Origin of the sequence: Aureibaculum flavum, from assembly GCF_016406085.1 — a bacterium.
GTDB lineage: Bacteria > Bacteroidota > Bacteroidia > Flavobacteriales > Flavobacteriaceae > Aureibaculum > Aureibaculum flavum.
The window spans coordinates 519042-634384 of sequence record NZ_JAEHFJ010000002.1; the positions used below are offsets into that span (position 1 = coordinate 519042).

Here is a 115343-nt window from a genome sequence, read left to right on the forward strand (position 1 = left end):
CGGTGCTTCATATTTATAATTCTTTAGATGTTTAGTATTTAATTCCGTGCTAATTCATTCCATTTGTCAATGAATTTAGAACATGCTTCTACCATTCGTTTAGTATTCTTTTCTCCTCTTTCCAAAGTTGCTTCATTCGGATTTATTTCTCCCCAAACACCAGTTTCCGTCATTTCTTTGGTTGATGTTTTTTTACCCGTTTCTTTTGCTTTTAATCCTTCAGCAAGAAATAACATTTTAGCGGTAGTTTCTTCATTAATAACCTCTGGAAGCATTTTTTGTAAATGCTCCGGAAGCTTTAATTTTGGAGTAGTTGATTTTTCAATTTCTACCAAGCTAGGCATCAAATACATACAATCGGAAGTTTCACCAGTACCTGCATGTCTGTCTAAAGCTATTGCTTTCTCTATTTCTTCTGATTTTAGAAAAGGGGTAATTGCTACACTATAATCAACCGCAACGGCTGCGGTTTTTTGATTAATTTGATCCACTAAAAAAGTGGTGATTGCTCTATTTCCACCATGAGAATTCATAAATATAAACCGCTTAAACCCATGATGCACAAGACTTTCAACAGTTTCTATATGTACTTTTAGAATTGTCTCTGCACTCAACGTAATTGTACCTGGAAATGCCATGTGATATGGAGATTGCCCCGCCATTAAAACAGGTGCTACCAAAATATCTCGCTCTTGGGCAATTAGTTTACAAAGTTCTACTCCATTGATAAAATCTGTTCCAATAGGTAAATGACTTGAATGCTGTTCTAAAGCACCAATAGGAATAATCACTAAATCTGAATTGGTTAAAAAAGTCTCCACTTCTGGTACTGTCATGTGTGGCAAATAGTTTTTAACTTTTACTTCTTTCCACAGGGGATTTTTTTTCGATGTTACTGTCATTTAAAAATAATTTATGTGATAATTAGTCTCTAGTTGGCTTAAAATCTGCAGCAATCCATAATGGCTCACTTTCATAATAATTACCATTGGTTATTACTGCAGTTACTGTTCTAATGTTTGAAATATCAATTAAAGGGTTCTTATCTAAAATGGCGATATCAGCCTCTTTGCCTACCTCTAAGGTACCTGTTTCATTGCCCATACCCATGGCTTCGGCGGGAATGATAGTCGCTGTTCGAATAGCTTCTAATGGAGTTAGTCCACCATATTTTTGATAAATCTCTATTTCTAAAAAAAGTCCAAATCCTGGAGCGAAATTATCAGTTCCAGCAACTACAGGAACCCCTGCCTTAAAAAATTTCCCGATAACTTCTAAGGATTTTATAACGTTTTCCTTTGCCTTTTTTGCACGTGCTTCACTCACACCGCTTCTAAACAGTTTTCCTTCAAACAGTTCATAAGCCATTCTTTCTGCATCGGGCTCAATAGTTTTCATTTTTTCGCCTCTTGGCATAGTTCGTATCATACTAAGCCCTAATGTTGGGTCTAAAACGGTACCGTGTTTTAAAAAAAACGCGATTGCATTATTTATTTGAGCATCTGTAATTTCGTTTTCCGCCATATAATTGGCACCTAACTCAGATATCTTTTTATCAGGAAATAATACGGCAAGGATTCTAGTGGAATGGCTTAACATATCCATTCCACTCTCTACCGCATCATTTGCATTATTGACAAGAGCAGGTACATGACCAGTTACCGTCATCCCAACTTTGTGTGCTTCATCTGCCAATATTTTTAGTATATCGGGTGCTATTGATGTGTATACTTTAATTTGCTTATATCCATTTTTATGATACATCGCCACAACCTCCTTGGCTTGTTCAGGTGAAGTTGCTCTAACAACGCCATTCCCTTTTGCTCCAGGACCATCGGTCATTCCTGCTAAAATAATATCTGGACCTAATGCTCCATCATTGGCTATGGCATCTCTAAATGCCGTTGCAAATTCCAATTCATTTCCATTATCACGAATAGTGGTAACTCCTCCCGCTAAATACGCTGGTGCCCATTGTACTTGATTTGAATGTGCATGCATATCCCACAGCCCAGGTATAAGCGTCTTACCTTTTACATCAATAACATCAGCTCCCTCTGGTATTTCAATTTCGGTGCTTTTACCAATACTTTTAATTTTTCCGTTTTCTATAAGCAAGGTCATATTTTTTTTTGTTTCCTCGCTGAATCCATCAACAATATCCCCTCCAACCAAAGCAGTTATTGTAGCCTGTTCTTTTTTTAAGTTTTTAGTATATGTAGACAGAGCATCCATTTGCTCTGTTACATTGCCTGCAATAAATACCGGTAAAGCTTCTTCATATCCTTTTCTAATCATTTCTCTTATTTGGGTATTCGCTTTAACCAGGGCTATTAAGTTTTTAGACTCATCTAACCAAACAGTTCTACCTCCCCAATTGATACCTTCAACTACATACCTATCTAAAGTTATTTTTTTACCTTTTATTTCAACGACATCTTGCCCTTTATGCGTAATTGACACCTCTCCTCTTGGTAAGGTTGACACACCACTTTTTAAATCATTTTTAAAACAGTAATGATACAGCATCATCTCCATAGCTGCTGGAATATTACTATGTAAAGGAAAATAAGCGTCTGGAGCCTTCACTGTAACTACATCAAAATGTTTTTCCCAAATAGAAACCATGTTATCATCACTAATTTCCATTTTAAAAATATTGGTTGTGTCCTTATTTGTTAAACGTCTACTGCTATAATAAGTTGGCACTAAGTCTTTAGTCATCCTTAATTCAGCCTCTACACCAGTAATGCGACCTCTTTCATTTTCACCTTGTAATGACTTTACAATTACCCCATCATCATTTGATTTAATAGTATACGTTTCTTCTCCTATTGGAGATTGCCTTCTATGGACAATAAAAGCTCCTTCTTCATCCACATTATCCCAAGTTGTATCAGGAGTTGAATTTGGAGCACAGGAAGCTAGTATGACTAAGAAGAACACCCCTAAAAAATTCATTGCATTTTTTACTTTATGTTTAAATTGAATAGATTGTTTCATAATGACTTGGTTTGTTTTATTATTAAGATGTTGTAGTTAATACGTGCAAATACAATGAAAATAGACTACGGAAAATAAGGCTTGTATCTATTAAAATAATAGACATTCAGCTCATCTGAATTACTTTCGATAATATCTAATTTACCATCTCCATTTAAGTCGACAGTCATAATATCATAGGTATTAAATTCTTTTTTACTCAATGTGCTTTTTTTCCAAACTTTTCCTTTTTCACTATTAATAAAAACGGTATTCGGAGCTCCTACATTACCAATAACAATATCGATATCACTATCTGAGTCTAAATCTCCTACTGCAATGGAATATGATTTATCAGAACTTGAATCAAACTCATACTTTTGGTTATAATTTTTTCCTTGATCACTTAAATATATAATGTTAGGTTCTCCAATATTTGCTGTAATTATATCTGCCCAACCATCATTATTCAAGTCGACTATAGCCACAGATCTAGTATTATCTTTGCCAGTACCATAGGGCGTTTTATTAGTGAATTTTAAATTTCCATCGCTGAGATACACAAAATTTTGTTGCTCATCTCTATTGGCTAAAATTAAGTCTTTATGACCATCATTATTCATATCAGCCACCTCAACATCTATAGTTGAATCTTTTTTAGAGCCAAAACCAATGATTTTGGTAAAATTGCCTTTTCCATTATTTAAGCATATTTCATTTTCCTTTCCTCGATTTGTAATTATTATGTCCATATCTCCATCACCATCTATATCTGAAACAATAATATTCCTGGTAGGGGCATATTTTTCACCAAAACTCGCTCCTTTCGTGAAATTCCCTTTTCCGTCGTTTAAAAAAATATAATTTGGAGCCATATCATTACCTACTGCAATATCTAAATCTCCATCATTATCGAAATCAGCAAGCTCCGTAGAATAACTTGTCTCTTGCTCATCTCCCAGCACCTGTGACACCGTAAAAACTCCTCTACTATTATTGAAAAACACTCGATTTTGACCAGGCCAATGTCTTCCATTAGCAATAAGTACGTCATTATCACCATCATTATCAATATCACCTACATCAATTGATGCCGTACGTTCTTTATGAGTACCCAGTATTAATCTACCACTAGTAAAGAATTCGGACGTCTGCCCAAAGCTAATAGTTGTAAAAAGTAAAAGCAGAAAAATTTGTAAAAATTTCATTATAGTTCTATTTAAAATTAATAATTGAATTCGCTTTAAAAAAAGCCTACTCATAGTGTTTAATACCCATAGCATTGTACAACTCTTTTGAATAATACATGTTACTACCTTTCATAGTCCATTCTACCTTTCTAATATCACCTATATTTTTCAATGGATTTCCATCTATTAGAATAAGATCTGCTTTTTTTCCTATTTCAATAGATCCATAATTTTCCGCTACACCCGTAATTTCTGCAGATTTTATAGTTGCAAGTTTCAAGACCTCAGCTACAGGAATACCAGACTTCTCATAAAGTTCTAATTCTCTGTGATACAAAAAACCAGGTAACCCGTCTGTACCAGGCACAATGGCAACATCTTTTTGAAAAAGGTCATAGAGCACATTCAACATGTTATTGTAACTCCTTTTATACAACGCACTGGTTTTATCCGTTTTAGGAAGACCACCTGCATAAAATTGACGCTGACTAATTACAGGAAGCCTACTCATAATCTCACTATATGTAGGACTAGGTTCTCCTTTTTGGGACACGAACATATTCTCAAAAATTGCCATTGTAGGGTCAACCAAAACTTCTTTTGATTTTAAAAGATCTACAAACTGAAGATACTCATCAGATTTAAGATCAAGACTTGCCGCATGTTTTGCCACCATAGTAAAACGCAAAGGTGTACGTGTATCTATTGTATCTGATAAAAAATTTAAAAACAACATATTCATATGTTGAATTTCATTATAACCCCTATCAATAGCCTGAGATGCCGTCATATAAGCGGGTATATGACCACTTACTCTCATATCAAGTGAACGGGCTTTATCTACCAATGGCTTAACCCATTCTGGTTTAATAGAACTGTACAGTTTTATTTGCTGATACCCCAAGTCTTTATAAGACTGAATTTCAGACAATCCTTCTTCAAGGTTTTGAATTACATTACGTTGGTTTGCAAAAGGGCCAGGACCATCAATAATTCCACTGAAAATAACAATGCGTGGTCCGATAATAGTATTATTATCAAATTCTGCACTAAGCTCTTTTAATTGCTTATTATTTGCCAAATCTCGTACAGCAGTGATACCGCCAGCCAAATGTAACATGCCTCTAAATTTTGTATTGTGCGTATGCATATCAAACATACCTGGCATCAGAGTTTTTCCGGTTCCATCAATAATTTGAATAGACTCAGCAATTACTTTATCATCAGATGGACGAATAGCCTTTATAGTTTCATCTTCTACAAAAACATCTTGATTAAAAAGCATTGAACCTGTAGATGTTAAAACATTCGTGTTTTTTATCATCACTTTATCAATACTATGACTTAGTTTCTCAGTAATCTCTATTAAAAAATCATCCTCAACCTTATCTTGTAATATTTTCATTTCTGTACGAAAATTCTTAAAATCTTCTCGCACTATATGTAAATTTCCTGAAATACTACATATCATTTCATTGCCTATCATCCACAAATAGGTAGGATTCATATCTAAACCATTGATCATTAAAAGATCAAGAGCTGTCCCATTTTTTAGCGTTAGTGGTATTTTTTTTACTAATTCGGCTTCTCCTTCAGGAAATAGGGTTACTTTATTCGATGTTGATTTTAATAAATGTTGTGCAAGAATTTCGTAGATAGCTGGAGACCCATCATAACGAAAGTAAAGTTCATCTTCTTTAATCTCACCTTTAGAATCACCTTTTGGATTTTTCCACGAAGCTGCAGTTCCATTAGCAGTGAAACGTTCGTTTATGGGCACTTTACGATAATTAACACCTTCTATGGATTGGTTGATAATAAAATCGTGCTCATTCAAAGTTATTTTTTCTGTATACTCTGGTCCACGACCTCGATCTGCATATGTATAGAAATATTCAAAACTTGTATTGCTAATTTTTAGCTTTTCATAAACACCTGCATGGTTTTCTCTAAAAACTACTTCATATTCAATTTTGTCAATATTAATATTATCTTTTTGTGAGGTTTTATTGCAACCAACTATTAAAAAAAATATAACTATAAAACTGTTCTTCATAATAAAATTAATTATTTACAATTTGCATCTATTACCATCTCAATTTAATCAGAATTAAGGTTTCAAGTTTTCATCAAAATACCGTAACCAATTCTGTCCTAATATCTTTTCGATGTCTCCAGTACTATATCCTCTTTTATCTAAAACTTTGGCAACATTCAAATAACGTTCTGGTTCATCTAAACCCTGAATCCATGCTGGCCAACGCACTTGATAAGAAGGCGGAAACCGTGTTAAACGGGGTACATACCAGTTTTCGCGAGTAGCTCCGTTTGCTTCCATGCCTTGAATGGCAAAATCTGCAGCTACTCCCACATGATCAATACCAGCAATCTTAACAGCATGATCTATATGATCTACATACGTTTCAATGGTTGTTTTACCTCCAGGATCAGGTCCAATCATATAACCAAGACAGATAATCCCCATAACACCACCTTTATCGGCCATTGCCTTAATTTGTTCATCAGTTTTCGCACGTGGATGATCTTTATAAAGGGCATCACACATGGAATGATTAAAACAGGCACCTGTTTTACTAAATTTTATCCCATCATTGGTTGTTTGACGGCCACAGTGAGATAAATCTATTATAATACCCAACTCGTTCATACGTTCAACAGCTTCAATACCAAAGTTAGAAAGTCCAGCATTGGTACGTTCGGTACAACCATCACCCAATAAATTTCTTTGATTATAAGACAATTGAATCCAGCGTGTACCTGCATTATACAAAGTATCAAGATTGTCAATTGACTTTTCCATCATGGTAGCGTTTTGAAAACCCATTAAAACCGCTGTTTTATTCTCTTTTTTTGCTCTTATAAAGTCATCTCCGCTAGTGGCGTATATAAAAGTCTCTGGATGGTCATCTATACGATCTCGCCATTCAGCTAAAGAAGCCATAGCCGTTTTTAAATTTCTTGAATCTAATGATGCACTAAAACCGGTATATCCTGACTTTTCTAATGCTTTAAAAGAAGCTTCATTCCATCCTCTGGGTATTACCAAACCATCAATTACAATTGCCTTATTATAAAGTTCTTCGATTTTATTATTTTTAAAATTTTCCATTAATTTGGGTGGTATGTTTTTTTTTGAATCAGCAAATCCAAAGGTAGAAGATAGTGCACCTATAGACTGAATAGGTAAAAGTGCACCTAGAGTACCGATTGATAATGTTTTAATTAAATTTCTTCGATTTTTTTCCATAATTTATATTTTAAGAAACCGCTTTTTTAGTTATAGTAACCTCTCTTTATTTATAAGTAGCTTTTATAAATTATGTAGACAATTTAAACACCACTATTATTAATTATTTCGTCGAGGTTATATACTTATAAAAATTAGTTTGAAGGATTTTGCACTACTAATGGATTTGCATTTATTTCATCTTGTGGTATTAACCATGTCCATCTATTATCTTCAGGGGTTACTTCTAATACGCCACCAGCTAATGCAGAATCATGAATACTACCAGGCTCTAATCTATTTAATGGTAAACTTAAACGCTTTAGGTCTAAAAAACGGAAGCCTTCACCCCATAATTCAATTCTACGTTGTACCATAATTTCATCAATTAAATCTTGACCTGTATTGGTAGATAATACATAATTATCATCTCTAGTAGAAACTAAATTAAAAAGAGCTTGTGCTGCCAGTCCATCTTCTCCATCTCTTGCTAAAGCTTCAATTTCAATTAGATGCATCTCTGCAGAACGCATCATCGGTACATCCATTAAAGCTACACCGGTACTTTCAGTAAGAAATTTTTGATTGGTATATGGATGTTTACTATGACGTGAAGAGATTTCATATCCATCTTGTAGATTCGCGTGCTCACCATCTGGTGACCACAATGACTTACGTACATCGGTACTTGAAATCTTATCATATAAAGGCTTATTAATAGATCTAGGGTTGGCTCTAATTGCTGCCGAACTAAAATTTCTAGAAATATAAGCTCCAAGATTTCCAAATCCATTTGATTGATCTTCGACGATATGACTTGCCCACATAAATTCACTGTTTTGATCCAAGTTTGTTGAGAAACCCTGACGGTAGGTTTCTTGGTCCATTAATGGATAACCACTTCTAGCTACAATAGCATATTGAACAGCAACATCCCAGTTTCCTTGAACAAGTGCAACTCTAGCTTTTAATCCTTTAGCAACATTTTCACTAAGGTGTGATTTGTTTGTTTGTGATTTTCCAGCTAATAAAGTAATTGCCGTATCAATATCAGCATTTATTTGATTATAAACTTCTTCTACAGTAGCACGTGCAATCGGTTCTGTTGAAGGTTCTGTTTTTAATGGAACACCCAATTGGCTATTGACTTGTCCTTTTACATAACGATCTGCATATACTTGCACTAGCATAAAGTGAGAATACGCTCTATACAATAGTGCTTGTCCTTTCACATTTTCTCTTACATCATCATCACCAACCGCATCATCAATTCCAGCAATTATTATATTTGCATTCGCTATCCACTCATAAAACATTGCCCACTTATAAGTATTAGTGTCTTCTGAAGGAGTATCGGTTAAGATCCATCGATATTCGACTGTATAATTATTTGAATTAAAAACATGATCTTCACCCATTGCATCCATATTCATATTAAAAACACCAGCACCACCCCTTCCTTGACTTCCACTTGATTCTGTACCATAGCGAATATATAGTGCTCTATGTATTCCATTTAATGCTGCCATAGCATTTCCAGTTGTTTGGGTTACAACTGCAGCCGCAACTTGATCTGTGGGTGTTGTTTCTAAAACGTCTTTACTACATGCCGTAAACAATACGTTTATTGCAAGTATTCCGATAAAAAGTATTATTATTTTTCTCATTTTATTATTTTTAAAATTTAACATTTAAACCAAGAGTTACAATCCTTGAAGGCGTATATACATTATTAACAGTACCACTAAAGTTTTGTTGAAGGTTCATTCCTTTCCTTGCATTCATTGAGAATAAATTTTCTCCACTAACATAAACTAAGGCATTAGATACACCGATAGTGTTTAGAAGACTCTCTGGTATATCATACGAAAAATTAACCCGTTTTAAATTAAGATATGAAGCATCTGTTAACCATCTATCTGAATCAGCACCAAAATCGGTGGTATTATTCGGGTCCATACGAGGGATATTAGTAATATCACCAGGCTGTTGCCAACGGTTAAGCATATCAACACTCAAAGACGAACCATAAATACCAGAACTCATAATTCCCTGGTAATTCGTATCGAATATTTCACCGCCTATTTGATATGTAAATAAAAATGATAAATTGAAATTTTTATAGCTAAAATTATTATTAATTGAACCTGTTAAATCAGGTATAGCAGTACCTGCGTAATGAAATTTTGCTAGAGCATCATCAGTGGTTAACGTCATTCCATCTATCTGTCTTATAGATGACCCTGTTGAACCCTCTTCAGCTACATATAAAATTTCACCATCTGCTGGGTCTACACCATACCAATCTCTTAACCAATAGTCATAAATTGAGTGACCTACCATCAATTTTTTTGAGCCATCAATAATTTCATCTTGTGGTAACTGCGTAAATTGATTTTTTATAGTTGCTGCATTTAAACCTATATTCCAAGTAAAATCATCAGTTCTTAGCACATCATAATTCAAACTAACTTCAATTCCTCGATTGTACATGGAGCCAATATTCTCTGGAATTCCACTACTACCACTTGTAAGCGGTAATGGTACATCAAATAATAAATTATCAGACTGGCGATTGTAATATTCAATAACACCATCAAGTCTATTGTCGAATAAACGAAATTCAACAGCTACATCAGAACTTCTACTCGCTTCCCATAATAATTTTGGTGCAGCTAAATCTGCTTGTAAAATACCTGGTTCCGATTGGTTGTTAAATCCTAAATCGTATAATCCTTGATACGCATAAAAACTAATGCCTGAGTTATTTCCCAATTCACCATAAGAAGCTCTCAGTTTTAAAGAGTTAATCCACTCTTTATCTTCAATAAAACTTTCTCTATCTAAACGCCAAGCAGCTCCTAATGACCAAAAATCACCCCATCTCGTATCAGCAGAAAATTTTGAAGAACCATCTTGTCTATAAGACATGCTGGCAAAATACCTACCATCAAAATCATAATTAATTCGCCCAAAATAACTTTCATCAGTACGGATATCAAACACAGAAGATAAAACTGAAGTAGTCACAAAGTTAATTAACTCAGTATTGTTATCAGTAATTTGACCTTGACGCGTTCCATTTAAATTGTTGACTTTATAATCTAAATACTCATGAGCCAATAAGGCTTTAAAGTTGTGTTTTTCGTTAAATGTTTTGGTATAATTTAATAATTGGTTGAAACCAACTGCAGTTCTTCTATTATAAGTACGACGAGAAATACCCGATGGGGCACCTCCACCAACTAATTTATTTGAGTAACCTGTATTGTAAAAATTACGTTGATCAAAACTAGCATTTACTGTAAAAACAAGTCCTTCAGTAAGTGTAATGTCAAAATAAGATTTACCATTAATTGATGTGATTTCTTCCAAATCCTCATTCCAAAGAATTTCACCCATAATATGTCTACCAGGGCTAGCACCACTTGGTCTCAATGCTGCTAAATCAAATATTCTGTCACCATTAGCATCCAAAACATAGGCTCCTGTATTATCATGTTCATAAATTGGATATATTGGACCCATTTGTCTTGTAAATCGAATTGGATTAACATACGAACTTGATGATCCAGAAGTTGCCTGTGCTTGATTTCCATTAGATGTTGAAACTCCAATATTCACCCCTGCTTTTAACCAACTTGTAGCTTGGTGATTTACATTTACTCGACCAGAAATACGTTCAAAATCTGATTTCAAAATATAACCCTCTTCTTTTAAGTAACCTAAAGAGGCATAAAAATCACTCTTTTTAGTTCCTCCTTGAAAACTCATGTCATAATTTTGACGAAACCCTTTTCTTGCAATGGCATCTACCCAATTTAAATCATCGTACAATAAGCTAGCATTTGGATTAATTTTACCATCAACACCTACTATTTGATCATTTGGCACATTGTAGGGATTACTAGTTAGCTGATCAAATATGTTATTTGTAGCATATAAATTTGCGGCAGTTACATCAGCAGGGCTATCAATGCCTGGAATTGCTTGCGTGTTACGTAAGCCTTCCCACATAAGTTCGTAATACTGATCGGCACCTAAACGATCGTATTCAGGTATTGAACGATCTATTACACTTGCAGATACATTTAATGAAAATTGACCTTTTCTATTTTTCCCTCTTTTTGTTGTAATCATTACCACTCCATTGGCTGCTTTATTACCATACAACGCAGTAGATGAGGCATCTTTTAATATGGTAAGACTTTCGATATCGGTAGGATTAATGGAGTTAATATCCCCCGTAAATGGAAGCCCATCTACCACATATAAAGGAGCACTATCAGCAGAAACCGACCCAAAACCTCTAATTCGAATGTTTTGACCTGCACCAGGTTGACCACTTCCAAAAGTTGCGGTAACTCCTGCAGAGGAGCCTTCAATTGCCGTCGTTACATTTGACAAAGTCATTTTATTAAGATCATCACTGTTTATTTGGCTTGCTGATCCTGTAAAGTCACTTTTCTTAGCTGTACCGTAAGCAACAACCAGTACTTCGTCTAATGCAGCTGCATCCTCTTTCATCACAACATTTATCTCAGTTTTATCACCTACTACAACTTTTTGATTTAACATACCTAAATATGAAAAAATTAAGACAGACCCATCGGGAACCGTTATTCTATATTTCCCATCAAAGTCACTTTCAGTCCCTCTACTAGTCCCTTCTATAATAACACTGACTCCAACTAATAGCTCTCCAGAGACATCTTTTATGGTACCTGTTATTTCGACCTCTTGAGCAATAACTTCATCAAAAATCTCTGAATCTTGTACCGTTTGCTGGTTATTGTTTTTTACTATTATCTGTTTCTCAATAATACTATAACTTAAATCAGTATTAGTGAAAGCTTTATCTAAAATTGCAGAAACTTCAACATTTTCAAGCCTTAATGAAATTTTGCTATTAGTTTTTATAATATTGTCGTTGTAAAAAAAGACATAATCGCTAGTACTTTGAATTTCCTCGAATAGTTGCTTTATGGTAATGTTTTTTACATCTATATCAATTTTAGCATAACTAACAACTGTATTTGCGTAAACCGAGGTAAGTCCAATACTAATAAATAATAAAAATATTCTTTTAATAATTAGCCATAGGCCACTTATAACTCCTTTCATGTTTTTGTATTTGGTTCGTTAATCTTGTTGTTTTATAACAACAATTTTATTTAACTGGAAGATGCTCGAACATCTTCCAGTTTTTTTTGTTTAAGATATCATTCAACCTTTTAAATAGTGAAGAGCTATTTAAACACATTGATAATCATAAAGATATTTCTCTGTTTAACTAATATCCAGGATTCTGCTCGATATTAGGGTTTGCATCTGTTTCATTTTGTGGTATTGGTAATATTAAAGAATCGCTACCATAAGCTATTGAACACGTTAATGCAGTACATTCATTTCTAACAATATCTTGTTTCGTTCTCATTAAATCCCATAAACGTTGTCCTTCAAAACACAATTCCAATCTTCTTTCTAACATAATAGCATCAATTAGATTTTGTCCTGAATCAGCATTGTCAGCAGCAGTAGGTAATGCTCTTTGGCGTACCATATCCAAATCATCTTGAGCACCAGAATCGTTAGTTCCTAATTTAGCTCTTGCTTCTGCCCTTATCAAATAGATTTCAGCTAAGCGAATCACTTTCGTATTGTCAAAACCACTGATATCTGGGTACTTATCCATTCTATAAGGTGCATAATCTCCAGTTAAGAAAGTATCTACTCTGAACACATCTAACCTTTTGTCATTGGCTTCATATAATGATATTACATCATTTGAAGGTAAATAATCACCATACTGATCTTCCGAGTATAAACCCGCTATACTGTTACCTCCTCTATTATCAGTTTCAGTCATTGAAATTTCAAAAATTGACTCAGAACTATTGTCTTTATTCCATAGATCTAAATAATTAGCATTTGGCACTAAATTATATTTAGGGCTTGAAATAACATCTGTTGCCATTGCTTCTGCATTTGACCAATCTTCTTTATAAAGATATACTCTAGACAATAAAGCTTTCACAGCAGAAACTGAAAGTAAATTTGAGTTACCACTTCTAGAATCATCATCCATTAAAGCGATTGCCGAAGTCATATCAGAAATAATTTGATCGTAAACTTCTTTTACCGTATTTCTTGTCGGTTTATTTGTAGCATCAAATTGTAAGACTAACGGTACACCTAAATGACTAGCATCTGACGTAAAAGTGTAATGTTGTGCATATAATCGAACCATATCAAAATAAACTAACCCCCTTAAAGCAAGAGCTTCACCTATTATATGATCTTGTTGATTTTTTACACCGTCAGGAACAGTAACATCCGCATTTATTATAGCATTTACTGCATTTACTGCTTGAAACATAGCTGTCCAAGTACTACTTGCATTACCATCAGAAACATTAACCACATGTTCTGCATAATAAATGATTCTATTTGCTTGAGAGTTCTGCTTTACATCATCAGCCATTACATCAGGAATTAAAAACATATATCTTCCGTAATAATCTGCATCTGAAATTTTATTATAAACACCAGTTATTGACGACTGGTAGTCTTCAAGATTTGTTAACGCCTCTGAATCAGCAACTGATTGATGCGGAGTAAGTTCTAAAAATGATTCTGAACACGACAAAACAAGTCCTGTTAAAATCAGTAATACTATTTTGTTATATCTTTTCATAATTCTATATGTTTTTTATTTAAAATTGGATATCAATTCCTAAAGAGATTGTCTTAGCTGCTGGAGTCATTGCATCGTAAGTTCCATTAACAGCTTGTTCTGGATCCATATACAAATCTTTATCCTTTGTAAATGTCAACAAATTGGTTCCTCTTAAATATACTTTAACAGAATTTAAATTTAAAGCAGATATGGCAGTTGTAGGAATAGTATATGCCAGTGTTAAATCTCTTAAACGAATAAAACTACCGTCATATAACCATCTTGATGTATTACTTTCACCGCTTCCAGGGCTACCACCCCACACGTGCATTGGCAATAATGCATCCGTTTTACCAGGCACCCATCTGTTATCAAAAGCCCATGTAGCTGTACTTCTAGGGGTTAACCGTCCATCAGCCAAACTACCACGTGCTCTACTATCAAATATATAGTTACCAGATGAGTAATTAAAGCTAGCATCTAGTGAAAATCCTTTATATGTCATTGATGAATTGAACCCTCCATAAAGATCTGGGCTAGCTGACCGGCCATCTAAAAAGCGTTCAGCATCGCCTAAACTATTTGTAATCGTAGTTTTAGATTCATCTGTATACCATTGAATTTGACCTGTATCAGCATCAATACCTGCAAATCCGTATAAGTAAAACGATTGAAAATCTTCACCCTGTTGTCTTCTAAACTGACCTGAATTATAATTTTCTGTTAATTTAGTAATCTCATTTTTTAAGAAAGTGGCATTAACACCAACGTTCCATTGAAATTCACCTGAAGCAATAATATCAGCATTTAAAGAAAATTCCATACCTGAATTCATCATTTCCCCATAATTCTGCGTGATTGAAGAAAATCCGGTAGTACGAGAAATAGGAACATTTAAAAGAAGATCAGATGAGGTTCTTTTAAAGTACTCAACAGTACCATTTACTCTAGAGAAAATTCCAAAATCTAATCCAATATTAAAATTTTGTTGAGTTTCCCATGTTAAATCTGGGTTTCCTATTTGATCAGGTATACCTCCTGGACTACCGTCATAATCTTGACCATATGTGTACAACCCTTGTGATGGAAAATTACCAATTGAAGCATTTCCTGTCAGTCCCCAAGAACTTCTAATTTTAAACATATTTAAAAAACCTACATCTTTAAGAAAATCTTCTTTGCTTATTATCCAACTACCTCCAACAGAGTAGAAGGTTCCCCATCTATTATCTGCTCCGAAACGTGATGAACCATCTCTTCTAATACTAGAAGATAAAAAATACTTTCCGTCATAATTATAGTTGGCTCTCGCGAACATTGATGCAAACGTATATTCAGTTTTAGAACCACTGATTCCAAATTCTGCCGATGCACTATTCAATGTTCTCAATTTGTCATTCGGAAACTGTGTTCCAGAAGCACCGTGTGCTTCTCTAATAGATTCTTGAGCTTCATAACCCGCTAACAAACTAATATTATGATTATCAGCAACCTCAACACTATAATCTAAAGTCTGAGTACCTACCCAGCTTTTATCTGTAACTGTAGCATTGCTTGCAAATCCTCCTGATGATTCCGAACCACCATACCTTGGTGTATTATATTGATATGTACCCGCATTAATTACATCAAAATTCCATTGAGATCGGAATTTTAAATTTTTCATTAATTTGATATTAACAGCAAAAGTATTCGTAATTCTCATTTGCGAGATTTTACGTTCATCATCTCCACTTAATGCTCCAACAGGATTTGGGCTAATTGGAAAATAGTCTCTATGTTCCCCGTTAAATCTTCCTGATTCATCATAAATGGGGATTAATGGAGATAATTCTAAAGAAACTTTAAACGGATTAGTCCATGAACCTCCGTCGTTAAAAGTATTTGAAACCATATCAGCAACTGCTATATTGTTTTCAATTGTTATATAATCATTCACATCAAATGATAAATTAGCACGTGCACTCAATCTTTTAAAATCTGATCCAAGAACGAAACTCTCTTGATCATAATAACTTCCAGAAAAGAAGTACCTTACACTTTCTGTTCCTCCTCTAGCACTTAAATCATAACTTTGAGTTAATCCCACTCGTGTAATAGCATCTAACCAATCAGTATCTGTTGGCTGCCCCGTTGAAGGATCTATTAATTGTGTAAATGTATTATCGAACCTTGCTTGTGCTTCGGCAGGTGTGTCTCCTCTATTAATATATCCTTCAAGGTATAATTGTGTATATTGTTCTGCATTAATAGGTTTCAAAATATTCTTTGAAGCTACTGAACTAAAACCAGCTAAGGATTTAAAAGAAAAGACAGGCTTTCCTGATTTTCCTGATTTTGTAGTAATTAAAATTACACCGTTAGCTCCTCTAGACCCATAAATGGCAGTGGAAGCAGCATCTTTCAACACTGTTACAGATTCTATATCATTCGGGTTAATAGCTGACATTACATTAGAACTTCTACCGTCATTATCATTACTCGCAATACTACCAGACTGCACAGGAATTCCATCTATAACATATAAAGGATCACTTGACGCCGTAATTGATCCGATTCCTCGAATTCTAACTGAAGTATTTGCACCCGGTGCACCATCAATTGCAGATGCTTGTAAACCAGCCATGCTACCTCGCAATGCCTGCTCAAAGGTAGAAACTGGAACTTGTTCCAACATTTTACTTTTAACAACACCTACAGATCCAGTAAGTGATTCTTTACTTTGTGTACCATATCCTACAATCATAACCTCATCTAAAGCAGCTGCATCTTCTTTCATTATCACATTTATCACTGTTTTATTACCAACGACTACCTTTTGATCTACCATACCCAGATAAGAGAACAATAATGTAGCCCCAACTGTTACGTTAATAGTAAACTTACCATCAAAATCACTTTGAGTACCTCTACTTGTACCCTCAACAATAACACTAACTCCAATTAACAACTCACCTGATTCACTTTTTACAGTACCCGTGATTTCGTTTTCCTGAACTTCTAAATCATTCTGAATTGTAGTATTTTGACCTATTTTTTTTTGCTTTTTAACAATAATTTGTTTGCCAATTATTTTATAGCTCAAATCAGTGTTTCGAAAAGCATTATCTAAAATTGCGGTTACTTCAACATTTTTAAGTTTAATTGAGACTTTTTTATCTGCATTCAAAACATTGTCTTTGTAAAAAAACACATACTCTGCAGAGTTTTGAATCTCCTTAAACAATTGCTTTATCGTTATATCTTTTACGTTAATATCTATCTTAGTCTGCCCTGCAACGGAATTTGCATAAACCGAAGTAAGTCCAAAACTGATAAATAGTAAAAATACCCTCATAATGGTTAAAGTTACGCTCCTTATATTTTTTTTCATATTTTTGCATTTGGTTAGTTAATCTTGTTGTTTTTTAGCAACAATTTTAATTTTTAATAAGCTGGAAGATGCTCGAACATCTTCCGGCTTTTCATTAATTCAAATAAATGGTTTCATATCATATATTAAAAGTTTAGATGTTAGTATTTATTTTTAAAATTCCTTCTTCTAAATTGGCACTTTCTTCTATTGTCTGTATTACTTTATCAAGGTCTTCGTTTAAATTCAATAGTCCAGAAAAAGTTTCATGCATTAAAGAATTATCTGTTAATTCAATTTGAACATTATAGTGTCTTGATAGTTTTTTCAAAATAAAATCTAATTCATCTTTATTAAAAATTAAGACTCCATCTCTCCAAGAGAAATAATTATCAACATTTACTTTTTTTGATATTATGCTTTTCTTACTCTTATTGTAATTAGCCAACGTACCTGGAGTAATTTTTATCTTATCACGATTTCTTTTTGACGAAGAGTTATTATGATAACTTATTTGTACACTTCCACTTTTAAGAACAGTATTAATATCATTTTCATCCTTATAATCAGAAACTCCAAATACAGTACCTAAAACTCTAACTTCCTGACTATTAGAAACTACAACAAATGGTTTCTTTTTATTATGTGCTACATCAAATATTGCTTCCCCTTCCAAATAAACTTCTCTTTTCTCACCATTGAATACAGGAGGATAAACTAATTTAGAACCGGAATTCAACCATATAATACTTCCGTCTGAAAGTTTAATTTTTGATCTTTTCCCATAAGGCACAATCAACGTATTATATGTAATCTCATTATTTTTAGACACCTCTTGCTCAACAACCTCTGTACTACCAACTGTAATTTTTTTTCCATTACTTGAGTAATCAATTGTTGTTAGCTTTTCATCTACTTTATGATTTTCTCCTTGGCCTAATATTAATGTAACATCAGTTGAATTACTATCTTCTCCATTTGAAGATTTCACATAATCAATAATTGAAGGTGTAGGTTCATTACTAGAATAAAGACTCAACACTATTATTATACTTATGGAAGCTGCAACACCAATTAAAGATGCGAGTCTCTTTTTTTTAATTTTATCCTTACGGACAGAATTGAAAATTTTATTCTTTACATGTAATTTCTCGTTTTCAGAAATTGGAGAAATATTCATTTCACTGTTTCTTTTATCTTTCATTTTTTCTAATCATATTGATAATTCTTTTAGATTTGAATCATCAAACCCTCTACTTATAAGAAGGTACTTTATCAATTTTTATAGACAGGTTATTCTATTACCTAAGGAATTAATTATAGAACCTGTGTTTTCTCAGCATTTTTATTGCTCTATAAACTGTAGTTCTTGCAGTTGCTATAGTAACTTCCATAATTTCAGAAATTTCTTCATATTTTTTTTCTTGATTAAACCTCAGGTATAAACTTCGTCTTTGGTTTTTAGTTAATGTACTCAAAGCTGAAGATAGCTTTGTATTCTGCTCTGCAATGTGTTCTTTTTGAATCAACTTGTCTTCTGGTGATTTTGCATAGTTTCCTTTGGCTGAATGAATTGATTCATCAAAATCCTTGTTTATCAATACTGCCTTATTTTTATATTTTTTATTAATTTTTCTCTTCAACGATTTAAATAGGTAGTATTTTACATTGTTTGTCGTAGAAAGTTTTTTTCTGTATTTATATAAATCAACAAAAAGATCATGGATACAATCCATTATATGCCCTCGATCTTGAGAATGTTGTACACCGTATGAAAATAAAGCTTCAATATGTTGATCATAAAGTTCTCCTAAGGCTGACTCATGTCCTTCCCTTAATCTGTTCCAGACTAAATTTTCAGAATTATTTACAACAAACATATTGGCATTCTCTAATTCGAAGTCATAATTTTCCCTGTTAGGGCTTAAAGTACTTTTATCGATTAAATATGAATGTCCAGATTTTCGCATAAATTGTTCTTTGTTAGATATCTCTATTTAATTATAAGCAATCAATTTTCGTTTTATAGACAAAAAATTATTTTTTTTTATAAAATCTTTGAATTATTATCAAAATATAACAAAAAAACATATCATTATTACTAAATGTACAAATATTAAAACAAATTGTTTTTTAATCCAATACCGAAACATCAAAAGGCAATAATTAGAAATATGTTTTTCGTAAAAATACTTAAAATTTTATGATTTATAAATAACTAAACTGTTATTAACTTAAATTATAAATATCATAATATGTATTTTATTGCATTTTTATCAAATTTAATACGTAGTCTTTTAACCAAAACCAAGGTTAATAAAAAGCTCTGAGCTAGAATTTATACTATTTTAAAAAAGAAATTATGAAGCTTTAATATTACGAAGTGCACAATCACCCAATTCATTTAGTCTCTAATAGTACAATTGTAGATGTCTTGTCCTGAAATATGGCTACAGGTTAATCCCGAATTTTCGGGAGAATTTAGCTGATAATTTATATACTATATTTGGTCTTTTATAATCTATAAAAAATGTGTAATCTTACTTCGTTGTATAAATTAATTGCATTTTTTGCTATTCCATTCGTCATTTTCCTTCCAAATCTTTTCTTCATCACTTATCTCGAAACAATAGTTATTTAGAGCATCAATCAACTCTGAAAAACTTGAGGATTTTTCGACTTTATGCAATAAAAAGTCCACTTCAACATATTGTGTTAAAATGTCATCATCTTTCTCAATACAATTTTTGATTTTTGTTTTTAATTTGGTTAGTTTGTAAATTCCTTTTTTTTCCCAAACTAAATTCACTTCAAATGAAGGGTTGTAAATCGTTTTCGCCAAAAATATATTCCATTTAGTATTTTTGAATTTTTCAGTTTTCTGTTCTAAATTCCAAATATTCATTTCACTGGAGTACATTTCCGAATCATTGTTGTCCTGAATCAAACTGTAAGCACTTGATCTTTTGAAGTATTTGATGGTTTCACTATTAATAATTTCAACTCCCCTATTTTTAAAGATAGAAATTAAGGGTAAAATGGGTGTATCTGAAGATTGATTTGTTTTTGTCATTTTACAATGTGCCACAACAATAGTATAAACGTATTTTTTTATACCAGTTATGTGTTTACTATATTTAATTGCTAAAAGTCTAGAGATTTAATTTAGTATCACTTCAAATTTAGGCAATTGGTAGTTATGGTGCAAGAGGGGGATTATTAGTGTTTGTTAATGTTATTTATTAATTTTTCTTTACTTGTTAGTATCAATAGGCCACCAATTACAAAACCACTTATGAGGCCTCCTATATGAGCTGCATTATCGATACCGCTCATAAAGAAACCGACTAATAAATTTAAACCAGCATAAAGACCTAGTAGTATCCAAGTTATACCACGCATATAATTGGGGTAAATTTTAAAAATAGTAAAGGCTAATATGAGACCAAAAAGTCCAAAAATTGCTCCAGAAGCACCAACACTTATTGTATTTTCGTACCAATAAATACTGGCTAAACTTGCGAGTATTCCACAAACAATAAAACTAATAAATAACCTTGTGTGACCCAACACATTTTCTAACAAACTACCTGCAAGACCAAGTCCGAAAAGATTCATTATTAAGTGCATGAGTCCACCATGAATAAAGACAGAAGTAAGTAGTCTCCAATATTCGTCATTTAAAACTTCAAATCTTCTATTTCCTCCAAATTCTAGTAATTCTTTAGCTGTTGGTGAAGCAATATTTATTCCTGAAAATGTCATTATTATAAAGACCAATATATTTAAAAGAATTAGAATGGCGGTCGCTTTATATGGTCCACGTGGATCAAGGAATTCTAATATATCCCTTAAATCATCTTCTTGGAGAGGTTTATCTTTCTTTAAATTATTAAGTTCATTTTGATCTATATTTGGAATTAAAATCATTATTAAAATAATCAAGGAAGCAATACCGAATGAACCGAAGATCCACGGGAATGTATTACCAAGCCTTTGATTGAAGTTATCAAATTTAGGAATTAGAATTACTTGCTCTTTTTCGTTTACATTTGGATATGTATGTTTCATTGCTTCGATAAAACCATCTCTGGTGTCTGAATGGTTCAGTTTTTCGAAGTATTTTGCCTTATTAAAGTTATAGGACTGAAACTCAATTTCTGACTTTTTTATAAAGTTTCGGTATTGTGTATCTTTTTGACGTTCACTAATTCTATTGCTAAGATTCTTTTTGTATTGGACTCCATATGATACATCGTTTGAATTTTCAAAAGGGCACGAGAAATATATATAATAATTTAAATTTTCATTGTTTCTACCTGAAGTACGAGCGGTTACATAAGAAAAAATTTTAGCCTTAGTTACATTAAAAGAATTGATTTGAAAATATTTTTCATTTTCAAAATCACTCGTATAGTCAATACTATCTATTTCAATTAGGTCATAAGAGGCTTTTTCTAAATAATTTTGACTTACCATGAGCGGAGCAATTATAGCACCTACCATTGCAAATTGATATATAAAATAACCGTTACCACTTTTCCCTTTAATATTCAAAATTCGTAGCCTTCTTCGTAGCCAAATGAATATTGGAATCCATGGAAGTGCAAAGGGAATCCAGAAATTCAGTACGTCTTCTTTTAATGGAAGAATACCAAGTTTAATATCAAAAGTCCATCGAAAAATATTGTAAATAAGAATAGTTCCAATTGAAACTATTAGAAATGGAAGGTAGATTTCTTGAAGTTTTATTTTATACTTGTTCAATTCTGTGGGTTAAATTTAATTAATATCAGAAACTTTTGGTATTTTCAAATTTAATGATTTTACACACTCATTTAAATAAAAAATTAAGAAGAAATTTTATTTTCATTTGAAGCTAGACCAAGCTTAGATTTCAAAATGGACATATCTTCACTAATTTTTCTTTCAATCACCCTTGCATAAATTTGTGTCGTTGCAATTTTTTTATGACCTAGTAATTTAGAAACAGTTTCAATTGGCACTCCATTACTTAAAGTTACTGTAGTTGCAAAGGTATGTCGAGCCATATGAAAAGTAAGGTTCTTTTTAATACCGCAATAAAAAGCTACTTCTTTTAGATATTGATTCAGTTTTTCATTTGTAATGACTGGGAATAATGTTCCTGATATTTGTGCCATTGGATGGTTATGATATTTAGTAATAAGTTTCAATGCCTTATCAAGAATCGGCACTTTTATAGGAGATTTAGTTTTTTGACGATTAGTAAATATCCACTCATTACCATCAATTCCTTTTAGAATGTTTTGAGAAGTTAGATTCATTATATCCGAATATGATATACCGGTGTAGCAGCTAAAAACAAATAAATCTCTTACTCTTTCCAGGCGTTCAATAGGCAGTTCATATGTCTCTATACTTGACAGTTCATTATCTGTTAAAAACGGTCGTTCTCTTTTTTCGTAAGAGGGTTTCCATCTAATAAATGGGTCTCTGTCTAACCATTCTATATGATATCCAAGCGTTACTATTTTTCGAAACCTTTGAATGTGTTTCATTACAGTATTATTACTCAATGTTTTTGGATGTCCTTTTGGCCAGTAACTTTGAAGGAAATTTGAAAAATCACAAACAAACTTATAATCAAGTGCGTTTAAAAAGATATCAGTTGTTTTTTGATTCTTTTCAAGAAACTTATTAATATACCTCTCTGTTACTTCAAAATTTCGAATAGTACCACTTGCCAATTTATCTTTGGTGTTTTGAGAGTGGTATTCCATAAGATTTTGTAATGTTTTAGAATTACCTCCTTCACCCAAATAATTTGCCTTAATCAATTTCGCAGTTATGAGATTGCCCTTAAACTTCAAATCTTGATAACATTGAAAAAGTTGAGATTGAACTTGCGTTAAGTATTGATTGATTTGTCGAGCTTCAATAGAGTTACCTTTGGCTTTTTGAGTCTTTTGATTCCAAAGGGATAGTGAAACTTTTCTCTTCGTACTAATACTTACTCGTTTCTGATTTACGGTTACTCTTGCATAAATAAGAGCTTGCTTGTTTTTTGCATTTTTTTGGTCTACCCAAAAAATAGCTGAGAATGTGTTTGTTGCACGCATAGTTGTCGTCTTTAAATTGTTAAACATTTATTGAGACGAAAGTCAAATCAACTATCCTAGTATAATATATTTTTTAAATGGTAGCTCAAATACCATTTTATTTAATGACTGTCGAATAGCTACCATTTAATATCAATCTACATCAAATTAAATGAACTCCTAAATACCTGAAAACCATGTAAATCGTAAGACTTACATGGTTTTGATGCTATTTATAATAGCTATTTGTGACCTCGACAGAATTACATTTCCTGAATGTGCTCCGAATTCCGAAAGGTAAGTCAAAATTGTTACACAATTTAATTTTTTATTTTATTGAAATTTTCCAAGCTTGCTTGTGGATATTTCAATAAAATAAAAAGTCCAATGCGATGCATTGGACTTTTCTTTCTTAGTGACCTCGACAGGATTCAAACCTGTAACCCTCAGAGCCGAAATCTGATATTCTATTCAGTTGAACTACGAGGCCGTTATTATTGTACTATTTTTTTTAACTTAATAAGCTTTTTACAACATTAGAAATAGCTTTACCATCTGCTTTACCTACTAACTCTTTTGAAACCATTCCCATAACCTTGCCCATATCTTTCATTGATGTAGCTCCTACTTTTTCAACAATGCCAGCAACAACTTTTTGAAGTTCTTCTTCGCTCATTTGTTCTGGTAAAAACTGCTCAATTACTGCAACTTGTGCCAATTCAGGATCTGCTAAATCTGCTCTTCCTTGTTCTTGATAAAGTGTGGCACTATCTTTTCGTTGCTTTACTAATTTTTGCACTAGTTTTAACTCTTCATCTTCTGTCAACTCTTGCTTAGCTCCTGATTCTGTTTGAGCTATTAATATCGCTGATTTTATAGCTCTTAAAGATTCTAAGGCAACAGTATCTTTTGCCTTCATAGCCTCTTTAAGCTTTCCCATTACTTTATCTTGTAAACTCATTTTATTTAATTTATTACTGCAAAGATAGAAAACGGCGATTAATATTACATCGAATTAAAACTTTAATTTATGCCTAACACAGAAAGATTTAACCAAATGACGAAAATAAAAAACCCAAAACAATGATAAACATCGTTTTGGGTTTTACAAACAAAACTAAATACTAATCAATCCACATTATCATGCAAATATGAATTATTAGAACGTAACTGAATATCATCATTCTCATCTGAACTTAATGATATTCTAGATTTACTTTCTGTAGGTTCTGATGATGGTTCTACATCATCTAAATCTACACCCATCCTCTTATAGGCTGGTTTACTTTGATATTCATCATTATTACTCGGTCTATTGGTAAACCTGTAATTAAAATTTTTCATTTTTCTTCTTCTATCATCTGCTCTCTTTTGTAATTCTTCAATGGTAAGACTTAATGGAGATTCTTCTTCATCTGAACTCAACATCTTTTTTTCAACATCTTTCTTTTCAACTCTTATATTAAAAGCTAATTCTTGATCCTTAACTTCTTCAGCTATTGGTTTTCTATTTTGTTTCACTTCATCTTCCATAAAGTTTTCCAATCCGTGCTTTATTTTACCATCAAAAGTTATGGTTGGCTCAATAAACTCAGGATCTATAACTTCTAAATCTCTAATACTTGAAGCAGACAATGCATGTTTTACTACTTCTTCAGTTTCTAATGGCTCCACTTTCTTTTTTGGAGTCAATGGTAAATCAAATGAAAGCATTCCTTGTGTTTCTTGAACTACTTCTTTAACTTCTTCCATTGAAGTAACCTGATTTATTACAAAATCATCTAGCGTATCATCTCCATTAATCTCCTCATAAACAACATCTATTTCATTAATAGTACGTGGGTTTTGAGTTAGATTTGTAATTTTTGGCTTAACCTCAACTTCTTCTTTTTCTATCTCTAATGTATGCTTTACAATAGGCTGTGATGGATTTGGTTTCGCAATAGGCTCATTAAGACCTTTAGTAGGCTCTAAATCATGAACTATTTTTGGAGCCTCAGTATGCGAAATTTCCATCTGTTGCTCCTTATTAAAACCCGTAGCAATAATTGTTACGGCTATTGACTCTCCTAATTCAATATCTTCACCAACTCCCATTATAATATCAACATTACTCTTCGCTTCACTCTGAATATAATCGTTGATCTCGCCAATTTCATCAATTGTAATTTCTGTAGTTCCAGATACAATTAACAATAATACGTTTTTAGCTCCTGTAATTTTATTGTCATTTAATAATGGAGAATCTAACGCTTTTGTAATAGCCTCTTGAGCTCTATTTTGACCTGTTGCTATAGCAGAACCCATAATAGCAGTACCGCTATTAGAAAGCACTGTTTTAGCATCTTTTAAATCTATATTTTGTGTGTAATGATGTGTAATTACCTCTGCAATACCCATGGCTGCAGTAGACAATACTTCATCCGCTTTAGAGAACCCCGCTTTAAAGCCTAAATTACCATATACTTCTCTTAATTTATTGTTATTAATAACAACCAATGAATCAATATGTTTGCTCAATTTTTCAATCCCTCTTTGAGCCTGTTCATTTCGCATTTTTCCTTCAAAAGAAAAAGGTATCGTTACTATCCCAACAGTAAGTAAATCCATTTCTTTTGCAACCTTAGCAATAATAGGTGCTGCTCCAGTACCAGTTCCCCCACCCATACCAACAGTTATAAAAACCATTTTTGCACGAGTACTAAGCATTGCCTTAATCTCTTCTATACTTTCAATAGCTGCTTCTTCACCAACTTCTGGATTAGCCCCAGCTCCTAAACCTTCCGTTAAAGAAACACCTAATTGTATTTTATTTGTAACCGGACTGTTATGCAACGCTTGTTCATCTGTGTTACAAACCACAAAATCTATACCTGCAACGCCTTTTTTAAACATGTGATTAACGGCATTACTACCACCACCACCAACACCAATTACCTTAATTACACTAGATTGATTTTTGGGTAAATCAAAAGCAAGATTTTCAAATTCAGTACTCATAGTTTTATTTTTTTGGGGATATTATAATTCTTCTTATTTTATTAAAATGTAAAAAAACATTTTATCAGCTCTATTCTGCGTTGTCTAAAAACTCTCTAAACTTGTCAGCCCACTTTTCAAAAATTGATTTGCGGTCAACTTTTTCAACAGGAATTGATTTTTTACTATTCGTTTGCGGCTCTACAACTTCTTTATGCTTTGTTTTACTGATTTCACTCTTTTTAGCTTCTAAGCCTTTCATCAATAAACCAACTGCCGTTGCAAAAGCAGGGCTTGACAAATCAACTTCGGTACTTCCCGCTAAATGCTCATTAGGATATCCAATTCTTGTATCCATTCCAGTAATATATTCTACTAATTGCTTTATATGCTTTAATTCAGCCCCACCACCTGTTAAAACAATACCAGCAATCAATTTCTTTTTGGTCTCTTCATGACCATAATTTTTCACCTCTAAATAAACCTGTTCAATAATTTCTACCACGCGAGCATGGATAATTTTCGACAAGTTTTTTAATGTTATTTCTTTTGGCTCCCTTCCTCGTAATCCAGGAATTGAAACAATTTCATTTTCTTTATTTTCACCTGGCCATGCCGATCCAAACTTCGTTTTTAACAATTCAGCTTGTTTCTCTATAATTGAACACCCTTCTTTTATATCTTCAGTAATTACACCACCACCAAAAGGAATTACAGCCGTATGTCGAATAATTCCATCTTTAAAAATTGCTAGATCGGTAGTACCACCACCTATATCAATTAATGCTACCCCTGCTTCTTTTTCTTCTTGGCTCAACACCGCTTCTGACGATGCCAACGGTTCTAACGTAATATTAGAAAGCTCTAAACCTGCACTTTTAATACATCTACCAACATTTCTAATCGATGAAACTTGGCCAACAACTACATGAAAATTTGCTTCTAATCTAGCTCCATACATACCAATTGGAGCCTTTATTTCAGCTTGACCGTCCACTTTATAATCTTGTGGCAATACATGAATAATTTCTTCACCAGGAAGCATTACCAATTTATGTACTTGATTGATTAATTTTTCAATATCAGACTCGTCAATAACCTCTTCTGAATTTGATCTTGTTATATAATCACTATGATGTAAACTACGAATATGTTGACCTGCAATACCTACAACAACATCTTTTATTTTATGATTTGAAACACTCTCAGCTTCCTCAACTGCTTGTTGAATAGACTGAATGGTTTGTGTAATATTATTAACTACACCACGATGAACGCCCATACTTTTGGCCTTCCCCATACCAAGTATTTCTAGCTTTCCATATTCATTCGTCTTTCCTATTATGGCAACAATTTTTGTTGTTCCAATATCTAGTCCTACGGCTATATTATCTTCTTCCATAATTTATTTTTTTGTACACACAACTTGATTAATGTACTCAAGATTAATAGTTTTATAGTTTTCTAAGGTTTTATCTTTAATCACCTTTTGATAGAATACTTTTAATTTTTTTATTTTCTCCTCCAGTTGGTTCAATGTTCCCAATTCTACTTGTTGATTTCCAACTCTCGTTTTTAATACAAATTCTTTTTTAGGCTGCTGAACGATACCCACAACTTGCTTTCTAAGAAAGTCATCATTATCAACAATGGTAGCCAACTCAAAAAGTTCATCAGAAATCTGACCATCTTTAACACCTTCTATAATTGGAACCCTGGCAGAATAACTTTTAGACAATGGCATTTTTTTGCCATTACTATCCATATAGTAAGCGAATCCATTCTCATTTATTCTTGCAATCGGTGTTTTTTGCTTAATGGTAGCTCCTAATTCACCGTCTATGTTAATAAAAACTTCCGCATTTTCAACCATTTCATTAGAAAGCAGCGTCTCTTCCAATTTGTTCAAAAATAATTCTTCTTTTGGCTGACTTTGTAGTCTTCCGTAATTTTGTATTAACAATTTATTAACCGTTTCGTATGTAATGAATAAATTATCTCCATTTTCAAAAGTAACATTCACCTTTTCTACTCGTTTTGCTTTATTTCTTGATGCTGAAAACCCATATAGAAACATCACAAAAACCAGCAATAGCAGACCTTTCAGAAATGGTATGTATTTTTTCATTGTTCTCAATTTTGTGTTTCAATTTTCAAGTTCTGATACACTTCCTCTACCAATACTCCGATATCACCAGCTCCTATCATTACAATAATCTTAGCATCTGACGCCTTTATTTTTTTTATAACTTCTTCTTTTAAAGAAATTTGCTTCTTTTGAGTGTCAATTTTACCTAATAACCATTCAGAGGTTACTCCTTCAATTGGTTTTTCTCTTGCGGGATAAATATCTAAAAGAATTAATTCATCAAATTTTGATAAACTTGTTGCAAAATCATCAATAAAGTCTCTTGTTCTTGTAAATAAATGAGGTTGAAAAACAGCAAGTATTTTATCTGATGGAAACAATTCTCTAACAGCATCTGCCACCGCATTTATTTCTGTTGGGTGATGTGCATAATCATCAATCAATACTAAATTATCCGTTTTAATTTTATAATTAAACCTACGCTTTATTCCTTTAAAAGACTTTAATGCCTCAGCAATGGTAGCCAACGGAACTCCGTAACTATCAGCCATTGCCAAAGCAACCACAGTATTTAGCACATTATGTCTTCCTGGGATATTTATCTCAATATTTTTATATAATTCTGTTGGTGTCTGCACATCAAAGATGTAAGTCCCATTCTCAATTTTTATATTTTTAGCATCGTAATCTGCACCTTCCTCTATTCCATAAGTAATTCCTTCAATAGGCAAACCTTTACGGATAAACAATTTATCGGAAACTAGATTTGCAAAATCGTTAAACGATTGAGTCAACGCAGCCTCTTCACCATAAATATCTAAATGATCAGCATCCATTGATGTAATACAGGCAAAATTGGGCGACAACTGTAAAAATGAACGATCAAACTCATCGGCTTCAACCACACTTATCTTATCACCACCTAAAATCAGATTTGAATTATAATTCACAGCAATACCACCTAAAAAGGAAGTTGCATTTAACTTTGCTTCGTGTAAAATATGACCTAAAATAGTTGATGTTGTTGTTTTACCATGTGTACCCGCTACACCAAAACAAAAGGTATTTTTAGTAATGGCCCCTAAAATTTCAGAACGCTTATAAATGGTATAACCCTTATCCTTAAAATAATTAAATTCTGTATGGTCTTTCGGAATAGCGGGTGTATAAACTATTACTGTATCTTTTTTGTCAAAAATCTGCTTAGGAATAGCCTTGATATCATCTTCAAAATGAATAGAAATACCCAATTCATTAAGTCCTTTAGTAACTGGAGATGGTGTTTTATCATAACCACTCACAAAGAAATTATTGGCATTAAAATAACGAGCCAAAGCACTCATACCAATTCCGCCAATACCGATGAAATAAATGTTATGTATGTTCTTTAAATCCATTACTCGCTAACTATTAATTAATTTTTCTACTTCGTTTGCAATATGCTCCGTTGCTTTTGGCAAGGCTAACTTCTTAATATTCTCACTTAATTCTTGTTGCTTATAATCATCATGCAACAAACCTTCAAACACACTTACAAAACCATCCAACTCACTTTGCTTTAACAAAATAGCGGCATTCTTTTCTACAACCGCTAACGCATTTTTTGTTTGATGATCTTCTGATACATTGGGTGACGGTATAAATATTACAGGCTTTCCTACAATACATAATTCCGAAATAGAACTAGCTCCTGCTCTACTTATAATCACATCTGCGGCAGCATAGGCATAATCCATTCTATTGATAAACTCAAGCACTTCTACGCCTTCTAAATTGCGGTATTTTTTGTATTCTTGATAATACAATTTTCCTGATTGCCACAATACTTGTACTTCTTGTTTTACTAGCCATTCTATGTTTTTTTCAATTAACTGATTTATTGCCCTCGCCCCTAAACTACCTCCTAAAATCAACAATGTTTTTTTGTCCTTGCTGATCTTAAAATAATCTTGTGCTTCAACTCTATTATCTGAAACTTCAATTAAATCTTGCCTTACAGGATTACCTGTTTTAACTATTTTATCTTTTGGAAAAAAGCGTTCTAATCCGTCATAAGCGACGCATATGGTATTTACTTTTTTCCCCAACAACTTATTGGTAATACCTGGATACGAATTTTGTTCTTGAACCAAGGTTGGCACCCCTTTACTTTGAGCCATTTTTAAGGTGGGTCCTGATGCAAAACCACCAGTTCCTATAACCACATCGGGTTTAAATTTTCTAATAATTTTCCTTGCATTCCATAAGCTACTTATTAGCTTAAATGGAAAAGCCATATTCTTTAAGGTTAACTTTCGCTGCAAACCTGTAATCCACAATCCTTTTATTTCATAACCTGCTTGTGGTACTTTTTCCATCTCCATTCTATCTTTTGCACCAACAAATAGAAATTTAGCATTTACGTTGCGTTTTTTTAACTCATTGGCAATCGCTATTGCAGGATAGATGTGTCCACCTGTACCGCCTCCACTTATCAATATGTTAACCGATTGCTTCATGTAGTACACTTAAAGGGTTATCATCATTTATCTTCTTATGGGTAGCAATTTTCGCCTCTCTATCAGCACTTACACTTAACACAACACCTAGTGCAAAACAGGTCATCCATATGGAAGTTCCTCCCGTACTTATTAACGGCAATGGTTGCCCCGTTACAGGAAATAAACCTACAGCAACTGCCATATTGATCAGTGCTTGAAACACAATAGGGATACCAACACCGAGCACTAATAATGTACCGAATATGGTATCTGTTTTTGTAGCTACAATCACAATTCTAAACAGCAATAAAAGGTAAAGAATCATTAACATAAACCCACCTGCAGAGCCAAACTCTTCCACAATTATTGCATAAATAAAATCTGAAGATGATTGCGGTAAAAAATTCTTTTGAACACTTTTCCCTGGCCCTTTTCCTTGAATTTCACCAGATGCAATTGCCAATTTTGCTTTTTCAGCTTGATAATTGGCATCTTCATTAGGACTAGAGAAATTTTCTATCCTTGCGGTCCAAGTTTTGATTCTACTATTTTTAAAAGTCTCAGGAAATGCCTTTGCCGAAAGAATAAATAGAGTAAATATTAAAATACCCGAACCTAAAATAGCTCCTATATATTTTATTGGATAACCTCCTAAAAAAGCCACTAATAAAACCATTGCAAAAATGATTGCAGTCGTTGAAAAATTAGCGGGTAATATTAATGCCAACACAACACCTACAGGAATCCACAATTGGAATAGACTGTCTTTAAAAAATATTTTCTTTTCTCTATTTCTTGCCAAATACCTCGCTGTAAACATCATTACCACAACACTTGCCAACGTTGAAGTTTGAAAACCAATACCGACAAATGGAATGTTGATCCACCTACTCGCATTTACACCACTAATTGTTTTTCCTTGAAATAAAGTATAAATTAACAACACTAAAACCACCGGAATTAACAGCACCGAAAGGCCACTAAAATATCTATACGGAATTTTGTGCGTAGCATAAATGATTACAAAACCAAGGACCAATAGCATAGCGTGTTTAAGCAAATACCCTAGGGTGGTGCCGGTTCCGACTACACCTACTAGATTAGTACTGGCACTATACACAGGGAGAAAGGAAAAAATTGCCAATACTGTAATAATAGCCCAAATGGTTCTGTCGCCACTTATATTTTTTAATACTTTTGTCATTTACAATTGTCTAACCGCATCTTTAAATTGTCTACCTCTATCTTCATAATTTTCAAATAAATCAAAACTTGCACAAGCAGGTGCTAATAACACCGTATCACCTTTTTCTGAAACTTTATAAGCTACCTTTACAGCTTCTTCCGCACCAGCAGTTTCTATCATAAAATCAACCACATTACCAAAAGTTTCTATAATTTTTGCATTGTCTAATCCCAAGCAGATTATGGCTTTCACTTTTTCTCTTACCAAAGGTAATAATGAAGTATAGTCATTACCCTTATCCGTACCACCAACTATCCAAACAATCGGAGTTCGAACGCTCTCCAACGCATAATAAGCAGCATTTACGTTGGTCGCTTTTGAATCGTTAATATATTGGACACCATTTATTTTTAAGACAGATTCTAACCTGTGCTCAACACTATCAAAGTCTTCTAAACTCTCTCTAAGCGTATTGTTACGCACACCTAGTAATTTTGCTATCATGGCCGATGCCATAGCATTTTTTGTATTGTGTTTACCTTGTAATGCTAATGCTGCTATACTCATTGTAAATAGGTTTGAATTAGTGTTAATTATAATTTTATCATCTTGCACATACGCTCCTTTATCAAATGATTTCTCTAAAGAAAAAGGCAACAATTGTGCTTTTGTTTTATTGTTTTTAAGCCAATTTTCAATGGCTTCATCATCGGCGTCATAGATTAAAAAATCGTCAGCTGTCTGATTCATTGTAATTCTAAATTTAGAATTGATATAATTTTCATATTTATACTCATATCGATCTAAATGATCTGGCGAAATGTTAGTAATCACCGCAATATGTGGTGCAAAATCAACGATACCATCTAACTGAAAACTACTCAGTTCCAATACATACTTATCATAAGATTCATTTGCCACTTGCAATGCAAAACTATCGCCAATATTACCTGCCATACCAACATTTAACCCTTCTTTTGTTAAAATATGGTTCGTTAACATGGTCGTTGTTGTTTTACCATTACTACCCGTAATACCCACCAGCATAGCATCCGTATATTTGGAAGCGAATTCAATTTCTGATACTACAGGAATATTCCTTTTCAACAACTCTTGCACAAGAGCTACCTTATCTGGAATTCCGGGACTCTTCATCACCACATCAGCATCAACTATTTTGCTTTCTGTATGCTTTCCTTCTTCAAAAAGAATATCATTATGTAAAAGAACTTTTTTATACTTATCAGCTATTGTTCCTTTGTCAGAAACAAAAACTGAATACTCTTTTTTTTTAGCAAGCATTGCTGTCCCCATGCCACTTTCACCACCGCCAAGCACTACTATCTTTTTCATCTTATCTTATTTTCAATGTAATTATTGACAATACAGCTAACATGATTCCTACAATCCAAAAACGGACAACAATTTTACTCTCGTGATATCCCTTTTTCTGATAATGATGATGTAAAGGCGACATTAAGAATATTCTTCTTCCTTCACCATATTTTTTCTTGGTGTATTTAAAATAACTTACCTGAATAATCACTGATAAATTCTCAGCCAAAAAGATACCCGCCAGAATAGGAATTAATAATTCTTTACGCACTGAAATAGCAATTACCGCGATAATACCCCCTACCGTTAAACTACCCGTATCTCCCATAAATACTTGTGCAGGATAAGTGTTATACCACAAAAACCCGATAAGACCACCTACGAAAGCACTAATAAAAATGGTCATCTCACCTGAATAAGGTATATACATCACATTCAGATAACTAGCGAAAATAATGTTACCAGAAACCCAAGCAAAAACACCTAAGGCCAATACAATAATTGAGGAAGTACCTGCTGCCAAACCATCGACACCATCCGTTAGATTAGCTCCATTTGACACCGCTGTTATAATTAATATTACCATCAGCACAAATGGAATCCAAGCATATTTCTCATACCCGTCTCCCATCCAACTTACTAGTTTTGAATAGTCGAATTCATTATTTTTTACTCCTGGAATAGTTGTTTTTAAAGACTTTGTTTCCTTACCAAATAAGGCAGAAGGATTTGCAGTTTGAAACTCCTGTGTTTGTACAATTTCCGGACCGTTTATTTTTTCTTTAATAACAACCTGCGGAGAAAAATAAAGCATCAGTCCTACAAAAACACCTAAACCAACTTGTCCTAAAACCTTAAACTTTCCTTTTAAACCGTCTTTATTCTTTTTAAATACTTTGATATAATCGTCAATAAAACCAATGAGTCCCATCCAAACAGTAGAAACTACTAAAATGATGATGTACACATTATCTAATTTCGCAAATAATAATACAGGTAACAATGTTGCCAGTATAACTATTATACCACCCATGGTTGGTGTACCCGCTTTTTGAACTTGACCATCTAGACCTAAATCTCTTACGGTTTCACCCACTTGAAGACGTCTTAACTTATCGATAATCCTTCTCCCAAAAATGGTAGATATCAATAAAGAAAACACAAATGCCATGGCTGAACGGAAGGATATAAATTGAAATAATCCCGCACCGGAAAGCTGGTAATGTTTATCTAAATAGTCAAATAAGTAATATAACATCTATATGCTGTTGTTTTTATTTTTGTAATTCCTTTAATGTTTCTGTGATGATTTCATAATCATCAAAATGAGCCCTTACCCCATTCACTTCTTGATAAGCTTCATGACCTTTACCCGCTATCAATAAAATATCTCCTTTTTCAGCCATGGCACTTGCCGTTTTAATAGCCTGTTTTCTATCTACAATAGAAATGTATTTTTTAAAATTTTGAGGTTCTACTCCAGCTTCCATTTCCTCAATAATCGTTTGTGGATTTTCACTTCTAGGATTATCAGAAGTAAAAATGGCTTGGTTGGATAACTGTGTAGCTATATGTGCCATCTTTGGCCGTTTTGTCTTATCTCTATCACCACCGCAACCTACTACAGTAATTACTTTTTCATTATTAGTTCTAATAGCCCCTATGGTTTCCAATACATTTTTTAGAGCATCTGGCGTATGGGCATAATCTACAATCGCAGTAATTCCGCTTTCAGAAATCAAGTATTGAAACCTTCCACTTACACTCTCTAATTCGCTTAGTAACCTTAAATTCTCTATAGGCTCTAATCCCATTAAATCCGCAGTAGCATAAATTGCCAAAAGATTATAGGCATTAAAAGTACCGATGAGCTTAGACCAAACTTCATGTGTATTTATAGTTAAGAGCAATCCCCCTAGTTGGTTCTCTAAAATCTTAGCTTTATAATCTGCAACCGTTTTTAAAGCATAACTATATTTCTTTGCCTCACAGTTTTGAAGCATTACATTACCATTCTTATCATCAATATTTACCAAAGCGAAAGCCGTTTTGGGCAACTCATCAAAAAATGACTTTTTTATATCTCTATATTCTGCAAACGTTTTATGATAATCTAAATGATCATGTGATAAATTGGTAAAAATACCACCCGTAAAATGCAATCCTTTTGTTCGTTTTTGGTGAATTCCATGTGAACTTACCTCCATAAAACAATGCGTAACGCCATTTTCAACCATCGCTCTTAAATACGTGTTGATGGTTAATGAATCTGGAGTTGTATGTGTTGCCGGAAACTCCTGGTCATCAACCAAGACTTTTACCGTTGATAACAGCCCCACTTTAAACCCTGCCTTTTTAAACAAATTATAAAGCAATGTTGCAATGGTTGTTTTTCCATTTGTACCAGTAACACCTACCAATTTTAATTCTGTAGAAGGATTTCCATAAAAATTATCAGCCATTATAGCCAAGGCTTCTTGCGAATCTTTCACCACAATAAAAACGATATTATCTTGTGGATTTTCAGGTAAATCTTCACACACAACAACAGTAGCTCCCTGAGAAATTACTGAAGAAATGTATTTATGAGCATCAACTACTGTTCCTTTTACAGCTATAAAAACATCGTTTTCCGTCACTTTTCGAGAATCAAAAACAAGCGTATTTATGTCAATATCGGTACTACCGTATACCGCTTCAACAGCTACTCTATACAATATGTCTTTTAACTTTTTCACGAAAGTGTTAATTCTATTATTTTTGTTTTATCAAATTTTTGACCTGCTTTTAGGGACTGATTTAACACTTTCCCTGTACCTTTAAAAACCACTGTTAATCCTAAATTCTCTAATAACGCTACAGCATCCATCCCATTCATGTTTTTAAGATTAGGCATGGTTTCATATTTTTTATTCGCCTTAACATTATAGCTATCAAAATTCTCAACGATTATCTCAGGACTCCTCTTATAACCACGCACCTCATCCATTACAGGTGTTTTTGTATATATTTGATGAGCGATTTGCTCAAACACAGGTGCCGCAACTACATTACCGTAGTATCCAATTTTCTTATTAGGTTTGTGAATAACCACAATGCATGAATATTCAGGATTATCAGCTGGAAAATAACCTGCAAAAGAGGCTATATACTGTGTATTATCTGTCCAATATTCAGTTTGACACGTACCTGTTTTACCCGCCAATTCGTAATTCTTATTGTAAATATTTGTAGCAGTACCTTTTTTAACAACATTTTTCATTAGCACTTTCATCTTGTCAATAGTGGCTTGAGATGCTATTTTCGGGTTAATCACCACCTTTTCATATTTTTTAACGACATTGTTTTGATTTCTTATTTCCTTTATAAATCGTGGCTTTACCATCTCACCATTATTAGCTACGGCATTATAAATTGCCAATGTCTGTAATGGTGTTATATGCACACCATAACCATAAGCCATCCAAGCCAAAGAAGTTCCAAACCAACGCTCTTTATCATTCGGATTTGGTAATGTTGGCACTCCCTCTCCTTTTATAGGTACATCTAATTTATAACCGACTTCCATTCGATTTAGACCATCGATAAATCTTTGAGGATTTTCTTTATAATACTTCTCTATAATTTTTACCACGCCAACATTTGAAGACAATTCAAAAACGCGACCTGCAGAAATCTTACCATAACCACCTCGATGCGAATCACGCACCGTTCTGTTATACACTTTGTAAGTTCCATCATCTGTATCTATAACCGTAGATGTATCAATAACCTTATCTTCTAAAGCTACCATCAGACTCATTAACTTAAAAGTAGAACCCGGCTCATGCGATTCACCTACCGCATAATTCAATCGTTCATAATAATTACCTTCCTTATTTCGACCTAAATTCGATATCCCCTTAATTTCACCCGTTTTAGTTTCCATAACCACCACAGTTCCATGTTCAGCTTCAAATTTCTGCAACTGACCTAACAACGCATGATGAGCAACATCTTGAATATCTAAATCTATCGTAGTGATAACATCTTTACCATCAATTGGCTCTACCTCATTATTATCATTTAGCGGCTTCCATTGTCCTTTTGCAATTTTCTGCTTGAGACGCTTACCGTTTTTTCCTCTTAAAAACTCATAAAAATTACCTTCTATACCCACTCTTCCTCTACCATCATCATATCCTACCGCTCGTTCTGCTATTTTACCAATCGGATGCTCTCGTACCGTACGTTGTTCTGTAATAATACCCCCTTTGTACGTTCCTAAATTGAACATAGGAAAGCTTTTAATCTTCAAATAGTCATTATATCCTAGATTACGAGTAATTGGCATATACCTACTATCCGTTTTTCTCCCTTTACGTATATAATTCTCCCAATAGCTAGCAGATTTTCCAATCATCTGAGACAAAGATTTACTCAGTCCTTTTATATTTTTTTCAAAATTTTCCTTAGACACTGTCACAGCATCCATTTTAATATCGAATCGTGAAACAGAGGTTGCCAAAAGACTTCCATCTGAAGAATATATATTACCTCTATTCGCCTTTATTACAAAATCTTTTACAGTAAGACTCTCCGCCTTTTCCTTATAAAAATCACCCTGAATAAACTGAATATCAATAACTTTATAAGTAATGGCCAATGCAAACAAAAACATAGCACCAGCTAACAAATACAATCTATTTAATATGTTCTTTTTTTCTATTGCCAATTTTTTACTCTGATTTTACCATTATTTTTTTCGGCGGATTCTCAGGCATAAACAAACCTCTTTCCGCTAACCTTGACACAATTGACGACTCCATTTTAAGCTTCATCAACTGAGACCGTGTTGCTATAAAAACGTCACGCTTTTCACGCATTTCCTTATTTAAAACAGCTATTTCTTGTACCTTTTTATCGATAGCATGAGAACTTGCAATCATAAACAAAGCGAGTCCCGCTAAAAAAACAAGCATGTACCACGTTTTAGGTGCACCTTCGTCTACTAAAAATTTACCTTTTAAAATGTTATATAAAGTTTGCTTTACCTTAGCCATCTATAACTTTGTTGCTATTCTAAGTTTTGCACTTCGTGCTCTATTATTTTCTTTAATCTCTTTTGCGGATGGCACTATCAATTTCCCCTTTTTAAATGGAACGGAATAATTTCCATAAAAATCCTTTTCAGGCTCACCCTCAAACAAACCACTTCTGATATACCTCTTTACCAACCTATCCTCTAATGAGTGATATGAAATCACACTTAATTTACCACCCTCTTCTAACAAATCTTGAGTCTGTAATAAAAACTCCTTTAACACATCTAACTCCTCATTAACTTCAATTCTAATTGCTTGAAAAATCTGAGCTAAAATTTTATGCTCTTTGCTATTTGGCAAAAACCTTCTTAAAACTTCTTTTAATTGAAAACTAGTTTTAATTGGTTCATTTTTTCGACTTTCTACAATCTCCTTTGCCAATGCCTTTGAGTTTCTCAACTCACCATACATAAACAAAATTTCGCCCAATCTCTTTTCACTGTATTGATTGATAATCTTATAAGCAGATTTTTTAGCTTTTTGATGCATTCGCATATCTAATTCAGCATCAAAACGAGTAGAAAACCCTCGTTCCGCAACATCAAACTGATGTGATGAAACACCTAAATCAGCTAAAATTCCGTCCACCTTCTTAACACCATAAAACCTTAAAAATCGCGAAGCATATCTGAAATTCTCATGAATTAATACAAATCGGTCATCATCAACAGTATTCAGCAATGCATCTTCATCTTGATCAAAAGCAAAAAGCTTACCTTCAGGACCCAACCTTCTCAAAATCTCTTTAGAATGACCACCTCCACCAAACGTAACATCTACATATATGCCATTAGGTTCTATTTCTAGACCATCGATGCTTTCAGTAAGCAATACAGGATTATGATAACTCATCTGGAATGTCATTTTCACCGCCCATCACATCTTCTGCCAATTGAGCAAAATCTCCCGTAGCATCATCAATTGCTTTCTCATAACTATCCTTATCCCAAATCTCAATAATATTCACAGCTGAAGACAGTACTACTTCATTAGAAATACTTGCAAAAGAATGCAAGTCCTTCGGTATTAATAACCGGCCAGAAGCATCTAAATCGACCATTTTTACACCAGCCGTAAACCTTCTTATAAAATCATTGTTCTTTTTCACAAACCTATTCAGTTTGTTCACTTTTTGCATTAGCACATTCCATTCACTCATTGGGTAAATTTCAAGGCAGGGTTGAAACACCGCTCGCTTAATAACAAAACCTTCATCTATAACAGAATTCAGTTGTTTTTTAAGCTGAGATGGCAACATTAACCGACCTTTTTTATCGGCCTTACATTCGTATGTCCCAATCAGGTTTACCACTTGATGCAATATTTAAGCACAAATATACAGATTTTTACCACTTTTTACCATTTTTTACCACTTTGTTAATAACTTTATATCTTGAAATTTATTGCATTGATTGATAAGCATTTAAATTTTTTGTCAATTTTTTTGGCAATAAATGATAGATCATTTTAAAGAATTGCAGTACTTTAATCCAAAATCATTATTTTTGTCAATAACGCAACAAACCAATTTTTAATGGGATACGAATACAAGGAAGAAGGGAAATTTAATTACTTAGAAGCTGGAGAAGGAAGACCTATCATTATTTTACACGGATTGATGGGTAACCTAAGTAACTTCGATAAAGTTTTTGAATATTTTTCCAAAAAAGGGTATAAAATTTTAATGCCAGAATTACCTATTTATAAGCTTCCAATACTTAAGACTAATGTAAAAAATCTGGCAAAATTTATTAAATCATTTACCGAACATAAAAAACTCGATAATTATATTTTATTAGGCAATTCACTAGGTGGCCATATTGCACTTTACTACACAAAGCAATATCCAGAAAAAGTTGACGGAATTGTGCTAACTGGAAGTTCTGGTTTATACGAAAACTCTATGGGTGAAAGCTACCCAAAAAGAGGTGATTATGAATACATAAGAAACAAAGCAGAAAGTGTTTTTTATGACCCAAAAGTGGCTACAAAAGAAATTGTTGATGAAGTATATGAAAGCATAAACGACAGAAACAAATTGATTAGAACATTGGCAATTGCCAAAAGTGCCATACGTCATAACATGGCAAAAGACCTGCCCAAGATGAAGTTACCGGCAGGATTAATTTGGGGTAAAAACGACGAGGTTACACCTCCTGAAGTTGCTAAAGAGTTTAATCAACTACTCCCTAATTCAACGCTATATTGGATTGATAAATGTGGACATGCCCCAATGATGGAGCACCCAGACAAGTTCAATGAGCATTTGGAAGCATGGTTAAATCAAGAGAAGTTGTAAGACATACATCCGCTTCACTCATTAAATAAAGATACTTCCTGATAGTACTTATAAATTGATTTTTGAAATATGAAAATTAAAACCGCTGAATTTGTTATTAGCAATACAGACATAAAAAGATGTCCTACAGATCAAATTCCAGAGTATGCTTTTATCGGAAGATCTAACGTAGGAAAATCTTCATTGATTAACATGTTAGTCAATCAAAACAAATTGGCTAAAACCTCAGGAAGACCTGGAAAAACCCAACTAATCAATCATTTTAAAATTAATGACGAATGGTTTTTAGTAGATTTACCTGGTTATGGCTATGCCCAAGTTTCCAAAAGTAAACGTAAAGTTTTTCAAGAGTTTATAACTGAATATTTCCTGAAAAGAGAACAACTCGTTTGTACTTTTCTTTTAGTTGACAGCAGACACGAACCGCAAAAAGTAGATCTAGAATTTATGCGATTTTTAGGAGAGCATGAAATTCCGTTTATGCTTGTCTTTACTAAATCAGACAAACTAAAACCGGGTGCGATTCACAAAAATTTAAAAATATTTGAAAAAAAAATGTTAGAAGCTGGTTGGGGAGCTATCCCTAGAGCTTTTGTAACCTCCGCAACAGGAAAAGACGGGAAAGACGAACTGCTAGAGTATATCGGCGAATTAAATACTATGATCGCATCACAAGAGGAGTAAAATAATGGCAGTCAACTAATTTTTATAAAGTGAAATCCACCAAAGACAATTTACAAGTTTTACACGAAGATAATCATATTATTATCGTGAATAAACGTGTTGGGGATATTATTCAAGGAGATAAGACTGGCGATACACCCCTGAGTGAAATTGTAAAGCAATACATTGCAATTAAATATCAAAAAAAGGGAAATGTTTTTCTAGGCGTAGTGCATCGTTTAGACAGACCAACAAGTGGAATTGTTATTTTTGCACGAACTTCAAAAGCCTTAGAACGTCTTAATAAAATGCTTCGTGATAAGGAAATTAAGAAAACCTATTGGGCCATTGTAAAAAACAAGCCTGAAAAGGAAAAGGACACCTTGATACACTACTTGAAAAAAAATCCTAAAAACAATAAATCAACCACCTTTCCTAAACCGACACCGGAGGCTAAAAAAGCAATCCTTCATTATCAACTTATCAAAACGTTAGATAATTATTTCTTGTTAAAAGTAGATTTAGAAACCGGACGTCACCATCAAATTAGAGCACAATTAGCGGCAATTAAAAGCCCTATTAAAGGTGATTTAAAGTATGGTGCAAAAAGAAGCAACCCAGACGGTGGAATCAGTTTACATGCCAAAGCGATAGCATTTAGACACCCCGTAAGTAAGGAGTTGATTTCTATAATCAGTGAGACTCCCAATGAACCTGTATGGAACAGCTGTAGCTAATTATGCTACCTCTTTGCTAATCTAAATTTTGCTTGTATAATTTCGTCAATGGGCTTATTTTCTATTTTACTCTCTAACCATGACACAATATCTAGATACAAAAATGCTCTTCGTTCATAAGGGTCATCTTCGTACTGTTTCAATGTTGTATGTAACTTTATAAATTCTTTTTTGAATTCATGCGGATACACATCGCCAATAGTTCTTAAAAATTTTATCATTTCTTTTTGTACCTCATTGAGTTCATTCATCTTCAGCAAAAACTTGTAAGTGCTCTTCAATTGCACTTCTAAATGATAATCTAAACCAACCTCATAATGTGCAAACAAACTTAGTACCCTTGAAAAACAGAGCAAATCTTCACGCATTTCTAAGGTTTTGTTATGGATGATTTTATCTAAATATTCTATACATTTCCTACAGTTTCCAGCACCAAAATACAAACTCGCAATTTTGTAATAAAACACCATGACATGATGACTATCAATTCTATCCTTATAAAGTTTTATTCCTTTTAAGATTTCATCAACTAAAGGCAACCCTTCTTTAAAGGTACCTTCCAAAAAGTGTAAATTTAGTTTATTGCTATACAGATACATAAAACTCAACACATTTACATTATCCTCGTTTGGCAACAACTCCTTATCTGCAATTATAATCTCAAACTTAGCTAACGCTTTTTTAAATTTAGAATCGTATTGGGTATAAAAAAGTGATTCCAATAAATAATGATATCCTTTTAAAAAGAATACAGGATTTAAACGAATCATACTCTCATTTTTCATAAATAAATCAACCCATTTGGTGGCATATTTATAAGAATTTAAAAAATCTTGGATTAAAAAACTATACCATAAATGCGATTTATATAACCATAATTTTTCTCTAAACCCCAAATCAGAAAGTTTAAAATTTGGCATTCTCGCATTAAAATAATCTGTAATTTCTTGATATTCTGCATTGTTTTTAGCATAACCAGACTTTAATAAAATACCATACAGTTGTAAGGATAAATTTGACAATTTACTGGTTATAGTATTTTGAATACTCAGCATCTTTGCCTGTTCAGTAAGCTCATCAGCACGATTACTTAGACTTCGTGTAATATATTGCGATTCAATTACTTTTTCAAGCTCTACAATTTCATAGGCCAATATTTTCTCTTCATTATCTATAGCTGTATTTTTGGCTTTATCTAACAACTTTAAGCTCTGTTTATATAGCCCTTTATGATAGAGTATGGTAGCAAAATCAAGCTGCTCTCTTATCTGAGCTCTAGTATTTTGATGAAGTGGATTTAAACGAAGACTAATTAAAATTTGCTTGTATAGGTGGGCCTTTAAATTAGAGAGTTGAGCCTTTTTTACGATATCGCTTTTTAGAATAGACTTCTCATCATATTTGTTTAATTTGTCCAATAAATTAAACAAAGCCAAAAACTTAGAATCAGTATTACCACCAAGTCTACCTACATAAAGCTTAAATTGTCTTTTTTCTGATTTTGATAGTGATTTTACTAAAACAAATAAATTATCTTTTTGCTGGCTAGTCATTGTAACAAATAAAGTGATATACTTCTTATTATCAGTATTTTAAATACCTCATGCTTTGGTTAAGCATTGTAAAAATACATTATATTTCGCTTTAAAAAGCACAGCAAAATATAAATTCGTTAAATAATAAAGAAATATATCATTAAAAAATGAGCAAAGATAAAGTCCAAATATTCGACACCACACTAAGAGACGGAGAGCAAGTTCCTGGATGTAAGCTAAATACAGAACAGAAGTTAGTTATTGCAGAACGTTTAGACGAGTTAGGTGTTGATATTATCGAAGCAGGCTTCCCCGTTTCTAGTCCAGGTGATTTTAAATCGGTTGAAGAAATTTCAAAATTAATAAAGAATGCTACCGTTTGCGGATTAACAAGGTCTGTAAAAAAAGATATTGAAGTTGCTGCTGAAGCATTAAAATATGCTAAAAAACCAAGAATTCATACCGGTATTGGAACATCAGATTCTCATATTCTACATAAATTTAATTCAACTAGAGAAAAAATTATAGAACGTGCTGTTGATTCCGTAAAATATGCAAAATCATTTGTAGAAGATGTTGAATTTTATGCTGAAGATGCAGGAAGAACGGATAACGATTATTTAGCACAAGTTTGTGAAGCGGTAATCAAAGCTGGAGCTACGGTATTAAACATTCCAGATACTACAGGGTATTGTTTACCTGAAGAATATGGTGCAAAAATGAAATACCTAAAAGAAAATGTAAAAGGTATAGATAAAGTTATCTTGTCTTGTCATTGTCACAACGATTTAGGTTTGGCAACTGCCAACTCTATAGCTGGTGTAGTAAACGGAGCTAGACAAATAGAATGTACCATTAATGGTATTGGAGAAAGAGCTGGTAATACCGCTTTGGAAGAGGTTGTAATGATCTTAAAACAACATCCATACTTGAACTTAGATACGAATATAAATACGCAATTATTATATGACACCAGTCAAATGGTAATTGATAATATGGGTATTTATGTACAACCTAACAAAGCAATTGTTGGTGCAAACGCTTTTGCTCATAGCTCAGGAATTCATCAAGATGGGATGATAAAAAATAAAAAAACGTACGAAATTATAGATCCAAACGAAGTAGGGGTAACTGACTCAGCTATTATATTAACTGCGAGAAGTGGAAGAGCGGCATTGGCATATAGAGCTAAAAAAGTAGGTTATGACCTAACTAAAATACAATTGGATGAAGTGTATCCCATATTTTTAAATTTTGCGGACAAAAAGAAAGAAATTGTTGATATGGATATTCACTTAATAATTAAGAATAGTAGTGTAGATTGCTCTATAGTTGCTTAATTAAATAATGAAGAATAGAAAAAAAACAGTAAATAAGAATAAATAATAGAACATAAAATATGAAATTAAATATAGCAGTTTTACCAGGAGATGGTATCGGACCAGAAGTCACAAAACAGGCTAAAAAAGTATTAGAAGCGGTTGCTCATCAATTCAATCATACTTTTATTTTTAAAGAAGCCTTAGTAGGTGCGGTAGCAATTGATAAAACAGGAGAACCATTTCCTCAAGAAACAATGGATTTATGTTTAAATACTGATGCGGTACTTTTCGGTGCTATTGGCGACCCTAAATACGACAACGATCCTTCTGCAAAAGTAAGACCTGAACAAGGTTTATTAAAAATGCGAAAAGATTTAGGTTTATTTACTAATATTAGACCTGTAAAAGCTTTTGAACAATTATTAGATAAATCTCCACTAAAAAAAGAAATCATTAAAGGAGCTGACCTCACAATTTACCGCGAACTTACTGGTGGAATCTATTTTGGTGAGAAAAAAATAAGTGAAGATGGTAAAACAGCTTCTGATTTAGGAGAATATAGTGCCTACGAAATTGAACGTATTGCTCACGCCGCTTTTAAAGCAGCTCAAGTGAGAAGAAAAAAATTAACCTTGGTTGATAAAGCCAATGTATTAGAATCTTCTCGATTATGGAGAAAAGTAGTTACTGAAATTGCTAAAGAATATAAAGATGTAGAATTGCACTATCTTTTTGTAGACAATGCTGCAATGCAAATGATTTTAAACCCTACACAATTTGATGTTATTTTAACTGACAATTTATTTGGAGATATTATCTCTGACGAAGCTAGTGTTATAGGTGGTTCAATCGGTTTATTGGCTTCAGCTTCAGTAGGAGAAAAACATGCTGTTTTTGAACCTATTCACGGATCATATCCTCAAGCAACAGGAAAAGGAATAGCGAACCCAATTGCTTCTATTTTATCTGCAGCCATGTTATTAGAACACTTTGATCTGCATGAAGAAGCTGCGGTAATTCACAAAGCGGTAAACAAATCTTTAGAATTAAAAATATCGACACCTGATATTTTACCAGATTCAAAAATCACAACTTCTAAAGTGGGCGATTTTATTGCTGACTATATTCATTATCCAGAAGATACAAATATGAATTATCATAATATTCACATCGGACAATCTACAATAATTTAAATTTTAAAATTGATTGATTAAAGAAACCGAAGCCTTGACTTCGGTTTTTTTGTGCTTATTATTTATTTTCTTAGAAATGAAAAGCAAATCCAATATTTAAAGATAATGGATTATAGTCGCCATCACCAGCATCTTCATTCATTCCATAATCATATCTTAAACTTGGCTCAACACTTAAACGTTCTCCTAAAAACCATGCATAACCTGCCTGAGCTCCAACATACATGGGTGAAAAATCTTCAGTAGAAGCACCATTTAAATCTATACCTACTGGAATTTTCCCAATAATATAGTATTTTGGACCAACTTTATAAGAAAAAATTCCTTTATCATAGTAACTAGCATCACCATAACCTACCCCTGCCTTTACTGCTAAATTATCTACTACAAAGTAACCACCTTCTAAACCGACATTCCAAAAATTATCACCATCTATTGAGATAAAGCTAAAACCTGTATTAGATGCTCGTATTAATGAATTTGCAGAAACTCCTGAAGTGCTTGTACCCACTTGAACGAGCCATTTTCCTTGCGAAGTTTGGCTTAAACTATTACTTAGGTCTTTATCCTGAGCGTTTACATTAAAACTAAATAATGCAACAGCCGCAATTACTACTAATTTTTTCATGATTAATTTGTTTTGATTATTATTACTATTTGTGTTGAATTTCTCGCTTTAATGGTTCAGTTTTAAAAAAGGTTAACATTGGACAGTTAAAAACTTGCACTGATACTTTTATTTAGAAAAAAATATTAAATATTAATTTATTTTCACATTTCATGTAACAAACCATTGACCATATGCGTCTATTATAAAAGCAAGAGGCTTTTATACATATTTCATTTAAAACAAAAATCCATTTAATGTTCGACATTGACCGTTGGCAAGAAATATTTGACACCATATCAAAAAACAAGTTAAGAACCTTTCTTACAGGTATTTCTGTGGCTTCTGGAATTTTTATATTGGTAATTTTATTAGGTTTTGGACAAGGATTTAAAAATGGAATTCAAAAAGAATTTGAAGGTGATGCTACCAATAGAGTTTGGGTCTGGACGGAAGTTACCACTAAAGAATTTAACGGATTAAATCCTGGAAGATCTATACATTTAAACAACTCAGACTACAACCAAGCTTCAGCCCTTTTTAGCGATGATATAGAATATAAATCTGGAGTTTTTAGAGTTTGGGGTTCTACCATAAATTACAAAAAAGAGTCTGGCTCTTATGGCATTCAAGGTGTGAGTCCTGATTATCAAAAAATAGAAAATGTAAAAATGGTTACTGGACGTTTTTTAAACCAAATTGATATGGATAAGCTTCAAAAAGTGGTTATTATCAGTAAAAAAATCAAACGCGAATTAATGAAGGAGGTTGAAAGCCCCTTGAATGAATTTTTACAAATCTCAGGTATTAATTTTAAAATTGTAGGTGTCTATACGGATGCTGGAGGAGAACGTGAAGAAAATAGAGTTTATGTGCCTACCAGTACTGCTCAAAGTGTTTTTAACGGCAAAAACAGAATGGCCAATATGTCTTTTACAATTGCCCCTCAAGAAACTTTTGAAGCATCCGTTTTAGCATCAACCAAATTCACAAAAAACTTAAAACAGTATCTACAACAATCTCATCAAATAGCTCCAGATGATAATGCAATCGGCATTTTTAGTGCCCAGCAAGAGGCCAAACGCTTTTTTACACTAACAGATAACATTTCATTATTCTTTTGGTTTGTAGGTATCTGCACCATTATAGCCGGTGTAGTTGGCGTAAGTAATATTATGTTGATCATCGTAAAAGAACGAACAAAAGAAATAGGGATTAGAAAAGCATTGGGAGCTAAACCCATATCCATTGTTGGTATGATTCTGCATGAGTCTATTTTTGTAACTTCTGTATCTGGATTTGCAGGATTAATTTTAAGTATGGGACTATTAGAGGTCTTAGGTCCAAATATTGAAGTCGATTATATTTCAAACCCAACCGTCAATTTTTCAATTGCCATGACCATGGTAATTTTATTAATAGTAGCAGGTGCCTTAGCAGGATTTTTTCCTGCATGGAAAGCGGCAAAAGTTCAACCCATTGTAGCACTTAGAGATGAATAATGTTTAGTAGAGACCGCTGGAGCGAAATATTAGAAGTACTATCTGCCAATTGGTTCAGAACACTATTAACTGCTTTTGGAGTTTTTTGGGGTATCTTTATTCTCATTATTTTATTAGCCGCTGGTAAAGGTTTTGAAAACGGTGTAAACCAAGACTTTGGTGATACCGCCACAAATACAATGTTTATGTGGACAAGAACTGCCTCTAAGGCTTATAAGGGCATGCCAAAAGATAGACGATTTAATTACACAACTGAAGATGTTGAAGATATCCGACGAAATGTTCCCAATCTTAGATATATCTCACCACGTAATCAATTGGGTGGTTTCAATGGAACTAACAACGTAGTAAGAGGAATAAAAACGGGAGCTTTTGATGTTTATGGTGATTATCCTGAAATTATAAAACAAGAACCTATGGATATTATCCAAGGTAGGTTTATAAACCATAACGATATTAATAAAAACCGTAAAGTTGCTATAATTGGGAGAGGTGTAAGAAGTAGTTTATATGAAAAAGACGAAGACGTTCTAGGCTCCTATATTAAAATTCAAGGAGTAAACTTCATGGTCATTGGGGTGTACAAGAAAAAATCTTCCGGTGGCGATGGCGAAGAAGATCAAAAACAAATATACATACCTTTTACTGCATTTTCGCAGGCATTTAACATGGGAAATCGTGTAGGTTGGATGGCAGTTACCGCTGTTGATGGTAAACCGATTACAGATATAAAAGAAAGTGTGTTTAATATTGTTAGAAAAAATCACAAAATACACCCAGAAGACGAAAGAGCTATTGGACATTTTGACTTATTTGAACAATATAGTAAAGTACAACGTCTTTTTGTAGCCATAAGGATTATCGCCTATTTTGTAGGTGTAATGGTTCTGTTGTCTGGTGTTATTGGTGTAAGTAACATTATGCTAATTGTAGTAAAAGAACGCACTAAAGAGATTGGCATTAGACGATCATTGGGTGCGTCTCCTTGGAATATACGTGGACAAATTCTTACCGAGTCTGTTTTTTTAACCATTATTTCAGGAATGGCAGGTATTGTATTTGCTTCACTATTAATCTACTTAATTAATGTTGCAATGGATAGTAGCGGACCTGTAGACATGTTTGCCAACCCTAGTGTAAATCTTGGCGTTGTTTTAGCCGCACTTAGCATATTAATTATTTCAGGGTTATTGGCTGGATTTATTCCTGCACAAAATGCCATAAAAATTAGACCGATTGAAGCTTTAAGAATTGAATAACAACATAAACAAATACTAAATAACGATACCAATGAAAAAATCAGTAACCATATTCATATTGCTCTTTATAATTGTAACATTTTCTGCGGCCATGTATTATTTATATACCAAAAATGCTGAAGACCCAGTTGTATATGAAACCGAAAAACCAACGACTCAAACCATTATTAAAAAAACAGTAGCAACGGGTAGTATTCTTCCTGTGGAAGAAGTCTTGATAAAACCCAATATTTCTGGAGTTATTCAAGAAATATATGTAAAAGGTGGTGATAATGTTAAACAGGGTGACCTCATAGCAAAAATTAAAGTAATTCCAAATTCATCATCATTAAACAATGCTAAAAATACCATTCAAACCAATAAAATAGCGTTGGATGATCAACAACGAAATTATAAGCGGCAAAAAAGTTTATTTGACAAAGGTGTTATTTCAAAACAAGAATTAGAACAGGCTGAAGTGGCTTTCAACCAAGCCAAACAATCATATAGTGCAGCAAATCAAAATTATGAAATTGTAAAAACGGGGTCTACCCGTGGTTTAGGAAACTCGGCAAACACACTGATACGATCTACTGTATCGGGAATGGTTTTAGAAGTTCCTGTTGAAGTAGGGAACCAAGTTATTGAAAGTAACAATTTTAACGAAGGTACCACTATAGCTTCTTTGGCAGATGTAAACAAGCTGATTTTTGAAGGGAAAATAGATGAATCTGACGTTGGTAAAGTTAAAGAAGGTTTGCCCTTAGAAATTACCGTAGGAGCAGTTGAAAACAAAGTTTTTGAGGCAACATTAGATTATATCGCACCCAAAGGAAATTTAGAAAATGGAGCCATTCAATTTGAAATTGAAGGAATACTTAAAAAACAAGATAGCACATTTATAAGAGTAGGTTTAAGTGCCAATGCATCTATCATTTTAGCCAGAGCGGATAGTGTAATGGCTATAAAAGAGGCGTTAGTGCAATTTGATAAAGACACAAAAGCTCCTTTTGTTGAAGTAAAAAATGGTAATAGCTTTGAACGAAAAGATGTTACTTTAGGTGTTAGCGACGGAATTCAAGTTGAAATTAAAAGTGGTATTTCTAAAGATGATGAGATTAAGGTTTGGAATCAGTTGGCTGAAGAGGAAGATAATTAAAGTAAAAGATCTTACACAGGAGTGTTTTTAGAGTTTGAAAAAATAAAATATTCACCTGATTTTTTTTATTTTTCAATTCTTTATTTCCACAAATTTAATATCATCTTCACCCGGATAAGGTTCTATTGACGCAATGTATTCTTCGGTAGCCACTCCTGTAGTCTTGTCAATAGTATAAGCCCCTTCACTAAATTTACCATATGCTACATCTACATAATAATGATCACCTTTATCGTAAATAACCATCCCATTGCTATCTTGGTAATATTTCCAGTCAATTGATTCGACATGATCTTGCTTACTGATTGCCTTTATCACAAATTTTATCTTTTCATAAACGTCATCATCATACTTAAAAAATTGAACTTCATCAGAATTATAATCTATATCTTCAGGATTTTTATAAGGCTGTGCATAAGTCTGCCCTTTAATATAAACAGTAGCATTATATAAATAAACTGAATTTTCAGGAACAAATATTATGGGATTTTGAAATGAAACATAAATATCATGTTTAGAAGCCATTACTTTAATACTTTTAAAATTACTGGTATCAACCTTTTTATCTATTTTTTTTAAAGCTAATTCGATAATAGCCTGCTTACCCAAACTTGTTATTTCTTTAACTTCCTCTTTTGTCATGTTTTTATGTTGTGCCAAAATTAAATTACTAACTAAACAAAATAGTAGTATCTTATATTTCATATTTTCCTATTTAAAAGTTAAACCGACTATGATTCTTTTAATCCACTCTGCTTGCTTGTTTTCTTTGTAGTATTCTGTGTTGAATCTAAAATTTCCTGGATTTGCAAATGGTTTCCAACTTTGATTATCTGCATTTCGTAGATACATCTTTATAGTAAAATTAGGTATATTATCTGCCAATAGCTTATTGTAAAGCAGTTCTATTTTCACCATATATTCATCAATATCTGAATCACTTTTTAGTGCTTTAAAAACGTGTATTTCAGGGTAATATTCAGACAAATCAGAAAGATCAACCTCAGCGTTATAAGGTAGAATGCCATTCCAGTCATTTTTCTTCAAAGAAAGTACAAATTCCTTATTTTGTAATTGAGAATAAACTTCTGCTATTATCTTTTTTGATTGTTTTGTCTGCACTGAATCTATAACGTCAAGAAAGTACGTTTGTTTTTTTATTTCTACATCAGAAGTTAACCAATTGCAACTCGTTAAAAAGAATGCCAAGGCTATCCACAAAAAATATACATTATTCTTCATTTCTATATTTATTATGCAGACTTAGGTGTCATCACCCCATCTTTAGATTTATTTAATTTTAGATTTACTAAAATTTCGTGTAATGTTTCTGAAGCTAAACCATGCAACACCAATCTGTAGGCGGCACTATACGTTGTGGCAGGCACCATTGGATGTTTATTATTCACCAGACCTAAATGCCCAGGAGTTCCTAAAATTTGTGCCGTATAAATAGCAATGGTTTCATCTAACTGTAAAGAATTTGAGGCTCTCACAAAATCATTTGCCGTTAAAAACAACTGATAAAACGGTGTAAATAATTCAATAGCTGAACGTAAATCTAAAATGTTAGTCCATTTATTTGGAAATTGAATATGATCAAATTGATCTTCTGTAATCATCGATAAATCCAAATCACTCTTTTGTTTTATCGTGAGGTTTTTTGACTTCAGTTCACTATTCAAATTAATAACAAAATTGTATAAATTCAAATCGTGCAATAGAAATAAATCATCTTTAACATCTTCGAAATTTTTCGGTCGCAACGGACTTGACTTGGTTTCTACACCATCTATATTGGCCCAGATAAAGGATAAAATATCGCTACCTACGTGAAAATGTCTAAAGATTAATAAATTGGCATCCGGGCTTACCCATGTCTTTAAGCCCCATGCTAACATTCGGTGTAATAATTTTGACGAATTGAACAGCTTTGGGAAAATAAACTTAAAAATATGGATGAAAAACATGGTGATCTTTGACCATAACTGAACAAATGGCAATAGATATCGAGCCGACTTTGAATTGTTATCTCGCATCAATGCTTGTTTCGTTTTCTCATTTATTGGAATACTACTATCTAAATACATTGCTAACCATGGGTTTGGATCACGGTCATCATGTTTTGAAATATCTAATTCGTTTGACATTTTGTTGTGTTTTTCTGTTCTGTTTTTAAAAATTGACACTATTTATATCCCGCTCAAATAGCGGGATTAGTTCAACTTACAATTTTAAGTTCTCTCGCAAAAAAACGAGATTCTCAAAACTGAGTTTCACTAATAATTACCTAATTCTTCTAATTGCATTTCATATAATTTCGCCGTCGTTTTGGCCGTTTTGGCTATTTGTTTGGCTAAATCCATATTCATAAAAGGATGATTTAGGGCTTCTTCTAAGCGATGGAAATGATTTTCATCTGCAACACCGTGATAGGTAAAAAAGGAGACTTGTTCTTTGTCCAAATCCAGTTGATCTTTAATCATATCTCCCCAATACCCTGCCAATCGCTTTCCAATACCTTCGATGATAAACATGGCTCCCAGCAAATCAATCGGATTGTTTTTACTGGCTTGTTGAAACATAAAAGAAGTTAAGGCCACACTCCCAATATTTTTATTACCTGTTTGAATGTCTTCCAAAGATTCGCCTAAAGCTACAAAATTTCGTTCTAAGATTTGAAAATCCTTATGTTCTGCAGCGGTGTGTTTTATAAAGGCAGAACGTAACTCGAACAATTCAATATCAATATTTGAGGCGGCCCTAGAAATCCATTGCGAACCATCAATTACTTGTTGTCGTAAATCATGTAACAATAATTTATAATCTGACAAACTTAATTTACCACTATGAATTTTTGACACCACAGGAACTTGCAATAATTTCGTTTCAAAATCAATCCAAATTTGTGTGAGTTGTCTCACCAACCATTCAGAGGTCGGATTTTTATCAACTATCAATTCAGGAGCTTCAACTTTTCTTTTGGGATAAACTTTTGCATCTTCATCTTGACCAACAACTGTTAGTTGCATAAAAGAAGTGATAAATCGTCCACTTTCTGGTACCATACACAAAATGGTTTCACCAGCCTTTAACTTACCTGAATACAACAATTCTTCTAACATAATATAAATTGAAGCCGCACCAGTATTTCCTTTTGTAGTTAGGTTACTAAACCATTTTTCATCAGAAATTAAAGCACCTCCTTTGGTCATTAAATCCTTAATGGGCTTTTTAAAATACTCAGATGAATAATGACAACATAACCAATCGGTTTTATCAGGGTTAACCCTTCCTTTATCAATCAATTCAAAATAATGAGCAACGCCAACTTGAATCACTTTATCTAATAGTCGGATATCTTGTTTTAGATTGATCGCTCCTCCTTTGGAAGCCGATTCATAATCTGGGTAATCTAACCAAGTTTGTTCTTTTTCATTTTTATTATCATTTTTACCTGTAAACATACAAACAGGAAATTCATTGGCATGAGATTTTAACTCCATCCAATCAATTTTTAAGGACAAACCTTTCGTATTTTTTTTATTAGAAAGTACCATCGCCCCTGCCCCATCGGAGAGCATCCATCGTAAAAATTCGGTGTCAAAAGGCACTGACTTCTGATCTTGCCCATCAAATCTTGAACCTTTAAACAGGCGACTCGCAAACTCACTACCCACCGCAACAGCCTCTTGTTTTTCTTTGTATTTTATTTGGGAAAAAGCAGTTTTTAACGCCATCATTCCGCTAGCACAAACGCTTTGAAAACTAGCCAATTCACATTTTTTAAAATCCGTTAAAGCATGTACCATACTCGCAAAACCTGGAACTGGTAAATCACCTTGCGTTGTTCCTGTTGAAAGTAATTCTATTTCAGTAGCATCAGCTCCACTTTTGTCCAACGCAATTTCAATTGCATTGGCCGCAAGTTCAGCATTGCTATGTGTACTTTCTTGATTCTTATTCAAGGCATAATGCCTCAATTTAATACCGTTTTGCTTAAGAATACGTTCTTTTACCCCACTTTTTTTACCATTAATCAATCCCAAATAGTCTTCCATTTGATCATTATTGATGGGTTTATTAGGTAAAAACGCACCTATACCTGTAATATATACTTCTTCTTTCTCTATCATATTAATGTCTTTTTATATAGCAATTGTAAAATTTATCTAATGCATTTGAGGCAAATCCATAATTGGCTCTCCCTTTTGAGTGATGTTCATTATGATGTGTACCAAAAAGCCTCCATGAATTGCCATAACCATCGCCAAAGCGATAATTACAATGTCCTGCATAATTCAACAAGACACTCGCCAAAGGGTATAGAAATACGCCAACAATTGAAAATGGCACAAATAACATAATGATTAACGGAACAGTACTCAACAATAAGGCTTCAAACCAATGAAAACTATATACGGACCATACCGTAGGAATTCTAGATTGATGATGTACAAAATGGACACGTTTCATAAAAAAAGGCAAATGCATTATTCTATGTACGATAAAAAAGTGTACCTCATTCCAAAGGGTTAGTACCACAACTGCCAACACCACATTAAAAAAAGTATTGGGTAGCAATGTGATTTTATCAATTCTAATTAAATAAATAATAGGTAATACTGAAAATCCAAAAACAAAAATAGATTGCAAGGAATGTTTGATTTCAAAATTTAACTGTTTTCGTTTTACCTTTTTATCAATAATCTTATGAAGTAGACCTCGCTTATTTAGTTGTTTACAAATAACCAAAAACATTGGTGCCACTGTAAAATACAAAAACAAAAAATATATAAATGTTAGTCCGTAAAGACTAAAATAAGATGTATTATAAATTATGTTTTCAATAATCTCTTGCATTATTATGGGTTGATAAACTGAAAATGAATCTAACACACAAACGTCTTCAGTTCCGTTTAATTATCCTTACAAATATAGATTGTTGAATTACGGCATTGACCCCTGTATTCAGTTATTGTATTTATTTTAACAAAAAACCGTACTTGAAATAACTATAACGACTTACCCTTTGCATTCGTTTATTGACCAAAAGGAATCTATATGAACTCTTATAGATATGTAATTGCACATTGCATTTAGTGTAAAAAAAAGCCGAAAATTTTCATTTTCGGCTTTTTTACAAAACTTAGAAGTTAAATCACTTTTTGATAATAATTTTACCTCCAAGTATTTTATTTTCATTTACCTTATCTGGATTTCCTGAAATTTCAATAGTACCACCAGCGTTAACCGTTGCATCAACTAAATCTTTGGCTTTTACATACGCTTTTCCTCCAGCAAAAATAGTAACATCTGCACGGTTAGATTCTAAGTCCTTACCATAAAACTCACCACCAGTTCTTATTAATACATCTTGATTATCTGTAGTACCACTAACAGTTATAAAACCACCAGTTACCGATTTTACATTCATGTTTTTCGTTTTAACTTTCACATTTATGCTTGCACCTTCTTGGGTACGTAAGGTTATATAATCGGCATCTATTTCATCAGTTGATGTAATTTTAGAGCCTTCATTCGCATCGATCATAACTATATTTTCAGTATGATAAATAGTGACTTTGGTCTCATTGCCATCAAGAATTTTCTCTACTTCCATACGTACTTTTAACAAATTACCTTGATTATCTATAGCGACTTTATCAATATCGTCACCAGTTATTATGGCCTTGTTATACGTAGCTTTAATCAACGTGATTTTTAATTGATCATACCCTTTAATTTGACTAAATTTTTGCAAGTCTATGGTGGCTTCCTGAGCAAAAATATTAGCTCCAACAAGCATAAATAAAATAATTACCATTGCTGTTTTTTTCATTTTATATATTTTTAACATCTGTTTGTTACAGATTGAATTGAACTTTCAATTGATAAAATGTTATACACTTAACCCCTTATTATTTAAACAAAGGTACTTATTAAGAGATATATAGATTTTTAAAAAAGTGTTAATTTTTCAAGTAGTAGAAAGTTCAAATAACTTAGTCACTGTTTTCCAATTTCTACTGGTAGCAGTCACTTTTAATTTATTTTCTATGAGATTATTGGTAAGTTTAGAATCGCTACTTTTTGTATAATACTGCATAAACACATGCTTACCATGTATTTCAAAGTTAGCATTGTCAAAATGAATAGCATTCAGTTTTTCTAGATTTTCATCCGAAGGAATTTCCGCCAAAAAGGCGACGTATAATTTATTAATATCCGCTTGTTCTGGCAAGAAAGGATTGTTATGAAAGACATTTTCTATTTCATTAACTGTTCGAACCAAAACAGGCACATCAAATCCGTATTTTTTAAAAATGGTTTGTTTTATCTCTTTTTCTATTTCAAGTACAGTTTTATCTGATAAAAAAAGAACATTACCACTTTGAATGTATGTACTACAATTTTTAAAGCCATTTTTGTTTAATAATTGTTGTAAATCAGCCATTAAAATTTTACGCTTACCGCCAACATTAATCCCCCTTAAAATTGCGATATATTTTTTCATGATAGCTTATTAAAAACAATTTCACTACTTAAAACAACACTGAATCACAGAGCTTATTTTAATTTTATAATAAATCAAATTATAAGAAACTAAAACTTATTTGATGACGTCAAAAACTAGCGTTTTCTTTTTAAACTCGAATTGTAATTCCGTATATCCTTTTCCTCTGATATAGTCTATATCCTTTTTATCAATATTGTAATTCGCTTTTGTCATCCATCGATTAGAAACATTAGAATAATCAGACTCCAACTGATTGTCATCTGTATCTAAAACAAAAGTATCTTTTGACCCTAAAAATGATAATTTACCACCTTTAATAGTCTTAATATTTACACCACTTAGTATGGTTGTATTTAAAGAATAATAACCGCCCAACTCTTGAATGTGAGCCCAAATTTCTCCATGTTCAGAAGCAGATAGTTTTTCACCCTCGACACTTTCCATCAATCCTTCGGTAAATGTATCTACATGAACACGCTTCATCGCTTTCATATTACCTAAGCCAGCCAACACCTTATCTACCTTACTAAACAACCCCATATCGCACTAATTTACAGAAATCAAATTAATATCAAAAAGAAGTACAGCACCTCCAGGAATACCCGGACGTCCATCGCTACCATAACCTAAAGCCGAAGGAATTAATAACACACCACTACCACCTTCTTTAAAATAGGTAATACCTTCTGTCCATCCTTTGATAACTTGCTGTAAACCAAATGAAACTCCATCAGCATCACTTTCGTCAAAAGTACCACCATCCGTAAAGTAGCCTTTATATGCCACAGTAACGTTTGAAGTTTCTACGGGTTGCTCTCCTTCACCAAGTTCGTCAATAACGTAATACAAACCTGAATTACTTTTTTGTGCATCTAAATTATTAGCCGCAATATATGCTACAATTTCTTCTTCATTTTTCACTGTATAATCTACGGTGTCATCATTCTTATTACACGCTGATAATAATGTTAATACTAAAAGTACAATGGTATATTTTTTCATCAAAATTTATTTTTTAAAGCGTCAAATATAAGAAAAGCAATGTGGTAAACAGTATTATAAAATTCACTTATTTATTTAGAAGCATTTTTTTGCAGATTCATCAGTAATAATTTGAGATTCAATATCCTAATTCTAATGGTACATATCTTCTTTATCCATAGCACATATCTCTACAAACACATTTCCTATTTTCTCAGTAACATCTTTAAAAAATTGAGCTCCTTTTTCTGTACTCGCTTTTTTAGGATTACCAATCCCAGTATCTTTAGTTACCGAAGACCATGGTCTTTCCGACCACAACCATGATTCTGAGAATGCTTTTATTTTATGCTTTTTTTCTGCCCCGTCTCCCCACTCTTCTTTAGATAAAATCAATTCTGGCTTTAAATGCATTAGTAAACTTGTTTCCATTTCATCAGCATGATCGCCTTTATTATCAAAATACGACTCCTTATCCATGGCCTGAAACCAATTGGAAGTGCATAAAAACATCGTTGGATATTTAAGTCCCAATTCTCTCAGTAATGTTTTGAAGTCATTACCGCCATGACTATTGAGTATTAAAAATTTATGAATACCTTGTCTATTCAACACTTCGATAATATCACTTAAAATAGCCATCTGTGTTGATGGGTTCATATTTATATCTAAATAGATATCGCTTTGTCCCGTATTTACTCCAAATGGAATAGTGGGTAATACAATTAAATTTGCCCCTTGTTCATAAGCAACTCTTGCCGCTTCAGCAGCAATGTATTCAGATTCAAAATTATCGGTACCATAAGGCAGATGATAATTATGGGCTTCAGTAGCTCCCCATGGTAAAATGGCCAATTCAATATGAGCGTCTTTAAGGTGTTTCCAATTGGTTTCAGCTAAAATGTAAGGTCTTATTTGTGGTGTCATTGCATAAATATTAGTTAGCTAAGCTACTAAAAGATGTTGTATTTTTGCCCAACTCAGTAATGTTTTTATACTTTTTCCATCTAATTAATTCTCAAAATGAAATTTGTTTTTTCGCTTCTTATTTGTTTTTTTGTGATTGGCTGCACACAACAAAATCAACCCAAAATTCAATTTTATCATTGGAAAAGTACTGTAGATTTTAACAATGCAGAAGTTCAACTTTTCAAAAATTTACATTCCAATAAATTATACCTCCGTTTATTTGATGTCGATACTAAAAATGGTATTGTAGAGCCAATAGGAACCATAAACAAATTTGAAAGCTCAACGCTTACGGCAGACTACATTCCTGTATTATTTATTACTAATCGAACTTTTACAAACACTACTCCAAATGAAATTGCCATCCTAGCGGAGCATGTCTCTATACTGATTTCTAGAATTACTGCAGACAACAAAATTTCTAATTTTGAAGAAATTCAAATTGACTGTGATTGGACCGCAACTACAAAAGAAAGCTACTTTTTATTTCTGGAAACATTAAAAAAGATTACCCATAAAAATATAACCTGCACATTAAGATTACATCAAGTAAAGTTTAAAAAAACTGCAGGAATTCCTCCCGTAAAAAAGGTGTATTTAATGTGTTATGCCACCTCTAACCCTATACAAAATGATGGTGAAAATTCAATTTTAGATTTAGATTTATTAAAAGATTATTTACAGAAAATTAACGACTACCCAATCTCCTTTGACATTGCACTACCAATTTATTCTTGGGCAATTGTTACCAATCATTTAGGAAAATCTAAATTGATAAATGCAGTAACCCAAAGTGATTTAAGTACTGTTAATTTTAAAAAAGAAAATAACAATAATTTTACAGCTATTGACGACACATTTTTAAGAGGTTTTTATGTCAATAAAGGTTTTACAATTAAAGTGGAAACCATTTCTCCAGAGCTATTAAATGAAACTAAAACTTTTTTAAAATCAAAAATTAATCAGCCTTATGATATCGTTTATTATCACCTAGATAGTATATTTACAAACCGATATTCATTAAAAGATTTGCAATAGGTCTTTATGACGCATCTACATTAGAACTATGAAAAAAACCATTCTCTTTTTACAAATAATCATACTCAGCTCATGGGTTTCCATAAATAAAACCAACAAAGATGTTATTATAGAAGAAGCTTCTTTTTGCGGTCCAGGTTACTATCCAGACTATGAATATTATAACCTTTTTGCTCAAGAAGTAATTGATGCTCCTAGTTATAATCCATTTTTATTATCCTATAATAGTTTCTACTACAGCTCTAAAAACACCTCTAATTTGAAAAATGAAAACATTGAGGATTGGCAGAAATATTTAAATATTTCTTATGATGAAGCTTATTATTTAGTCTTTAAATCGGCTCGAAAAGATTTACAAAGCTTACTAAATAAGAATACCGTTGAAGACAAAAATTTAGCATTTGTCACCAGAAAATTCATTAAAAAACAGAAACAGGCCTTACTCTATTTATCATACGCTAAATATTTAGAACCTTATATGGCTGCTATTAGTCAAAATGAGGGGTATTACTGGGGCGAAAAACCAGTACACACTGTTGCTGAACTTGACTATAAAAAAGTACTTAGTGTTTTAAAAAATAGTTGGAAAGCTGAAAAAGACAAAGAATTAAAACTTCGCTATGGCTATCAAATAGTACGTCTAGCACATTACACTTTAAATTTCTCTGACGCTATTTCTTATTTTAAGGAATATGTTGAAAGTTTAAATTATAAAGGTATCATGTATTATTATGCCTTAGATCAAAAAGGTGGTGCTGAAAGGGGATTAGGCAATTTTATACAGGCCAATTATGACTTTTTTCAATTTTTTTCACATACTAAAAATTTAAAAGAGCAGGCTTACAACTCTATGATGGTTACGCAAGATTTAGATTTTGAAAACATTTTAAAACAGGTTAAAACAGAAGATGAAAAAAATGACATATATCTTATTTTGGGCAGAAAAGCATTTAATAACCCCATCTCTTCTTTTGAAAAAATAATAGCACAATCACCAAATGCAATACAAGCTAAAGTTTTAATGGCTAGAGCCATAAACCAACTCGAACGTAATATTTTGAAATTAAATTATGAATGTTATTATGATTGTGGTGAACAAAATGCTTCCAAGCGATTACCAGTATCAACTACTGAGGATGCCACTCCCTTTTTTAACCAAACCTTAGATGCTTCTAAAAAGCAAGCTGAAAACGCTAAGGTTATAGATAAGGATTATTGGAATTTAACAACGGCATATCTTTATTTTATTCAAAAAAAATATGATACAGCTACTTCTTACCTCGCAAAAGTTGCTACGACGACTTCCAATTACGAATCTCAAAAAAATAAGCTGGAAATGTTAATACACATAACAGAGCAACCTAAAATAACTCCGGAATTTGAAGAGGTTTTAATGAATAAATACAAAATCAATTTTATACCCACAAAAGATGAATTATACTGGAACAGAAATGGCACTCGTGATTTTATACTTGATATATTGGCCAATCGCTATTTAATTCAAGGTGACACTGCAAAATCATTTCTAATGCATAATGATATAAAAGCGTTGGAATATGGTCCGGATATAAATATTTTAAATGCAATTGAAAAGCTTTTCTCTAAAAAAGACAAAAGTGATTTTGAAAATTTTGTGGTTGAAAACATTGTACCTGTAGATTATTTGCAACAGGAACCTAGAAATAGACGACTTCAAAGTTTTAACTTTCCTGAATATGTAGCTATTATGAAGGGTACTATTTATATTAGACAAGGCAAATTTAAACGAGCTGAAACTGAACTTAAACAAGTAGTTCCTTATTCCGTTTCGACTTCTGAGTTTGATGGTTATGCCAACATCCCGAATACCGTATTTGGATACAACCAAATTGAATGTTTTGATTGCCCTACATCTACAACAATGGTGGTAGACTATTTGAAAGATTTTAAATTCATACCAAGGTTAATGGACAAACACAACCTTGCCAAAACCTTAATTAAATTAGAGCAATTGGCTAGAAAAAAGAACCTTTTAGCTGCTAAAGCGAGTTATCTTCTTGGAAATTTCTTTTTTAACACCTCTATTTACGGTTATTACAGACATGTTTTGACTTACGAAGTTGACAATTACTATAACGAAAAATACCGCGATATTCAAGAGAAATTAAATATGACAATTTCTTCTAAATATTATTTTAAAGATTATAATTGGTATGCTAATTATACTGATGACTTCAGTTTACCTCTAGTCTATTTAGACAAAGCTGTTCTGATAAGTAACGATAAAGAATTGACCGCTAAAGCACTTTTTACTGCCGCTAAATGCGAACAAGGTCAATATTATAATGGATGGGCCAATACTACCGAAAATAACACTATCCGAGAAAAATACCGTGATGGTAGTATAAATTTTAAAGAGTATCAAATTGCTTTAGTCAATGCTAAAAATGTGTATAACAGAAACTATTTCAAGAAATTAAAGGAATTTGACAATACTTCTTTTTATGATAAAGTTGTTTCTAATTGCATGTACTTTTCTCATTATGTAGATAATTACTAAACGATTTTATTTCTTAATCCTTTTGCTTATTAATGCTATTTGCCCCATATGGTTGGCTTGATGTTCCATGACATGATACCACGCAAAATGATTATTCATATTGCTATTTTTTACGCCAGATTCAAACCATTTATCATTCTTGGTTTTTAATAATTGTAACGTTTCCTTTCTAACCTCATCCCAAATATTGAGATAATATGAGATAGGTTTATCTTTTAAAATCTCTCTTGCAGTATCTCCCAAACTTAAAGCTCTCGCCCAATTTTCTTCCTCTTTATTAAAACCTCTATTCTGAAAAGTGTAGAGTTGATAGTATTTTTCAGTAGCTGCTAAATGATATATTAAAGCACCAATTCTATTAGCATCGGTATCTAGTAAAAAATCTGTTTCCTCTAGGTTTAAATTTTTAACATTACGGGTAACTCTACTTTTTAAATCCTCTAGCATTGACACCATATTCCCTATCTGTTGGGTATACCCTTTTTCTGCTTTGATGGTTTGTGCTTGACTAGAAAAACTAGATACGAGAATAAATAGTATTGAGATTGAAATAAGTTGAAGTTTATAAATCATAAGATTAAATTTTAATTCGTTTTTGAGGCTTTTAAAGCTATTTGACCACCAATCCATGCCATAGGTATATATGCTAGTAATATATCAACCACAGCAAACCATCTTGGCCCTGGTAGTATATAATTTACCGCTATTCCTCCTAATAAAAATAATCCTCCAATAGCTAATGAAAATTTCATTTTATTATTGATAGCTATTAAACCAGCTACAACTGCTCCGATAAGTGCACCTAAGGCATGTGCTAAAAATGGAAATAGAAAATACTTAGGTTCTAAATTAGGCAGAACCTCGGCCAATGCATTCATATCATTAGGGTCAACACCTTCTATAGGAAAAATAGTATGACCCATTCTGATCAATCCCATATTAACTAAACTACCCACAAACCAACCAGTAACAACTGCTAAAACATTTCTTAGTATTGGATTCATAGGTGCTGATTTTAAGTTAGTTGAATTATTATTAAAGGAACTAAGTTAGTAAATAGAAACGAAATAGAAAATCTGCAAGAATTCTTGTTAGTACATTTATAGTTCTCCCAAATTACACAACGTAGTATTTAATGACTTCAATTCAGTTGTCTTTTGAAGCTACAAAAGTGCTCATGCAAAATTTTCGGCATTAAAAAAGACGAAACTTATTTTTGAATATTTTTGTGAAATTGGCACAATAAGTTTGCTAAAAATAGCTTTTACTGACATATTTACCGATTTACTTATTTCACTTTAAGAATATTTTAATTAGAAGTACTAAAGTTGCGATTCACTACTAATAAAGGACTACAGCACAATTTACAACTACTATTTTTATTAATTCATTGGTTTATCGACCTTCATTATACTTTTTTTAGTTTTTTGGCTTGATTTTGGCACATTGTCGAACAATAAGTTTAAACTAAAATGTTTGCTAGCTAAAAATTAGATAACAAGTATTTTTTAAAATTAAGAAACATAGTATGATTCAAGTTAAAGAGAACAACACAGTAAAAGTAAATTACACAGGTAAGTTATCTGATGGACAAGTTTTTGATAGTTCTGAAGGAAGAGAGCCTTTAGAATTTACATTAGGACAAGGACAATTAATACCTGGTTTTGAAAAAGGTTTAATTGACATGAAATTAAATGAAAAGAAAACCATAACAATTCCTAAGGCAGAAGCGTATGGAGATGTTAATGAGCAATTGATACAAGAAGTAAATAAAACAGAACTTCCACAAGATATGGAACCTAAAGTTGGTATGGGATTAGTTTCTAAATCACCTGATGGACAAGAAATGAACTTGATGGTAGTTGAAGTTAAAGATGAAAGTATTGTTATAGACGGAAATCATCCTTTAGCAGGTAAAGACCTTATTTTTGATCTTGAAGTGATAGAAATTAAAGATTCAGAGCCAACAAAATAAAATAAGTTAATTATTTTTAAAATACCTGACAGCACTTGGTTAACAAGAACTGTCAGGTATTTTTATGTTTATTTAGGTACTTCTTCTTCAAGATGTAAGCATAACACTTCATAAATCACTGAAACATAATTCTATTTACTCATTGGGTTCAATATGAATTAATACATGACCTAAGTTAGGTAATTGAGCTCTCAAATAGTCCTTTAAATCATGAGCAATATCATGACCTTTTTTGACTGAAATATCACCATTTACGATGGCATGTAAATCTACATTATATTTCATTCCCGCTTTTCTAATAAAACATTTCTCCGTTCCTAAAACCCCCTCTACTTCAGTTGACTTTTCTCTAATTAAAATTATAAGATCACCATAAATTTGCTCATCCATAATTTCACCTAAGGCAGGTCTTAAAATTAAATAACTGTTATACAAAATAATAACTGAAGCAAATAAGGCCGCCCAATCATCTGCCGTTTCATAACCTTTACCAAATATAACAGCTATTGAAATTCCTATAAACGCCATTACAGATGTTATGGCATCACTTCTATGGTGCCAAGCATCAGCTTTAAGGGATGTGCTTTTTATTTCTTTGCTTTTTTTGATAACAACGCGATATGAAACTTCCTTCCATATAATAATTACCCCTAAAACAATTAAGGTCCACGATTTGGGAACTTTTTGAGGTGACTGAATATTCTGAATACTTTCAAAAGCAATTATGGTAGCAGAAATAACTAGGAAAGCGACAACAGCAAAAGTAATTATAGGTTCTATTTTGCCATGCCCGTATGGATGGTTTTCGTCAGCTGGTCGCTTTGCATATTTAAAACCAAACAAGACCAATAGTGACGCCACAACATCGGTTGCCGATTCAATAGCATCTGCAATTAGAGCATAAGAATTACCAAAGAACCCTGCAACTCCTTTAATTAAAGCTAAACTGATGTTCCCTATTATACTAAAGTATGCTGTTCGTATTGCAGTTTTTTCGATTTGCAATTTAAAAAAGATTAATCTTCAATTTTTATATTGTTAACACCGCTTACAAAATATAATCGGTACTAATGAAATTAGACTTTCTAGAAGTTAATAGATCTTCCAAAATTTTATTGTTATAGTCGTTGTCTTTAGAAGCTACAAATGTTCTAATAGAAAATGATCTTAATGCATCATGAACACTTAATGTTGATACCGCTGAATCTTTACGACCAGTAAATGGAAAAACATCTGGACCACGTTGACAAGAGCTGTTTAAATTTACTCTACATACCAAATTTACCAACGTATCAATTAATGGTGCTAATGAGCTCACATCCTCACCAAATAAACTTACCTGTTGTCCGTAATTAGAATCAGCCATAGCGTGCAATGGCTCTTGAATATCTTTAAAAGTTACAATTGGCACTACAGGTCCAAATTGCTCTTCATTATATACTCTCATATCTTTATTTACAGGATATAAAACCGCTGGAAAAATATAATTCTCAGTAGTTTCTCCTCCTTTTTTATTAAGCACTTTTGCTCCTTTTGCCACTGCATCATCAATTAATTCTTGAATATAAGCTGGCTTATCAGGTTCTGGTAATGGTGTTAGCTTTACGCCATCTTCCCAAGGATTACCATATGTTAATTCATCTACTCTTTTTGCATAACGCTTATTAAATTCTTCACGAATATCCTCATGAACAAAGATTAACTTTAAAGCTGTACAGCGTTGTCCGTTAAAGGATAAAGAACCCGCAATACATTCATCAATAGTTAAATCTAAATCAGCATCTGGCAATATAATAGCTGGGTTCTTTGCTTCTAAACCTAATACTAAACGTAATCTATTTTTATTTGGATGCTCATCTTGTAAAGCAATGGCCGATTTACTATTACCTATTAAGGCCAGCACATCTACTTTACCTGTTTGCATAATAGGTGTTGCCACTTGTCTGCCTCTACCATAAATAATATTTACTACTCCTTTTGGAAAACTTTTTTGAAATGCCTCTAATAAAGGTGAAATACATAATACTCCGAACTTTGCAGGTTTAAAAACAGCCGTATTTCCCATGATTAAAGCGGGAATTAACAACGCAAAAGTTTCATTTAACGGATAATTGTATGGGCCTAAGCACAGAATTACACCTAAAGGACCTCTACGAATATGTGCATTTACGCCTCCTTCTTTTGAGAATCGAGCACTGTCTCTGTCTAACTCCTTATATTCTTCAATAGTATCGTATATATAATCTACAGTACGGTCAAACTCCTTTTGAGAATCTGGTAAGGCTTTACCAATTTCCCACATCAAGTATTTTACAACTTCATCTCTCTCCTTCTTCATTAACTCCACAAATTTCTCCAAACAGGCAATCCGTCCTTCCACCTTCATGGTTGGCCATAAGCCTTGTCCTTTATCATAAGCATCACATGCTGCATCAAGAGCTTCGAGAGCCGTTTCCTTTTCCATATATGGAATTGTACCCAACAGTGTTGGTTTATATTCCTCCGTTGAAGAAATGCTCGAAAAAACCTCTGTAGTTTTTCCTGTCCATGGTTTTAATTCACCATTTACTAAAAAAGTGTTTTGATGTAATGGTTTTGTTATTTGATATTGACTTGGGATATTCATAATGAGTTCATTTTAAAAAGTAAAAATACTATATTAAGAAATAAAGACCGTTGCGTTTTTAAGAAAACAACGAAAAGGTTTGCATCTACAAATTGCTGATTGACACTATACTAAGAAATCAAATAAGTCAGGCTTATCATTTATATACTCTCCAAAGAAATTTCGAGCTTTCATTCTGGTTATTAAAGGCTCTAAATCATCCTCATTTTTCAATTCTATACCTACTACCGCAGGTGCATTTTCCTTACTGTGTTTCTTTGTATATTCAAAATGTGTAATATCGTCATTTGGGCCTAAAATTTCTACTACAAATTCCTTTAACGCTCCAGCTCTTTGCGGAAAACGAATGATAAAATAATGTTTCAAATTAGCATACAACAGAGCCCGTTCTTTAATTTCTGAAGTTCTGGTAATATCGTTATTACTTCCACTAACAATACAAACAACGTTTTTACCCTTAATTTCTTCCTTAAAACTATACAATCCTGCAATTGACAACGCTCCAGCAGGTTCTACTACTATAGCATCTTTATTATAAAGATCTAAAATAGTTTGACAGACTTTACCTTCAGCAACAGTGGTCATTTTATATAAGTTTTCTTTGCAGATATCAAACGTTAATTGCCCAACTTGTTTTACAGCTGCTCCATCAATAAACTTATCAATAGTGTTTAAAATTACCACTTTGTTTTGCTCAATTGCCGTTTTCATGGAAGGAGCTCCTTCTGGCTCAACACCAATAATTTTTGTTTCAGGAGATAATAATTTAAACACACTTGATACACCAGAGGCCAATCCTCCACCTCCTACAGGAAGAAATACATAATCAATCGGTTTCTTTGATTTTTCAATTATTTCTAATGCGATTGTCGCTTGGCCTTCTATAATTTTAATATCATCAAAAGGGTGGACAAATGTTTTATTTTGATCGGAACACATTTTTTTAGCAGCGGTTGAAGCGTCATCAAAAGTATCGCCTGTGAGCAAAACTTCTACAAAATCTCCACCAAACATTCTAACTTGCTCTATCTTTTGCTTGGGTGTTGGAGTGGGCATTACTATGGTACCATGTATCTTTAACTTATTACATGCAAATGCAACCCCTTGAGCGTGATTACCGGCACTGGCACATACAATTCCGTTTTCAGTTTCCTTTTTAGTTAAAGAGCTAATTTTATGGAATGCTCCTCTAATTTTATAGCTTCTAACCTGTTGTAAATCTTCTCGTTTTAAAAAAACATTTGCATTAAATATTGACGATAAATTTAGATTTTTTTGCAAAGGTGTTCTTATGGCCACCTCCTGTAAAATTTCAGCAGCTTGCTTTACCGATTCTAAAGTTATATTTGTTGATGTATTTTGACTCATTTATAAATGCAATATTAGTAAAAAAACCTACAATTCCATCTTAATGGAAGTGTAGGTTTTAAAATTATTATGTTGTGTTCAAATTTAAAAATATAGTACTGTAAAAGGTTCTTTTCAATGACTATTTAGAAGCCAGAAACATACTATATCTCAATCTTATTATTAAACAATTTTTTTCATTGCCGTCATAGAAGCTCTTAAGCTTGCTCCAATACTCTCAACTGGATGTTGTCTTATCGCTTTGTTCACTGCTATTAATTCTTGATTCTCAACGCCAGTATCTTTACCTTTTCCATAAGCCGTACCAATTACATCGATATCAATATCTTTCATAAAATCAGTTAATAATGGCTTACAAGCATGGTCAAATAAATAACATCCATATTCTGCAGTATCAGAAATTACTCTGTTCATTTCAAACAGTTTTTTTCTTGCGATAGTATTCGCAATTAATGGCGTTTCATGTAATGATTCGTAATAGGCAGACTCTGGTTTTATACCTGCTTCTGTCATAGTTTCAAAAGCCAATTCAACACCTGACTGTACAAAAGCAACCATTAGAACTGCATTATCGAAATACTCTTGTTCTGGAATATCTTGACTTGTATTTTCTGTTTTTTCAAAATCAGTTTCACCTGTAGCTTCTCTCCAAGTTAACAAATTTTTATCTCCATTAGCCCAATCTTCCATCATCGTTTTTGAAAAATGACCACTCATAATATCATCCATATGTTTTTGAAAAAGTGGACGCATTATTTGCTTCAATTCTTCATTTAACTTGAAGGCTTTAATTTTAGCAGGATTTGACAATCTGTCTAACATATTTGTAATACCACCATGCTTTAAAGCTTCGGTAATAGTTTCCCAACCGTATTGGATTAATTTTGAAGCATAAGCAGCATCAACTCCTTTTGCTACCATTTTATCAAATGACAAAATTGAACCTGTTTGTAACAAACCACATAGAATAGTTTGCTCTCCCATTAAATCTGATTTTACCTCAGCTACAAATGAAGAATTTAACACTCCTGCTCTATCTCCTCCTGTTGCAGCAGCATATGCTTTTGCTTGCTCAAAACCTTTTCCTTCAGGATCATTTTCTGGATGTACAGCAATTAATGTAGGTACTCCAAATCCTCTCTTATATTCTTCTCTTACTTCTGATCCTGGAGATTTTGGTGCAACCATAATGACAGTAATATCTTTACGCACTTCCATACCTTCTTCAACAATGTTAAAGCCGTGAGAATAGGATAATGTCGCTCCTTTTTTCATCAAAGGCATTACCGCTTTTACAACAGCAGTATGTTGTTTATCCGGTGTTAAGTTTGATACTAAATCAGCCGTTGGAATCAATTCTTCATAGGTACCAACAGTAAATCCATTTTCAGATGCATTTTTAAAAGAAGCTCTTTTTTCTTTAATTGCACCTTCTCTTAAGGCATAAGAAATATCTAAACCTGAATCACGCATGTTTAATCCCTGATTCAATCCTTGTGCACCACAACCAACAATTACAATTTTTTTACCTTTTAAAGCTTTTACACCTTCTGTAAATTCTGATTGGTTCATAAAATCACATTGACCCAATTGTTCCAATTGTAATCTTAATGGTAGTGTGTTAAAATAATTTGTCATTTTTTGATACTTTATTATTGTTTGATTTATTTATTTTTATAATTTATTTCAATACTTTGAGATATCGAGAACCTCTTCACCATACATTTCCCCTACTATTATCACTTCATAAAAAATGTAAAGTGACTACTACGAGATATTCCTCTTAAAATCCTGAAAAGGGACAATAATTACTATTAACTATATTCTTTTAATAATTCTGAAATAGCCATTTTAGGTCTTGAAATTGCAATACGTCCAGAACGCACAAATTGTAATAAACCATAAGGCTTCAGTTTATCATGCATATTGTCTATCTCATCTTTTAAGCCTGTAGCTTCAATTACAAAATAATGTGGTGTAATAGCTACAATATTTGCTCTTTTAAATTTCAGTCTACTTTGAATATCTTCATCATAAAGGTGTTTTGAAGAAATTTTAAACAAAGCAGTCTCCTGGTATATAATTTCATCCTCAGTATGCGAATAGGCTCGTATAACTTCAATCTGTTTTTCTAGTTGACCAATCAACTTATCGGATTGCGATTTTGTGATATTTACCACAAAAATAAATCTGTGTACATCGTCTATTTCCGACTTAGAAACAGTCATGCTTTCAATATTGAAATGACGCTTTAAAAATATTGCCGAAAGGCGATTTAATATACCTATATTATTTTCAGTATAAACCGAAAATGTAAATTTTTGAATATCTTCCATCTAATTATATAATTAACTTAATCTAACATCTGAAACACTTGCACCTGAAGGAATCATAGGAAATACATTCCCTTCCTTTTCGACACATACTTCTAAAAAGAAAGCATCTTTTGAGTCCATCATTCTTTGAACTGCACTTGCTAAATTTTCTCTTTTTGATACTTGCTCCGCTTCAATATGATACCCTTTAGCAATGGTTACAAAATCAGGATTTATCATTTCCGTTGAGGCATATCTTTTATCAAAAAATAGTTGTTGCCATTGACGTACCATTCCTAAAAATTCGTTGTTTAACACTACAATTTTCACAGGTATTTTTGTTTGATAAATAGTACCTAACTCTTGTATAGTCATTTGGTAACTTCCATCTCCAATTATGGCAACCACCTCTCTATCTGGTTGTCCCATTTTCGCTCCAATAGCCGCAGGTAGAGCAAAGCCCATTGTACCCAATCCACCAGAGGTTACATTACTTTTAGACTTATTAAATTTGGCATATCTACAGGTTATCATTTGGTGTTGACCAACATCAGATACAATAATAGCATCTCCTTTTGAGGCTTCATTAATCTGTTTGATAACTTCACCCATAGTTAAACCTTCCTTTTCAGGATACAAATCATCTTTGATAACTTTATCATATTCAATGTCCATATAATCTTTAAATTCTTGCATCCAATCTGAATGAGAATTTTTATTGATTTTTGGTAAAATTTTAGCTAAGGTTTCCTTAACATCTCCCAATACAGCAACATCTGTTTTTACATTCTTATCAACTTCTGCAGGGTCAATTTCAAAATGAACAACCTTTGCTTGTTTTGCGTAGAAATCTAAATTTCCTGTAACACGATCGTCAAAACGCATACCAATTGCAATAAGTGCATCACACTCATTTGTCAATTTATTAGGACCATAATTTCCATGCATACCTACCATACCAACGTTTAACGGATGGTCTGTGGGTAATGCTGATAAACCTAAAATAGTCCAAGCCGAAGGAATTCCAGCTTTTTCAATTAAAGCTTTAAATTCTTCTTCTGCCTTACCTAAAATAACACCTTGACCAAAAACGATCATTGGTTTCTTAGCTTCATTTATAATTTCAGCGGCAGCATTTATAGCATGATCATTTATATCTGGTATTGCTTTATAACTGCGTACCGAAGTACATTTTTTATATTCAAAATCGAATTTTTCAAACTGAGCATTTTTAGTAATATCGATCAATACGGGACCAGGTCTTCCAGAACGAGCTATATAAAATGCCTTCGCCATAATTTCTGGAATTTCAGAAGCATCAGTAATTTGATAACTCCACTTGGTAACTGGCATTGATATTCCGATAATATCAGTTTCTTGAAAAGCATCAGAACCCAATAAGTGTTTTGCCACCTGACCTGTAATACAGACCATTGGCGTAGAATCTATTTGAGCATCTGCAATACCCGTAACCAAATTGGTTGCTCCAGGACCTGAAGTTGCAATAGCAACGCCAACTTTACCGGTAACCCTTGCGTAGCCCTGAGCAGCGTGTGTAGCACCTTGCTCATGACGTGTTAATACATGTTGTAACTTGTCTTGGTACTTATAAAGCTCATCATAAACAGGCATAATTGCTCCACCTGGATAGCCATAAATTAAATCAATACCTTCTTCTAACAAACATTTGATAACGGCTTCCGCACCCGAAATATTTACCATTTTAGAAGTTGTTGTTGGTTTAACAGTTTGTGTTTCTGTACTCATAATTTATATTTTAGAACTCGTCTGTTACACATCCTTTTGATGCTGACGAAACCGTTTTTGCATATTTGTATAATACTCCTTTACTAAATTTTAAATCTGGTTGTTTCCAGTTGGCTTTTCGTCGCTTCAACTCTTCATCAGATACCGTTACCGTAATACTATTTGTTTCTGCGTCAATAATAATCTCATCACCGTTTTCAACCAAGGCAATTGTACCTCCTTCTTGAGCTTCTGGTGTAATGTGTCCTACTACAAAACCGTGTGTACCACCAGAAAATCTACCATCGGTAATCAATGCCACATCTTTACCTAAACCAACACCCATAATGGCTGCTGTTGGCTTCAACATTTCTGGCATACCTGGACCACCTTTTGGACCTTCATAACGGATAACGATAACATCTCCTTTTTTTACGATACCATCTCTAATTCCATCATTGGCTTCAAATTCACTATCAAATACTCTTGCAGTACCTTGAAAGCGTAGGCCTTCTTTTCCAGTTATTTTTGCTACACAACCTTCTTCTGCCAAATTACCGAACATGATTCGCAAATGACCTGTAGCTTTTATAGGATTTTCTAACGGTTTAATAACATCCTGACCATCTAATAAATCTTCAACATCTATTAAATTCTCTGCTAATGTTTTACCTGTTACAGTTAAACAATCACCATGTAACAAACCATTCACTAAAAGATATTTTAATACTGCTGGAATACCACCGACTCGATGCACATCTTCCATTAAATACTTACCACTTGGTTTTAAATCGGCCAAAAATGGTGTTTCATCACTAATTCTTTGAAAATCTGCTAAAGTAAACTCAATATCTGCAGCTCTAGCAATTGCCAAAAAGTGCAATACTGCGTTTGTAGATCCTCCTAAAATAGTAACCAAACGCACTGCATTTTCCAATGACTTGCGTGTGACAATATCTGAAGGTTTAATATCTTTCTCTAATAACAGACGCATGGCACTTCCTGCTGCAATACTTTCTGCTTCTTTTTCAGCACTAATTGCAGGGTTTGAAGAATTATATGGCAACGCCATACCTAACGCTTCAATAGCCGAAGCCATAGTATTTGCTGTATACATACCTCCACAAGCACCAGCTCCTGGAATTGCTTTATGAATAATTGCTTTATATTCTTCTTCACCCATCGTACCTGCAACTTTTTCGCCCCAAGCTTCAAATGCAGAAACAACATCTAATTTTCTATCGTTATGACAACCTGATGCTATTGTACCTCCATACACTAAAATCGATGGTCTATTTAATCGCAACATCGCTATTAAGGCTCCAGGCATATTTTTATCACAACCAACAACCGTAACCATTCCGTCATATGCCATAGCTTGTACTACGGTTTCCATTGAATCAGCAATAACATCACGAGAAGGTAATGAAAACCGCATACCAGGTGTCCCCATAGATATACCATCACTTACACCAATCGTATTAAAAATTAAACCAACAATATCAGCATCTTTTGTACCCTGCTTGACGAGCTTGGCCAAATCGTTTAAATGCATGTTACAAGGGTTCCCTTCATAACCTGTACTAGCGATACCTACTAGGGCTTTGTTAAAATCTTCATCACTTAATCCCACAGCATGTAACATGGCTTGTGCAGCTGGTTGGGTATCATCTTGAGTTACGACTCTACTATATTTATTTATCATAAAACTTTATTATCGATTTGGGTACTACTGAAATTTTACTATGCATCTACGAAAGTAGTTTTTACATGATTTATTTAAATGTCTTATCTTATTACTACATTAAATTCAATTGACAATTTATCACGTTATTAACTGACTTTCAGTATTTTAATTACTAAAATAAATTATATTCAATTCAAAAAAAAACCTTCCTAAAATTAGGAAGGTTATTATATTTTTAAATAATAATACATTCCCAATTACTGCCATGAAATAATCACGACATTAAGAATACTATTATTGACTAAATTTCTTGTTTTCATTTCTTATACAAATGTTACTAAATAATTTTAAAATTCCTAATTAATTGGTTGATTTAAACTCTAACTTCCGCTTAAATCCTTTAATTACCTTTTCATTCAAAAGCATAGGTACAAACTCCCCTTTATTATACTTTTCAGCTTGGTCTTTATAATGTTTACTCAGTACATTACCCGATTGCCCTGTTGGCAATATGCTCATGCTATTTTCTATATCAGAAAAGTCGACAACTCTTCGAGTTGACGGACCAAATGTAACTTGATAATATCCTGTACTATCCAGCTTAAATCCTAAATTATTTATTACTTCTGAACCTCCATTAATTTCGAAAGGTCCAACATTAAAATAGCTTCGTAATGCCGCAATTTCACCCATAGGATGTTTGTGCTCAACAGTGTGTACTTTATTCCACGTCCATTCATCAATTGATTTCCCCAGTTGGTTTTCTAAAAAAGAAATCGCATCTTTTATAGATTTAGTAATAATATTTTGTTTTGTTTCTACCTTGCCTTTCGTAGTAATATCATCCCACCAAATGGAATTGTCTTTTGCCATTTGAAATGCATTCATTCTCTTTTGTAACCGGGTATTTATAAACTGATTAAAACTAGACCCCATTTCATCCTTAAAAGTATTGACTAAAAATGTGTATATAAAGCGATTGTAAATCGTCGGAGCGATACTTTCTAACTTATAATTACCATCCCAATTTTGTAAAATTTGAATCGCTTTTTTTTCATTATCATTAAAATCATCTGCTTTTATACTTGTTAAAACATTCTCCACTATTGATGGTGTTACAGCACTGGTAACATCATTAATCATAACCATTACATCTTCTTTGGTGAAATCGTTTTTTGCTTCTAACAATTGTACAATCCGTTTCGCTCTATCTTCAGGTAAATAATAGCCAGGATACAACCTTCCATCAATAGAATCAGGTTGATTATTGGCGGAATACACATAGTTGCTTTTCGGATTTATGGCTTGAGGGTTCTGAGAAAAGTCTAAATATTCAACTTTTTCATTTGTTCCACTAGCTCCATTTAATATGACTTTTGGATTTACACTATCATTCAATTTATATAATTTTGCTGCTGCAAACCATGCTACATTGTCATCAGCATCGCCATACATAATATTTAAACCCGGAGCATGAATTAATGCAGCGGCCGCTTTAAAATCGTAAAGTGAAATTGAATGAGACATACCGTAGCAAGCATCTAAAAGTTTATTATTTAATTTGGTATATATCCAATCCATAGCTATAGGTCGCTCATCTGTAATGTGCTCAATAATACCATTCATTAGTGGACCGTGCCTACTTACTTTTATTTGATATTTGACCGATTCTGCATCTTTAACTTTTATTTCTTTGTCAATTACCTGATAGGTTTCAAACCCATCAGCTGTTTTATATTCATTTTCATTTTGAGGATTATTTTCTTCGTAATAAAAATCCACATCATCGTTTTCAAACATGGTAATACCATAACCGTACGTTCTATTATGACCGAGTAATGGAAATGGAGTTAAGGCCAAATTATAACCATACAACTCATAATTAGGTGTTTTTATATGCGATTCGTACCAAACCGAAGGTTGACTAAAACCAATATGTGGGTCATTTGCTAATATAACTTTACCATTTTTTGTTTTCTCAGCTCCAATAACCCAGCTATTACTTCCAATAAAAGGCGAAATGGGTAAATTTTCATAGATATCATTTACTGCATTGGCCAATCCTTTTTCTAAAATAGGGTTTACTTCATTTTTAATAAGCGTTGAATTTTCGGTAATGGGTATATTCAGTTCTTTTAAATAATCTGCACCTAATTTCCCCTTTATTTCTGTCAATAAGGGGTCTGTTTTGTGAGCAATTGCAAAACTGAAGGCCATATAACCAAATACATTATAAACGTCGTTTAAAGTATATTCTTCTTTGTCTAAACCCACTAAATAAAACTCTATCGGTTTTGGTCCATTTTTAATAAACTGATTGATACCATCTATATAAGCCATGGTCTGTTTATAAGCTTCAGAGTCTTTGTTTAAGTTGGCAATGGTTTTTGCTGATGCTTCTTCAATGCCTAATCCTGAAAAAAACTTGTCTGTTCTGATTAATTTTTCTCCGAACAATTCTGACAGTCGTCCGGCAGCTAATCTTCTAATAACTTCCATTTGCCATAATCTATCTTGGGCATGCACATAGCCTAATGCTCTTCGAGCATCTAACTCATTTTCAGCGTAAATATGAGGTACTCCATAATCGTCATAATACACTTCTACCTTATCAGATAATGAGGTTAAGTTTAATTCTCCACTATAAGTAGGTTTTAAGTGTTGAACAAAAAAGTAAAGAGCAATCCCTATTAAAACAATAAGTAGCACTAAATATTTAAGTAGTTTTTTGACGATTCGCATAGGTTAAGATTGTTTTCTCAAATATAGGAAAAACCTTGCCGTCTTCTTATTTAAAGCCGATAAATGCTTCTTTAGCTTTTATAATGTTAGATACATATAGTCTAAACTCTTCATAATCATCAGTAGAAATATTATTCTTAATATCAGTAATCGCATTAATGTCAACTTTCAACTCCTGATCACTTATCAATTTGTAAGAAATGGCGTATGAATGAGATTTAAAATTGTAAGCAACACTCTCGGGTACCTCAACAAAATTTTTACCTTCAGGAAGTATTATATTATATGATGTATTATAATTATTAATGGTTTCATATTGTGTATACTCAATTGGAAAACTTCTTTTTTGTAAATTAATTATAGAATTTTCGAAAACAACAGAAAGAATTGGTAGTTGAAAAACAATAATAGACCCTAATTTTTTATTTTCATTATCTAATGCTAGCTTAGTATTATAGCTTATGCTAGACATGCCTCTTTTGGCTTTTATATTATGAATAGTATCAATGACAATGTTATTATTTAAACTATTTTCAAAATCTTTTTGAAGGTCTTTCTTTATATTCTCATAATTTGGGTTTTCAAATAAACCAACATAATAAGAACTGGCAGCACCTGATATTTTTGTATGAACATCCAATTTTATTTTATTATCAACAAATTGGATTGTTGCTTTACTCGAAATTACTGACGGACTATCAGTAGATTCTGGTAATTTAAATATATTATTTTCCTTATCTTTTTCAGCTTTATGAGGTATTTCTAAAGCTGTAGCATTTATAAGACTTGTGGGTAATGATTTAAAAGGTAAATTCTTATTTGTTAATTCCAAATAATACCCTTTATTATCTATCATTACTTTGACTATACAATGATTAAAATCTTGAGAAGGCAATATTGTCGATTTTTGTCCGAAATCATTGGTTAATATTAATACTAAATTAGAGTCCAAACCCGCTTTTTCAGCCAACGTTACAAATAAAGTAGAAAAATCTTTACAATCGCCAAGTTTCGTAGAGATTGTCTTTGAAGGTTTCTGAGGAATAAAGCCACTTTGGCGAAACGAAACAGAGCTATAATTAAAGTTATTCATAATGTAGTAATAGATCTTCTTTGCACGTTCTTCTTGAGATAGCCCCATAATCCCCTGGGGAAATATACTATTATATGCACTTTCAACTTCAGCATTTACAATTTTCTGTGAACGTACTAAATCAGAATACCAATTTGATATTTTACTCCAATTTTCTATTGTGCTTATATGAAGATACCGCACAATATCAACATTATTAGGCATATAGCTCTCTTCTTGACTTATACCAGGGTCATTTTCTAAAACCCATGTGTATTTGGTATACTCACCAACTTTATCTTTGATTAAATCTAACTCTCCATTCGCAATTGTATAATTGATATTAATATTTTCTGGAACCAGAATTGTATAACTCGTTTTTAAACATGGGTGAAACGAATCAAATTGATAATAATCGGTATAATCTTTATAAAACCTTCCTGTACCTATATCAGAATTCTCATATTCTATATAAACAACATCTCCAATTTCTAAACCTTTAAAGACTAAACTACTACCCTTTTTGTCAGCTGGTACTAAACTTTTATCTTTTTTAACTAATTCAGTTTTTATAAACCTATAATTTCCTGATAAGCCTAAATCATATTCTTTAAACCTTTCTACTCCTGCTTCTGCTGTAATTTCATAAACAAAAGTAAGTCTATATTTACCTCCACCTTCTGCATATCTTAATACTATGGCATCATCTAACAATATGTTATATCCATAATTATTAGTCTGTATTTTATTTCTATTTGTTGCTATATAATTATAAAGATCTTTTATATGCTGCTCTTCTATAACGTCTTTGGTATTAGTCAAATCATGTATCTTTTTACGAATACTATTATTACCACTATCATAAGACAACGATTTTTTATAAAACCTAATGGCTTCATCTTTCTTTCCTTGCTGCACTAAAATATCAGCCTTTAATCTTAAAGCTTCAAATGAATAATTATAATTCTCAATAGCCTTATTAACAAAAAATAATGCTTTGTCATATTTTTGATAACTAATTAATTTTTTCACAAGTTTGATGATTGAATAATTATCGAAACTGAAATTTTTATAAATAGCTTCGTACAATTCAATTACCTTTTCTTTCTCGTTTAATTTTTCATATTTATTAGCAAGTAAAGTTATAGTTGCATCATCAAAATAGTTCGCATTAATATTCTCTAAAATATTTATTGTTTTTTTATCATCGCTTAAAATTGTTGAATAAAAACTACCATAAAGTCGTTGCATATATACCCAATCATTCGAAACTTTCATTATTCTATCAAGTGAACTTCTAATGGCTGTTTTGTCCATTTCTCTAGATTCTAATATTAAGTTACTTGATAATTTTAATATTTCGTAATTAGTAGCCTTTGAAAATTTATCTAAAAACAACTGTAAATCATCTATAGATAAACTAGAAAGTTTATTATTGTCTTGCAAATCAAACATTAACGACATATAATAATCAGGATCATCTAAAATCATGTTCTTTTTTAGATTATTAACCGTTGTAATATCATTCTCTAGTGTATACGCCTGGATAAGGTCTTTTCTTATAAAAGAACTCTTTATATACTTTTCATTAAGAGGTAATAACAACTTTTTTACTTCAGTGTATTTCCCATTTCTAATATAGAATGACATTAGTGCATATTTATATAGAAAATCAGAAGGATGTTCCTTTATTTTTTTCTTAAAAAAAGCTTCTACTGGATGTTCCAGTAATTTTGCATCTAAATTTACTAAAGTAGATTTGTTGTATTTACTATAATCACTTTTGTCCGTGATATTACTTAATGTTTGCCCTTGCATGTCGGTAATCCTGGCAATCAAATATGTAGAGGAAGAACTTTCTGCATTTTTTATCAAGAGTCTATTTACTCCTTTAGATAAATTAAATTCAATATTATAAGCGTCCAAATCAGTATTAACATCATTCGTATTCTCAAGAATTAAGACATCATTTACCCATACTTTAAAGGCAGAAGAATTACCTAGTTTCAATATTACTCTTTGATTAATTTCAGAGGTAATAAATGTTTGTGCATAATGAACTCCAGCTCCATATTCAGAGTGGTTAGACATAAACTGGTAAGATTCTTTCCCAATATTTTTAGGCGTATACCAATTTATTTTACCATTACTATTTGCATCAAAGTCCAATTCACTATACGGAGTCGTTTCAGGAGCATAAATCACATCTAAACCACTTTGATTTAAATTTTCAAAAACACCACAATATTGCCATCTTTTTAAAGCTGGTATATCATCAATGTACGTTTGATATGTATTAAAATCTCGTTTCTCTCTGCTAACAATTGCTTTTAAATAATTGACTGCATTTTTAATTGTAGGTGTGCTAATTGTAGTCGTGTTAATTTGTTTCAGAAACCCTCTCGTGGAACTATCAAATCCAGAATGTAAATAATTTTTAAAGAAAAAGTTTTTATTCCAAAAAGCATAGAGATAATATTCATAATTGTTTTTCTTTAAAATTTCACTTAAGAATTCTTGGTCATTCTCTAATCCTCCATTCTCCAGAGAAATTATTCTTTTTAGTAATAAACTTTCAATATTACTAACTTCAGTGCCCTTATTATAACTATTTAAAGCTTCTTGTCTCTCATTATTTAATATTTGTTTCCATTCCTGAGAAAGCTCTAATTCTTGTGCATTGACAGCTATTGAAAGTAACAATATGACGATACTAAAATATTTCTTCATTCTCATAAGGTTATTTATAACAAATCAGCCCTAGTAAAAACTAAGGCTGATTATATAATTAAATATTATATTCATTTCTAAAATTCTTCTTCGCCATCGCGAATTGGAACTGTTTGTGGTGTAAAATCTTGTCCACCCCATAGGTCTCCGTTTTCATCAATTTTACTATAGTCATATGGCCAACGGTGCACTGCTGGTATCTCACCTGCCCAGTTACCATGGATGTGGTCTACTTCAGTAGTCCACTCTAATGTATTTGCATGCCAAGGGTTTTTAGGAGCTCGTTTTCCTTTGTAAATACTAAAGAAAAAGTTTGCTAAAAATATAATTTGTGCCAATCCACCAATAATAGCAAAGATGGTCATTACTTTATTAATGTGTAATAAATCATCAAAAATTGGGAATGCGGTATTGTTATAATAACGTCTTGGTAAACCTGCTAGACCAATAAAATGCATTGGAAAAAACACTCCATAGGCAGAAATTGCTGTTAACCAGAAATGTAAATAACCCAAGTCTTTATTCATCATTTTTCCATACATTTTAGGAAACCAATGATACACACCAGCAAACATTCCAAAAATAGCAGATACACCCATTACTAAGTGGAAGTGAGCTACTACAAAATAAGTATCATGCACGTTAATATCAATAGCACTATCTCCAAGAATTAATCCTGTTAGCCCTCCTGTAATAAAAGTAGAAACAAAACCAATAGAATACAACATGGCAGGGTTCATCCGTAAATTACCTTTCCAAATCGTGGTTATCCAGTTAAATGCTTTTACAGCAGATGGTATGGCAATTAATAAGGTTGTAAATGTAAACACAGAGCCCAAGAATGGATTCATACCTGTTACAAACATATGGTGACCCCAAACGATTGTAGATAAAAATGCAATTGCGATTATAGAAATAATCATCGCTCTATATCCAAATATTGGTTTACGTGAATTCGTTGCTAATACTTCAGACACAATACCCATTGCAGGTAAAATTACAATGTATACTTCAGGGTGCCCTAAGAACCAAAACAAGTGTTCAAACAAAACTGGAGAACCTCCTTTATAATGTAATACTTCACCCGCTATATATATGTCTGATAAAAAGAAGGAAGTACCAAAACTTCTATCCATTATTAATAATAATGCTGCTGACAATAATACTGGAAATGAAACCACACCAATTATTGCAGTAACAAAAAATGCCCAAATGGTTAATGGTAACCTTGTCATTTTCATTCCAATAGTTCTCAAATTTAATACCGTTACGATATAGTTTAATGCTCCCATTAAAGATGAAGCAATAAAAATAGCCATAGATACTAACCACATCGTCATACCTAATCCAGAACCTGATATTGCCTGAGGTAATGCACTTAATGGAGGATAGATTGTCCAACCAGCATTAGCCGGTCCTGTTTCAATAAACAATGACAACAACATGATTACACTCGATAAAAAGAATAACCAATATGATAACATATTAAGAAATGGAGATGCCATATCTCTAGCACCAATTTGAAATGGTATTAAGAGGTTACTAAAAGTACCACTCAATGCTGCCGTTAATACAAAAAATACCATAATGGTACCATGTATTGTAACTAAAGATAAATACATATCTGGTGTCATAACACCACCTTCACCAGCTCTACCCAAAAAAGCTTCTATTATGCTAAAAGATTGTTCCGGATACGCTAATTGTAAACGAAACAACATAGACATAAACACGCCTATACAACCCATAACAATACCTGTAATTAGATACTGCTTAGAAATCATTTTATGATCTTGACTAAAGATGTACTTCGTTACAAAAGTTTCTTTATGATGATGATCTGACATATTCTAAAATATTTATTTTTTATTATTTATTTTTTATTTGGGCAAAAGTATTTTGAGTTGCTAACCATTTATTAAAATCAGCCTCTTCATCAACAACTATTTTCAATTGCATATTGTAATGTGAAGATCCACAAATTTTATTACATAAAATTAGATAATCAAATTCTACAGCTTCTTCACCTTTTTCCTTTCTAAGTTCGTTGATGGCTTCGAACTTCGCCTTAGTATCCTCATTCAAACGCATTTCAGCAGTTGTTACTACTGGTGTAAAAGCGATTTCAGTTACCATACCAGGTACAGCATTCATCTGAGCTCTAAAGTGAGGCATAAAAACAGAATGCAATACATCTTGAGAACGAATTTTGAATATTACTTTTCTTCCTTTTGGAACATGAAGTTCTTTTACAAACTTACCTTCATTTACAACCAACGGAATATCATCGGCAGAATTCTTATCAGTCATATCAACACCCATAGTGTTTGTTCCTTCGATAAAACGAACATTCGCAGAACCTAATTGGTTATCTTTTCCAGCGTAACGTGCATCCCATTGAAATTGCTTACCGTATAATTCTATAAATATTGGATCTTTTGCATCTGACGAATCCATAACATTATTCCATGTCCAAATACCATAGATGATTAATCCTGAAAGTACAATCGTGGGTATAACTGTCCAAATCGTTTCTAATTTATGGCTATCAGCAAAGAAAAAAGCTTTTCTATCGTCAATTCCTCTATACTTAAAGCTAAAGAAAAATAACAAAAATTGCATTATAAATTGAACAACCAAAATCAATGTCATGGTCATTACAAACAAGTTGTCTATATGATACCCTTCTTCTGATGCCGATGCTCTTGGTAACAATACATCTTTAGCACCATACATGCTATATATCATTAACCCATAAATAAAGCCCATAAGGCCCAACATTAACCATCCGTTAATGTTATTTTCTTTTTCTGTAGCTGTTTGATTATCAACTTTCGTTAAGCCTAATAATTTTACAAATTGCCAACAAGCAACAATTAAAACTACAAAAATGATAATAAAAAATAGTGCCTTCATCTGTTATGCTTGATATTTTTTAATAATGGAAAACTTCACTTTCTTTAATAAATGGATTCTCTTTAGGAAGCAACGGTGCTTTTGTAAGTGAATTAAACACTACAAAAATAAACAATCCTGCAAAGAATAATAATGCTCCTATTTCAGGAATGCCAAAATGCCAATGACTACCTACTGTACCTGGTGCAACCATTACAAACACATCTAAATAATGACCTGTTAATATAATTAAACCTGCCAATACAACAAACCATGGAATTCTTTTGTAATCACTATTCATTAATACTAAAATAGGAAATACAAAATTCATAATTAACATACCAATAAATAAGGGTTGGTATTCGCCTAATAATCTAGGATAAAAATACGTTGCTTCTTCTGGAATATTTGCATACCACTGTAACATAAACTGTGCATACCAAAGGTATGTCCAGAAAATACTAAAGGCAAACATATATTTTGCTAAATCATGAATATGACTATCATTAACTTGAGGTAAAAAACCTCTAGACCTTAGATAAATCGTTACTAATGCTATTACAGTGATTGCTGAAACAAACATACTTGCAAAAACATAGAATGAATATAATTGACTAAACCAGTGATGATCAATAGACATTAACCAGTCAAATGCCATAAATAATTCTGACACTAAGAATACCACTAGGAATACTACAGAAAGATTAAAACTCCTTTTGAAATATTTTAAATCACCAGACTCATCTTGTAATCTAGAATTTTTAAGGATAAAATGTCTAAAACCAATCCAGATTGAAACGTAAATAACAGCACGTATTAAAAAACCTGGTATGTTTAACCACCAATCTTTTGTTTCCATAGCAAAATCAAAATTTGCCGCTGTTGGGTCTGCACTAGCATACATCCATGCAAACATGTGATTACCATGCATTGCTGATGCTACTAAAAAGGCTAGTACTATTAATGAACCAATCCCTATATAGCCTGTAACACCTTCCATAACTCTAAACAATAATGGCGACCAACCTGCACTTGCTGCTCTTTGAATGGCATAATACACCAACGCACAAACACTGATCAGTAAAAAGAAAATCATAGGTACATAAATAGCAGTCCAAGGTCTATTCTGAGCCTGCATTAATACATGTTCGTAATGTCCAGCATCATCACCATGCTCACCTGCAGCTTCATGATCGTTCTCTGTGGCATGTTCGCCTTTTATTGCACCCGTTACTTCATGAACATCTTTGGAAGCATGGTCGTCAACTTCTGTATGCTCTGCAGTGGCAGCTCCATGCGAATCTTCCGCATTATGCATCATTGCTTTTACGTCATCAACGGTTTTTGGTGCTGTGAAAAAGCCATAACCTATACCTAAAGCACCAATAATAATTAGTACTAATGAAAAGGTCTTTAATCTACTTGAAAATGTGTACATATCTTTTAATTCTTGCTAAATCAATATTATTTTAACAAATCTTTTCTTAATTGTTCAACATAGGCTGTAACTTGCCAACGCTCTTTCTCATTTAACTGTGAAGAATGCGATCCCATTAAGTTTCTACCGTACATAAGTACATGGTAAATACTTCCTTCTGTAACTTCTCTATCTTTATAGTTAGGAACACCTAAAAACTTCTCATTTTGCACAAGTACACCCTGACCATCACCTTTTGTTCCATGACAACTTGCACAATAGATACCATAAAGATATTTACCTTGTTTCAAATTGTTTTCAGAAATGCGTACTATTGAATCTGTAGATGCTTTTTCCCATAATGGTGAGCGAACAGAATCTTTTGCATACTGATAACCAATTTCAGAATTTGGAACATCATAAGTACTTTTACCTCTTGCGATAGTTCCATCAACCGGTAACTGAGCAGATATACCATTCTTAAACACAGGGTTTGTAGAATAGGTTTCATATGATACCGCGTTATACATGTCAGTATCACCCATATATTGAACTTGTCTACTTCTTTTACTATCACCAGCACAAGAAACCATCAGCACTAGTAGAGTTACAATTGAAGTATATTTTATAAAGCTTTTCATGTATTTATATTTATAATTTTTTAACGGTCACATGCTGTTCGCAAATAATCATTCTTTTGAGGGATAAAATTTTTAACATGCTCGTTTCATCTTATATTAATGTTTTTCCTTTACTGATATTTCTTCAGCACCTGTTTTTTCTAATAATGCAATTAGTGCATCTTCATTTCCGTCAACTGCAACTTCCATTAAAAACTTATCATCAGTAGTTCTAGGATCTGGATTGTCAGCTGTTTGAAATGGCCAAATTTTACTTCTCATATAGAAAGTAATCACCATTAAGTGAGCCGAAAAGAATACAGTCATCTCAAACATTACAGGCACAAAAGCCGGCATGTTTTCTAAAAAACTAAAACTAGGCTTACCACCTATATTCTGTGGCCAATCTACTATCATTATATTATTTAAAAACCATATAGAAAAGGCTAAACCCGTTACCCCGAATATAAATGCCATTATAGCCAATCGCGTAGGTGGTATACCCATTGCTTTGTCTAAACCGTGTACTGGAAAAGGTGTATAAACCTCATCAATATGATGGTGTGCTGCTCTTACCTCTTTTACGGCATTTAAAAGCACATCATCATCATCGTATAATGCATGTATTACTTTAGAACTCATAATTACGATTTAAGTTTATTAGCCTGTCCTGCCCAATCATCTCTTTGTGCTCTTCCTGGGAAAGAACCCGTGATTGAATCTAACAAGTCATATTCTTTATTTGTCATTTTGCTAACCTGTGCAAAGGTGTAAATACCTATTTGATTTAGCGTTTTCTCCATTACTGGACCAATACCGCTGATCTTTTTAAGATTATCTGCCTTATCTTTTGCAGCATCAAAAGTACCTAAACTTTCAAGTAAGCTATTTGTTTTAGCTTGTTTATCATCTACATCAACTATTGGTTTCTCAATAATTTTTTCTTCTTTAACAATTTCTTGTTTGATGACAACTGGTTCTTTTTTAACTTCAGTTTTTACAGCACTAGGATTATCTCTTTCTCTTTTAAAATTATTACCTGATGATTTTAAGATAGACTTAACCTCTGCTTGTGCAATGACTGGGAACGTTCTAGCATACAATAAAAACAGTACAAAGAAAAATCCTATAGTTCCTACAAAAATACCGATATCGACAAATGTTGGTGAAAACTGTGTCCATGATGATGGCAGATGTCCTCTACTCAAGTTGATCACAATAATATCAAAACGTTCAAACCACATACCAATATTAATGAAAATAGCTATTATGAATGTCCATATATAATTTCTTCTAATTTTCTTAAACCAAAATAGTTGCGGAATAATAGAATTACAAATTATCAATGACCAGAATGCCCACCAATATGGTCCTGTTGCAGCACCTACCGATAAATACACAAAATCTTCATAACTACTACCTGTATACCAACCCACAAAAAGTTCTGATAAATAAGCAACCGTAACAATACCTCCAGTTACTAAGATTACTTTATTCATGTTTTCAACATGTACTCTTGTAATATAGTCTTCTAAGTTACTTACTTTACGCATAATTAATAATAGCGTCTGTACCATTGCAAAACCAGAGAATACTGCACCTGCAACAAAGTAAGGTGGATACACCGTACTATGCCAACCTGGTATTACCGAAGTAGCAAAATCAAATGATACAATTGTATGTACAGAAAGTACTAATGGAGTTGCTAAACCTGCTAACACTAAAGAAACTTCTTCAAAACGTTGCCAGTCTTTAGCTTTACCGCTCCATCCAAAACTTACCAAACTGTAAATCTTCTTTTGAAATGGTTTCGTAGCTCTATCTCTAATCATAGCGAAATCAGGTAACAAACCTGTCCACCAGAATACTAATGATACTGATAAATACGTAGAAATAGCGAATACATCCCATAATAATGGCGAGTTAAAGTTTACCCATAACGAACCTAAAGGATTTGGTACTGGTAAGGTATAAAACCCATTCCAAATTCTACCCATGTGTATTAATGGGAACAAACCAGCTTGAAAAACCGCAAAGATTGTCATTGCTTCAGCAGAACGGTTAATACCCATTCTCCATTTTTGACGGAATAATAAAAGTACCGCAGAAATTAATGTACCAGCATGACCGATACCTACCCACCATACAAAGTTGGTAATATCCCAAGCCCAGTTAATTCTGTTGTTTAGACCCCAAACACCAATACCTGTACCTATGGTATAAGCGATTGATCCAATACCCCAAAGAAAGGCTATCAATGCAATTGTAAAAGCTATATACCAACTTTTATTGGCTTTACCTTCAATTGGAGCGGCTACATCTAAAGTAATATCATGGTAACTTTTGTCTCCAGTGATAATTGGCTCTCTAATAGGTGCTTCGTAATGACCCATAATTATATACTATTCTTAATTATTATTATGATTCGTTTGTGTTTCTAATATCCACTTGATAGAATACATTAGGTTGTGTACCTACAAAATCCAATAAATGGAAAGTTCTATCATCTTCTTTAATATGTGCTACTTTACTATCTTTATCATTAACATCTCCAAACACCATGGCACCAGTACTACATGCATTAACACACGCTGTAGTAAACTCTCCATCCTTAACAGGTCTTCCTTCTTTTTTAGCTTTTAATATGGTAGCTTGAGTCATTTGAATACACATAGAACATTTCTCCATTACCCCTCTAGAACGTACTGTAACATCTGGGTTAAGTACCATTCTACCTAGGTCATTGTTCATGTTATAATCAAACTCGTTATTATCAAAATATTTAAACCAGTTAAATCTACGTACTCTATAAGGACAGTTATTTGCACAATAACGAGTACCAATACAACGGTTATATGCCATCTGGTTTTGACCTTGACGACCATGAGATGTTGCTGCAACCGGACAAACTGTTTCACATGGTGCGTGATTACAATGTTGACACATTACAGGTTGGAAAGTAACATTAGGATTATCAGAAGGATGCGTTTGAGCATTAAAATACGTACCCGTACCAAAAATACCTTCTTCTTTCCCTCTCTCTTCAGTCATATCAGAAGAATAATATCTATCAATACGCAACCAGTGCATATCTCTACTCTTTCTGATTTCATCTTTACCAACAACAGGAACATTATTTTCTGCATGACATGCTACAATACATGCCGCACAACCAATACACGTAGCTAAATCTATTGAAAGGTTAAATTTCGTACCTAAAGAATCATCAAATCTTTCCCATAAATCTACTTTCTCCAATGAAACATTTTGATGGTCTAATTGAACATGAGGTTCAGGATTCCAATCGTGTTTTGGCTTATTAACAAAATCATCTAGAGTTGTTTCTCTAATAATTTCATCTCTACCCATTAAGGTATGTTGTAACTGAATACATGCAAATTCATGTTCACCAGCAACCTTTTCAATAGTTACTGATTGATGATTTGAAAAATTTTGATATAAAGGATAGGCATTAACACCTACTTGTAAATCTTTTTGAACTGCAGCAGATTTTCTACCATAACCTAGAGCTAAACCAATACTACCAGGTGCTTGTCCCGGTTGAATATATACGGGTACATTTTCTAAGGATACCCCATTTACGGTTATGTTTGCTAAATCGCCATTTAAGGCTCCATTAGAAACTGTTCTATTGGTAATCTCTTTTGCAATAGCATCAACTCTAGAGATGGTAATATAATTATCCCATGAAGTTCTAGTAATTGGATCTGGCAATTCTTGTAACCAAGGATTATTAGCCATTTGTCCATTACCCATACTCGTTTTAGTATATAATTCCAACTCTAAATCAGCAGGTTTTATAGAAGCTGCCAAAGCCGTTAATGCTCCTTGAACTGAAACTGTTTCCGGAGAAATTTGACTTGGAATCTCTTCATCAAAAATAGCAGTTTCAACAGCATCAGCTACTGTACCAATATGACGAACACCATCGTGTAATGTATTGTTCCATGAAAGTCCTTTTAATACGTTAGACTTCCAATATGCTTTTAAATAATCGTGGTATGATAGTGAACTACCATTCCATTTTAACAATGTATCTTGAAACTGACGTGTATTAAATAAAGGTCTGATTGTTGGTTGTGTTAAACCAAAATGACCTTTCTTAATTCTTACATCACCCCAAGATTCTAAATAATGAGGAACTGCTCCTACATACTGAGCTGCAGATGCCGTTTCGTCATCTCCCATAGAAAAAGCTATAGAGAGTTTTACTTTTTTAAGTGCTTCAACAAAATCAGCACTGTTGGCTAATGTATAAGCTGGATTGGTAAGATAGGTAATCAATCCACCAACTTTACCTGCTTTCATATCCTCAATTAATTGAGACACTTTAGCATCGCTACCACTTCTTACATATTTTGGAGCTACTGTATTTACAGCTTCACTACCAATTGCCTTATTAATAGCCAATGCCAATAATTGAGCATTTTTATCTTGTATTCCAGTTACAACCACTGCTTTTTTACCAGCAGCTTGCAATTGTTTTATCGTTTGCTTTACCCCCTCTTCAATTGAAGTAGATTTTGTTGAACCTCCACCAACTAAAGCGTTATAAACATTTAATAATACTTGTTTTTGTTCTGATGGCTTCACCATATAACGCCTATCTGCGTTACTACCTGTTAGCGATAAGTTAGACTCAATCTGCACATGGCGAGACATTTTTCCGTGATTTGGAATTCTGCTTTTTGCATACCCTACTTCAAAACCTCCACCTTGCCAATCTCCTAAGAAATCTGCACCAATACTTACAATTACCTCAGCTTTAGAAAAATCATAGTCTGGTAATGCTCTCTCTCCGTATAATGTCTCAAACGCATCTAAAGCAGCAGATTCGGAAACTGCATCATAAGCGATATGCTTAACATTAGCATAAGATGCTTTAAAATCTTGTATTAGTTGATTTGTTGTTGGACTCGCTGTAGTACCTGTTAAAAATACAATAGTTTCATTATTGGCTTTTAACGCATTTAACTCAGCCATTGTAGCTTTATCAAAAGTACTCCAATTTACAGGCTCTCCTTTAGCTCTAGGATTTTGTAAACGGTTATTATCATATAAAGCTAAAATCGAAGCTTGTACCCTTGCATTGGTACCCCCTTGATTTCCAGCTAATTTATTTGGTTCAATTTTAATAGGACGTCCTTCACGAACTTTCACTAGTAAGTTGGCGAAATCGTATCCGTTTGCCATTGATGTCGCATAATAATCTGCTACACCTGGTGTAACTTCATCAGGCTTTATTACGTAAGGAATAGATTTAACTACTGGCCCCTCACAAGCTGCCAATGACGCTGCTGCTGTTGTAAAACCAACATATTTTAAAAAGTCCCGTCTTGAAGTTGAAGAAGATTCTAATGCTTCCTTATCACCAAGAAACTCATCTGTTGGTAAATCTTCAGCAAATTCTGATGTTTTTAGCTTTTCAACAATAGAGCTGTTTTCATTAAGCTCTTCAACACCTCTCCAGTATTTCTTGTTTGACGCCATTCTTTGTTTTAGTTATTTGTTATTTAGTTATGGTTATTCGATTAACTCTGAAACCAATTCTAAACTTTTAATTTTAATTCTTTTTTTACTTCGTTTCAGCTACTTCTAAATCCTCTCTCATTTACACATAAATCATTATGTCTACATGCGGAATTAATAGTGACACTTACCACATTCCATACCACCCATTTGTGCTACGGTAACTTTTTCAACACCATATTTCTTGGACAACTCATCATGTATTTTAGCATAATATTCGTTATCTTCAACTTTAACTTCAGTTTCTCTATGACAATTGATACACCATCCCATTGTTAATGGAGAAAACTGTTCTACTTCTTCCATTTCCTCTACAGGTCCATGACATTTTTGACAAGCTACACCTCCAACAGTTACGTGTTGCGAGTGATTAAAATATGCGAAATCTGGTAAGTTATGGATACGTATCCATTCGATAGGTCTTTGTTCATAACCTGCTATATATGCATTTGCCTCTTTATCCCATCCTACAGCATCATAAATTTTCTGAATTTCACCATCGTAAAAAGCCTTATCATTTTCAACAGTTACAGGACCGTTATATTCTGAAATACCTTTATGACAATTCATACAAACATTTACTGAAGGAATACCTGAAGTCTTACTATGCTTTGCTGAAGAGTGACAATATTGACAATCAATTTTATTATCTCCGGCATGTATTTTATGTGAAAAAGCGATGGGTTGCACTGGCTTATACCCTTGGTCGTTACCTATACTCATCATACCCCAATACGCTAAATAACCTACTACTAATAATAAAGCAATTGTTGTAACCAATTTTAGGAATTCGTTTTTACTCATAAAGTAAACCCAAACTACAGCAATAGCTAAAACAAGCATCACCAAATAGGTTGCCCAAGGAATTGGTGTTGTTTCCGCTACTGAACTAACTTCTTCTCCACCTATCTTTTTAGCCTCTAAAATTGACGAATGTTTTGTGTATAATAAAATAGCATCGATATCTGCATCTGACAATTGAGGAAAAGCGGTCATCGGTGACCCACCATATTCATCAAAAATAGCAATTGCATCAGCATCACCGCTAGCTCTTAAAGCTGCATTATCTTTAATCCATGAATGTAACCATTCATCTGATCGTCTATCTTGTACTTTCGCTAAAGCAGGCCCAATCAATTTTGAATCTAATTTATGACACGCCGCACAATTGGCATTAAAAGTCTTTTTACCTTTAATTACTTCTAAAGAATCAATACCCAAAGAAGCTGCAGTTACAAAAGCAGCATCACCACCTTCAACCTTTTCAACAGGCTTATCATCTGTATACGCTAAAACATCTTTAATATCTTGATCTGAAAATTGAGGATATGCCACCATTGGCATTTTATTATACTCTTCATAGATTGCTATTGCATCAGCATCTCCAGTAGCTCTAAGAGCTGCGTTATCTTTAATCCATGCAATTAACCAATCCTGCTCTCTTCTCTCAGTAACACCTTTTAACGGCGGTCCTATTAACTTACTATCCAATTTATGACAAGCAGCACAATTAGCATTGAATATTTTTTTACCATTATCAAGATTAGCCTCTTGAGCAAATATCTGTGATGTAAAAAGTAAAACAAAAGTAAGACTAGAAACGAGTATTCTTAAGATTTTACGGTGTTGATTCACACTTTTCATATTATAAAATATATTATCTGGTGTCGTTTTGGTACGATTTTTTCTATTCAAGAAATGAAAACGCATTCTTAGAAAGATTTGACAAAAATAACATTATTTGGATACAAGCAAAATCTAAAAATAATGTTAAATGCAATTTATAATGGTTCTAAATAACGAATGATATGTTAAAGCTAAAAACAAAATTTTAAATTTGCCAAAACAAAAACCTATAATGAAATCATTTTTAAACAGATACAGCATAGCAATCTTTATAATATCACTATTAAGTACTAACCTTATCATGGCACAGCAAGAAGGGAACTTAAAAATAGTAAGCAGTGAAAGTATAAAAAACATCGTAGCTAAAAAAAGAGCACATAATAAAAACACAACAAAAGTTAAAGGGTACAGAATTCAGATATTTTTTGGAAGTGAGCAGGGAGCCTATAAGGCTCGTGAGGAATTTAACACCTTATTTCCTGATGCCTACTTAAAGATTGAGAATTTTCCACCGGATTGGAAAGTACGTGTTGGAAACTACAAAACACAACTAGCGGCAGATAGAGCTCTCGTTGAAATTAAAGAAAATTTTGGTGGAGCAATTGTGTTAGCCGAGCTAATTGATGTGCAAAGAGACTAAAGTAATTTAACCTTATAGTTCTATTTACGAGAAAATAAATAATTAACGATTTTTGAATTTTATAATTTGTGAATCAAAATAACTTATTTTTGTTCAATGAATGAAAACCTAAATCCTTCCGATGAAAATTTTTCAAATGAAGAAATTGACGTTGAAAAACAATTACGACCGTTAAATTTTAATGATTTTACTGGACAGGAGCAGGTTCTTGAGAATCTAAAAATTTTTGTTGAAGCAGCCAACCTTAGAGATGAAGCTTTAGACCACACTTTATTTCATGGACCTCCAGGATTAGGAAAAACTACATTAGCTCATATTTTATCAAACGAACTCAACGCAAACATTAAAGTTACTTCTGGTCCTGTGTTAGATAAACCAGGTGACTTAGCGGGGCTTTTGACCAATTTAGGAGAACGTGATGTCTTATTTATTGATGAAATACATCGTTTAAGTCCTATAGTAGAAGAATACCTCTACTCTGCCATGGAAGATTATAAGATTGATATTATGATCGAATCTGGGCCAAATGCCCGAACTGTTCAAATCAACTTAGAACCGTTTACACTAATAGGTGCAACAACAAGATCTGGTTTATTAACCGCTCCAATGCGAGCTCGTTTTGGAATTAACAGCCGTTTAGAATACTATCAAACTGATTTACTAACAACAATTGTACAACGAAGTGCCACTATTTTAGATGTACCTATATCTATGGAAGCCGCAATTGAAATTGCTGGAAGAAGTCGTGGTACACCTAGAATTGCAAATGCCCTTTTACGAAGAGTTCGCGATTTTGCCCAAATAAAAGGTGATGGTACTATTGATATTGGTATTGCAAAATTTGCTCTAAAAGCGTTACACGTAGACGCTCATGGTCTAGATGAAATGGATAATAAAATTCTTATCACCATTATCGATAAATTTAAAGGTGGCCCTGTAGGAATTACAACACTCGCTACTGCAGTTAGTGAAAGTGCCGAAACTATTGAAGAAGTTTATGAACCCTTTTTAATTCAGCAAGGTTTTATTATGAGAACTCCTCGAGGCAGAGAAGTAACTGAACATGCTTATAAACATTTAGGCAAAATTAAAGGAAGTGTTCAAGGTGGTCTTTTTTAACGATAATTGGGTAATTCCCTTTTAAAAAAGGGTATAAACCCCTTTGTTATTTAAGGGATAAACCCCTTGACAACTGATAATTAGCATTGTAGTTTTACAACAAAAACTATGAAAACTTCTGCTTTCCTGATTATCTTAATTTTATGCAACACCTCTGCACTACTTTCAGAATCGATTTCACATTTAGTTAGGGATGTAAATCCATGGCTATTTGTTGCCTTGGAAATATTGCTTGTACTTGGCTATTATTTCAATAAAGCAATAAAAGAAATTAGACAAACATTAGATTTTGACCGTAACCATTTAAACTTGCTTGTCACAAAATCTAAAAAATAAATTGAAAATGTTGGTTTGAATAAACTTTTTATTTACTTGTTCATAAATCAACATAAGTTAACGACATCTTGAAAACATATTATTCTCTAGTTACTTAGCGTTACTTCAACGGTACGGTCTTCCGCCAATGAAAATTTGCAAGACTCATAAGAAGGTGCCGAAAATTTTGGTTTTACATTATTTGAAAACCCATAAGGTTCTTTGGGAATTCCAAGGAAATTAAGGTTAAATTCATCATCAGAATTTTCATCATGAAACATCGAAAAAGCATAATCACCTTTTGGCAAATCATTGATTTTTATAATTTCTGTAGTATTTTTAACTGTTATATAATAATGCTTTATTGCGGCTTCTCGTTTTAAAAAATTTTCCCCCTTATTAAAAACCCCAATTCTAATTCTCCCTTCAAGTATTCCAATATTTTCTATCTGAATAGTCAACTCAGGATTTTCATAAGAATCATTGCTTGTTAAAAGGATAAAACATATTAGTAAGTAGTTCATTATTGAAGTATTTAAATTATAAAAGGTCAATTTGTTTTGCAATATACTCAATAAAAGTTTGATAATTTTATTAATAACTAAACTATCCAATATCAATAGTATTAAAAACAACACAAGAAACCTATTTTCTTAAACTTACAATAAGTAAACTCTAATCAATATCCAATATACTTGTTCAATAGGTATCCATTCCGATACTTCTATAGTTTTAGACATAAAATGTGTTGTTATAGAACCTGCATTTTTATTATTAAATTGCATTTTTAAAAAATAAAGTACCTTTAAAAAATAATAAAATATTATGTTAATAACTTTGACTTAAAGAAGAGCAAATAACTTGAAACAGACTTAAGTGAAATCTTTTTTGTCATTTCATAAATAAACAGATTTTCAAATTTGATATCAATAAAAAATAATGCCACAACGTGGTCATCACTCATTAAAGCAGAAGCTAAACGTCTTGGCTTTCTTTCCTGTGGCATTAGCAAAGCTGAATTTCTTGAAGCTGAAGCTCCTCGATTAGAAAAATGGTTAAACCAAAATATGAATGGTGAAATGTCCTATATGGAAAACCATTTTGACAAACGGCTTGACCCAACAAAATTGGTAGAAGACTCTAAATCGGTAATTTCTTTACTCCTTAATTATTATCCCGAAAAAGAACAAGTTGATCATACTTTTAACATCTCTAAATATGCCTATGGCACAGATTATCATTTTGTAATAAAAGACAAACTAAAAAATCTACTTACCTTTATTCAAACTGAAATTGGAGAAGTAAACGGTAGAGCTTTTGTTGATTCCGCCCCTGTATTAGATAAAGCCTGGGCTGCAAAAAGTGGCTTAGGGTGGATTGGCAAACACAGTAACCTGTTAACCCAACAAGTGGGTTCCTTTTATTTTATTGCAGAACTTATTATTGACCTCGACTTAAATTATGATGCACCAACAACTGATCATTGTGGCACTTGCACGGCATGTATTGACGCCTGCCCTACTCAAGCAATTACCGATCCCTATGTTGTAGATGGCAGTAAATGCATTTCCTATTTTACGATTGAATTGAAAAATGAAATCCCCAATTCTGTCAAAGGTCAATTTGACGATTGGATGTTTGGTTGTGACATCTGTCAAGATGTATGCCCATGGAATCGCTTTTCAAAACCACATCAAGAACCGCTTTTTAATCCACACCCCGAACTCTTGGAAATGACAAAAAAAGACTGGACTGAACTCACTGAAGATGTATTTAAAAGAGTATTTAAAAAATCAGCCGTTAAGCGAACAAAATTTACAGGTTTGCAACGCAATATTAGATTTTTAGACGAATAGTACTAAATTTGTAAGCTTATATCAAACTGGCCTAACCAGTTTGTTCGTTTAATCAAATCTTTTTTTATGGATAGTCGCAAGAAAAAAAATGAAGCTTTAAAATACCATGCTTTCCCAAAACCCGGAAAAATAGAAGTGGTACCAACAAAAAAATATGCAACACAACGTGATTTATCATTAGCCTATTCTCCTGGAGTTGCTGAACCTTGTTTAGCCATTGAAAAAAATCCATCTGACGCTTATAAATATACATCAAAAGGAAATTTAGTTGCAGTTATCACGAATGGAACTGCTGTTTTGGGATTAGGAAATATTGGCCCCTTAGCCTCTAAACCTGTAATGGAAGGAAAAGGCTTACTTTTTAAAATTTTTGCAGATATTGATGTATTTGATATAGAAGTTGACGCTACTGATGTAGATAAATTTGTAGAAACTGTCAAAGCTATTGCTCCAACTTTTGGAGGAATTAACTTAGAGGACATAAAGGCTCCAGAAGCATTTGAAATAGAAAGAAGATTAAAAGAAGAACTGGATATTCCAGTAATGCATGATGATCAGCATGGAACTGCCATTATTTCTGCTGCAGCATTAAAAAATGCCATTGAAATTGCTAAAAAAGACATAACGAAAATACATATTGTTGTTAGTGGAGCAGGTGCTGCTGCGGTCTCATGTACGAGACTCTATATTAAATTAGGTGCAAATCCTAAAAATATAGTCATGTTAGATAGTAAAGGAGTAATTCGTAAAGATAGAGGAACACTGACTACTGAAAAAGCCGAATTTGCTACGGATAGAGACATACACACTCTAGAAGAAGCTATGAATGCAGCCGATGTATTTATCGGCTTGTCTCAACCAGGTATTGTAACTCCAGCTATGATTAAATCAATGGCAGATAACCCAATTGTTTTTGCATTAGCTAATCCAATTCCTGAAATTGATTACAATTCAGCAGTAAAAGCTCGTAAAGACATTATAATGGCAACAGGTAGATCTGATAATCCGAACCAAGTAAATAATGTATTGGGTTTCCCATTTATTTTTAGAGGAGCTTTAGACGTACGTGCCACTAAAATTAACGAAGAAATGAAATTGGCTGCAGTACATGCATTAGCTAATTTAGCCAAACACCCAGTTCCTGAGCAAGTAAACATTGTTTATGATGAAGTTAGTTTAACTTTTGGTAAAGAATATATAATACCTAAACCTTTTGACCCTAGGTTAATCTATGAAATACCACCTGCAGTTGCCAAAGCGGCGATGGAAAGTGGAGTTGCTACGGAACCTATTAAAGACTGGGATAAGTACAGAGACGAATTAATGGAACGCTTAGGTACTGGAAGCAAAGTAATTCGCTTATTACACAACAGAGCAAAAAGCAATCCTAAAAAAGTAGTCTTTGCAGAAGCTGATCATTTAGATGTTTTAAAAGCAGCTCAAATTGTATATGATGAAGGTATAGGTACTCCTATTCTTTTAGGAAGAAAGGAAACCATTTTAGGTCTTAAACGAGAGATTGGTTTTTCAGGTGATGTTGAAATTATTGACCCAAAAACTGATGAAGAAGTAACGAGAAAAAATAGATTTGCCAAAAGTTATTGGAAAGCAAGACAACGAAATGGCATTAAGCTATTAGATGCTCAAAAATTAATGAGAGAACGAAATTATTTTGCTGCTATGATGGTAAATGAAGGTGAAGCAGATGCCGTAATTACGGGGTATTCTAGAAATTACTCTTCCGTTGTAAAACCAATATTAGAGTTAATTGGAATGACAGATGGAGTAACGAGAGTAGCCGCAGCCAATTTAATGTTGACGAAAAGAGGTCCAATATTTTTAGCAGACACTACCATTAATCTAGATCCAACTGCTGAGCAATTGGCAAAAATATCCCAGCTAACAGCATCACTAGCTAAAATATTTCATATTAAACCAAATATTGCCATGCTTTCGTATTCAAATTTTGGATCATCTGACAACCAAAATGCAACCAAAATAGCAAAGGCAATTGAATACATTCACAAAGAATATCCTAATGTGGTTATCGATGGTGAAATACAAGCTGACTTTGCCTTAAACCCAGAAATGCTTAAAAAAGAATTTCCATTTTCTAAATTAGTAGACAAAAAAGTAAACGTATTAATTTTTCCAAATTTGGATTCAGCAAACATTACCTATAAATTAATGAAAGAATTATATAATGCCGAATCTATTGGTCCAATAATGCTAGGTCTTAAAAAACCTGCTCATATTATCCAATTAGGAGCGAGCGTAGACGAAATGGTAAACATGGCAGCAGTTGCAGTTATTGACGCTCAGGAATGTGAGAAAAGAAAATGCTAATTGATTAAAAACAAAAGCAAATCTTTAAAATACAAATAGTAAAAAGACTGATTTCTATAAATGAAATCAGTCTTTTTTTTACATGAGGATCATTATTAATAAAAATTCCAGGCAACCTTGCCTCAATCAATCTTAAAACCTAAAATTCTAATATTATTAAACGTTAAACTCTCAATCGTTTCAACAAATTTTTCGTCATTCGAAATTTAAAAACTACATTTACGGATTGAATTATGAACGCTAACTACTTAATCTAAAATGATTACTCATCTTAATGGAAAATTAGTAGAAAAGAATCCCACTTATGTTATTATTGAATGTAATGGTGTTGGTTATTTTCTAAACATTTCTTTAAACACTTACTCCAAAATTCCCGATGCGGAAGCCTTAAAACTATATACCTATTTATATATAAAAGAAGATTCTCATACGCTATTTGGTTTTGCTGATAAAGTTGAACGTGAAATATTTAAATTGCTTATTTCTGTTTCTGGTGTTGGACCAAGTATTGGTAGAACCATGCTCTCTTCAATGACTCCAGAACAAATACAGCACGCCATTGCTTCTGAAGATGTTGCCACCATTCAATCCGTAAAAGGAATAGGTGCTAAAACGGCACAACGTGTAATCATAGATTTACGCGATAAAATTGTTAAAACTTACGAAATTTCAGAAGATTCTGCATTCAGCCACAATACTATTAGAGATGAAGCGTTATCTGCTTTAGAAGTACTCGGGTTTTCGCGAAAACAAGTGGAAAAAATAGTACAAAAAATAATTCAAGAAGCCCCTAACACCTCTCTTGAAAATATCATTAAGCAAGCGTTAAAAATCTTGTAAAACTTTGAAAATCAACTTAAAAAAGACATATAGTCTATTTTTATTATTATTGTTCTTTGCATCAACCCCCATTTTTGCACAAAGACCCCCTTCTGCCCCAAACCCAAAAGACACAACTAAAGTAATCGCCTCAAAACCAGTCACTAAAACTGTTGAGAGTGTAAATAGAGATACTTTACCTGATTTGCCATACAACTTTAAGCGTGATCAGAAAGGTAGTCTTTTCCTTGATAACTTATCAGAATACGAAATTCTTTATGACGCCGAATCAAAACAATATATTTTTGTAAAAAAAGTTGGTGATTATTATGTAAAGCACCCATCATACATGACTGAAGATGAGTACAAAGAGTACCGTCTAAAGAAAGATATGATAGATTACTTTAAAGAAAAAGTAAGTGCAGTAAGTGGTCGAAATAAGGATAGTGATGCTCAAAAGAACTTAATGCCAAGGTATTATGTAAAATCAGATCTTTTTGAAAATATTTTTGGTGGAAATACTATCGAAGTAAACCCACAGGGTTCTGTCTTGGTTAAAATGGGTGTTTTATTTCAAAAAGTTGAAAACCCTCAATTGTCTGAACGCAATCGTCAAAGCACAACGTTCGATTTTGATGCAGAAATTAATGCAAGTCTAAATGCAAAAGTAGGAAATCGACTTCGTGTAAATGCGGCTTTTGATACGCAATCAACATTTAACTTTCAAAATCAAATAAAACTAGAATATACACCTACTGAAGACGATATAATTCAAAAAATTGAAGTTGGTAATATTAGTATGCCTATTCAGAATTCATTAGTAAGTGGTGCACAAAATCTTTTTGGTTTTAAGACTCAGTTACAATTTGGTAAAACAATGGTAACAGGCGTCTTCTCGCAACAAAAATCACAAACTACCTCGGTTGCAGCTGAAGGTGGTGCTACCATTTCTGAGTTTGAAATGAGTGCTAGTAATTATGATGATAACCGACATTTCTTTCTATCGCAACGCTTCCGTGACGACTTCAATAATGCTATGGCTAGAGTACCGTTAATAAGTAGCTCAAAACAAGTTACGCAAATTGAAGTTTGGGTTACCAACAAAAATAACACCACTGAAGATGTTCGCAGTATAGTTGCCTTAGCCGATTTGGGTGAAAATGACCCTACAAATATTCACTCTAGTTTAGTAAGTGCTGCGGCTGGTAAAAAAGACCCTTCCAATGATGCCAACAGTATTATTAATTTTTTAACACCTAATGGAGGTATTAGAGATATTTCAACTGTAAGTTCTACTCTAGCCGGCTATCAACAAGGTACCGATTATACCATTTTAGAAAATGCTAGAAAGTTAGTTCTCGGAATAGATTTCACATTAGATCCGCAACTCGGATATATTACGTTAAACAGAAGATTGGCAGATAGTGAAATATTAGCTGTAGCTTTTGAATATTCAGACAGTAACATAGCAGGTGAAAATGTTTTCCGTGTTGGTGAACTCTCTACCGATGGTGTTACTGCTCCAGCCAATTTAGTGGTAAAATTATTACGTAGTGAGATTGTGAATACCACAATACCGATGTGGGATTTAATGATGAAAAATGTTTATGCATTACCAGGGGCATATCAATTAAACGCAGACGGATTTAGACTTGAATTAATGTATCAAGATGATGAAGAAGGTGTTCCTTTAAATATATTGCAGCACGCAACTACTCCAGGTGTAAATGATAAAACATTGCTAAACTTAACAAGACTTGACCGTTTAGATCAATCAAATGACCCAGTTCCTAATGGTGATGGTTTATTTGATTTTATTGAAAGTCTAACTATAAATTCTCAAGATGGGTATGTTATATTTCCAACTGTAGAACCTTTTGGAAACAGTAATACCTCTAACGCTAACAACCCTGGCGAGTTAGGCGAAATATTAACTGACGCTGCCGACAACCAATATGTGTTTACAGAATTGTATGACAGAACAAAATCACAAGCACAAAACGATTTTCAATACAAAGATAAATATGTAATTAAAGGTTATTTTAAAACAGAAAATGATAGAGGGATTCCTTTAGGAGCCTTTAACGTAACAAAAGGTTCAGTTACGGTTACTTCAGGCGGAAGAGAATTGCTAGAAGGTGTTGATTATGTGGTGGACTACATTTCTGGTTCTGTTCAGATTATTAATCCAAATTTGACAGCATCTAATGCTCCAATTAATGTATCTGTAGAAAATAATAACGGATTTAATCAACAACAACGTAGTTATCTAGGTGTTGACATACAACATGTTTTTTCAGAAAATTTTGCAATAGGTGGTACGCTGATTAATATGAGCGAAAGACCATATGGTAAAATGCAATTTGGCCAAGAATCGGTAAACAATACACTTGCTGGATTCAACTTGAGCTACCAAACCGAAGTCCCTCAATTTACAAAGTGGGTAAATAAACTACCCAATATTGATACGGATGTAACTTCAAATTTTTCTATTCGTGCAGATGCTGCTTATTTAATGCCAGGTACCGCTACAAATAAAAATGGGGGGATTGAAGGCGAAAACGCATCCTATATAGATGACTTTGAAGCTTCACAAATCCCATTAGATATTAGTTCTTACAGACAGTGGTTTTTAGCCAGTGTACCTCAGAATCAGAACACGCCTGATTTGCAGTTTTATAATGATGCTGATACAGACCAATTAAAATATGGTAAAAAAAGATCACAACTATCATGGTACACCATTGATAGATTGTTTTATGGCAATTCATTAAAACCGAGTAACATTGACGAATCCGAGCTATCAAGAGCAGAAGTTCGTCAAGTAGGCTATAATGAACTATTCCCTGAGTTAGACTTAGACATTACACAATCAAATATTGTAAATACATTAGATTTAGCGTATTTCCCTGAAGAGCGTGGTTCTTATAATTTCGATACTCAAAATGTACTCAACGGAAAATTTACAGATCCTGAGAACCGTTGGGCAGGTATTATGCGTTCCTTAAACACTACAGATTTCCAACAAGCCAATGTAGAATATATTCAATTTTGGTTAATGGATCCTTACGAAAATTATTCCATAAAGCCTGAAGAAGGAGGACCTTCAAATGTAAATGCAGGTGACTTTGGTGGAGAGCTGTATTTCAATTTAGGTAATATATCTGAAGATATTTTAACAGATAACCGCAGAATGTATGAAAACGGTTTACCTGAAGATGGCGTTAAAATTGCGAAACCTAATATCGGAGCTAATGTTGACGAAACTGCTTGGTCAGATATTCCTGTAAAACAATCATTGATCTATGCTTTTACAGAAAAAGATAACGAAAGACCTAATCAAGATTTAGGTTTAGATGGATTAAAGGACGATGAAGAAGCAACTCGTTTTGGAACACAATTTGGCCCTGATCCTGCTAATGATAACTATAACTTTTTTAGAGGTAGTGATTTAGATGCTTCAGATGCATCCATAATAACGCGTTATAGAAATTTCAATAAAACACAAGGCAACTCACCTACTATTAATAACTCGACAGAATCATACCCAACAGCCGCAAGTTCTTTTCCTGATATTGAAGACATTAATAAAGATCAGACCATGAGTACGGTTGAAGGCTATTTTCAATACAAGGTAAATATAGATCCATCTAACTTTATAGTTGGTCAAAATAATATTGTAGATGAAAAAATTGTAGCAGTTACTTTAGCTGATGGTACACAACAACAAACAAAGTGGTATCAGTTTAGAATCCCAATAACTACACCAGACGAAACTGTAGGTAATATTTCAGATTTTAATTCCATCCGCTTTATGAGGATGTTCTTAACTAAATTTAAAGTGCCTGTTGTACTGCGTTTTGGTGAGTTAGAATTGGTTCGAGGTGACTGGAGAAGGTATACAAAAACATTAGATGACAACATAAACCCTCCACAAGAATTAACTGAAGCTGAAAACAGAAACTTTGAAGTAGGTGTAGTCAATGTTCAAGAAAACGAAGGTAAAACACCTATCCCATATGTATTACCTCCAGGATTAGAACGCGAACGTTTACAAGGTACTACAACCTTGCAAGAACAAAATGAACAGTCATTATTAGTTAGAGTAAATGACTTATTACCAGGTGAAACAAGAGCTGTTTATAAAAACACGCAGTTTGATATGCGAATGTTTAATACCTTAAAAATGTTTGTACATGCCGAAGCTATAGCTGGGCAATTAGGACTTAATGATGATGACGTTGTTGCTATAATAAGAATGGGTAGCGATACCGATGACAACTATTATCAATATGAAATCCCTTTAAAAATAACACCTTTTGGTGCTAGTTTTGATGAAGAAATTTGGCCAGAAGAAAATGAAATCATAGCTGACTTAAAAGCGTTTGGACAATTAAAAATTGAGAGAGTATCAACGTCTACATCAGTAACGGATGTATACCCTAGTGAAACTGCGGAACCTGATGCTAGGTTACGTATGAAAGGAAATCCGAATTTAGGAAATATAAAAACCATAATGATAGGTCTAAAAAACAGATCTAACATGTCTAAAAGTGCAGAATTGTGGTTTAATGAATTACGGGTTACTGATTATGATAATGAGGGCGGTTGGGCAGCTGTAGTAAATGCGGATGCCAATTTTGCAGATTTTGCAGACTTTTCGGTTTCAGGTAGAGCCAACTCTCAAGGTTTTGGTTCGCTCGAACAAACAGTTAATGAACGAAGTCAAGAAAATTCTAAACAATATGACGTTATCAGTAATATTAATGTAGGCCAATTATTACCTAAATCTGCAGGAATTAAAATTCCATTAAACGTGAGTTATGGTGAAGAATTTGCAGATCCAAAATGGAATCAGAAATATCAAGATGTTCGCTTCAGTAAAAATGATGCCGAAGCTGAAAGTTCAAGAGATTATACCAAACGAAGAAGTTTAAATCTTATTAACGTAAGAAAAGAACGCACAAATCCTGAAAAGAAAACTCGTTTTTATGATGTTGAAAATTTATCCGTTTCATATGCATATAATGATACCTACCATAAAGATTATGTAGTAGAAAAATTCTTAGATCAAAATGTGAGAGCTGCGGCTAATTATAATTATGCATTTAAGCCAATAGAATTTGAACCTTTTAAAAATTCACAATATTTAGAAAAAAATAGCCTTTTCAAATTTGTAAAAGATTTTAATCTAAATCCGTTACCAACTTCAATATCGGTAAATTCAAACATTATAAGAAGCTATAATCAACAAGCTTCAAGAGCTCTAGTATCTGGATTTGACCCCATAGAGTTTACACAACGGAGATTTCTATTTGATTGGGACTATAATATTGCTTATGACCTTACTAAATCATTACAATTTAGCTTTAGAGCAGCCACAAGTTACATTAATGATTTAAAAGATGAAGACACACAGGAGGTGCTTACTGACCGTTTATTCGATAATTTCTTCAGTATTGGCAGGCCTAATCAATACCATCAAACTTTAGATGCTACTTATAAAATACCGCTAAGTAAAATATCTTGGTTCGATTTTTTAAACGGAACCTATAGCTATACCGCTGATTTTGATTGGCAAGCCTCTGCACAAGAATATGTAGATGAAATAGGGAATACGGTTCAAAATGCCAATACACATACTTTTTCTGCAGATTTAGACATGACCAAGTTATATAAAAGAACAGGTCTATTAGATTTAGCTAAGAAAAAAACCAAGAGACCTAAAAGAGTTAAAAACTCTAAAAAACACGATTCGACCACAAAGAAAATAGCTGCTCCAAGAACAAGAAGAAAGGTGATCAACACTAAAAACAAAACTGGAGGACAAAAAGCTCTTCAAGGACTTGTAGATGTGGTTACTTCTGTTAAGAAAATAAGAATTGCATATTCAGAACAAAATGGTACCGTTTTACCTGGCTATACACCTGAAATAGGTTTTCTTGGAAGAGATAGATATAATGGTAGCCTCGCTCCTACTTTTGGTTTTGTATTTGGTAGCCAAAGTGACATAAAAGACTTAGCTGCGGCTAACGCATGGTTAGTATCAAGAGACACTTCAACTGCTGGCGGCCGTGTAGCTGACCCTTATTACAGTAAAACATTTACCAATACACACTTAAGCAAACTAGATATTAACGCTGATGTTAGGCCTTTTAAAGATTTTAATATAGAACTATCCGCAAATAAAATTTATACAAGTAACAAATCGCAACAAATAGATGTTATAAATGGCGAACTAACAGATCAACCTTTTAATGAAGTTGGAAATTTTAGTATCAGTCATTTTATGTTAGGTAAAGCTTTTGATGGTGATGGCGATGCTACTTTCGATGAATTCAAAGCAAATAGAGCCATCATTCAACAAAGATTAGCACAGCAATCTGGTGCAAATGTTGCAGGCTTTGGCGAAAACAGTCAACAAGTTTTGATTCCTGCTTTCTTAGCTACCTATTCCGGCCGAGATGCTAGTAAGGTAAAACTAAGTGCTTTTAGAGATATTCCTATTCCCAATTGGAGATTAAGCTATAAGGGATTCATGAAATTCAAATGGTTTAAAAAGCATTTCAGAAGTTTTATTGTTGAGCATGAATACAATTCAAGTTATCAAGTTATAGGGTTTAATAACAATCTTTTGCGTAGTGAGACGAACAAGTATTCAGAACTTGATGATAATGGAAACTATAGACCTGAAAAAATATTTTCTGGTATAAACTTAGTTGAAGAGTTCAATCCATTAATAAAAGTGGATATGCGTATGAAAAACTCTTTCTCAGTTAGAGCAGAACTAAAACAAGACAAAACATTGAACTTAAACGTTAGTAACAATACCATCACTGAGATAAGAGGAAAAGAATATGTCTTAGGATTGGGTTACCGTTTAAAAGATGTGAAATTAAAAATGAGAACAGGTAATTCAATTACTAGTTTTAAAGGTGATATAACCTTGTCTGGAGATGTTAGCATCCGTAATAATTCTACTACTATTCGTTCTATTGATGTTTTAAACAATCAAGTAACAGGTGGGCAACGTTTACTTTCATTTAAATTTAAGGCTGATTATGCGTTAAACAAGAACTTATTGGCCTCTTTTTATTATGATCAGAATAGTTCACGCTTTTTAATTTCAACCACTTTCCCAAGAAAATCAGTTAGTGCTGGTATACAAATTCGTTACACTATTGGTAACTAACAACAAGAAGAAACTTAATTAATAGGTATAAAAAAGAAAGAACACCAATTAATCATCAAGCACTTTCCATTTTACATCATCTTCTTATTATCGTTATTCAATATAAATAATTATGGAATTTATCAGCTCTAATAAGATTAAATATTTAATGCCAAAAACATAATAAATATTTTAGGTATAATTTTAGTAAACAAATGATTTTAGGATACCCTATTTATTTACTAACTTTGTTTTCTAATTAATATATATTATATGAATATTCCTGCAGAATTAAAATACACTAAAGACCACGAGTGGGTTAAAATTGATGGTGACATTGCTACCGTTGGTATAACTGATTTCGCACAAAGCGAGTTAGGCGACATCGTTTATGTTGATGTTGACACACTAGACGAAACTGTTGATAAGGACGAAGTTTTTGGTTCTGTTGAGGCTGTAAAAACGGTATCAGATTTGTTTATGCCTTTGTCTGGTGAAGTAATTGAATTTAATGAAGACTTAGAAGACAGCCCTGAAAGTGTAAATTCAGATCCATATGGAGATGGATGGATGATTAAACTTAAAATTAGCGATTCTTCGCAGATTGATAATTTATTAGATGCTGAAGCATATAAAGCAGTTATTGGAGCGTAACGCCTTAATCGTTGCCATTTTTATAACCCTTCTAGTTACCCTTCTAAGTCTAATATCTTTAAAAGGGGTAGCTAAGATAAATGTCAGTAATTCTGACAAGTACGGTCACTTTATAGCCTACTTTACTTTAGGAGTAAGTTGGCTTTATGCCTTTAGGTCACGATTTAAGAGATGGCTTCATATTGTTGCATTACTTATTATTTTCGGCATGGTTCTTGAAGTACTTCAGGGAACTTTAACCACATATCGAACTGCTGATTGGCATGACGAAGTTGCAAACGCTTCAGGTGTTATTTTAGCATATTTAGTGTCTTACTTGTGGTTTATAAAACGAGAGAATTTAAAATAATTCTTGTATAAGTAAATTTATTTATTAAATTAGCAAAGAAATTAACACTATCTATCCATGGAAACTAAAAAAAGCCCAAAAGCAAATTTAGAAAATTACAGCAAGCTGTTTGTACAGTTAGGTCTGGTATTAGCATTACTTATTGTTTATGTAGGTATAGAATATAAAACGTTTGAAAGAGATATCGACGAATTAGGTATTCTTAACATGGGTGAAGAAGAAGTAGAAGATATTCCAATTACTGAACGTATAGAACAAATAAAACCACCTCCACCACCTCCACCAGCACCTGAAGTGATTGAGGTTGTAGAAGATGAAGAAGAAGTTGAAGAAACCATGTTAGAGTCAACAGAAACTGATGAAAATGAAGTGGTTGAAGTTGAAGAAATTGTAGAAGTTGTAGAGGCTGAAGAAGTTGCTGAAGATGTTCCTTTTGCTATTATTGAAGATGCTCCCATTTTTCCAGGTTGTAAAGGAAGTAAGGCTGAATTAAAAAAATGCCTTCAAAAATCTATCGAGAAACATGTTGGTAGAAAATTTAACACAAGCCTAGCTGGAGATTTAGGTTTAGATCCTGGTAAGAAGAAAGTTTATGTTGTTTTTAAAATTGATAAATCTGGTAACATTGTAGATGTAAGAGCTAGAGGACCTCATGCTAGATTAGAAAAAGAAGGAATTAGTGTTGTTAATTCTTTACCAAAAATGATTCCTGGAAAACAACGTGGTAGACCAGTCGGCGTAAAATACACATTACCAATTACATTATTGGTAGAGTAGTAAACATATTATAATTATTAAGAAAGACCAACTTTAGCTTAAAGTTGGTCTTTTTGTTTTCATAAAAGTAACATAATATTGTAAATTTTGAATCCACTTAAGCAGATTACAACCTTCATTTTTAGTTAATGTACAAAAATGCACACTTATTAAAGAGAAAATAAAAAACAATATTTATAATAGAATTTTTAATTTTCAAACTTTATATCAATCAAATTCGTAAAACATTGATATATTTCATTGGTTTTTAATTTTCTTATAAATTTTTCATCAAAATGCTACTTAGTTTATGATATGATATTTATCATTCTTTTTTTACCTAATAATTAAGACCTTAGTACTGTTATAAAGAAGTAGTTATTTAGCTACTTATAAAATTAGTATTAAACTTAAATATATAAATTATGGAAGTTAAAAAGAATCCCAAAGCTGCATTAGAGAATTACACTGGGTTATTTTTACAATTAGGTTTAGCACTTTCTTTACTCATTGTATACGTTTCCATACAACATCGAGTATATGAAAGATCATTATCTGACCTTGGAACTCTTATAGTAGAAGAACAAATTGTAGAAGACATACCTATTACAGAACGAATAGAACAAATAAAACCACCTCCACCTCCCCCACCTGCACCAGAGGTTATTGAAGTTGTAACAGATGAAGCGGAAGTTGAAGAAACAATGCTTGAATCAACAGAAATTGATCAAGATGATAAGGTTGAAGTTGTTGATATAGATCAAGTAGAAGAAGTTGTTGAAGAGGAAGTAATATTAGATGATGTTCCATTTGCAATTATCGAAGACGCTCCTATTTTTCCTGGATGTAAAGGTAATAAAGCTGCATTAAAAAAATGTTTACAGGAAAAAATAATGGGCCATGTAGGTAAAAATTTCGACACCAATCTTACAAACGAATTAGGATTAGAAGCTGGTAAAAAAAGAGTAATTGTACTATTTAGTATCGATCGTAACGGAAATATAAGCAAAGTACAAGCCAGAGGACCTCATGCAAGATTAGAGAAAGAAGCAATAAGAGTTGTGAACTCTCTACCTAAAATGATTCCTGCAAAACAACGTGGTATTCCAGTAGGGGTAAAATATACATTACCAATTACTTTAGAAGTAAGAATATAAAGCATACGTTAATTACATGATTTCAATCTTGGTATGTTTATTGATGTTAACATAGTTTTAACACTTTAAACATACCATTATGAATTTTTCAAAACAAACCAAAAAAAATCAACCACCAACCGAGAAATTCTACCGTAGTTCAGCTCTTTTTATGCAGCTAGGCTTGGTATTAGCATTACTAATTGTTTATATCTCATTAGAGTATACCTCAACCAAAACGGTATTTTTATTAGATGATGTTGCACCTGATGACGGCACCACTTATGTGTTCAGTGCACCTCCAGATATTCGAATTGAGCGAAATAAAGAACCTCAAGAAAAACAAGTACCAAAAAAAGCTCCACTCGTTGATATTAAGGTAGTTCCTAATGACACAAAAAATCCTGAAATTTTAGATTTACCCGATAACCCTGATAATCCAGAGAAATTAAATATTAGTGATATTGTTGAGATTGTCGAAGAAGGACCTATTCCTGAAGGACCTATTCCGTTTACAATTTTAGAAGAAGCCCCCATCTTTCCAGGATGTGAAGATTTTAAAAATGAAGAAGCGAAAGCTTGTTTTACCAAGCAAATGACCAAATTTGTAAATAGAAAGTTCGATGCAAGTATTGCTGAGGGATTGAATTTATCTGGTAAACAAAAAATTTATGCTCAATTTACTATTGGTAAAAATGGATTAGTAACTGATATTAAAATTAGAGCACCTCATAAAAGCTTAGAGAAAGAAGCTTTACGAGTTATAGAAAAGTTACCCGAAATGATCCCTGGAAAGCAACGTAAAAAAGCAGTTCCTGTAAAATATACGTTACCCATAGTTTTCCAAATTGAATAATCATTATTTAAAAATATACAATAATAAATCCCACAACATTGTGGGATTTATTATTGTATTAAAATCGCTATTTTTGCATATTAAATAAATATCAAATGAACATTAATGAACACTTAGACTCTACCTATCTTAAAACTGCCATACAAGCAGGTATTACAGAAGATGAAACGCGTAAAAACGTAATTAAACTAATTGAGGAAGCTATTACAGAGAATTTCAAATTAGTTATGATAAGACCAAAGTTTGTTTCACTTGCCAAAGAATTGATTACTGAGGCTAACAGTGATGTTCAAGTGGGTACAGTAATCGGGTTCCATGAAGGTACTTTTGCTATTGAAGAAAAATTGAACGAAGCCAAAGAAGCAATTGAAAATGATGTTGATGAATTAGACTTTGTAATTAATTATCCTGCATTTTTAAATGGTAATATCAATCTGATAAAAAGTGAGGTTTTTAAATGCTCAAAACTTGGCTTAGAAAATGGCAAAATTGTAAAGTGGATTATTGAAATAGCGGCATTATCAGACAATGAAATTGTTGCCATCACGCAAATTATTAGAGATGTGATCTTAAGTAATTTCGGTAAAGAAAAGGCCTCAAGTGTTTATGTTAAATCGTCAACAGGCTTTTTTAAAACAAGTGATAATAAACCTTCTGGTGCTACATTCGAAGGTATGAAATTGATTGTAGAAAATGCCAAACCCTTACAAAGTAAAGCCGCCGGTGGAGTAAAAAATTATGAAGATGCGGTTAAAATGATTAATTTAGGTGTAAACAGAATAGGTACTTCCGCTGCGAAAAGTATTGCTGACGGAGGTTCAACTAACGATAATTATTAATTTATGGAAAAATCAGATTATTTTGCTCATAAGACTGCCGTTATAGATGACAATTGTAAAATTGGTAATGGAACAAAAATTTGGCACTTTAGCCATATCATGTCTAATTGTGTTATCGGTGAAAACTGTAGTTTTGGACAAAATGTTGTAGTGTCCCCAGATGTCATTTTAGGTAGTAATGTAAAAGTTCAGAATAACGTTTCAATTTACACTGGCGTTATTTGTGAAGATGACGTTTTTTTAGGTCCTTCAATGGTTTTTACCAACGTTATTAACCCTAGAAGTGCAATTGCTAGAAAAGATGAATACAAAAAAACTATAGTAAAAAAAGGAGCTAGTATCGGAGCAAATGCCACTATTGTTTGTGGAAATTCTATAGGTGAGTTCTCACTTATTGGAGCTGGTAGTGTTGTAACTAAAGAAATTCCTGCATATGCTTTAGTAGTAGGTAATCCCTCTAAACAAATTGGTTGGGTGAGCGAATATGGTCATCGCTTGAATTTTGATGCAAAAGGTTTTGCTATCTGCCCTGAGAGTAAAGAGAAATATCAGTTAAATAATAATAAGGTAGCCAAAATATATTAATACCTTTGCCAAAATTTACTAAAATTAGTATTGAATAAGCGTCCAGAAAGGACACTTAGTTAAAATTACAAATTCCAACCCATAGCATTTAGAAAAAAAATAGGTTGGTGAAAATAAATTTAAATGAAATATCTCATTATAGTTATCCTTCTTATCTCTTCAAACGTCTTGCTTGGACAAGAAGATATTTACCCTATTTATAAGGGCTGCGATGCTGCTAGCGAAACTACTTTAGCCTCTTGTTTTAATCAAAACTTGACTAAAGATGTATTAGCAGAATTTAAAGTTCCTAATAGTGTAACATCCGATAATTATAAAGGTACAATTAACGTAATATTTTTAGTTACAAAAACAGGAGAATTTGAAGTTTTATACGTTCGTTCTGCATATAAAGAATTAGAAGCCGAAGCTAAAAGAGTTTTTGCTCTTTTACCAAAAGCTCAGCCAGCTACTTATAATGGTAGAGCTATAGATATGCGATTTGGACTACCCATTCAAATACCATTAGGTTCACAGCCAACTCCTGGTAAAATTACCAAAGAAGTTACCAAAGAAAATGTCGTAGTAAATACACCAACAACATCCGTAACTCCGCCGACAACTCCAATCCCACTCAATTCAAATACTCAAAAGAAAGACATACAAACCGCTGTGGTAAGTACTTATTTTCCGGAACATCAAAGTGAACTTAACATTCCATTTTCGCATAGTACCTATGATGAGTTAAGTTATTACTTCGATCAAAACGAAAACTCACATACAGGTTTTAAACCCTTTTTATATAGTGAAACCTCTAAATATGTTGACTTAGACCTTCAAAAAACGAGTTTGTTTAAAAAGAAATCGTCAAAATGGGGTAAGAAATTATGGAATGAACATTTTTTCAAAGTACAAAAAGAAGATTATTGGTTTACTATTGACCCACTTTTTGATTTGCAAATTGGCAAAGACAATTCAAACGATGTTGATTATACCTACAACAATACTAGAGCCATTCAAATTCAAGGTGGTTTGGGTAAAAACTTCAACTTTTCAGCTTCTATTTACGAAAGCCAAGGCCGCTTTGCAGATTATGTAAATGACTTTGCAAGAGCTAACAAACCTACTGAATCTTATGGCTTAGTGCCAAGCCGCGGTAAGGCTAAGATTTTTAAAACCAATAGTTTTGACTATCCTGTTGCAGAAGCCTATTTAACCTATACTCCGAGTAAATTTTTTAATTTCCAATTTGGACATGGTAAAAATTTTGTTGGTGATGGATATCGTTCCTTAATGTTATCAGATGCGGCATCTTCTTATCCTCATTTAAAAATTAGCACGCAATTCTGGAAAATAAAATACACCAATACATGGATGTGGCTTGATGATGTGAGACCTTCAGTAAATGTAGATAATATAAGTGCTAGGAAATTTGTAGCCATGCACCATCTAAGTTATAATGTTACCAAAAGATTAAATGTGAGCTTATTTGAAGCTGCCATTACTAAAAAAAGTGAAAATAACGGATTTGACATCAACTATTTTAATCCTATTATTTTTTACAGAGCCGTAGAGTTTTCAAGAGGATCAAGAGGTGGTAACGCTATTATCGGATTAGGTACAAAATATAAAGTTTCTGATAATTTTTCTACCTATACACAATTCGTATTAGATGAATTAACGATTGGGAAAATATTTGATGGAAGTGGCTATTGGGCTAATAAATTTGGGATACAAGTGGGTGCAAAATATTATAATGCCTTTAATGTAGATAACCTATACTTACAAGGTGAATTTAACGTAGTTAGACCATATACCTTTTCTCATAAAGACCCTATCTTAAATTACGCCCATTACAATCAACCCTTAGGGCATCCTTGGGGAAGCAATTTTTGGGAATTTGTTGCCATTGCACGCTATAAAAAAGACAGATGGTTTGGTAGTGCTAAAATAAACATGGGGAATAAAGGTTTTGATATTAATGGTTTAAACTATGGTGGTAACATTTATCAAAGTTATGAAGACAGAACTGGTGATAACGGAATAGAATTGTTACAAGGTAATAATACCAGAATTTTTATTGCAGACTTACAAGGTGGATACTTAGTGAACCCAGCAACTAATACAAAATTATTTGCAGGAATTACCTTTAGAAAATTCAATCCGGCCCAGGCTATAACAGATACGGCCATTGATAATTCAACGTGGTTTACTTTTGGATTAAAAGCAGACTTATTTAATTGGTATTTCGATTTTTAAGATGAAGTATAAAATAGTAACAGGTATACTATTTTTTATGATTAACTTAACATTGTGGGCTCAAAAAGAAGGGCACACTTCTTTGCATCTCGAGTATTTCTATGGTACTATTCTTAAGCACAAGAATAAAGTTTCACATCTGGCAATTACCAATCCAGATGGGTTTATTTTAAGTTACAATCATAAAACAACTCCGAAGAACAACAACTTGGCAGCGTATAATTTTCCGGATTGGGGTATTTCTTTTATCTATCATAATTTTGACAATGCGGTATTGGGTACAACATTTACAACTCAACTTAATTATTCG

Annotated in this window: 89 protein-coding genes, 1 tRNA gene and 1 pseudogene (2 of these 91 cut by a window edge); 27 read left to right on the plus strand and 64 right to left on the minus strand. The window is 32.9% G+C overall.

The window, feature by feature from the left end:
- From JBL43_RS05390 to mraZ, 30 genes are all read right to left on the minus strand, one after another.
- On the minus strand, nucleotides 1–11 hold the 5' end (the start) of the coding sequence (locus JBL43_RS05390) for a BPSS1187 family protein (RefSeq protein WP_198840440.1). It extends 880 nt beyond the left edge of the window; 11 of the gene's 891 nt are visible here — the first part of the coding sequence; it begins with the start codon at nucleotides 9–11; its stop codon lies off the left edge, out of view.
- 27 nt (nucleotides 12–38) lie between these two features.
- The gene (locus tag JBL43_RS05395) at nucleotides 39–902 is read right to left on the minus strand and encodes a creatininase family protein (RefSeq protein ID WP_198840441.1); all 864 of its coding nucleotides are present in this window, start codon (nucleotides 900–902) and stop codon (nucleotides 39–41) included.
- Nucleotides 903–924: 22 nt separating this feature from the next.
- Nucleotides 925–3003, minus strand: coding sequence for an amidohydrolase family protein (locus JBL43_RS05400; RefSeq protein ID WP_198840442.1), 2079 nt, complete (start codon nucleotides 3001–3003; stop codon nucleotides 925–927).
- Between the two features lie 65 nt (nucleotides 3004–3068).
- Complete coding sequence (locus tag JBL43_RS05405; protein WP_233098695.1) at nucleotides 3069–4190, minus strand: FG-GAP repeat domain-containing protein; 1122 nt, start codon at nucleotides 4188–4190, stop codon at nucleotides 3069–3071.
- Nucleotides 4191–4236: 46 nt separating this feature from the next.
- A complete protein-coding gene (locus JBL43_RS05410) occupies nucleotides 4237–6228 on the minus strand; it encodes an amidohydrolase family protein (RefSeq protein ID WP_198840443.1) in 1992 nt (663 codons plus the stop codon).
- Nucleotides 6229–6282: 54 nt separating this feature from the next.
- Nucleotides 6283–7440: a dipeptidase gene (locus JBL43_RS05415; protein ID WP_198840444.1), complete on the minus strand. Its 1158-nt coding sequence runs from the start codon at nucleotides 7438–7440 to the stop codon at nucleotides 6283–6285.
- 134 nt (nucleotides 7441–7574) lie between these two features.
- Nucleotides 7575–9086 (minus strand): RagB/SusD family nutrient uptake outer membrane protein, encoded by a 1512-nt coding sequence (locus JBL43_RS05420; RefSeq protein WP_233098696.1) that lies wholly within the window; start codon nucleotides 9084–9086, stop codon nucleotides 7575–7577.
- 10 nt (nucleotides 9087–9096) lie between these two features.
- Nucleotides 9097–12543 (minus strand): TonB-dependent receptor, encoded by a 3447-nt coding sequence (locus JBL43_RS05425; RefSeq protein WP_198840446.1) that lies wholly within the window; start codon nucleotides 12541–12543, stop codon nucleotides 9097–9099.
- Between the two features lie 169 nt (nucleotides 12544–12712).
- Nucleotides 12713–14116 carry a RagB/SusD family nutrient uptake outer membrane protein gene (locus JBL43_RS05430; RefSeq protein WP_198840447.1) on the minus strand — a complete coding sequence of 468 codons (1404 nt, stop codon included), beginning with the start codon at nucleotides 14114–14116 and terminating at the stop codon, nucleotides 12713–12715.
- A 19-nt stretch (nucleotides 14117–14135) separates the two neighbouring features.
- Nucleotides 14136–17471 (minus strand): TonB-dependent receptor, encoded by a 3336-nt coding sequence (locus tag JBL43_RS05435; protein ID WP_198840448.1) that lies wholly within the window; start codon nucleotides 17469–17471, stop codon nucleotides 14136–14138.
- Nucleotides 17472–17604: 133 nt separating this feature from the next.
- Nucleotides 17605–18654 (minus strand): FecR family protein, encoded by a 1050-nt coding sequence (locus tag JBL43_RS05440; protein WP_198840449.1) that lies wholly within the window; start codon nucleotides 18652–18654, stop codon nucleotides 17605–17607.
- 109 nt (nucleotides 18655–18763) lie between these two features.
- Entirely contained in the window at nucleotides 18764–19420 is a 657-nt protein-coding gene (locus JBL43_RS05445) for an RNA polymerase sigma factor (protein WP_198840450.1), read from the minus strand.
- 587 nt (nucleotides 19421–20007) lie between these two features.
- Complete coding sequence (locus JBL43_RS05450; RefSeq protein WP_198840451.1) at nucleotides 20008–20523, minus strand: hypothetical protein; 516 nt, start codon at nucleotides 20521–20523, stop codon at nucleotides 20008–20010.
- Nucleotides 20524–20669: 146 nt separating this feature from the next.
- Nucleotides 20670–22217, minus strand: a complete 1548-nt coding sequence (locus JBL43_RS05455) for a rhomboid family intramembrane serine protease (RefSeq protein WP_198840452.1) — start codon at nucleotides 22215–22217, stop codon at nucleotides 20670–20672.
- A gap of 83 nt (nucleotides 22218–22300) precedes the next feature.
- Nucleotides 22301–23551, minus strand: a complete 1251-nt coding sequence (locus JBL43_RS05460) for a site-specific integrase (protein ID WP_198840453.1) — start codon at nucleotides 23549–23551, stop codon at nucleotides 22301–22303.
- A 395-nt stretch (nucleotides 23552–23946) separates the two neighbouring features.
- A tRNA-Arg gene (locus JBL43_RS05465) sits at nucleotides 23947–24020 on the minus strand.
- A 21-nt stretch (nucleotides 24021–24041) separates the two neighbouring features.
- A complete protein-coding gene (locus tag JBL43_RS05470; protein ID WP_198840454.1) occupies nucleotides 24042–24491 on the minus strand; it encodes a GatB/YqeY domain-containing protein in 450 nt (149 codons plus the stop codon).
- Nucleotides 24492–24658: 167 nt separating this feature from the next.
- Complete coding sequence (gene ftsZ / locus JBL43_RS05475; RefSeq protein WP_198840455.1) at nucleotides 24659–26530, minus strand: cell division protein FtsZ; 1872 nt, start codon at nucleotides 26528–26530, stop codon at nucleotides 24659–24661.
- A gap of 70 nt (nucleotides 26531–26600) precedes the next feature.
- The gene (gene ftsA, locus JBL43_RS05480; RefSeq protein WP_198840456.1) at nucleotides 26601–27911 is read right to left on the minus strand and encodes a cell division protein FtsA; all 1311 of its coding nucleotides are present in this window, start codon (nucleotides 27909–27911) and stop codon (nucleotides 26601–26603) included.
- Between the two features lie 3 nt (nucleotides 27912–27914).
- A complete protein-coding gene (locus JBL43_RS05485; protein WP_157972876.1) occupies nucleotides 27915–28637 on the minus strand; it encodes a cell division protein FtsQ/DivIB in 723 nt (240 codons plus the stop codon).
- 5 nt (nucleotides 28638–28642) lie between these two features.
- Entirely contained in the window at nucleotides 28643–29995 is a 1353-nt protein-coding gene (gene murC / locus JBL43_RS05490; protein ID WP_198840457.1) for a UDP-N-acetylmuramate--L-alanine ligase, read from the minus strand.
- A 6-nt stretch (nucleotides 29996–30001) separates the two neighbouring features.
- Nucleotides 30002–31096 carry an undecaprenyldiphospho-muramoylpentapeptide beta-N-acetylglucosaminyltransferase gene (murG, locus tag JBL43_RS05495; protein WP_198840458.1) on the minus strand — a complete coding sequence of 365 codons (1095 nt, stop codon included), beginning with the start codon at nucleotides 31094–31096 and terminating at the stop codon, nucleotides 30002–30004.
- Nucleotides 31080–32282 (minus strand): FtsW/RodA/SpoVE family cell cycle protein, encoded by a 1203-nt coding sequence (locus JBL43_RS05500; RefSeq protein WP_117881685.1) that lies wholly within the window; start codon nucleotides 32280–32282, stop codon nucleotides 31080–31082. The genes murG and JBL43_RS05500 overlap by 17 nt, the downstream gene beginning before the upstream one ends.
- Complete coding sequence (murD, locus tag JBL43_RS05505) at nucleotides 32283–33617, minus strand: UDP-N-acetylmuramoyl-L-alanine--D-glutamate ligase (protein ID WP_198840459.1); 1335 nt, start codon at nucleotides 33615–33617, stop codon at nucleotides 32283–32285.
- A gap of 1 nt (nucleotide 33618) precedes the next feature.
- Nucleotides 33619–34857 (minus strand): phospho-N-acetylmuramoyl-pentapeptide-transferase, encoded by a 1239-nt coding sequence (gene mraY, locus JBL43_RS05510; protein ID WP_198840460.1) that lies wholly within the window; start codon nucleotides 34855–34857, stop codon nucleotides 33619–33621.
- A gap of 16 nt (nucleotides 34858–34873) precedes the next feature.
- On the minus strand, nucleotides 34874–36337 hold the full coding sequence (locus tag JBL43_RS05515; RefSeq protein ID WP_198840461.1) for a UDP-N-acetylmuramoyl-L-alanyl-D-glutamate--2,6-diaminopimelate ligase: 1464 nt from the start codon (nucleotides 36335–36337) through the stop codon (nucleotides 34874–34876).
- On the minus strand, nucleotides 36334–38313 hold the full coding sequence (locus tag JBL43_RS05520) for a PASTA domain-containing penicillin-binding protein (RefSeq protein ID WP_198840462.1): 1980 nt from the start codon (nucleotides 38311–38313) through the stop codon (nucleotides 36334–36336). The genes JBL43_RS05515 and JBL43_RS05520 overlap by 4 nt, the downstream gene beginning before the upstream one ends.
- 4 nt (nucleotides 38314–38317) lie before the next feature.
- Entirely contained in the window at nucleotides 38318–38641 is a 324-nt protein-coding gene (locus JBL43_RS05525; RefSeq protein ID WP_198840463.1) for an FtsL-like putative cell division protein, read from the minus strand.
- Nucleotides 38642–39547, minus strand: coding sequence for a 16S rRNA (cytosine(1402)-N(4))-methyltransferase RsmH (gene rsmH / locus JBL43_RS05530; RefSeq protein WP_198840464.1), 906 nt, complete (start codon nucleotides 39545–39547; stop codon nucleotides 38642–38644).
- The gene (gene mraZ, locus JBL43_RS05535) at nucleotides 39522–39995 is read right to left on the minus strand and encodes a division/cell wall cluster transcriptional repressor MraZ (protein WP_117881696.1); all 474 of its coding nucleotides are present in this window, start codon (nucleotides 39993–39995) and stop codon (nucleotides 39522–39524) included. Before mraZ ends, rsmH begins: the two co-directional genes overlap by 26 nt.
- A gap of 222 nt (nucleotides 39996–40217) precedes the next feature.
- Between mraZ and JBL43_RS05540 the strand changes: the two genes are divergently transcribed.
- From JBL43_RS05540 to JBL43_RS05550, 3 genes are all read left to right on the plus strand, one after another.
- Nucleotides 40218–40982 carry an alpha/beta fold hydrolase gene (locus tag JBL43_RS05540; protein WP_117881698.1) on the plus strand — a complete coding sequence of 255 codons (765 nt, stop codon included), beginning with the start codon at nucleotides 40218–40220 and terminating at the stop codon, nucleotides 40980–40982.
- 69 nt (nucleotides 40983–41051) lie between these two features.
- Entirely contained in the window at nucleotides 41052–41666 is a 615-nt protein-coding gene (yihA, locus tag JBL43_RS05545) for a ribosome biogenesis GTP-binding protein YihA/YsxC (protein ID WP_198840465.1), read from the plus strand.
- 29 nt (nucleotides 41667–41695) lie between these two features.
- A complete protein-coding gene (locus JBL43_RS05550; RefSeq protein WP_198840466.1) occupies nucleotides 41696–42382 on the plus strand; it encodes an RluA family pseudouridine synthase in 687 nt (228 codons plus the stop codon).
- Nucleotides 42383–42387: 5 nt separating this feature from the next.
- On the opposite strand, the gene JBL43_RS05555 is transcribed toward JBL43_RS05550, so the two are convergent.
- A complete protein-coding gene (locus JBL43_RS05555; RefSeq protein WP_198840467.1) occupies nucleotides 42388–43935 on the minus strand; it encodes a hypothetical protein in 1548 nt (515 codons plus the stop codon).
- A 149-nt stretch (nucleotides 43936–44084) separates the two neighbouring features.
- Here JBL43_RS05555 and JBL43_RS05560 point away from each other — a divergent pair, with 149 nt between their 5' ends.
- A complete protein-coding gene (locus JBL43_RS05560; RefSeq protein WP_198840468.1) occupies nucleotides 44085–45257 on the plus strand; it encodes a 2-isopropylmalate synthase in 1173 nt (390 codons plus the stop codon).
- A 59-nt stretch (nucleotides 45258–45316) separates the two neighbouring features.
- The gene (leuB, locus tag JBL43_RS05565; RefSeq protein ID WP_198840469.1) at nucleotides 45317–46432 is read left to right on the plus strand and encodes a 3-isopropylmalate dehydrogenase; all 1116 of its coding nucleotides are present in this window, start codon (nucleotides 45317–45319) and stop codon (nucleotides 46430–46432) included.
- 70 nt (nucleotides 46433–46502) lie between these two features.
- Here the strand turns inward: leuB and JBL43_RS05570 are convergent, their stop codons facing one another.
- A complete protein-coding gene (locus tag JBL43_RS05570) occupies nucleotides 46503–47060 on the minus strand; it encodes a hypothetical protein (RefSeq protein WP_198840470.1) in 558 nt (185 codons plus the stop codon).
- 236 nt (nucleotides 47061–47296) lie between these two features.
- Between JBL43_RS05570 and JBL43_RS05575 the strand changes: the two genes are divergently transcribed.
- Genes JBL43_RS05575 through JBL43_RS05585 form a run of 3 tightly spaced genes read left to right on the plus strand, consistent with a single transcriptional unit; the run spans nucleotide 47297 to nucleotide 50938 of the window.
- Nucleotides 47297–48541, plus strand: coding sequence for an ABC transporter permease (locus JBL43_RS05575; RefSeq protein ID WP_198840471.1), 1245 nt, complete (start codon nucleotides 47297–47299; stop codon nucleotides 48539–48541).
- On the plus strand, nucleotides 48541–49800 hold the full coding sequence (locus JBL43_RS05580; RefSeq protein ID WP_198840472.1) for an ABC transporter permease: 1260 nt from the start codon (nucleotides 48541–48543) through the stop codon (nucleotides 49798–49800). Before JBL43_RS05575 ends, JBL43_RS05580 begins: the two co-directional genes overlap by 1 nt.
- A 31-nt stretch (nucleotides 49801–49831) precedes the next feature.
- A complete protein-coding gene (locus tag JBL43_RS05585) occupies nucleotides 49832–50938 on the plus strand; it encodes an efflux RND transporter periplasmic adaptor subunit (RefSeq protein WP_198840473.1) in 1107 nt (368 codons plus the stop codon).
- Nucleotides 50939–51010: 72 nt separating this feature from the next.
- Here the strand turns inward: JBL43_RS05585 and JBL43_RS05590 are convergent, their stop codons facing one another.
- From JBL43_RS05590 to JBL43_RS05635, 10 genes are all read right to left on the minus strand, one after another.
- Nucleotides 51011–51643 (minus strand): hypothetical protein, encoded by a 633-nt coding sequence (locus tag JBL43_RS05590; protein WP_198840474.1) that lies wholly within the window; start codon nucleotides 51641–51643, stop codon nucleotides 51011–51013.
- 6 nt (nucleotides 51644–51649) lie between these two features.
- Nucleotides 51650–52180, minus strand: coding sequence for a hypothetical protein (locus tag JBL43_RS05595; protein WP_198840475.1), 531 nt, complete (start codon nucleotides 52178–52180; stop codon nucleotides 51650–51652).
- A gap of 11 nt (nucleotides 52181–52191) precedes the next feature.
- A complete protein-coding gene (locus tag JBL43_RS05600; RefSeq protein ID WP_198840476.1) occupies nucleotides 52192–53088 on the minus strand; it encodes a DUF6999 family protein in 897 nt (298 codons plus the stop codon).
- 129 nt (nucleotides 53089–53217) lie between these two features.
- The gene (locus tag JBL43_RS05605) at nucleotides 53218–55074 is read right to left on the minus strand and encodes a beta-ketoacyl-ACP synthase III (protein ID WP_198840477.1); all 1857 of its coding nucleotides are present in this window, start codon (nucleotides 55072–55074) and stop codon (nucleotides 53218–53220) included.
- Between the two features lies 1 nt (nucleotide 55075).
- Nucleotides 55076–55801, minus strand: a complete 726-nt coding sequence (locus JBL43_RS05610; protein WP_198840478.1) for a sterol desaturase family protein — start codon at nucleotides 55799–55801, stop codon at nucleotides 55076–55078.
- A gap of 298 nt (nucleotides 55802–56099) precedes the next feature.
- Complete coding sequence (locus JBL43_RS05615; protein WP_198840479.1) at nucleotides 56100–56780, minus strand: head GIN domain-containing protein; 681 nt, start codon at nucleotides 56778–56780, stop codon at nucleotides 56100–56102.
- Between the two features lie 138 nt (nucleotides 56781–56918).
- Nucleotides 56919–57455 (minus strand): DUF1697 domain-containing protein, encoded by a 537-nt coding sequence (locus tag JBL43_RS05620; protein WP_198840480.1) that lies wholly within the window; start codon nucleotides 57453–57455, stop codon nucleotides 56919–56921.
- Between the two features lie 96 nt (nucleotides 57456–57551).
- Complete coding sequence (locus JBL43_RS05625) at nucleotides 57552–57998, minus strand: hypothetical protein (RefSeq protein WP_198840481.1); 447 nt, start codon at nucleotides 57996–57998, stop codon at nucleotides 57552–57554.
- Between the two features lie 6 nt (nucleotides 57999–58004).
- Nucleotides 58005–58460 (minus strand): FKBP-type peptidyl-prolyl cis-trans isomerase, encoded by a 456-nt coding sequence (locus tag JBL43_RS05630; protein ID WP_198840482.1) that lies wholly within the window; start codon nucleotides 58458–58460, stop codon nucleotides 58005–58007.
- Nucleotides 58461–58592: 132 nt separating this feature from the next.
- The gene (locus JBL43_RS05635) at nucleotides 58593–59366 is read right to left on the minus strand and encodes a creatininase family protein (protein ID WP_198840483.1); all 774 of its coding nucleotides are present in this window, start codon (nucleotides 59364–59366) and stop codon (nucleotides 58593–58595) included.
- A 96-nt stretch (nucleotides 59367–59462) separates the two neighbouring features.
- On the opposite strand from JBL43_RS05635, the gene JBL43_RS05640 reads away from it, so the two are divergent.
- Together JBL43_RS05640 and JBL43_RS05645 are read left to right on the plus strand one after the other, a co-directional pair.
- Complete coding sequence (locus tag JBL43_RS05640) at nucleotides 59463–60446, plus strand: hypothetical protein (RefSeq protein WP_198840484.1); 984 nt, start codon at nucleotides 59463–59465, stop codon at nucleotides 60444–60446.
- Nucleotides 60447–60474: 28 nt separating this feature from the next.
- Entirely contained in the window at nucleotides 60475–62985 is a 2511-nt protein-coding gene (locus tag JBL43_RS05645) for a hypothetical protein (RefSeq protein ID WP_198840485.1), read from the plus strand.
- Between the two features lie 6 nt (nucleotides 62986–62991).
- Here JBL43_RS05645 and JBL43_RS05650 read toward each other — a convergent pair whose 3' ends face one another.
- Nucleotides 62992–63558, minus strand: coding sequence for a DinB family protein (locus JBL43_RS05650; protein WP_198840486.1), 567 nt, complete (start codon nucleotides 63556–63558; stop codon nucleotides 62992–62994).
- Nucleotides 63559–63569: 11 nt separating this feature from the next.
- Nucleotides 63570–63989 (minus strand): hypothetical protein, encoded by a 420-nt coding sequence (locus JBL43_RS05655; RefSeq protein WP_198840487.1) that lies wholly within the window; start codon nucleotides 63987–63989, stop codon nucleotides 63570–63572.
- A gap of 524 nt (nucleotides 63990–64513) precedes the next feature.
- On the opposite strand from JBL43_RS05655, the gene JBL43_RS05660 reads away from it, so the two are divergent.
- Nucleotides 64514–64960, plus strand: a complete 447-nt coding sequence (locus JBL43_RS05660; RefSeq protein ID WP_198840488.1) for an FKBP-type peptidyl-prolyl cis-trans isomerase — start codon at nucleotides 64514–64516, stop codon at nucleotides 64958–64960.
- 135 nt (nucleotides 64961–65095) lie between these two features.
- Here the strand turns inward: JBL43_RS05660 and JBL43_RS05665 are convergent, their stop codons facing one another.
- From JBL43_RS05665 to JBL43_RS20475, 18 genes and pseudogenes are all read right to left on the minus strand, one after another.
- The gene (locus JBL43_RS05665; protein ID WP_198840489.1) at nucleotides 65096–65965 is read right to left on the minus strand and encodes a cation diffusion facilitator family transporter; all 870 of its coding nucleotides are present in this window, start codon (nucleotides 65963–65965) and stop codon (nucleotides 65096–65098) included.
- Between the two features lie 43 nt (nucleotides 65966–66008).
- Complete coding sequence (locus JBL43_RS05670; RefSeq protein WP_198840490.1) at nucleotides 66009–67586, minus strand: NADP-dependent glyceraldehyde-3-phosphate dehydrogenase; 1578 nt, start codon at nucleotides 67584–67586, stop codon at nucleotides 66009–66011.
- Nucleotides 67587–67691: 105 nt separating this feature from the next.
- A complete protein-coding gene (ilvA, locus tag JBL43_RS05675; RefSeq protein ID WP_198840491.1) occupies nucleotides 67692–68954 on the minus strand; it encodes a threonine ammonia-lyase in 1263 nt (420 codons plus the stop codon).
- Nucleotides 68955–69116: 162 nt separating this feature from the next.
- Nucleotides 69117–70592, minus strand: a complete 1476-nt coding sequence (gene ilvC / locus JBL43_RS05680) for a ketol-acid reductoisomerase (protein ID WP_198840492.1) — start codon at nucleotides 70590–70592, stop codon at nucleotides 69117–69119.
- Between the two features lie 176 nt (nucleotides 70593–70768).
- Nucleotides 70769–71290, minus strand: a complete 522-nt coding sequence (gene ilvN / locus JBL43_RS05685) for an acetolactate synthase small subunit (protein ID WP_138948478.1) — start codon at nucleotides 71288–71290, stop codon at nucleotides 70769–70771.
- A gap of 12 nt (nucleotides 71291–71302) precedes the next feature.
- Nucleotides 71303–73036 (minus strand): biosynthetic-type acetolactate synthase large subunit, encoded by a 1734-nt coding sequence (ilvB, locus tag JBL43_RS05690; protein WP_198840493.1) that lies wholly within the window; start codon nucleotides 73034–73036, stop codon nucleotides 71303–71305.
- Nucleotides 73037–73046: 10 nt separating this feature from the next.
- Entirely contained in the window at nucleotides 73047–74720 is a 1674-nt protein-coding gene (gene ilvD / locus JBL43_RS05695) for a dihydroxy-acid dehydratase (RefSeq protein WP_198840494.1), read from the minus strand.
- A gap of 342 nt (nucleotides 74721–75062) precedes the next feature.
- Nucleotides 75063–77444 carry a penicillin acylase family protein gene (locus JBL43_RS05700; RefSeq protein ID WP_198840495.1) on the minus strand — a complete coding sequence of 794 codons (2382 nt, stop codon included), beginning with the start codon at nucleotides 77442–77444 and terminating at the stop codon, nucleotides 75063–75065.
- Between the two features lie 46 nt (nucleotides 77445–77490).
- Nucleotides 77491–81246: a transglutaminase domain-containing protein gene (locus tag JBL43_RS05705; protein WP_198840496.1), complete on the minus strand. Its 3756-nt coding sequence runs from the start codon at nucleotides 81244–81246 to the stop codon at nucleotides 77491–77493.
- Nucleotides 81247–81323: 77 nt separating this feature from the next.
- Entirely contained in the window at nucleotides 81324–83093 is a 1770-nt protein-coding gene (locus tag JBL43_RS05710) for a cytochrome c oxidase subunit I (RefSeq protein WP_117881767.1), read from the minus strand.
- Nucleotides 83094–83115: 22 nt separating this feature from the next.
- Complete coding sequence (locus JBL43_RS05715) at nucleotides 83116–84162, minus strand: cytochrome c oxidase subunit II (protein ID WP_198840497.1); 1047 nt, start codon at nucleotides 84160–84162, stop codon at nucleotides 83116–83118.
- Between the two features lie 19 nt (nucleotides 84163–84181).
- On the minus strand, nucleotides 84182–85579 hold the full coding sequence (locus JBL43_RS05720) for a quinol:cytochrome C oxidoreductase (RefSeq protein ID WP_198840498.1): 1398 nt from the start codon (nucleotides 85577–85579) through the stop codon (nucleotides 84182–84184).
- Nucleotides 85580–85605: 26 nt separating this feature from the next.
- Complete coding sequence (locus tag JBL43_RS05725; RefSeq protein ID WP_198840499.1) at nucleotides 85606–86199, minus strand: c-type cytochrome; 594 nt, start codon at nucleotides 86197–86199, stop codon at nucleotides 85606–85608.
- A 96-nt stretch (nucleotides 86200–86295) separates the two neighbouring features.
- The gene (locus JBL43_RS05730; RefSeq protein ID WP_198840500.1) at nucleotides 86296–86820 is read right to left on the minus strand and encodes a DUF3341 domain-containing protein; all 525 of its coding nucleotides are present in this window, start codon (nucleotides 86818–86820) and stop codon (nucleotides 86296–86298) included.
- Between the two features lie 2 nt (nucleotides 86821–86822).
- Nucleotides 86823–88574, minus strand: a complete 1752-nt coding sequence (locus JBL43_RS05735) for a helix-hairpin-helix domain-containing protein (RefSeq protein WP_198840555.1) — start codon at nucleotides 88572–88574, stop codon at nucleotides 86823–86825.
- A 22-nt stretch (nucleotides 88575–88596) separates the two neighbouring features.
- Nucleotides 88597–91689, minus strand: coding sequence for a TAT-variant-translocated molybdopterin oxidoreductase (locus JBL43_RS05740; protein WP_198840501.1), 3093 nt, complete (start codon nucleotides 91687–91689; stop codon nucleotides 88597–88599).
- 153 nt (nucleotides 91690–91842) lie between these two features.
- The gene (locus tag JBL43_RS05745; RefSeq protein ID WP_407921051.1) at nucleotides 91843–93033 is read right to left on the minus strand and encodes a c-type cytochrome; all 1191 of its coding nucleotides are present in this window, start codon (nucleotides 93031–93033) and stop codon (nucleotides 91843–91845) included.
- Nucleotides 93025–93438, minus strand: a pseudogene (locus JBL43_RS20475) (c-type cytochrome); the annotation flags it as partial. The gene JBL43_RS05745 and the pseudogene JBL43_RS20475, both read right to left, overlap by 9 nt.
- Before the next feature lie 148 nt (nucleotides 93439–93586).
- On the opposite strand from JBL43_RS20475, the gene JBL43_RS05750 reads away from it, so the two are divergent.
- The 3 genes from JBL43_RS05750 to JBL43_RS05760 all read left to right on the plus strand — a co-directional run bounded on the left by JBL43_RS05750 (nucleotide 93587) and on the right by JBL43_RS05760 (nucleotide 95449).
- Nucleotides 93587–93994, plus strand: a complete 408-nt coding sequence (locus tag JBL43_RS05750; protein WP_198840502.1) for an SPOR domain-containing protein — start codon at nucleotides 93587–93589, stop codon at nucleotides 93992–93994.
- A 96-nt stretch (nucleotides 93995–94090) separates the two neighbouring features.
- A complete protein-coding gene (ruvB, locus tag JBL43_RS05755; RefSeq protein ID WP_138948467.1) occupies nucleotides 94091–95113 on the plus strand; it encodes a Holliday junction branch migration DNA helicase RuvB in 1023 nt (340 codons plus the stop codon).
- A 108-nt stretch (nucleotides 95114–95221) separates the two neighbouring features.
- Entirely contained in the window at nucleotides 95222–95449 is a 228-nt protein-coding gene (locus JBL43_RS05760; protein WP_198840503.1) for a hypothetical protein, read from the plus strand.
- 86 nt (nucleotides 95450–95535) lie between these two features.
- Here JBL43_RS05760 and JBL43_RS05765 read toward each other — a convergent pair whose 3' ends face one another.
- Together JBL43_RS05765 and JBL43_RS20335 are read right to left on the minus strand one after the other, a co-directional pair.
- The gene (locus JBL43_RS05765; RefSeq protein WP_198840504.1) at nucleotides 95536–95952 is read right to left on the minus strand and encodes a DUF2141 domain-containing protein; all 417 of its coding nucleotides are present in this window, start codon (nucleotides 95950–95952) and stop codon (nucleotides 95536–95538) included.
- Between the two features lie 135 nt (nucleotides 95953–96087).
- Nucleotides 96088–96213 (minus strand): hypothetical protein, encoded by a 126-nt coding sequence (locus JBL43_RS20335; RefSeq protein ID WP_262896261.1) that lies wholly within the window; start codon nucleotides 96211–96213, stop codon nucleotides 96088–96090.
- 135 nt (nucleotides 96214–96348) lie between these two features.
- Between JBL43_RS20335 and queG the strand changes: the two genes are divergently transcribed.
- The 13 genes from queG to JBL43_RS05830 all read left to right on the plus strand — a co-directional run.
- The gene (gene queG / locus JBL43_RS05770; protein ID WP_233098699.1) at nucleotides 96349–97284 is read left to right on the plus strand and encodes a tRNA epoxyqueuosine(34) reductase QueG; all 936 of its coding nucleotides are present in this window, start codon (nucleotides 96349–96351) and stop codon (nucleotides 97282–97284) included.
- 66 nt (nucleotides 97285–97350) lie between these two features.
- Nucleotides 97351–99630, plus strand: coding sequence for an NADP-dependent malic enzyme (locus JBL43_RS05775; protein ID WP_198840505.1), 2280 nt, complete (start codon nucleotides 97351–97353; stop codon nucleotides 99628–99630).
- A gap of 258 nt (nucleotides 99631–99888) precedes the next feature.
- Entirely contained in the window at nucleotides 99889–100470 is a 582-nt protein-coding gene (gene ruvA / locus JBL43_RS05780) for a Holliday junction branch migration protein RuvA (protein ID WP_198840506.1), read from the plus strand.
- Nucleotides 100471–100474: 4 nt separating this feature from the next.
- Complete coding sequence (gene sov, locus JBL43_RS05785; protein WP_233098700.1) at nucleotides 100475–107641, plus strand: T9SS outer membrane translocon Sov/SprA; 7167 nt, start codon at nucleotides 100475–100477, stop codon at nucleotides 107639–107641.
- Between the two features lie 252 nt (nucleotides 107642–107893).
- Entirely contained in the window at nucleotides 107894–108274 is a 381-nt protein-coding gene (gene gcvH / locus JBL43_RS05790; RefSeq protein WP_117881793.1) for a glycine cleavage system protein GcvH, read from the plus strand.
- Entirely contained in the window at nucleotides 108240–108623 is a 384-nt protein-coding gene (locus tag JBL43_RS05795) for a VanZ family protein (protein WP_198840507.1), read from the plus strand. The genes gcvH and JBL43_RS05795 overlap by 35 nt, the downstream gene beginning before the upstream one ends.
- 57 nt (nucleotides 108624–108680) lie before the next feature.
- Nucleotides 108681–109400: an energy transducer TonB gene (locus tag JBL43_RS05800; protein WP_198840508.1), complete on the plus strand. Its 720-nt coding sequence runs from the start codon at nucleotides 108681–108683 to the stop codon at nucleotides 109398–109400.
- Between the two features lie 404 nt (nucleotides 109401–109804).
- Entirely contained in the window at nucleotides 109805–110536 is a 732-nt protein-coding gene (locus JBL43_RS05805; RefSeq protein ID WP_198840509.1) for an energy transducer TonB, read from the plus strand.
- A gap of 79 nt (nucleotides 110537–110615) precedes the next feature.
- Nucleotides 110616–111371, plus strand: coding sequence for an energy transducer TonB (locus JBL43_RS05810; protein ID WP_198840510.1), 756 nt, complete (start codon nucleotides 110616–110618; stop codon nucleotides 111369–111371).
- A gap of 95 nt (nucleotides 111372–111466) precedes the next feature.
- Nucleotides 111467–112210 carry a deoxyribose-phosphate aldolase gene (gene deoC / locus JBL43_RS05815; protein WP_198840511.1) on the plus strand — a complete coding sequence of 248 codons (744 nt, stop codon included), beginning with the start codon at nucleotides 111467–111469 and terminating at the stop codon, nucleotides 112208–112210.
- Between the two features lie 3 nt (nucleotides 112211–112213).
- Nucleotides 112214–112795 carry an acyltransferase gene (locus tag JBL43_RS05820; protein WP_198840512.1) on the plus strand — a complete coding sequence of 194 codons (582 nt, stop codon included), beginning with the start codon at nucleotides 112214–112216 and terminating at the stop codon, nucleotides 112793–112795.
- Nucleotides 112796–112918: 123 nt separating this feature from the next.
- Entirely contained in the window at nucleotides 112919–115033 is a 2115-nt protein-coding gene (locus tag JBL43_RS05825; protein ID WP_198840513.1) for a gliding motility outer membrane protein RemB, read from the plus strand.
- A 1-nt stretch (nucleotide 115034) separates the two neighbouring features.
- A protein-coding gene (locus tag JBL43_RS05830; RefSeq protein WP_198840514.1) for an acyloxyacyl hydrolase crosses the window boundary here: on the plus strand, nucleotides 115035–115343 show its 5' end (the start). Its footprint extends 810 nt past the window's final position; the window shows 309 of its 1119 coding nt (coding positions 1–309); its start codon is at nucleotides 115035–115037; its stop codon lies off the right edge, out of view.

What these genes read in the sequence shown, in the direction of transcription:
- JBL43_RS05395 (WP_198840441.1), bottom strand. Translation starts at nt 902, where the DNA reads ATGACAGTAACATCGAAAAAAAATCCCCTGTGGAAAGAAGTAAAAGTT.
- JBL43_RS05400 (WP_198840442.1), bottom strand. Translation starts at nt 3,003, where the DNA reads ATGAAACAATCTATTCAATTTAAACATAAAGTAAAAAATGCAATGAAT.
- JBL43_RS05405 (WP_233098695.1), bottom strand. Translation starts at nt 4,190, where the DNA reads ATGAAATTTTTACAAATTTTTCTGCTTTTACTTTTTACAACTATTAGC.
- JBL43_RS05410 (WP_198840443.1), bottom strand. Translation starts at nt 6,228, where the DNA reads ATGAAGAACAGTTTTATAGTTATATTTTTTTTAATAGTTGGTTGCAAT.
- JBL43_RS05415 (WP_198840444.1), bottom strand. Translation starts at nt 7,440, where the DNA reads ATGGAAAAAAATCGAAGAAATTTAATTAAAACATTATCAATCGGTACT.
- JBL43_RS05420 (WP_233098696.1), bottom strand. Translation starts at nt 9,086, where the DNA reads ATGAGAAAAATAATAATACTTTTTATCGGAATACTTGCAATAAACGTA.
- JBL43_RS05425 (WP_198840446.1), bottom strand. Translation starts at nt 12,543, where the DNA reads ATGAAAGGAGTTATAAGTGGCCTATGGCTAATTATTAAAAGAATATTT.
- JBL43_RS05430 (WP_198840447.1), bottom strand. Translation starts at nt 14,116, where the DNA reads ATGAAAAGATATAACAAAATAGTATTACTGATTTTAACAGGACTTGTT.
- JBL43_RS05435 (WP_198840448.1), bottom strand. Translation starts at nt 17,471, where the DNA reads ATGAAAAAAAATATAAGGAGCGTAACTTTAACCATTATGAGGGTATTT.
- JBL43_RS05440 (WP_198840449.1), bottom strand. Translation starts at nt 18,654, where the DNA reads ATGAAAGATAAAAGAAACAGTGAAATGAATATTTCTCCAATTTCTGAA.
- JBL43_RS05445 (WP_198840450.1), bottom strand. Translation starts at nt 19,420, where the DNA reads ATGCGAAAATCTGGACATTCATATTTAATCGATAAAAGTACTTTAAGC.
- JBL43_RS05450 (WP_198840451.1), bottom strand. Translation starts at nt 20,523, where the DNA reads ATGACAAAAACAAATCAATCTTCAGATACACCCATTTTACCCTTAATT.
- JBL43_RS05460 (WP_198840453.1), bottom strand. Translation starts at nt 23,551, where the DNA reads ATGCGTGCAACAAACACATTCTCAGCTATTTTTTGGGTAGACCAAAAA.
- JBL43_RS05470 (WP_198840454.1), bottom strand. Translation starts at nt 24,491, where the DNA reads ATGAGTTTACAAGATAAAGTAATGGGAAAGCTTAAAGAGGCTATGAAG.
- ftsZ (WP_198840455.1), bottom strand. Translation starts at nt 26,530, where the DNA reads ATGAGTACTGAATTTGAAAATCTTGCTTTTGATTTACCCAAAAATCAA.
- ftsA (WP_198840456.1), bottom strand. Translation starts at nt 27,911, where the DNA reads ATGGAAGAAGATAATATAGCCGTAGGACTAGATATTGGAACAACAAAA.
- JBL43_RS05485 (WP_157972876.1), bottom strand. Translation starts at nt 28,637, where the DNA reads ATGAAAAAATACATACCATTTCTGAAAGGTCTGCTATTGCTGGTTTTT.
- murC (WP_198840457.1), bottom strand. Translation starts at nt 29,995, where the DNA reads ATGGATTTAAAGAACATACATAACATTTATTTCATCGGTATTGGCGGA.
- murG (WP_198840458.1), bottom strand. Translation starts at nt 31,096, where the DNA reads ATGAAGCAATCGGTTAACATATTGATAAGTGGAGGCGGTACAGGTGGA.
- JBL43_RS05500 (WP_117881685.1), bottom strand. Translation starts at nt 32,282, where the DNA reads ATGACAAAAGTATTAAAAAATATAAGTGGCGACAGAACCATTTGGGCT.
- murD (WP_198840459.1), bottom strand. Translation starts at nt 33,617, where the DNA reads ATGAAAAAGATAGTAGTGCTTGGCGGTGGTGAAAGTGGCATGGGGACA.
- mraY (WP_198840460.1), bottom strand. Translation starts at nt 34,857, where the DNA reads ATGTTATATTACTTATTTGACTATTTAGATAAACATTACCAGCTTTCC.
- JBL43_RS05525 (WP_198840463.1), bottom strand. Translation starts at nt 38,641, where the DNA reads ATGGCTAAGGTAAAGCAAACTTTATATAACATTTTAAAAGGTAAATTT.
- rsmH (WP_198840464.1), bottom strand. Translation starts at nt 39,547, where the DNA reads ATGACATTCCAGATGAGTTATCATAATCCTGTATTGCTTACTGAAAGC.
- JBL43_RS05540 (WP_117881698.1), top strand. Translation starts at nt 40,218, where the DNA reads ATGGGATACGAATACAAGGAAGAAGGGAAATTTAATTACTTAGAAGCT.
- yihA (WP_198840465.1), top strand. Translation starts at nt 41,052, where the DNA reads ATGAAAATTAAAACCGCTGAATTTGTTATTAGCAATACAGACATAAAA.
- JBL43_RS05555 (WP_198840467.1), bottom strand. Translation starts at nt 43,935, where the DNA reads ATGACTAGCCAGCAAAAAGATAATTTATTTGTTTTAGTAAAATCACTA.
- JBL43_RS05560 (WP_198840468.1), top strand. Translation starts at nt 44,085, where the DNA reads ATGAGCAAAGATAAAGTCCAAATATTCGACACCACACTAAGAGACGGA.
- leuB (WP_198840469.1), top strand. Translation starts at nt 45,317, where the DNA reads ATGAAATTAAATATAGCAGTTTTACCAGGAGATGGTATCGGACCAGAA.
- JBL43_RS05570 (WP_198840470.1), bottom strand. Translation starts at nt 47,060, where the DNA reads ATGAAAAAATTAGTAGTAATTGCGGCTGTTGCATTATTTAGTTTTAAT.
- JBL43_RS05575 (WP_198840471.1), top strand. Translation starts at nt 47,297, where the DNA reads ATGTTCGACATTGACCGTTGGCAAGAAATATTTGACACCATATCAAAA.
- JBL43_RS05580 (WP_198840472.1), top strand. Translation starts at nt 48,541, where the DNA reads ATGTTTAGTAGAGACCGCTGGAGCGAAATATTAGAAGTACTATCTGCC.
- JBL43_RS05585 (WP_198840473.1), top strand. Translation starts at nt 49,832, where the DNA reads ATGAAAAAATCAGTAACCATATTCATATTGCTCTTTATAATTGTAACA.
- JBL43_RS05590 (WP_198840474.1), bottom strand. Translation starts at nt 51,643, where the DNA reads ATGAAATATAAGATACTACTATTTTGTTTAGTTAGTAATTTAATTTTG.
- JBL43_RS05595 (WP_198840475.1), bottom strand. Translation starts at nt 52,180, where the DNA reads ATGAAGAATAATGTATATTTTTTGTGGATAGCCTTGGCATTCTTTTTA.
- JBL43_RS05600 (WP_198840476.1), bottom strand. Translation starts at nt 53,088, where the DNA reads ATGTCAAACGAATTAGATATTTCAAAACATGATGACCGTGATCCAAAC.
- JBL43_RS05605 (WP_198840477.1), bottom strand. Translation starts at nt 55,074, where the DNA reads ATGATAGAGAAAGAAGAAGTATATATTACAGGTATAGGTGCGTTTTTA.
- JBL43_RS05610 (WP_198840478.1), bottom strand. Translation starts at nt 55,801, where the DNA reads ATGCAAGAGATTATTGAAAACATAATTTATAATACATCTTATTTTAGT.
- JBL43_RS05615 (WP_198840479.1), bottom strand. Translation starts at nt 56,780, where the DNA reads ATGAAAAAAACAGCAATGGTAATTATTTTATTTATGCTTGTTGGAGCT.
- JBL43_RS05620 (WP_198840480.1), bottom strand. Translation starts at nt 57,455, where the DNA reads ATGAAAAAATATATCGCAATTTTAAGGGGGATTAATGTTGGCGGTAAG.
- JBL43_RS05625 (WP_198840481.1), bottom strand. Translation starts at nt 57,998, where the DNA reads ATGGGGTTGTTTAGTAAGGTAGATAAGGTGTTGGCTGGCTTAGGTAAT.
- JBL43_RS05630 (WP_198840482.1), bottom strand. Translation starts at nt 58,460, where the DNA reads ATGAAAAAATATACCATTGTACTTTTAGTATTAACATTATTATCAGCG.
- JBL43_RS05635 (WP_198840483.1), bottom strand. Translation starts at nt 59,366, where the DNA reads ATGACACCACAAATAAGACCTTACATTTTAGCTGAAACCAATTGGAAA.
- JBL43_RS05640 (WP_198840484.1), top strand. Translation starts at nt 59,463, where the DNA reads ATGAAATTTGTTTTTTCGCTTCTTATTTGTTTTTTTGTGATTGGCTGC.
- JBL43_RS05645 (WP_198840485.1), top strand. Translation starts at nt 60,475, where the DNA reads ATGAAAAAAACCATTCTCTTTTTACAAATAATCATACTCAGCTCATGG.
- JBL43_RS05650 (WP_198840486.1), bottom strand. Translation starts at nt 63,558, where the DNA reads ATGATTTATAAACTTCAACTTATTTCAATCTCAATACTATTTATTCTC.
- JBL43_RS05655 (WP_198840487.1), bottom strand. Translation starts at nt 63,989, where the DNA reads ATGAATCCAATACTAAGAAATGTTTTAGCAGTTGTTACTGGTTGGTTT.
- JBL43_RS05660 (WP_198840488.1), top strand. Translation starts at nt 64,514, where the DNA reads ATGATTCAAGTTAAAGAGAACAACACAGTAAAAGTAAATTACACAGGT.
- JBL43_RS05670 (WP_198840490.1), bottom strand. Translation starts at nt 67,586, where the DNA reads ATGAATATCCCAAGTCAATATCAAATAACAAAACCATTACATCAAAAC.
- ilvA (WP_198840491.1), bottom strand. Translation starts at nt 68,954, where the DNA reads ATGAGTCAAAATACATCAACAAATATAACTTTAGAATCGGTAAAGCAA.
- ilvC (WP_198840492.1), bottom strand. Translation starts at nt 70,592, where the DNA reads ATGACAAATTATTTTAACACACTACCATTAAGATTACAATTGGAACAA.
- ilvN (WP_138948478.1), bottom strand. Translation starts at nt 71,290, where the DNA reads ATGGAAGATATTCAAAAATTTACATTTTCGGTTTATACTGAAAATAAT.
- ilvB (WP_198840493.1), bottom strand. Translation starts at nt 73,036, where the DNA reads ATGAGTACAGAAACACAAACTGTTAAACCAACAACAACTTCTAAAATG.
- ilvD (WP_198840494.1), bottom strand. Translation starts at nt 74,720, where the DNA reads ATGATAAATAAATATAGTAGAGTCGTAACTCAAGATGATACCCAACCA.
- JBL43_RS05700 (WP_198840495.1), bottom strand. Translation starts at nt 77,444, where the DNA reads ATGCGAATCGTCAAAAAACTACTTAAATATTTAGTGCTACTTATTGTT.
- JBL43_RS05705 (WP_198840496.1), bottom strand. Translation starts at nt 81,246, where the DNA reads ATGAAGAAATATTTTAGTATCGTCATATTGTTACTTTCAATAGCTGTC.
- JBL43_RS05710 (WP_117881767.1), bottom strand. Translation starts at nt 83,093, where the DNA reads ATGTCAGATCATCATCATAAAGAAACTTTTGTAACGAAGTACATCTTT.
- JBL43_RS05715 (WP_198840497.1), bottom strand. Translation starts at nt 84,162, where the DNA reads ATGAAGGCACTATTTTTTATTATCATTTTTGTAGTTTTAATTGTTGCT.
- JBL43_RS05720 (WP_198840498.1), bottom strand. Translation starts at nt 85,579, where the DNA reads ATGTACACATTTTCAAGTAGATTAAAGACCTTTTCATTAGTACTAATT.
- JBL43_RS05725 (WP_198840499.1), bottom strand. Translation starts at nt 86,199, where the DNA reads ATGAAAAGCTTTATAAAATATACTTCAATTGTAACTCTACTAGTGCTG.
- JBL43_RS05730 (WP_198840500.1), bottom strand. Translation starts at nt 86,820, where the DNA reads ATGAGTTCTAAAGTAATACATGCATTATACGATGATGATGATGTGCTT.
- JBL43_RS05740 (WP_198840501.1), bottom strand. Translation starts at nt 91,689, where the DNA reads ATGGCGTCAAACAAGAAATACTGGAGAGGTGTTGAAGAGCTTAATGAA.
- JBL43_RS05750 (WP_198840502.1), top strand. Translation starts at nt 93,587, where the DNA reads ATGAAATCATTTTTAAACAGATACAGCATAGCAATCTTTATAATATCA.
- ruvB (WP_138948467.1), top strand. Translation starts at nt 94,091, where the DNA reads ATGAATGAAAACCTAAATCCTTCCGATGAAAATTTTTCAAATGAAGAA.
- JBL43_RS05760 (WP_198840503.1), top strand. Translation starts at nt 95,222, where the DNA reads ATGAAAACTTCTGCTTTCCTGATTATCTTAATTTTATGCAACACCTCT.
- JBL43_RS05765 (WP_198840504.1), bottom strand. Translation starts at nt 95,952, where the DNA reads ATGAACTACTTACTAATATGTTTTATCCTTTTAACAAGCAATGATTCT.
- JBL43_RS20335 (WP_262896261.1), bottom strand. Translation starts at nt 96,213, where the DNA reads ATGCAATTTAATAATAAAAATGCAGGTTCTATAACAACACATTTTATG.
- JBL43_RS05775 (WP_198840505.1), top strand. Translation starts at nt 97,351, where the DNA reads ATGGATAGTCGCAAGAAAAAAAATGAAGCTTTAAAATACCATGCTTTC.
- ruvA (WP_198840506.1), top strand. Translation starts at nt 99,889, where the DNA reads ATGATTACTCATCTTAATGGAAAATTAGTAGAAAAGAATCCCACTTAT.
- gcvH (WP_117881793.1), top strand. Translation starts at nt 107,894, where the DNA reads ATGAATATTCCTGCAGAATTAAAATACACTAAAGACCACGAGTGGGTT.
- JBL43_RS05795 (WP_198840507.1), top strand. Translation starts at nt 108,240, where the DNA reads ATGCTGAAGCATATAAAGCAGTTATTGGAGCGTAACGCCTTAATCGTT.
- JBL43_RS05800 (WP_198840508.1), top strand. Translation starts at nt 108,681, where the DNA reads ATGGAAACTAAAAAAAGCCCAAAAGCAAATTTAGAAAATTACAGCAAG.
- JBL43_RS05805 (WP_198840509.1), top strand. Translation starts at nt 109,805, where the DNA reads ATGGAAGTTAAAAAGAATCCCAAAGCTGCATTAGAGAATTACACTGGG.
- JBL43_RS05810 (WP_198840510.1), top strand. Translation starts at nt 110,616, where the DNA reads ATGAATTTTTCAAAACAAACCAAAAAAAATCAACCACCAACCGAGAAA.
- deoC (WP_198840511.1), top strand. Translation starts at nt 111,467, where the DNA reads ATGAACATTAATGAACACTTAGACTCTACCTATCTTAAAACTGCCATA.
- JBL43_RS05820 (WP_198840512.1), top strand. Translation starts at nt 112,214, where the DNA reads ATGGAAAAATCAGATTATTTTGCTCATAAGACTGCCGTTATAGATGAC.
- JBL43_RS05825 (WP_198840513.1), top strand. Translation starts at nt 112,919, where the DNA reads ATGAAATATCTCATTATAGTTATCCTTCTTATCTCTTCAAACGTCTTG.